Annotated in this window: 108 protein-coding genes, 1 tRNA gene and 1 pseudogene (1 of these 110 running past the window's edge); 52 read left to right on the forward strand and 58 right to left on the reverse strand. The window is 64.3% G+C overall.

The annotated features are described in order from the left end of the window. Positions 1–211: 211 nt before the first annotated feature. Positions 212–733 (reverse strand): hypothetical protein, encoded by a 522-nt coding sequence (locus IF809_RS07355; protein WP_164938891.1) that lies wholly within the window; start codon positions 731–733, stop codon positions 212–214. Between the two features lie 318 nt (positions 734–1,051). Here IF809_RS07355 and IF809_RS07360 point away from each other — a divergent pair, with 318 nt between their 5' ends. The 3 genes from IF809_RS07360 (at position 1,052) to IF809_RS07370 (ending at position 4,444) form a co-directional block, all read left to right on the forward strand. Continuing rightward, a complete protein-coding gene (locus tag IF809_RS07360) occupies positions 1,052–1,348 on the forward strand; it encodes a co-chaperone GroES (protein ID WP_014491914.1) in 297 nt (98 codons plus the stop codon). Between the two features lie 117 nt (positions 1,349–1,465). Continuing rightward, complete coding sequence (gene groL / locus IF809_RS07365) at positions 1,466–3,097, forward strand: chaperonin GroEL (RefSeq protein ID WP_128968415.1); 1,632 nt, start codon at positions 1,466–1,468, stop codon at positions 3,095–3,097. A gap of 141 nt (positions 3,098–3,238) precedes the next feature. Continuing rightward, complete coding sequence (locus tag IF809_RS07370; protein WP_128968416.1) at positions 3,239–4,444, forward strand: hypothetical protein; 1,206 nt, start codon at positions 3,239–3,241, stop codon at positions 4,442–4,444. Positions 4,445–4,600: 156 nt separating this feature from the next. Here IF809_RS07370 and IF809_RS07375 read toward each other — a convergent pair whose 3' ends face one another. Both IF809_RS07375 and IF809_RS07380 read right to left on the reverse strand, forming a co-directional pair. Continuing rightward, complete coding sequence (locus IF809_RS07375) at positions 4,601–4,999, reverse strand: META domain-containing protein (RefSeq protein WP_128968417.1); 399 nt, start codon at positions 4,997–4,999, stop codon at positions 4,601–4,603. Positions 5,000–5,136: 137 nt separating this feature from the next. Continuing rightward, positions 5,137–6,801, reverse strand: coding sequence for an L-lactate permease (locus tag IF809_RS07380; protein WP_128968418.1), 1,665 nt, complete (start codon positions 6,799–6,801; stop codon positions 5,137–5,139). 312 nt (positions 6,802–7,113) lie between these two features. Here IF809_RS07380 and IF809_RS07385 point away from each other — a divergent pair, with 312 nt between their 5' ends. Next, positions 7,114–8,877 (forward strand): ABC transporter ATP-binding protein/permease, encoded by a 1,764-nt coding sequence (locus IF809_RS07385; RefSeq protein WP_128968419.1) that lies wholly within the window; start codon positions 7,114–7,116, stop codon positions 8,875–8,877. A 255-nt stretch (positions 8,878–9,132) separates the two neighbouring features. Here IF809_RS07385 and IF809_RS07390 read toward each other — a convergent pair whose 3' ends face one another. The 4 genes from IF809_RS07390 to IF809_RS07405 form a co-directional block, all read right to left on the reverse strand. Beyond that, positions 9,133–10,137, reverse strand: a complete 1,005-nt coding sequence (locus IF809_RS07390) for a TorF family putative porin (protein WP_164938892.1) — start codon at positions 10,135–10,137, stop codon at positions 9,133–9,135. A 415-nt stretch (positions 10,138–10,552) separates the two neighbouring features. After that, the gene (locus tag IF809_RS07395) at positions 10,553–10,918 is read right to left on the reverse strand and encodes a histone (protein ID WP_128968421.1); all 366 of its coding nucleotides are present in this window, start codon (positions 10,916–10,918) and stop codon (positions 10,553–10,555) included. 68 nt (positions 10,919–10,986) lie between these two features. Beyond that, complete coding sequence (gene glcF, locus IF809_RS07400) at positions 10,987–12,309, reverse strand: glycolate oxidase subunit GlcF (RefSeq protein WP_453993323.1); 1,323 nt, start codon at positions 12,307–12,309, stop codon at positions 10,987–10,989. Next, positions 12,306–13,544, reverse strand: a complete 1,239-nt coding sequence (locus tag IF809_RS07405; RefSeq protein WP_128968423.1) for an FAD-binding protein — start codon at positions 13,542–13,544, stop codon at positions 12,306–12,308. The genes glcF and IF809_RS07405 overlap by 4 nt, the downstream gene beginning before the upstream one ends. A gap of 223 nt (positions 13,545–13,767) precedes the next feature. On the opposite strand from IF809_RS07405, the gene IF809_RS07410 reads away from it, so the two are divergent. After that, on the forward strand, positions 13,768–14,106 hold the full coding sequence (locus IF809_RS07410; RefSeq protein ID WP_128968424.1) for a putative quinol monooxygenase: 339 nt from the start codon (positions 13,768–13,770) through the stop codon (positions 14,104–14,106). 58 nt (positions 14,107–14,164) lie between these two features. Here the strand turns inward: IF809_RS07410 and IF809_RS07415 are convergent, their stop codons facing one another. After that, positions 14,165–15,658 carry an FAD-linked oxidase C-terminal domain-containing protein gene (locus IF809_RS07415; RefSeq protein WP_462837230.1) on the reverse strand — a complete coding sequence of 498 codons (1,494 nt, stop codon included), beginning with the start codon at positions 15,656–15,658 and terminating at the stop codon, positions 14,165–14,167. A gap of 231 nt (positions 15,659–15,889) precedes the next feature. Here IF809_RS07415 and cycA point away from each other — a divergent pair, with 231 nt between their 5' ends. Then, positions 15,890–16,285: a cytochrome c-550 CycA gene (cycA, locus tag IF809_RS07420; protein ID WP_128968426.1), complete on the forward strand. Its 396-nt coding sequence runs from the start codon at positions 15,890–15,892 to the stop codon at positions 16,283–16,285. Positions 16,286–16,357: 72 nt separating this feature from the next. Here cycA and IF809_RS07425 read toward each other — a convergent pair whose 3' ends face one another. Beyond that, a complete protein-coding gene (locus IF809_RS07425) occupies positions 16,358–17,314 on the reverse strand; it encodes an alpha/beta fold hydrolase (protein ID WP_462837231.1) in 957 nt (318 codons plus the stop codon). 329 nt (positions 17,315–17,643) lie between these two features. On the opposite strand from IF809_RS07425, the gene IF809_RS07430 reads away from it, so the two are divergent. Further along, a complete protein-coding gene (locus tag IF809_RS07430; protein WP_128968428.1) occupies positions 17,644–17,826 on the forward strand; it encodes a hypothetical protein in 183 nt (60 codons plus the stop codon). Here IF809_RS07430 and IF809_RS07435 read toward each other — a convergent pair. From IF809_RS07435 to ykgO, 3 genes are all read right to left on the reverse strand, one after another. Further along, positions 17,823–18,083 carry a hypothetical protein gene (locus tag IF809_RS07435; protein WP_462837232.1) on the reverse strand — a complete coding sequence of 87 codons (261 nt, stop codon included), beginning with the start codon at positions 18,081–18,083 and terminating at the stop codon, positions 17,823–17,825. The two genes, IF809_RS07430 and IF809_RS07435, sit on opposite strands and share 4 nt — an antisense overlap. Positions 18,084–18,197: 114 nt before the next feature. Then, positions 18,198–18,836, reverse strand: coding sequence for a tetratricopeptide repeat protein (locus IF809_RS07440; RefSeq protein WP_128968430.1), 639 nt, complete (start codon positions 18,834–18,836; stop codon positions 18,198–18,200). Positions 18,837–18,935: 99 nt separating this feature from the next. Beyond that, on the reverse strand, positions 18,936–19,061 hold the full coding sequence (gene ykgO / locus IF809_RS07445) for a type B 50S ribosomal protein L36 (protein WP_006611362.1): 126 nt from the start codon (positions 19,059–19,061) through the stop codon (positions 18,936–18,938). 342 nt (positions 19,062–19,403) lie between these two features. On the opposite strand from ykgO, the gene IF809_RS07450 reads away from it, so the two are divergent. Then, positions 19,404–20,288 carry an amidohydrolase family protein gene (locus IF809_RS07450; RefSeq protein ID WP_092288720.1) on the forward strand — a complete coding sequence of 295 codons (885 nt, stop codon included), beginning with the start codon at positions 19,404–19,406 and terminating at the stop codon, positions 20,286–20,288. A 74-nt stretch (positions 20,289–20,362) separates the two neighbouring features. Here IF809_RS07450 and IF809_RS07455 read toward each other — a convergent pair whose 3' ends face one another. Next, complete coding sequence (locus IF809_RS07455) at positions 20,363–20,710, reverse strand: MerR family transcriptional regulator (RefSeq protein ID WP_462837233.1); 348 nt, start codon at positions 20,708–20,710, stop codon at positions 20,363–20,365. Positions 20,711–20,794: 84 nt separating this feature from the next. Between IF809_RS07455 and IF809_RS07460 the strand changes: the two genes are divergently transcribed. Then, complete coding sequence (locus tag IF809_RS07460; RefSeq protein WP_462837234.1) at positions 20,795–21,805, forward strand: zinc-dependent alcohol dehydrogenase family protein; 1,011 nt, start codon at positions 20,795–20,797, stop codon at positions 21,803–21,805. 143 nt (positions 21,806–21,948) lie between these two features. Here the strand turns inward: IF809_RS07460 and IF809_RS07465 are convergent, their stop codons facing one another. Next, positions 21,949–22,152: a hypothetical protein gene (locus tag IF809_RS07465; protein WP_128968433.1), complete on the reverse strand. Its 204-nt coding sequence runs from the start codon at positions 22,150–22,152 to the stop codon at positions 21,949–21,951. Between the two features lie 252 nt (positions 22,153–22,404). On the opposite strand from IF809_RS07465, the gene IF809_RS07470 reads away from it, so the two are divergent. After that, positions 22,405–23,145: a haloacid dehalogenase type II gene (locus tag IF809_RS07470; RefSeq protein ID WP_462837235.1), complete on the forward strand. Its 741-nt coding sequence runs from the start codon at positions 22,405–22,407 to the stop codon at positions 23,143–23,145. A gap of 21 nt (positions 23,146–23,166) precedes the next feature. Then, positions 23,167–23,634, forward strand: coding sequence for a YbaK/EbsC family protein (locus IF809_RS07475; RefSeq protein ID WP_462837236.1), 468 nt, complete (start codon positions 23,167–23,169; stop codon positions 23,632–23,634). Positions 23,635–23,640: 6 nt separating this feature from the next. On the opposite strand, the gene IF809_RS07480 is transcribed toward IF809_RS07475, so the two are convergent. Next, complete coding sequence (locus IF809_RS07480) at positions 23,641–23,985, reverse strand: hypothetical protein (protein ID WP_462837237.1); 345 nt, start codon at positions 23,983–23,985, stop codon at positions 23,641–23,643. A gap of 97 nt (positions 23,986–24,082) precedes the next feature. Beyond that, entirely contained in the window at positions 24,083–25,069 is a 987-nt protein-coding gene (locus IF809_RS07485) for a tripartite tricarboxylate transporter substrate binding protein (RefSeq protein ID WP_462837238.1), read from the reverse strand. A 146-nt stretch (positions 25,070–25,215) separates the two neighbouring features. Here IF809_RS07485 and IF809_RS07490 point away from each other — a divergent pair, with 146 nt between their 5' ends. Then, the gene (locus tag IF809_RS07490; RefSeq protein ID WP_128968438.1) at positions 25,216–25,473 is read left to right on the forward strand and encodes a hypothetical protein; all 258 of its coding nucleotides are present in this window, start codon (positions 25,216–25,218) and stop codon (positions 25,471–25,473) included. Positions 25,474–25,589: 116 nt separating this feature from the next. Here IF809_RS07490 and IF809_RS07495 read toward each other — a convergent pair whose 3' ends face one another. Beyond that, positions 25,590–26,525 (reverse strand): LysR family transcriptional regulator, encoded by a 936-nt coding sequence (locus tag IF809_RS07495; protein ID WP_128968439.1) that lies wholly within the window; start codon positions 26,523–26,525, stop codon positions 25,590–25,592. 131 nt (positions 26,526–26,656) lie between these two features. Between IF809_RS07495 and IF809_RS07500 the strand changes: the two genes are divergently transcribed. Together IF809_RS07500 and wrbA are read left to right on the forward strand one after the other, a co-directional pair. Then, entirely contained in the window at positions 26,657–27,355 is a 699-nt protein-coding gene (locus tag IF809_RS07500) for a pirin family protein (protein WP_128968440.1), read from the forward strand. Positions 27,356–27,402: 47 nt separating this feature from the next. Next, positions 27,403–28,002: an NAD(P)H:quinone oxidoreductase gene (gene wrbA, locus IF809_RS07505; protein WP_462837239.1), complete on the forward strand. Its 600-nt coding sequence runs from the start codon at positions 27,403–27,405 to the stop codon at positions 28,000–28,002. A 58-nt stretch (positions 28,003–28,060) separates the two neighbouring features. Here wrbA and IF809_RS07510 read toward each other — a convergent pair whose 3' ends face one another. From IF809_RS07510 to IF809_RS07525, 4 genes and pseudogenes are all read right to left on the reverse strand, one after another. Further along, positions 28,061–28,945 (reverse strand): protein-L-isoaspartate O-methyltransferase family protein, encoded by an 885-nt coding sequence (locus tag IF809_RS07510; RefSeq protein ID WP_453980638.1) that lies wholly within the window; start codon positions 28,943–28,945, stop codon positions 28,061–28,063. Between the two features lie 94 nt (positions 28,946–29,039). After that, a pseudogene (locus IF809_RS07515) lies at positions 29,040–30,173 on the reverse strand (GNAT family N-acetyltransferase); the annotation flags it as partial. A gap of 118 nt (positions 30,174–30,291) precedes the next feature. Next, positions 30,292–31,644: an O-antigen ligase family protein gene (locus IF809_RS07520; protein WP_462837240.1), complete on the reverse strand. Its 1,353-nt coding sequence runs from the start codon at positions 31,642–31,644 to the stop codon at positions 30,292–30,294. A 40-nt stretch (positions 31,645–31,684) separates the two neighbouring features. Next, positions 31,685–32,752: a glycosyltransferase gene (locus IF809_RS07525; RefSeq protein ID WP_462837241.1), complete on the reverse strand. Its 1,068-nt coding sequence runs from the start codon at positions 32,750–32,752 to the stop codon at positions 31,685–31,687. 242 nt (positions 32,753–32,994) lie between these two features. Between IF809_RS07525 and IF809_RS07530 the strand changes: the two genes are divergently transcribed. Next, on the forward strand, positions 32,995–33,948 hold the full coding sequence (locus IF809_RS07530; RefSeq protein WP_462837318.1) for a glycosyltransferase: 954 nt from the start codon (positions 32,995–32,997) through the stop codon (positions 33,946–33,948). Positions 33,949–33,959: 11 nt separating this feature from the next. Here the strand turns inward: IF809_RS07530 and IF809_RS07535 are convergent, their stop codons facing one another. Further along, positions 33,960–34,988 (reverse strand): glycosyltransferase family 2 protein, encoded by a 1,029-nt coding sequence (locus IF809_RS07535; protein ID WP_462837242.1) that lies wholly within the window; start codon positions 34,986–34,988, stop codon positions 33,960–33,962. A gap of 405 nt (positions 34,989–35,393) precedes the next feature. Between IF809_RS07535 and IF809_RS07540 the strand changes: the two genes are divergently transcribed. The 4 genes from IF809_RS07540 (at position 35,394) to galE (ending at position 40,573) form a co-directional block, all read left to right on the forward strand. Then, complete coding sequence (locus IF809_RS07540; protein WP_462837243.1) at positions 35,394–36,179, forward strand: class I SAM-dependent methyltransferase; 786 nt, start codon at positions 35,394–35,396, stop codon at positions 36,177–36,179. A 297-nt stretch (positions 36,180–36,476) separates the two neighbouring features. Then, entirely contained in the window at positions 36,477–38,768 is a 2,292-nt protein-coding gene (locus IF809_RS07545; protein WP_462837244.1) for a GumC family protein, read from the forward strand. Continuing rightward, on the forward strand, positions 38,761–39,567 hold the full coding sequence (locus IF809_RS07550; protein WP_462837245.1) for a WecB/TagA/CpsF family glycosyltransferase: 807 nt from the start codon (positions 38,761–38,763) through the stop codon (positions 39,565–39,567). Before IF809_RS07545 ends, IF809_RS07550 begins: the two co-directional genes overlap by 8 nt. A gap of 13 nt (positions 39,568–39,580) precedes the next feature. Next, entirely contained in the window at positions 39,581–40,573 is a 993-nt protein-coding gene (gene galE, locus IF809_RS07555; protein ID WP_462837246.1) for a UDP-glucose 4-epimerase GalE, read from the forward strand. A 29-nt stretch (positions 40,574–40,602) separates the two neighbouring features. Here galE and IF809_RS07560 read toward each other — a convergent pair whose 3' ends face one another. Then, on the reverse strand, positions 40,603–44,718 hold the full coding sequence (locus IF809_RS07560; protein WP_462837247.1) for a bifunctional diguanylate cyclase/phosphodiesterase: 4,116 nt from the start codon (positions 44,716–44,718) through the stop codon (positions 40,603–40,605). A gap of 297 nt (positions 44,719–45,015) precedes the next feature. Between IF809_RS07560 and IF809_RS07565 the strand changes: the two genes are divergently transcribed. The 3 genes from IF809_RS07565 to IF809_RS07575 are packed head-to-tail and all read left to right on the forward strand — an operon-like array spanning position 45,016 to position 48,256. Continuing rightward, the gene (locus IF809_RS07565; protein ID WP_462837248.1) at positions 45,016–46,068 is read left to right on the forward strand and encodes an Ldh family oxidoreductase; all 1,053 of its coding nucleotides are present in this window, start codon (positions 45,016–45,018) and stop codon (positions 46,066–46,068) included. A gap of 19 nt (positions 46,069–46,087) precedes the next feature. After that, on the forward strand, positions 46,088–47,455 hold the full coding sequence (locus tag IF809_RS07570; RefSeq protein ID WP_462837249.1) for an LLM class flavin-dependent oxidoreductase: 1,368 nt from the start codon (positions 46,088–46,090) through the stop codon (positions 47,453–47,455). Positions 47,456–47,470: 15 nt separating this feature from the next. Continuing rightward, positions 47,471–48,256 carry a fumarylacetoacetate hydrolase family protein gene (locus tag IF809_RS07575; RefSeq protein ID WP_462837250.1) on the forward strand — a complete coding sequence of 262 codons (786 nt, stop codon included), beginning with the start codon at positions 47,471–47,473 and terminating at the stop codon, positions 48,254–48,256. 1 nt (position 48,257) lies between these two features. Here IF809_RS07575 and IF809_RS07580 read toward each other — a convergent pair whose 3' ends face one another. Then, positions 48,258–49,178 (reverse strand): LysR substrate-binding domain-containing protein, encoded by a 921-nt coding sequence (locus IF809_RS07580; RefSeq protein ID WP_462837251.1) that lies wholly within the window; start codon positions 49,176–49,178, stop codon positions 48,258–48,260. Between the two features lie 88 nt (positions 49,179–49,266). Between IF809_RS07580 and IF809_RS07585 the strand changes: the two genes are divergently transcribed. Then, complete coding sequence (locus IF809_RS07585) at positions 49,267–49,668, forward strand: hypothetical protein (protein WP_128968454.1); 402 nt, start codon at positions 49,267–49,269, stop codon at positions 49,666–49,668. Positions 49,669–49,766: 98 nt separating this feature from the next. Beyond that, entirely contained in the window at positions 49,767–50,222 is a 456-nt protein-coding gene (locus tag IF809_RS07590) for a hypothetical protein (protein ID WP_462837252.1), read from the forward strand. A 34-nt stretch (positions 50,223–50,256) separates the two neighbouring features. Here IF809_RS07590 and IF809_RS07595 read toward each other — a convergent pair whose 3' ends face one another. Next, entirely contained in the window at positions 50,257–50,712 is a 456-nt protein-coding gene (locus IF809_RS07595; RefSeq protein ID WP_128968456.1) for an Lrp/AsnC family transcriptional regulator, read from the reverse strand. Between the two features lie 152 nt (positions 50,713–50,864). Between IF809_RS07595 and IF809_RS07600 the strand changes: the two genes are divergently transcribed. Continuing rightward, a complete protein-coding gene (locus IF809_RS07600) occupies positions 50,865–54,314 on the forward strand; it encodes an indolepyruvate ferredoxin oxidoreductase family protein (protein WP_462837253.1) in 3,450 nt (1,149 codons plus the stop codon). A gap of 105 nt (positions 54,315–54,419) precedes the next feature. On the opposite strand, the gene IF809_RS07605 is transcribed toward IF809_RS07600, so the two are convergent. Continuing rightward, entirely contained in the window at positions 54,420–55,331 is a 912-nt protein-coding gene (locus tag IF809_RS07605; RefSeq protein ID WP_462837254.1) for a LysR family transcriptional regulator, read from the reverse strand. A 142-nt stretch (positions 55,332–55,473) separates the two neighbouring features. Between IF809_RS07605 and IF809_RS07610 the strand changes: the two genes are divergently transcribed. From IF809_RS07610 to IF809_RS07620, 3 genes are all read left to right on the forward strand, one after another. Beyond that, positions 55,474–56,625: an HlyD family secretion protein gene (locus IF809_RS07610; RefSeq protein ID WP_462837255.1), complete on the forward strand. Its 1,152-nt coding sequence runs from the start codon at positions 55,474–55,476 to the stop codon at positions 56,623–56,625. Positions 56,626–56,741: 116 nt separating this feature from the next. After that, the gene (locus IF809_RS07615) at positions 56,742–58,361 is read left to right on the forward strand and encodes an MDR family MFS transporter (protein WP_462837256.1); all 1,620 of its coding nucleotides are present in this window, start codon (positions 56,742–56,744) and stop codon (positions 58,359–58,361) included. Between the two features lie 26 nt (positions 58,362–58,387). After that, positions 58,388–58,849: a carboxymuconolactone decarboxylase family protein gene (locus tag IF809_RS07620; RefSeq protein WP_462837257.1), complete on the forward strand. Its 462-nt coding sequence runs from the start codon at positions 58,388–58,390 to the stop codon at positions 58,847–58,849. Between the two features lie 149 nt (positions 58,850–58,998). On the opposite strand, the gene IF809_RS07625 is transcribed toward IF809_RS07620, so the two are convergent. The 6 genes from IF809_RS07625 to IF809_RS07650 form a co-directional block, all read right to left on the reverse strand. Beyond that, the gene (locus tag IF809_RS07625; protein ID WP_128968462.1) at positions 58,999–59,859 is read right to left on the reverse strand and encodes a D-amino-acid transaminase; all 861 of its coding nucleotides are present in this window, start codon (positions 59,857–59,859) and stop codon (positions 58,999–59,001) included. A 206-nt stretch (positions 59,860–60,065) separates the two neighbouring features. Next, positions 60,066–60,797 carry an amino acid ABC transporter ATP-binding protein gene (locus IF809_RS07630; RefSeq protein ID WP_128968463.1) on the reverse strand — a complete coding sequence of 244 codons (732 nt, stop codon included), beginning with the start codon at positions 60,795–60,797 and terminating at the stop codon, positions 60,066–60,068. Positions 60,798–60,809: 12 nt separating this feature from the next. Then, positions 60,810–61,502: an amino acid ABC transporter permease gene (locus IF809_RS07635; protein ID WP_128968464.1), complete on the reverse strand. Its 693-nt coding sequence runs from the start codon at positions 61,500–61,502 to the stop codon at positions 60,810–60,812. Positions 61,503–61,506: 4 nt separating this feature from the next. Continuing rightward, positions 61,507–62,238, reverse strand: a complete 732-nt coding sequence (locus IF809_RS07640; protein WP_092288760.1) for an amino acid ABC transporter permease — start codon at positions 62,236–62,238, stop codon at positions 61,507–61,509. A gap of 116 nt (positions 62,239–62,354) precedes the next feature. Further along, positions 62,355–63,266: an amino acid ABC transporter substrate-binding protein gene (locus IF809_RS07645; RefSeq protein ID WP_128968465.1), complete on the reverse strand. Its 912-nt coding sequence runs from the start codon at positions 63,264–63,266 to the stop codon at positions 62,355–62,357. A gap of 89 nt (positions 63,267–63,355) precedes the next feature. Next, complete coding sequence (locus IF809_RS07650; RefSeq protein WP_462837258.1) at positions 63,356–64,750, reverse strand: M20 family metallopeptidase; 1,395 nt, start codon at positions 64,748–64,750, stop codon at positions 63,356–63,358. Positions 64,751–65,021: 271 nt separating this feature from the next. On the opposite strand from IF809_RS07650, the gene IF809_RS07655 reads away from it, so the two are divergent. Further along, entirely contained in the window at positions 65,022–66,401 is a 1,380-nt protein-coding gene (locus IF809_RS07655; protein WP_462837259.1) for an LLM class flavin-dependent oxidoreductase, read from the forward strand. 120 nt (positions 66,402–66,521) lie between these two features. Here IF809_RS07655 and IF809_RS07660 read toward each other — a convergent pair whose 3' ends face one another. From IF809_RS07660 to IF809_RS07675, 4 genes are all read right to left on the reverse strand, one after another. Then, complete coding sequence (locus IF809_RS07660; protein ID WP_462837260.1) at positions 66,522–68,183, reverse strand: thiamine pyrophosphate-binding protein; 1,662 nt, start codon at positions 68,181–68,183, stop codon at positions 66,522–66,524. 108 nt (positions 68,184–68,291) lie between these two features. Beyond that, positions 68,292–68,795, reverse strand: a complete 504-nt coding sequence (locus tag IF809_RS07665; RefSeq protein ID WP_462837261.1) for a GFA family protein — start codon at positions 68,793–68,795, stop codon at positions 68,292–68,294. Between the two features lie 179 nt (positions 68,796–68,974). Continuing rightward, entirely contained in the window at positions 68,975–70,102 is a 1,128-nt protein-coding gene (locus tag IF809_RS07670; RefSeq protein ID WP_128968470.1) for an alkene reductase, read from the reverse strand. A gap of 120 nt (positions 70,103–70,222) precedes the next feature. Continuing rightward, complete coding sequence (locus tag IF809_RS07675; protein ID WP_128968471.1) at positions 70,223–71,719, reverse strand: aldehyde dehydrogenase family protein; 1,497 nt, start codon at positions 71,717–71,719, stop codon at positions 70,223–70,225. Positions 71,720–71,904: 185 nt separating this feature from the next. Between IF809_RS07675 and IF809_RS07680 the strand changes: the two genes are divergently transcribed. Further along, complete coding sequence (locus IF809_RS07680; RefSeq protein WP_462837262.1) at positions 71,905–72,750, forward strand: SDR family NAD(P)-dependent oxidoreductase; 846 nt, start codon at positions 71,905–71,907, stop codon at positions 72,748–72,750. A gap of 8 nt (positions 72,751–72,758) precedes the next feature. Here IF809_RS07680 and IF809_RS07685 read toward each other — a convergent pair whose 3' ends face one another. The 4 genes from IF809_RS07685 to IF809_RS07700 form a co-directional block, all read right to left on the reverse strand. Further along, positions 72,759–72,965, reverse strand: coding sequence for a hypothetical protein (locus IF809_RS07685; RefSeq protein ID WP_092288769.1), 207 nt, complete (start codon positions 72,963–72,965; stop codon positions 72,759–72,761). Positions 72,966–73,038: 73 nt separating this feature from the next. After that, entirely contained in the window at positions 73,039–73,452 is a 414-nt protein-coding gene (locus IF809_RS07690) for a Rieske (2Fe-2S) protein (protein WP_462837263.1), read from the reverse strand. Between the two features lie 5 nt (positions 73,453–73,457). Further along, on the reverse strand, positions 73,458–74,570 hold the full coding sequence (locus tag IF809_RS07695; protein WP_164938897.1) for an amidohydrolase family protein: 1,113 nt from the start codon (positions 74,568–74,570) through the stop codon (positions 73,458–73,460). Between the two features lie 14 nt (positions 74,571–74,584). Next, positions 74,585–75,649, reverse strand: coding sequence for an amidohydrolase family protein (locus IF809_RS07700; RefSeq protein ID WP_462837264.1), 1,065 nt, complete (start codon positions 75,647–75,649; stop codon positions 74,585–74,587). A 313-nt stretch (positions 75,650–75,962) separates the two neighbouring features. Here IF809_RS07700 and hydA point away from each other — a divergent pair, with 313 nt between their 5' ends. The 3 genes from hydA to IF809_RS07715 all read left to right on the forward strand — a co-directional run bounded on the left by hydA (position 75,963) and on the right by IF809_RS07715 (position 79,155). Beyond that, positions 75,963–77,417: a dihydropyrimidinase gene (hydA, locus tag IF809_RS07705; RefSeq protein ID WP_462837265.1), complete on the forward strand. Its 1,455-nt coding sequence runs from the start codon at positions 75,963–75,965 to the stop codon at positions 77,415–77,417. 105 nt (positions 77,418–77,522) lie between these two features. Beyond that, the gene (locus IF809_RS07710) at positions 77,523–78,794 is read left to right on the forward strand and encodes a DUF892 family protein (protein WP_128968477.1); all 1,272 of its coding nucleotides are present in this window, start codon (positions 77,523–77,525) and stop codon (positions 78,792–78,794) included. Between the two features lie 103 nt (positions 78,795–78,897). Then, positions 78,898–79,155, forward strand: a complete 258-nt coding sequence (locus IF809_RS07715) for a hypothetical protein (protein ID WP_462837266.1) — start codon at positions 78,898–78,900, stop codon at positions 79,153–79,155. On the opposite strand, the gene IF809_RS07720 is transcribed toward IF809_RS07715, so the two are convergent. Continuing rightward, positions 79,152–79,292, reverse strand: coding sequence for a hypothetical protein (locus IF809_RS07720; RefSeq protein ID WP_164938899.1), 141 nt, complete (start codon positions 79,290–79,292; stop codon positions 79,152–79,154). The genes IF809_RS07715 and IF809_RS07720 overlap by 4 nt on opposite strands. 79 nt (positions 79,293–79,371) lie before the next feature. On the opposite strand from IF809_RS07720, the gene IF809_RS07725 reads away from it, so the two are divergent. Together IF809_RS07725 and IF809_RS07730 are read left to right on the forward strand one after the other, a co-directional pair. Beyond that, complete coding sequence (locus IF809_RS07725; RefSeq protein WP_462837319.1) at positions 79,372–79,977, forward strand: alpha-ketoglutarate-dependent dioxygenase AlkB; 606 nt, start codon at positions 79,372–79,374, stop codon at positions 79,975–79,977. A gap of 164 nt (positions 79,978–80,141) precedes the next feature. Further along, complete coding sequence (locus tag IF809_RS07730) at positions 80,142–81,074, forward strand: alpha/beta hydrolase (RefSeq protein WP_462837320.1); 933 nt, start codon at positions 80,142–80,144, stop codon at positions 81,072–81,074. 234 nt (positions 81,075–81,308) lie between these two features. On the opposite strand, the gene IF809_RS07735 is transcribed toward IF809_RS07730, so the two are convergent. Beyond that, positions 81,309–82,871, reverse strand: a complete 1,563-nt coding sequence (locus tag IF809_RS07735) for an adenylate/guanylate cyclase domain-containing protein (protein WP_128968479.1) — start codon at positions 82,869–82,871, stop codon at positions 81,309–81,311. 191 nt (positions 82,872–83,062) lie between these two features. Between IF809_RS07735 and IF809_RS07740 the strand changes: the two genes are divergently transcribed. Then, positions 83,063–84,154: an enolase C-terminal domain-like protein gene (locus IF809_RS07740; protein ID WP_462837267.1), complete on the forward strand. Its 1,092-nt coding sequence runs from the start codon at positions 83,063–83,065 to the stop codon at positions 84,152–84,154. 6 nt (positions 84,155–84,160) lie between these two features. Here IF809_RS07740 and ubiV read toward each other — a convergent pair whose 3' ends face one another. Genes ubiV through ubiT form a run of 3 tightly spaced genes read right to left on the reverse strand, consistent with a single transcriptional unit; the run spans position 84,161 to position 86,520 of the window. Beyond that, the gene (gene ubiV, locus IF809_RS07745) at positions 84,161–85,051 is read right to left on the reverse strand and encodes a ubiquinone anaerobic biosynthesis protein UbiV (protein ID WP_462837268.1); all 891 of its coding nucleotides are present in this window, start codon (positions 85,049–85,051) and stop codon (positions 84,161–84,163) included. A gap of 30 nt (positions 85,052–85,081) precedes the next feature. Further along, positions 85,082–86,059: a ubiquinone anaerobic biosynthesis protein UbiU gene (ubiU, locus tag IF809_RS07750; protein WP_462837321.1), complete on the reverse strand. Its 978-nt coding sequence runs from the start codon at positions 86,057–86,059 to the stop codon at positions 85,082–85,084. After that, a complete protein-coding gene (gene ubiT, locus IF809_RS07755; RefSeq protein ID WP_462837269.1) occupies positions 86,059–86,520 on the reverse strand; it encodes a ubiquinone anaerobic biosynthesis accessory factor UbiT in 462 nt (153 codons plus the stop codon). Before ubiT ends, ubiU begins: the two co-directional genes overlap by 1 nt. A gap of 183 nt (positions 86,521–86,703) precedes the next feature. Here ubiT and IF809_RS07760 point away from each other — a divergent pair, with 183 nt between their 5' ends. The 3 genes from IF809_RS07760 to IF809_RS07770 are packed head-to-tail and all read left to right on the forward strand — an operon-like array spanning position 86,704 to position 89,306. Beyond that, a complete protein-coding gene (locus IF809_RS07760) occupies positions 86,704–88,221 on the forward strand; it encodes a UbiD family decarboxylase (protein ID WP_462837270.1) in 1,518 nt (505 codons plus the stop codon). Further along, complete coding sequence (locus tag IF809_RS07765) at positions 88,218–88,802, forward strand: UbiX family flavin prenyltransferase (protein WP_462837271.1); 585 nt, start codon at positions 88,218–88,220, stop codon at positions 88,800–88,802. The genes IF809_RS07760 and IF809_RS07765 overlap by 4 nt, the downstream gene beginning before the upstream one ends. 48 nt (positions 88,803–88,850) lie before the next feature. Then, positions 88,851–89,306 (forward strand): NUDIX hydrolase, encoded by a 456-nt coding sequence (locus IF809_RS07770; protein ID WP_462837272.1) that lies wholly within the window; start codon positions 88,851–88,853, stop codon positions 89,304–89,306. Positions 89,307–89,314: 8 nt separating this feature from the next. Here IF809_RS07770 and IF809_RS07775 read toward each other — a convergent pair whose 3' ends face one another. Further along, complete coding sequence (locus IF809_RS07775) at positions 89,315–89,560, reverse strand: hypothetical protein (protein WP_462837273.1); 246 nt, start codon at positions 89,558–89,560, stop codon at positions 89,315–89,317. Beyond that, positions 89,557–90,045, reverse strand: coding sequence for an L-2-amino-thiazoline-4-carboxylic acid hydrolase (locus tag IF809_RS07780; RefSeq protein WP_462837274.1), 489 nt, complete (start codon positions 90,043–90,045; stop codon positions 89,557–89,559). The genes IF809_RS07775 and IF809_RS07780 overlap by 4 nt, the downstream gene beginning before the upstream one ends. 272 nt (positions 90,046–90,317) lie before the next feature. Here IF809_RS07780 and IF809_RS07785 point away from each other — a divergent pair, with 272 nt between their 5' ends. After that, positions 90,318–91,601, forward strand: a complete 1,284-nt coding sequence (locus tag IF809_RS07785) for a heme-binding protein (RefSeq protein ID WP_462837275.1) — start codon at positions 90,318–90,320, stop codon at positions 91,599–91,601. A gap of 38 nt (positions 91,602–91,639) precedes the next feature. Here IF809_RS07785 and IF809_RS07790 read toward each other — a convergent pair whose 3' ends face one another. The 3 genes from IF809_RS07790 to IF809_RS07800 all read right to left on the reverse strand — a co-directional run bounded on the left by IF809_RS07790 (position 91,640) and on the right by IF809_RS07800 (position 93,300). After that, a complete protein-coding gene (locus IF809_RS07790) occupies positions 91,640–92,197 on the reverse strand; it encodes a DUF488 domain-containing protein (RefSeq protein ID WP_128968490.1) in 558 nt (185 codons plus the stop codon). A 29-nt stretch (positions 92,198–92,226) separates the two neighbouring features. Continuing rightward, a complete protein-coding gene (locus IF809_RS07795; RefSeq protein ID WP_128968491.1) occupies positions 92,227–92,442 on the reverse strand; it encodes a hypervirulence associated TUDOR domain-containing protein in 216 nt (71 codons plus the stop codon). A 120-nt stretch (positions 92,443–92,562) separates the two neighbouring features. Continuing rightward, positions 92,563–93,300: an SDR family oxidoreductase gene (locus tag IF809_RS07800; RefSeq protein ID WP_462837276.1), complete on the reverse strand. Its 738-nt coding sequence runs from the start codon at positions 93,298–93,300 to the stop codon at positions 92,563–92,565. A gap of 247 nt (positions 93,301–93,547) precedes the next feature. On the opposite strand from IF809_RS07800, the gene IF809_RS07805 reads away from it, so the two are divergent. Next, the gene (locus tag IF809_RS07805; protein WP_462837277.1) at positions 93,548–94,051 is read left to right on the forward strand and encodes a winged helix-turn-helix transcriptional regulator; all 504 of its coding nucleotides are present in this window, start codon (positions 93,548–93,550) and stop codon (positions 94,049–94,051) included. A 92-nt stretch (positions 94,052–94,143) separates the two neighbouring features. Here the strand turns inward: IF809_RS07805 and IF809_RS07810 are convergent. After that, a tRNA-Val gene (locus IF809_RS07810) sits at positions 94,144–94,218 on the reverse strand. Positions 94,219–94,293: 75 nt separating this feature from the next. Continuing rightward, positions 94,294–94,653, reverse strand: coding sequence for a cell cycle two-component system response regulator CpdR (gene cpdR / locus IF809_RS07815; protein ID WP_028179810.1), 360 nt, complete (start codon positions 94,651–94,653; stop codon positions 94,294–94,296). 354 nt (positions 94,654–95,007) lie between these two features. Here cpdR and IF809_RS07820 point away from each other — a divergent pair, with 354 nt between their 5' ends. The 6 genes from IF809_RS07820 (at position 95,008) to IF809_RS07845 (ending at position 99,664) form a co-directional block, all read left to right on the forward strand. Beyond that, a complete protein-coding gene (locus tag IF809_RS07820) occupies positions 95,008–95,898 on the forward strand; it encodes an N-formylglutamate amidohydrolase (RefSeq protein ID WP_128968494.1) in 891 nt (296 codons plus the stop codon). A 131-nt stretch (positions 95,899–96,029) separates the two neighbouring features. Further along, positions 96,030–96,227: a hypothetical protein gene (locus tag IF809_RS07825; protein ID WP_128968495.1), complete on the forward strand. Its 198-nt coding sequence runs from the start codon at positions 96,030–96,032 to the stop codon at positions 96,225–96,227. Positions 96,228–96,446: 219 nt separating this feature from the next. Then, positions 96,447–97,229, forward strand: coding sequence for a histidinol-phosphatase (gene hisN, locus IF809_RS07830; protein ID WP_128968496.1), 783 nt, complete (start codon positions 96,447–96,449; stop codon positions 97,227–97,229). A gap of 22 nt (positions 97,230–97,251) precedes the next feature. After that, on the forward strand, positions 97,252–98,229 hold the full coding sequence (locus IF809_RS07835) for a Bug family tripartite tricarboxylate transporter substrate binding protein (RefSeq protein ID WP_462837278.1): 978 nt from the start codon (positions 97,252–97,254) through the stop codon (positions 98,227–98,229). A gap of 162 nt (positions 98,230–98,391) precedes the next feature. Continuing rightward, on the forward strand, positions 98,392–98,628 hold the full coding sequence (locus tag IF809_RS07840) for a DUF3551 domain-containing protein (protein ID WP_128968498.1): 237 nt from the start codon (positions 98,392–98,394) through the stop codon (positions 98,626–98,628). 58 nt (positions 98,629–98,686) lie between these two features. After that, complete coding sequence (locus tag IF809_RS07845) at positions 98,687–99,664, forward strand: patatin-like phospholipase family protein (protein WP_462837279.1); 978 nt, start codon at positions 98,687–98,689, stop codon at positions 99,662–99,664. Positions 99,665–99,693: 29 nt separating this feature from the next. Here IF809_RS07845 and IF809_RS07850 read toward each other — a convergent pair whose 3' ends face one another. From IF809_RS07850 to IF809_RS07860, 3 genes are all read right to left on the reverse strand, one after another. Next, a complete protein-coding gene (locus IF809_RS07850) occupies positions 99,694–100,554 on the reverse strand; it encodes an SIR2 family NAD-dependent protein deacylase (RefSeq protein ID WP_462837280.1) in 861 nt (286 codons plus the stop codon). Positions 100,555–100,603: 49 nt separating this feature from the next. Then, complete coding sequence (locus IF809_RS07855; RefSeq protein WP_462837281.1) at positions 100,604–101,041, reverse strand: NUDIX hydrolase; 438 nt, start codon at positions 101,039–101,041, stop codon at positions 100,604–100,606. 192 nt (positions 101,042–101,233) lie between these two features. After that, positions 101,234–101,743: a DUF2243 domain-containing protein gene (locus tag IF809_RS07860; RefSeq protein WP_462837282.1), complete on the reverse strand. Its 510-nt coding sequence runs from the start codon at positions 101,741–101,743 to the stop codon at positions 101,234–101,236. Between the two features lie 323 nt (positions 101,744–102,066). On the opposite strand from IF809_RS07860, the gene IF809_RS07865 reads away from it, so the two are divergent. Next, complete coding sequence (locus IF809_RS07865) at positions 102,067–102,282, forward strand: hypothetical protein (RefSeq protein ID WP_462837283.1); 216 nt, start codon at positions 102,067–102,069, stop codon at positions 102,280–102,282. 578 nt (positions 102,283–102,860) lie between these two features. Here IF809_RS07865 and IF809_RS07870 read toward each other — a convergent pair. Further along, positions 102,861–103,751, reverse strand: a complete 891-nt coding sequence (locus IF809_RS07870; RefSeq protein ID WP_128968505.1) for a LysR substrate-binding domain-containing protein — start codon at positions 103,749–103,751, stop codon at positions 102,861–102,863. An 89-nt stretch (positions 103,752–103,840) separates the two neighbouring features. Here IF809_RS07870 and IF809_RS07875 point away from each other — a divergent pair, with 89 nt between their 5' ends. Next, a complete protein-coding gene (locus IF809_RS07875; RefSeq protein ID WP_128968506.1) occupies positions 103,841–104,593 on the forward strand; it encodes a sulfite exporter TauE/SafE family protein in 753 nt (250 codons plus the stop codon). A gap of 133 nt (positions 104,594–104,726) precedes the next feature. Here the strand turns inward: IF809_RS07875 and IF809_RS07880 are convergent, their stop codons facing one another. Further along, on the reverse strand, positions 104,727–105,359 hold the full coding sequence (locus tag IF809_RS07880; protein ID WP_462837284.1) for a LysE family translocator: 633 nt from the start codon (positions 105,357–105,359) through the stop codon (positions 104,727–104,729). A 227-nt stretch (positions 105,360–105,586) separates the two neighbouring features. Between IF809_RS07880 and IF809_RS07885 the strand changes: the two genes are divergently transcribed. Together IF809_RS07885 and IF809_RS07890 are read left to right on the forward strand one after the other, a co-directional pair. Then, positions 105,587–107,383: an adenylate/guanylate cyclase domain-containing protein gene (locus IF809_RS07885; protein ID WP_462837285.1), complete on the forward strand. Its 1,797-nt coding sequence runs from the start codon at positions 105,587–105,589 to the stop codon at positions 107,381–107,383. Positions 107,384–107,575: 192 nt separating this feature from the next. After that, positions 107,576–110,380 (forward strand): di-heme-cytochrome C peroxidase, encoded by a 2,805-nt coding sequence (locus IF809_RS07890; protein ID WP_462837286.1) that lies wholly within the window; start codon positions 107,576–107,578, stop codon positions 110,378–110,380. A 151-nt stretch (positions 110,381–110,531) separates the two neighbouring features. Here IF809_RS07890 and IF809_RS07895 read toward each other — a convergent pair whose 3' ends face one another. Then, entirely contained in the window at positions 110,532–111,479 is a 948-nt protein-coding gene (locus tag IF809_RS07895; protein ID WP_453983738.1) for an alpha/beta fold hydrolase, read from the reverse strand. A 233-nt stretch (positions 111,480–111,712) separates the two neighbouring features. On the opposite strand from IF809_RS07895, the gene IF809_RS07900 reads away from it, so the two are divergent. Then, on the forward strand, positions 111,713–111,800 hold the start of the coding sequence (locus tag IF809_RS07900) for an Hsp20 family protein (RefSeq protein ID WP_164938902.1). The gene runs 374 nt beyond the window's last position; 88 of the gene's 462 nt are visible here — the first part of the coding sequence; its start codon is at positions 111,713–111,715; its stop codon lies off the right edge, out of view.

Consider the following 111,800-nt stretch of genomic DNA (forward strand, 5'->3'; position numbering starts at 1 on the left):
TCCGGCCTAAACCGGCCTCAAGCCTTCTCCAAACAAAAAACCCGCCGAAAAATCGACGGGGTTTGTCAGCGGTCTGACGCCGGCCTTGGGGCCGGCGTTTTTTGTTTTGGCGTCATTGCGAGAAGCGAACCGACGTCCAGGCCACCTCCGCGGAAACGGTATGGATTGCTTCGCTACGCTCGCATGACGAGTAGTTGGAGCGAGACCCGCCTCACGCCCGCGGGGCGCAGCGGACATAGACCATGTTGCCGTACCGCGTGGCGGCGTCCTTGTCGACGAAGCGGGTGATCATGACGCGGCCGTCGAAGGAGACGATCTCGCGGTCCTGCTCGCCCGGCGTCGGGCCGGGTGGACCGATATAGTTCTTGCCGCTCGGCGAGCCCTTCAGGCGCAGTTCCTGCGGCGTGGCCTGGTCGGCCAGATGCATGATCACGCCCCCGGAGGAACCGGCGCCGATCACGTAGGGATTCTTACACTGGGCCCGCGCAGCCGCCTCGGTGCGGGCGCGATCGGCCGGGTTCTGGAACGAGGCAAGGCCCCAGCGGCCGACGATCTCGTCGGCGCGGATCGAGGCCGGCATTTCCGGCGCAGTGCCGGGCTCGGCCTCCGGCGCCGGCTGGGACGACGAAAAGGACGGCAGGCTCATGCCGCCGCCGCAGGCACCCAGCAGCAGCGCCAGGCAAGAGGCCGCCGCCAGATTGGCGACCGTGCGCGCGTGAGCTGAACTGATCATGGCATTCCCCCGAACAAGACCACGGCCGCACCCCACCCGCAGCCAAGCGCAAAACCGCTGCCGGAGCAATGACGTCCTTTGATACGCCGGCGCCCCGAACAAGTTTCCAATGCCACCATCCTATATCCGCCTCACCAATCGCTTAACCACCTTTGCTTGACAGGATCGCAGCCAAGCCATATCCCCTGCGCACTATTAGCACTCGGAAAGACCGATTGCTAAGCGCGCCGTTCGCCCTTCGGGAAGAGGGGGAACGGGAGCGCCGCCCTCATCCACTTCCGCTGCTTTCGGAAAAGCGAGCCTCCAAAGGGAAACGTCATGGCTAAGTCCAAATTTCGTCCGCTGCATGACCGTGTCGTGGTCAAACGTATCGACGCCGAGGAAAAGACCAAGGGCGGCATCATCATCCCCGACACCGCCAAGGAAAAGCCGTCCCAGGGCGAAGTCGTCGCCGTCGGCCCCGGCGGCCGCGACGAGGCCGGCAAGCTGATTCCGATCGACCTCAAGGTCGGCGACCGCGTGCTGTTCGGCAAGTGGTCGGGCACCGAGGTCAAGATCGACAACGAAGAGCTCCTGATCATGAAGGAGTCGGACATCATGGGCGTGATGGCCTAGGGCCATCCGCCTGAACGGCCGCTGAATACCATGCCCGGATCATCAGGTCCGGGCATCCATCATTCCGCCGCACGATAGCAATTACGACACATCACGACACAACAGGGATTGCAGACCATGGCTGCCAAGGACGTCAAGTTTTCCGGAGACGCGCGCGATCGCATGCTGCGCGGCGTCGACATTCTCGCCAACGCCGTCAAGGTGACGCTCGGACCGAAGGGCCGCAACGTCGTCATCGAGAAGTCGTTCGGCGCGCCGCGCATCACCAAGGACGGCGTCACCGTCGCCAAGGAGATCGAGCTCGAGGACAAATTCGAGAACATGGGCGCCCAGATGGTGCGTGAGGTCGCCTCCAAGACCAACGACCTCGCCGGCGACGGCACCACCACCGCGACCGTGCTGGCGCAGGCCATCGTGCGCGAAGGCGCCAAGGCGGTTGCCGCCGGCATGAACCCGATGGACCTCAAGCGCGGCATCGACACCGCGGTTGCCGCCGTCATCAAGGACATCGAGAAGCGCGCCAAGCCGGTCGCCGCCTCCTCCGAGGTCGCCCAGGTCGGCACCATCTCGGCCAACGGCGATGCCGCCATCGGCAAGATGATCGCCCAGGCGATGCAGAAGGTCGGCAACGAGGGCGTCATCACCGTCGAAGAGAACAAGTCGCTCGAAACCGAGGTCGACATCGTCGAGGGCATGAAGTTCGACCGTGGCTATCTCAGCCCGTACTTCGTCACCAACCCCGAGAAAATGACCGCCGAGCTCGAGGACGCCTACATCCTCCTGCACGAGAAGAAGCTCTCCGGCCTGCAGGCGATGCTGCCGGTGCTCGAAGCCGTGGTGCAGTCGGGCAAGCCGCTCGTCATCATCGCCGAGGACGTCGAGGGTGAGGCGCTCGCCACCCTGGTCGTCAACCGCCTGCGTGGCGGCCTCAAGGTCGCCGCTGTCAAGGCACCGGGCTTCGGCGATCGCCGCAAGGCCATGCTCGAGGACCTCGCGATCCTGACCGGTGGTCAGCTGATCTCCGAAGACCTCGGCATGAAGCTCGAGAACGTCACCGTGAAGATGCTCGGCCGCGCCAAGAAGGTGGTGATCGACAAGGAGAACACCACGATCGTCAACGGCGCCGGCAAGAAGCCCGACATCGAGGCCCGCGTCGGCCAGATCAAGGCCCAGATCGAGGAGACCACCTCGGACTACGACCGTGAGAAGCTGCAGGAGCGCCTGGCCAAGCTCGCCGGCGGCGTCGCGGTGATCCGCGTCGGCGGCGCGACCGAGATCGAGGTCAAGGAGAAGAAGGACCGCGTCGAGGACGCGCTCAACGCCACCCGCGCCGCGGTGCAGGAAGGCATCGTCCCCGGCGGCGGCGTCACGCTGCTGCGCGCCAAGAAGGCGGTGGGCCGTCTCACCAACGCCAATGCCGACGTGCAGGCCGGCATCAACATCGTGCTGAAGGCGCTGGAAGCTCCGATCCGCCAGATCTCCGAGAACGCCGGCGTCGAGGGCTCGATCGTGGTCGGCAAGATCCTGGAGAACAAGTCCGAGACCTTCGGCTTCGACGCCCAGAGCGAGGACTATGTCGACATGATCGAGAAGGGCATCATCGATCCCGCCAAGGTGGTGCGCACCGCGCTTCAGGACGCCTCCTCCGTGGCCGGCCTGCTGGTGACCACCGAGGCGATGGTCGCCGAGATGCCGAAGAAGGAAGCCGCGCCCGCCATGCCGGCCGGCGGCGGCATGGGCGGCTTCTAAGCCCGTCCTCACCTGACGATGTTAAGAAGGCCGCCTCCGGGTGGCCTTCTTTTTTGCCGATCATGCCGCACGCTTTCCGATTCAACCGGCGGCCAAAACCCACTACGGTGGCGCGCCGATTCTGATTTGAGGATTTCGTCAATGCGCGCGCTTTTTCCGACGGCTCTTCTGGCGACCCTGCTCGTCATGTCCCCGGGGCTCGTATCCGCCCAGATGAAGCTGTCGCCGAAGGCCACGGCACCCGGCGGCATGGAGACGCGCTATTTCACCTCGATCGACGGGCTGATGGACGGCAATGCCGACGTGATCCTGAAGGAGACGCGGCAGGGCAAGACGGTCACCGCCGCCGTGCTCGACGTCTGCTACCCCGTTGCCAAGAACTCCGACCGCAAGGACCGCTTCGTCGTCAACCTCCAGGTCTCCGGCCAGACGCTGACCGGCACGACCACGAGCATCGGCGCGAAGGCGCCCGTGACGGTCAAGCTCACCCGCAAGCCGACCGGCGACACCTTCGAGTTCCGCGGCCAGATCGGCATCGGCCAGAGCGTCACCGAAGTGACGTCGCCCGACAATGCCGACCTCAGCGAGAAGGAATTTCTGGACAACCAGACCACCGACGACGGCATCACGCCGCAGCCGAAAGATTTCACCGAAGTCTCGCCGGAGGCGATTGCGGTCAAGGTCAAGCTGGAGAACGCGACCGACTTCCTGAAGAGCCTCAAGGGCCAGGACGTCGAGGTGACGCTGGCAAGTCTCTCCGTCGGCTGCGACGCGCTGCGCGCCGGCGAGCAGACCATCAACATGTCGGTCGATCCGGAGCGCGCGGCCGCGCTGCTCGCGAAATTCAAGGCGATGCCGGGTGTCACGGCTGCCGGCTGGACCGCGGGGATCGCGGAGATGGACCGCACCATTCGTCTGCCCGCCGCCGACTGGCGCGACGGCGACAAGATCAATCGCGACAAGCTCGCCACCGCAATTGCCGGCGTGCTGAGCAAGACGCTTGCGGCCAAGCCGGTCTCGCAGAGCTTCAACGCCGCCACCGGCAAGCTCAAGCTGGTGTTCAAGCGGCCGAACCAGGATTTCCCGGCGCTCGAGCTCACCGACACGATCGAGGTCGCGGGCCTCGTCTCCGCCGACAAGCCGGGGGCATCAGACAAGTTGATGGTCTGGATCGGCAGCCCCTCGACCACCACGGCCGACGAGAGCAGCGGCGCAAAGCTCAACGTCTCGGACGAAGCGACCGCCGACGAAGAAGGTGATCAGCCCGACGACAACGGCTCGATCGAGGCGCTCGCCAAAGAGCTGAAGGGTCAGCGCTGGGACGCCGACAAGTCGGTGTGGAAGTGAGCTGAGTACTCGTGCCCCGGACGCAGCGCGACAGCGCTGCAGAGCCGGGGCCATAAGCCACACGGTCGATCACGGATCGACTCTGGGTGCCGGCTCTGCGGCGCAGCGCTTGTGCGCTGCGCCTTGTCGGGACACGAGAGCAGTGCTTGCCAGACGTTAATTCCCGTTCTCGCGAAACCGCAGCGTCTTCGGGCCGATCAGCGTGAGCACGTCGCCCTGGCGCTTCCAGGTTTCGACGGCGGCGAGCGCGGCGACGAGGTCGTCATCGGCCTGAGCCTTTGCCGGCGGACAGGAACGATCCTGAAGTGGGCCGGGGACGAAAATCACGGTGTTGCCGGCCACCGAGAACTGACCCTTGCCGCCCTTGCACCACAGCTCGAGCACGACCTCGCCATGGTCACCGATCTCGATGTTCGGGATTCGTTTCGAGCCAGGCTGCGGTACGGCCTCCAGCGTCATCTCGGTGCCGAAGGGAAAGCCCTCTTCCGCATGCGCAACGGCACACATCAAAAGCACCGCGGCCGCGGCACACACCACCTGCTTCAACGACACCATCAGACCTCTCGACCGACCGAATTGCCGGGTCTTCTATAAGACGGCAACGCCTTTGAGAAGGTTCGCCGGTTCAAGAGACAAAAATCCCCGCGGGGACGGTCCCGCGGGGATTGGCCTCGAAGCCTGGACTGGCCTCGCTACTTCAGGACGAGCTCCGTGAACGGATAGACATAGGCTTGCAGGGTCACGAGCACACCGACGAGACAGGCAAGCACGATCGAGTGCCAGAACACGAAGCGCAGGATGGATCCTTCGTGGCCGACCCAGTTGGTCGCGGTGGAGGCGACCACGATCGATTGCGCGTCGATCATCTTGCCCATCACACCGCCGGACGAGTTCGCCGCACCCATCAGGATCGGCGACAGGCCGAGCTGCTGGGAGGTGATCTTCTGGAGGTTGCCGAACAGGATGTTCGAGGAGGTATCCGATCCGGTCAGCGCCACGCCCAACCAGCCGAGCAGCGTGCCGAAGAAGGGATAGAGCACGCCGGTTGCGGCGAAGGCGAGACCGAGCGTCGCGTCGACACCAGACAGCCGCGTCAGCGTACCGATCGCGAGCATCGCCGAGATCGTGATCAGCGAGATCGCGCAGAGCCGGATGGTGCGGCCATATTCGGCCACGAGTTTGCCGGGACCGACGCCCATCAGCAGGCCGGAGATGATCGCCGCGATCAGCATGCCCGTGCCGGTGAACGACAGATAGGTGAAGCTGAACACGGCCGCTTCCTTTGTCGGCCCTGGCGCGACCGGCGGCATTTTGTTGATCATCTGGTGCAGTTCGGGAACGGGATAGTTCCAGGTGAAGATGCCGTTCGCCCAGGTCTTGAAGGCGCCGTTGCCCCAGATCAGCATCACGATGCAGACGATGATCCACGGCAGAAGCGCACTGAACAGCTCGCCTTGCGTCAAGGGCGTCTTGTCGAGCGGTTTTGCAGCCGCCATGGTGGCCGCCGATTCATCGCGGCCGCGTAGCGCCGGGGAAAGCCAGAGCTGCTTCGGCTGCCAGACTCGAAGGAACAGGATCAGCGCGCCCATCGAGATCAGCGATGCGCCGATATCGACGATCCAGGGATTGATGTAGTTCGAGATCACGAATTGCGGGATCGCGAACGACACGCCGGTGACGAGGATGGCCGGCCAGACGTCCTTCATTCCACGCCAGCCGGCGAAGGCCCACACGACCCAGAACGGCACGATCAGCGAAAAGAACGGCAATTGCCGGCCGACCATGGCACCCAGGATGTAGGGATCGAGCCCGGTGACCGAGGCAAGGCCCTGGATCGGCGTGCCCAGCGCGCCATAGGCGACGGGTGCGGTGTTGGCGATCAGCGAGAGCCCCGAGGCCGCCAGCGGCGAGAAGCCGAGCCCGATCAGCACGGCGCCGGTGATCGCGACCGGCGTGCCGAAGCCGGAGGCGCCTTCGAAGAACGCTCCGAACGAGAAGGCCACCAGCAGCAATTGCAGCCGCCGATCCTCGGTCACGCTGCCGATCGCACGCTTGAGCAGCTCGAATTTGCCGCATCCAACCGTCACCTGGTAGAGGAAGATGACGTTGAGGACGATCCAGCCGATCGGGAAGAAGCCGGTCACGATGCCGAGGATCGAGGCGCGGATCGACATGTTCGCGGGCATGGTGAAAACGAAGATCGTGATCAGGTTGGTCACGATCATGGCGATGACGGCTGCGATGTGAGCCTGAACGCGCCCGCTCGCGATCAGGACCAGCAGTGTGACGACGGGGACTGCCGCCGCGATCGTCGACAGCACCGGGCTGTGCAGCGGATCATAGATTTGATTCCACATGGTCTTCCTCCCCCACGCATGTGTGCGGCAGGCGGCCCGCGTGGACAGCCGATCCTGCTTGACGCTGAGCGATAACCCCCGAAGGGGACGCGAATTCCTCGCGAATGCAGCGGTTCCCGTCCGCTCACAAGCTCGCGAAATCCCGAAGGCCCCCACCCCGCGCCGTTGAGGCCCATGCTAGGGTTGCAAGCCGCGACAAGCCAACGCAAATTGCACCACTTGCGACTTTAGTCTAAGTGCACTGATTTCCGCCCTTGCCTCAATGGTTTGGCTTGAGACATTTGCGCACAGCCCTGCAGGAGATCCCGCTCTGTGAAGAACATCCGCGCCACGCTCGCGATTGTCTGGCGAATCGCCGGCCCATATTTCCGATCGGAAGACAAATGGGCCGGTCGCGGCCTGCTCGCCGTCGTCGTGGCGATGGAGCTGGCACTCGTCGCCATCAATGTGCTGCTCAATCAGTGGCAGAACCGGTTCTACAGTGCGCTCCAGGCCTACGATCTGAACGAGTTCGTGATGCAGGTCTGGATCTTCCTCGGCCTTGCCTTCACCTATGTCGCGATAGCCGTTTACAAGCTGTACCTGAACCAGTGGCTGCAGATCCGCTGGCGGCGCTGGCTGACACAACACTATCTCGGCGAATGGCTGGACGGCGCCACCCATTACCGCATGCAGCTGAAGGGCGATGCCGCCGATAACCCCGACCAGCGTCTCACCGACGACGTCACGAACTTCGTCGAGCAAACGCTGGTCCTCGGCCTCGGCCTGCTGTCGTCGATCGTGACGCTGGCCTCGTTCATCGTCATCCTCTGGGGCCTGTCCAACAAGGCGCCGCTGCACATTTACGGCACCGACATCGTCATCCCCGGTTTTCTGGTCTGGTGCGCGCTGGCCTACGCGCTCCTCGGCACCGCGCTGACGCACTGGATCGGTGCGCCGCTCATCAACCTTTATTTCGAGAAGCAGCGCTACGAGGCGGACTTCCGCTTCAACCTGATCCGCGTGCGCGAGAATTCCGAGCAGATTGCACTTTTGAAAGGAGAGCGCGCAGAACAAGGCCATCTCCTGCAGCGCTTCGGCTCCGTCATCGCCAACTGGTATGCGATCATGAGCCGGACGAAACGCCTCACCGCCTTCACGGCGAGCTACGGTCAGGCTGCAACCATCTTTCCCTACGTGGTGGTCGCGCCCGCCTACTTTGCCAAGAGCATCCAGCTCGGCGACATGATGCAGACCGGTTCGGCCTTCGGCCAGGTGCAGGATGCGCTGTCCTTTTTCGTCTCGTTCTATCGATCGATCGCGGAATGGCGCGCGATTGTCGCCCGCCTCGACGGCTTCGAAATGTCGGTCGCCACGGCGGCAAACCTGCCGGCGCATGAAGCGACGATCGAGCTCAAGGCGACAGGCGGCAGCCGCAATATCGGCCTGGAAAAGCTCTGCGTGTATCTTCCCAACGGCACGCCACTGGTCGCCGCCGACGGCTTCGCCATCCAGACGCCGGAACGCGTGCTCGTGACCGGACCGTCGGGCTCCGGCAAGTCGACGCTGTTCCGGGCCATCGCCGGCATCTGGCCGTTCGGCACCGGCACCATCGTCGTCCCCGCGCAGGCGAAGCTGATGATGCTGCCGCAACGTCCCTACTTCCCGGTGGGTGCACTGGGTGACGCCGTGGTCTATCCCGCAGCCCCCGGCGCATTCCCGGCAACCCAGATCCGGGACGCGCTCATCGCGGTCGGCTTGCCCGACCTCGCCGAACGGCTCAGCGAGCACGGCCATTGGAACCGGATGCTCTCGCTCGGCGAGCAACAGCGACTGGGGCTTGCCCGCGCGCTGCTGCATGCGCCGGACTACCTGTTCCTCGACGAGGCCACCGCCTCGCTCGACGAATTGTCCGAGGCGAGGCTCTATCGGCTGTTGGCCGAGAGGCTGCCGCAGGCCACCATCGTCTCGATCGGGCACCGCTCGACGCTTGATGCTTTCCACACCCGCAAGGTGGCGCTGGCGGAGAGCGGCGAGATCCATGTGCTGGGCCATGGCGACGTGCCGGCCGAGCCGGAGGCGAGTGCGGCGCGCTGAGGCGAAAAGGCGCGGCCCGCCAACGGGACGGAAGAAGAACCAGACCCGGCTCTCGTTCCCGGACGAGCCGCAACGCCCTTCAGCGTTGCGGCGCAGAGCCGGGACCCTGGTGCTACGCCGCAGAGCGGCTGGGCCCTGGCTTTGCAACGCACCGCTGAAGAAGCGCTGCGCTGCGCCCGGGGCACGAGAAGCTTCTCAAAAACAAAAGGGCGGCAGATTGCTCTGCCGCCCTCGGAAGTACTCTCGGGACAAAACCTATTTCAGGTTGCTCATCGCCGTCAGGTCGAAGGACAGCTTGGCGACACCCGCCGCGCCGCACCAGTTGGAGCCAGCGCCGCCCGGATTGATCGGGGTGACGTTGGTGGTGCCGGTAGCGTTGAAGGCGCTGGTGAAGGCGTTGCAATCACCCTTGTTCAGGTCGGTGTCGGAGTAACGCAGATCCAGCGTGAACACCTTGTAGGTAAAGCCGATCCCGACGTTCCAGGTGTTGTAGTCCTTGTAGGGAATGCCATTGGCGAAGACGGTGCCTGCACCGGTGCCGTAGAAGGCATCCGAGGTGCCGAACCACTGCCGGCCGAACTCTCCCGACACATACATGCCGACGCCCGAAGCGCCGAACGTCGTGCTCGGCGCGATCCACTTCGCGGTCACCGAGGAGTAGTTGCCCCACGCACCCGAGTTCAGGAAGTTCGGCGAGTAGTACTCGTTCACGCCGACCGACCAGTTGTCGTTGATGGTGTAGTTCAGCTTGCCGTAGACTTCGAAGAAGCTGACGTCCTTCTTCATGACGTTGCCGTCGGCAAGGAAGATGGTCGTGGTGCTGACGGGGCAGACGCCGCCGCCGGGAATGCCGCCGGTCAGCACGTTGTCGGCGCAGCTTCCGCCCGGATACAGGTAGCCCCAGACGCCGATATCGAAGGCGAAGGCGCCGAAGGTCGGGCGGATACCGCCGTAGATGTCGACTTCGGCCGCAGCGCGGTTGGCGAAGGAGATGCTCTCAGCGGACACGCCGGCGTACAGCTGGAGGTCCTTGTTGATGTTGTAGCGCGGCTCGAAATAGGCGGCGACCGACGGCTTGTGGTTGGACTGGGTCACGCCGCGGAAGATGTAGTCGTTCATGATCGCGCCGCCGAAGGCGATATCCCAGGGATCAAAGGCGGGTGCCGGGGGAGCCTTCAGGGCCTTCAAGGGCATGTCCGCCGCGAAAGCCGAACCCGTCACCATTGCCAGCGCCGTTGCCAACAAAGTCACTTTTTTCATTTCGATCCCCATCACCAGTTCTAGACCCCGGTCGAGCTCCGGAAGCCCCCCGGGGCCGCCCGACCTGATTGCAAATTTCGTAACTGGTCCAATCTGGATGGAGGAACTTAAACCGAGAAGCAAAAAACACGAGCATCTGCCGCCTTTTTGGGCGTTCTGGCGATTCCACGAAAGGTTGTCAGCCGGTGTTGCTTCTCGATCACATTATTTTCACGCCAAGGTGCAGAAAGTGACCCGGGATACTACGTAGCCGCGGGCACCGTGGCGCGCCTGCGACGAATCAAGTGACTCAAAAACGAGCAGCCATCGGCCGCCCATGCAAAAAGGCCGCAGCGTCGCCGCCGCGGCCTTACCGCTGTCGATCCTTATCAGGGGACAGACCCGGCGTTCGGTCTGGGCTTGTCCCCCTGCGGGCCTAACCTTGCCCCTCGGCCGGCGTCGCTTCCGCAGAAGACGAAGGCATCGCCCAGCTCGTCTCAGCCGCCGGCTCCGGCGCCGGCGCCACGGGGGCCGCTGGCTTCGCCGCGGGAGCTGCCTTCGCCTTCTTCGGCGCTGCTTTCTTGGCGGCCTTCTTCGGCGCCGCCTTCTTCACAGCCTTCTTGGCCGCAGCCTTCTTTGCTGACGTCTTGGCAGCTTTCTTCGGCGCGGCCTTCTTTGCAGATTTCCTGGCGGACTTCTTCGCCGACTTCTTGGCCGCCTTCTTCTTCGTCGCCTTCTTCGCGCTTACGACCTTCTTGGCCTTTTTGGCCTTCTTGCTTTTTTTCTTGCTCGCTTTCGCCATCGTGGTCCTCCTGTTGCCGCCGAACAATGGTCGATCGGGCTCTTCAGCCGTCACCTCCGGACGAAAGCTCAGCGCGACGGATTCAATGCCGGCCGCGACCCGCCCGTAGCCCAATCGAGAAGCTCAATCGTGTGTACGACCGGAACTGACGTGCCACTGGCAATCTGCACCATGCAGCCGATATTGCCCGCGGCAATCATGTCCGGCTTGACGCTCGCGATGTTGGCGACCTTGCGATCGCGCAACCGGCCCGCAAGCTCGGGCTGGAGAATGTTGTAAGTCCCCGCCGAACCGCAACACAAATGGCTCTCGGGCACATCTTTCACCACGAATCCATTCTTGGAAAGCAATTCTTTCGGAAGCCCCGTGATTTTCTGTCCGTGCTGCAACGAGCACGCGGAGTGATAGGCGACGACGACATCGCCCTGTTGCGTGCTCGGCGTGAGGGCAAGACCAGCGACGTATTCGGTGATGTCCTTCGCGAGCGCGGACACTTGCGCCGCGTCGGCTGCGAATGCGGCGTCCTCGCGCAGCAGGTAACCATAGTCCTTGATCACCGTGCCGCAGCCGGAGGTCGTCACCAGGATGGCGTCGAGCCCCTCGCCTGCCGCCTCCTTCTGCCAGGCCCTGACGTTGGCGCGAGCCCGCGCCAGCGCATCATCGTCGTGGCCGAGATGATGGGTGAGCGCGCCGCAGCATTGCTCATCCTTGACCAGCACGACCTCGATGCCGTGGCGGGTGAGCAGATTGATGGCGGCCTGATTGATGCGCGGCGCCAGCACCTGCTGGGCGCAGCCCTGGAGCAGCGCGACGCGGCCGCGCTTCTTGCCGAGCGCTGCGAACACGCTGCCGGGAAGCGCGCCCGGTGCCGGCAGCCGGCCAGGCGCCAGCGCCAGCATCGCCTTGAGGCGCTGGATCAGGCCCGGGGTGGCCGAGGGCCGCGGGGTCGGCAGGAAGACAGCGAGCGGCCGGGCAAGCTGCGCCAACCGCATGCTGATACGAAACCGTTGCGGATCCGGCAGCACGAAGGCGAGCACCCGGCGCAGCAGCCGCTCGGCGAGCGGACGCTCATAGCGCTGCTCGATCCTGACCCGGGCCTGATCGACGAGGTGCATGTAGTTCACCCCCGAGGGGCAGGTGGTCATACAGGCGAGGCACGACAGGCAACGGTCGACGTGCTTGACCACCTCTGGCGTCGGCGCCTGGTCCTTTTCCAGCATCTCCTTGATCAGATAGATGCGGCCGCGCGGGCTATCGAGCTCGTCGCCGAGCAGGACATAGGTCGGGCAGGTCGCGGTGCAGAAGCCGCAATGGACGCAAGCGCGCAGGATCTTGTCGGCTTCGGCGATATCAGGGTCGGCGAGCTGTGCCAGTGAGAATTCGGTCTTCATGCCGGAGCGCCTCGCGTCAGCCGTCCCCGGTTCAGAATGGATTTCGGATCGAAGCTGGCGCGGACCCGTTCGCTCAGGGCAGCAACACCTGGTGCTTGCGGGTGGAAGACATCGACTTCGCGCCTGACATCCTCGGCCGCCCGGATCAGCGTGGCATGCCCGCCGAACGCGTTGGTCCGCTGGCGAACGGCCGCGGCGTGCGCATCACCCGCGGGCGGCATCGCCGCCCAAATCAAGCCGCCGCCCCAATCGTAGATGACCTCGCCGCCCGTCTCGCGCGCCAATAGCGCCCCGAGCGCAGCGCCCGAAGCCGGTGGACAGACGATCCGCCACACCGGCCAGGCCCCGAGCGCGCCGCCGGCCGCGAAAGGCAATACGTCGCGAATGGTGGTCCACAGCGCGGAGGAGGCGGCATCCTCGATGACCTCAGCGGTTCCGAACGGCGCCAGCAATTCGCGCAAGGAGCCGGCGCGGTGGCCGGCAGAAGCGGTGATGCCCTCGAGCCGCAGCACCGTCAGCGCCTCGCCCTCGCCGGCGACATCGCCAAGTCCCTCGGTCTTGGCACGGAAAGCCGATTTCGGCAGATGCGCGGCGGCGGAGACGTCGAAGGGCGAGCCGAGCGCCGCTGTCATCGCCTTGTTGGCGGCGGCATCATCCAACCCGCGCAGCAACAGCGTCCGCTCGGCCTCCGGCTTCGGCATCACCTTCAGCGTCACCTCGGTCATGACGGACAGCGTGCCCCAGGACCCTGCCAGCAGCTTGCAGAGATCATAGCCCGTGACGTTCTTGACCACCTTGCCGCCGGTCTTGAAGCTGTCGCCAAAGCCGGAGACGGCATGCGCCCCCAGAAGATGATCGCGTGCGCCGCCCGCCCTGATCCGCCGCGGGCCGGCCAGGCCGGAGGCGATCATGCCGCCGATGGTGCCCGATGCGGACGTGCCGAGCAGCGGCGCGGTGTTGACGGGCTCGAAGGCGAATTGCTGGTTCTTGGCGTCGATCAGGGACAGCACGTCGGCCACCGGCGCGCCGGCCTGCAGCGTGACGATCAGCTCGTTGGGCTCATAGGAGGTGACGGCATTCAGCGCGGAGACGTCGAGCACCGCGTTGGTCGCCATCGCATGCCCGATGCTGCGCTTGCTGCCACGGCCGACGATCTCGAGCGGCTGCTCGCTCGCAATCGCCGCGCGCACCACCTCTTCGACGTCTTTGGCGTCTCTGACCCTGAGCGTATCCACGGGGAAAGGCGGTAGCGAAATTCGCGTCGGAAATCAATTCGCGCGGAGCTTTCGCGGCCTCATTCCAAAGGAGGTGCACGCATCGAACGGTCGCCGATCCGGCGAGCGCGGGCGGCAATCGAGCACGGCTCCTTCGGCACAATCGTGCTTCGATCGCCGTCGAATCATTTCCGAGCAAGCTTCGTTATTGATCGAACTGTTCCCTCTGCAATGGAGTTCCCTCATGAACGAGCACGCAATGACCCAGCAAGCCATCCATCAAGCCGTCGGCGGCGGCGGTCTTCTGGTCGTGGCGCAATGGGAAGCGAAGGCCGAGCAAGTGGACCGCGTGGCCGAGATCCTGCGCGGCTTCCTCCCACAGGCTCAAAGCGAACCCGGCGTGAAGCTGTTCCTGATCAGCCGCGCCAAGGACAACCCGGCCCAGTTCCTGTTCTACGAATTGTTCCGCGACGAGGCGGCGTTCAAGGCGCATCAGGAGAGCGCGCATTTCAAGAGCCACATCACCGGGCAAGCGCTGCCGCTGCTGGCGAGGCGCGAGCGGACGCAATACGCGCTGATGTGAAGAACAATGCCGGCTCGCCCTCTCCCACGAGACAAGGGAGGGCGAGCCAGCCATGGCTTCAGAACCGCGGAATATCCGGAAATGCCAGCTTGCCCGCGTGGACATGCATGCGGCCGAGCTCGGCACAGCGGTGCAGGGTCGGAAATACCTTGCCGGGGTTGAGCAGGCCCTGCGCGTCGAACGCGCATTTCAGCCGCTGCTGCTGGTTGAGATCGATCTCGGTGAACATGTCGGGCATCAGATCGCGCTTCTCGATGCCGACGCCGTGCTCGCCGGTCAGCACGCCGCCGAACTCGACACAGGCGCGCAGGATGTCGGCGCCGAAAGCTTCGGCGCGCTCGATCTCGCCGGGCTTGTTCGCATCATAGAGGATCAGCGGGTGCAGATTGCCGTCGCCGGCGTGAAACACGTTGGCGCAGCCGAGCTGGTATTTTTCCGAGAGCTCGCGGATGCGCGCCAGCGCCTTCGGCAGTGCGCCGCGCGGGATGGTGCCGTCCATGCAGAGATAATCGGGCGAGATGCGGCCCACGGCGGGGAATGCCGCTTTGCGGCCCGCCCAGAACAGGTTGCGCTCGGCCTCCGAGGTCGAGATCTGGCAGGTGGTGGAGCCACAGCCATTGGCGATCGCCTCGACACGGCTGATCAGCTCGTCGACCTCGATCTTGGGGCCGTCGAGCTCGATGATGAGCAGCGCTTCGACGTCGAGCGGATAGCCGGCATGGACGAAGGCTTCGGCCGCGTGGATCGCGGGCTTGTCCATCATCTCCATGCCGCCGGGAATGATGCCGGCGCCGATGATCCGGGCCACGCATTCGCCGGCGGCCTCGACTTCGGCAAAGCCGACCATGAGGGCGCGCGCCGTCTCCGGCTTCTGCAGGATGCGCACCGTGATTTCGGTGATGACCCCGAGCAGGCCTTCCGAGCCGGTGATGACGCCCATCAGGTCGTAGCCGGGGTTCTCGCACCCCTTGCCGCCGATCCGCAGGATCTCGCCGCTCATCAGCACGATCTCGCAACCGAGCACGTTGTTGGTGGTCATGCCGTATTTCAGACAGTGCACGCCGCCGGAATTCTCGGCGACATTGCCACCGATCGAGCAGGCGATCTGCGAGGATGGATCGGGCGCGTAGTAGAAGCCGGCATGCGCGACCGCCTGGCTGATGGCCAGGTTGGTGACGCCGGGCTCGGTGACGACGACGCGGTTGTCGAAATCGATCTCCCGGATGCGCTTGAACTTGCCGAGCCCCAGCAGCACGCCATCCTCCAGCGGCAGCGCGCCGCCCGACAGCGAGGTGCCGGAGCCACGCGGCACCACCTTGATGCCGTGCGCGGCACAATATTTCAGGACGAGCGAAACCTGCTCGGTCGTGTCGGGCAACACCACGACCATCGGCGGCTGCCGATAGGCGGTCAGCCCGTCGGATTCGTAGGCGCGCATCTCGGCAGGCGTATCGATCACGCCCTCGCCGGGCACGATTGCGCGCAATGCAGCAACGATCTCCGCGCGGCGCGCCAGCACCGCCTGGTCGCTCGCGGGCATCATGATGGCCATATCAACAAACCTTCGTCCGGCATTGGAATTTGTTCCAGCAAATCAATCATGTCTCCCGCCGTTTGGGTAGGGTCGTCCAAAGGTCGCATTGCTTTGTTGCAGCGCAAGTTCTCTCTGGGGCAAGTCTGCTAGCAGGAAACCTGTCACAGTTTCGCGGCTTGTCCACTTGCACCGGACCTGCCAAAACGACGACCCACCATCTGACCCCCGGGAAGAGACGAAGAGCATCCTATGACAAAACTGACTTTCGGCGCGCTGGTTGCCCTTGCCATGACTGCCGCAGCGTCCAGTGCGATGGCGCAGGACGTCGCAGCCGGCAAGACGTCGTTCAACAAGTGCCTGGCCTGCCATGCGATCGGCGAAGGCGCCAAGAACAAGGTTGGGCCCGAGCTCAACGGTCTCGACGGCCGCAAATCCGGCACCGCGCCGGATTACAACTATTCCGAAGCCAACAAGAACTCCGGCATCACCTGGAACGAGGCCCAGTTCAAGGAATACATCAAGGACCCGAAGGCCAAGGTCCCCGGCACCAAGATGGCGTTCGCCGGCATCAAGAACGAGACCGAGATCAACAATCTCTGGGCCTATGTGTCGCAGTTCGACAAGGACGGAAAAATCAAGCAGTAACCCGCGCAACAGCGGCCGCTGGAGCTTCGGTTCTGATCAGAACCGAAGCTCTGGCTTTTCTTCTGGCGCGTTTTAATCGGCGACCGCCTGTGCCGAGGCGATGTGACCGATCATCGTCTCGATCTCCGCCTTCACCAGATCCGGCACCGCGTTCTGCACCATGTGGCCGAGATCGGGCAGCACGATCAGCTTTGCGTTCGGCACCGTCGCGGCAAACGGACGCGCGTGGATGTCCGTTTTCACCGTCTTGTCGGGCTCGCCGGCGATGATGGTGACAGGCAGTCTGATCTCGCCATAGCGGGCAGCCTGGGCGGCCACCGACGCCTTCAGCGTCACCAGGTCAAAGGCATTGGCGATGAATTCGCGCGGGCGCAGCAACAGCGGCGTCGCCGAATCCCTCACGAAACCGTCCGGCATCGTCTGCGGCAGGAAGACGTTGCGCGCACCGGTTTCCGTGACGAAATAGCCCAGCGGCAGCGTGATGGTGTAGGCAAGCAGCGGGCCGATGATAGGCGTGGCGATGATCTCGTTATAGCGGCCGACGCCGCCTCGCCACGGATGTGTCACCGGCGCCAGCATCACGAGCCCGGCGACGCGGCTCGCATGATCGAGCGCCAGCCGCGCGCCGAGCGCACCGCTCCAGGAATGCACGACGAAGATCGCGCGATCGATCTCGAGCTTGCTTAGCGCTGCGTCGATCATGCGCGCCTGCACCTCCGGCGTCGAATCCTGCCGCAATGCGCGCGTGCTCCAGCCGTGGCCGGGACGGTCGATCAGGATGACGCGGTGCTGCCTGGCCAGAAGGTCGCCGAGCGGCCGCCGCATGACTTCGAGATTTGAGCTTGCGCCGTGCAGCATCACGATCGGCAGGCCCGCCTCGCGCGGGCCGATCTCGACGACGTGCAGCGTCGCCCCATCGACCTCGACCATCCGCCCCTGCGGCGGAAATGCGCGCTGCAAAGCAACAACGCCGGCCTGCGTGACCAGCGCCAGCAGCACCAGCGCCGTCACGGCTGAGAGCACGATCATGGAGAGGGTCCGGGCGATCCAGGGCACATCGCAGTTACGAGTTACGTGGGCAGCAGTTTCGCCCGGGGCAGCTCGGCGCTTCCACAGGAAATGCCACCCCCTGTGGATATGTGCATAATCGAAAATAAAAAAACCAACAGAAACAAGGCCCCTGCTTGATGCGCACAAGCTTCGGACCAGCTTCATGCGGTCGTCATCGCGCTGTCCATATAATCGCCACGGTCGGTTCCGCCATTTAGACGCGGATGGGCGCCGATCCCTCCTCGCAACCTCAGGGGATGCAGGAAAGACCGGCAGGATTGTCCTGGTTTGAACCGGAGGATTTTTCGATGCGCTTCAGATCGAACGACACCGCAATCGACGAGATCGTCGCCAGCTGCAACGGCGACTTGCGCGGGGCCGTGCGGGCTCTGCTCCTGATCAACGAGCACCTCGAGAGCGAGCTCGCAAAGGCCTACGCCGCAGCCGCCGATCGCGGTCTCGCCGAGCGCGGCACCAGCGCCCTGCACTAGCCCGCGCCGTCCTCGGCCTTTTCCTCGTCCGGCGTGGGCACGGGGCAGGCGCGGATGGTCGAGCGGGCCAGCTTGGCATCGGCCTTGGACTTGTAGGGCCCGTCGCCGAACCAGATGTCGCCGATGATGACCGGATTGCTGGTCACGATATGGCATTTGCCGGTGGCGCGATTGCCGACCACCCAGAACAGTCCGTCGGCGAGACTCATCGTCCCCGACGCCAGCAGCAAGCTGCAACCAAAGATCAAGCGCTTCATGGCTTTTGCTCCTGCCATGCAGGTAGACCTGCGGCGCCGCCGACAATAGTCGTTGCGGCCCGGTGCTTCCGATCGTGGTTAATCGGTCCGCGCCGCAACTGCTCGAAATATCGACTAGATGTCGCGACCTTCGACCTTCTCGGTCAGCGCCTTCACCTGGTCGGGGATCTTCTCGAGATGCGGATTGATGGCCAGCGCTTTGCGATAGGCCTCGAGCGCGCGCTTCTCGTCACCGACATCCTGCATGATCATGCCGAGCCCGGCGAGCGCACCGAAATGCCGGGGCTCGCGAATCAGCACTTCGCGGATGTCCGCGAGCGAACGGGCATAGTCGTTCTGCATGTAGTAGAGCGTCGCACGCCGGTTCCAGGCCTCGATATAATCGGGCCGCAGCTTGATGACGGCATCCAGCAGCTTGATCGCGACGTCGACCTTCTGCGCATCGACTGCGGCCTTGGCCCGCGCCATCAGCAGCGCCGCGGTGTCGCTCGGGGTCTGCAGCCAGATCGCCCAGATCCGCGCCTCGACATGCTTGGCGCTGTCCTCGTCCGGGGCGGCCTTCAGCGCGCCGAACAGGAAATCGAGGTTCTTGGTGCGGTCGGCCTTGGGCAGCTTGGCCGGGGCCTCCGGCAGCTTCTTCTGCTGCTTCGCCGGCGGAGCCGGATCATCCTGCGCCAGCGCCGGGGCGAGGCCGGCGGCTCCCAGAATGAGGGCCAGACACAGGGTGCGCGCGAAACAGAATCTCACGGTCATGGTGAAAGTCTAAACGCGCAAAGCCGCCCTTGCAAAGCAAAGGCGGCGTCAAACTCGTGTGAGCCGTGGTCTTGCGGGGCGCGCGGAACAGTCGGGCGATTAGCCCTGGCGAGCCTTGAAGCGGCGCTGCACCTTGTTGATCACATAGACCCGGCCCTTGCGGCGGACCAGGCGGTTGGCGCGATGGCGACCGCGCAGCGACTTCAGCGAGTTACGGACCTTCATGGCAGAATCCTGGACGTTCGAAAGGCCGTGTTCGGCACACCCGTTTCGGCACGCGCGAATGTGGCAAAATGAGATCTTTCCCGCTGGCGGACCAGCCGCCCGGGACGGGGCGGTTCTTAGGGCATCGCGGGCGGTGGTGTCAATGTTAACTGCCGCCTTCCGCCCAGGCAAAATCGTGAAAACAACCCCATGCACAGTAGATCAGCCCGGATCGGCCCAATCCGACCTATCCGAGGCCAATCCCGCCAAAGACTTTTGCGGCCTGCGGTTTCCCCTTCAGCAATGCCTTGCCAAATTCGTTATATCCTATAATCAATTTGACAACCCGTCGGGAGGACACAAATGCCGAAGCTGAAGCTGCCTGATATCGACAAAGTCGTCGCCATCGACATCCATACCCATGCCGAGGAGCCCTGCGGCTGCCATCCCGACGACGGCTATGACGACTTCCAGGCCCAGATGGCCGAGTACTTCAAGTCGCCCAACAAACATCCGCCGACCGTGCCGGAGACCGCGGCCTATTACCGCGCCAAGAACATCGCCGCGGTGATCTTCCCTGTTGATGCCGAGCGCGAGACCGGCTTCCGCCGCTACAACAATTACGAGATGATCGAGGCCGCCTCCGACCATCTCGACGTCCTCATCCCGTTCGCCTCGATCGACCCGCACAAGGGCAAGCTCGGCGCACGCGAGGCGCGCAAGCTGATCGAGGAATACGGCGTGCGCGGCTTCAAATTCCACCCGACCATGCAGGGCTTCTACGCCAACGACCGCATGGCCTACCCGCTCTATGAAGAGATCAACAATGGCGGCGCGATCGCGCTGTTCCACACCGGCCAGACCGGCGTCGGTTCAGGCATGCCCGGCGGCATGGGTATGCGGCTGAAATATTCCAACCCGATGTACATGGACGACGTCGCGGCCGATTTCCCCGACCTCAAGATCATCCTCGCCCACCCCTCGTTCCCCTGGCAGGAAGAGGCGCTGTCTGTCGCGACCCACAAGCCGAACGTCTACATCGACCTCTCCGGCTGGTCGCCGAAGTACTTCCCGCCGATCCTGGTGCGCTACATCAACTCGATTTTGCAGGACAAGATGCTGTTCGGCTCGGACTGGCCCGTCATCACGCCGGACCGCTGGCTGTCGGACTTTTCCAAGATCGAGATCCGCGACGAGATCCGGCCGAAGGTGCTGAAGGCCAACGCGCGGAAGATTTTGGGGATCTAGCGGAAGATTGTCGGGATCTGAGAAAGTCCCAGCGACCAGCGCTGATGTCCGCCCATCTGCGGACGTCAGCGCGATCAGTTCACGCTTGCCAGATAGCCGGCCAGTATCGTCCGGCTCTGGCTGAGCGTCTCGATGCGCTCGTCGATCAGGCCGACCTGCTCGGTGAGTATTTTTCGCAACTCGTTGCACGGCGTGAAGGTCGGATCATTGTTGCGCACGCAGGGCAGCAATTGCTGGATCGTCTGGAGCGTCATCCCGGCCGCGCCGAGCATCTTGATCCGCTCCACGGTTTCCTCTTCGGCGGGGCCATAGTCGCGATAGCCACTATCGGTGCGCTGCGGCGCAAGCAGTCCTTCGCTTTCGTAATAACGCAGCATTCGAACGCTGACTCCCGTCCTCCGGGAGAGTTCGCCTATTTTCATCTGGAAACCTCTTGACCCTCACAGCGCTGTCAGACCTTACAGACTCTGCTCATCCAGGTGAATGCCACTTGAGAGGGAGCCACCATGAAAGCCTACCATTTGAGCAGCCATGCCGGAGCCGCCCGCCTCGAACCCGTTGAGGTCGGCAGACCCGAACCCGGCGAAGGCGAGGTTCGCATCCGCGTCCAAGCGACCAGCTTGAACTACCGCGACCTGATTACCCTCGACCGCGCGGGACAAAGCGGGCTCAACGGCCGCGTGCCGCTCTCCGACGGTGCGGGAATCGTTGACGCGATCGGCTCCAATGTCACGCAATGGCACGTTGGGGACCGCGTCGCCGCCTCGTTCTTTCGCGATTGGGTTTCGGGGCCGTTCAAGTCCAGCTACGTTTCGTCATCCCTCGGCGGCAACACGACCGATGGAATGCTCGCGGAGTATGTCGTGCTGCCGGCCGCGGCGCTCGTCGCCGTGCCGGCGCATCTGTCTCTGGTCGAGGCGGCAACCTTGCCCTGCGCGGCTGTCACAGCCTGGCACGGCCTGATCGCGCGCGGCGGGATGCGCAGGGGCGACACGCTGCTGGTCCAGGGAACAGGCGGCGTCGCGCTGTTCGGCTTGCAATTTGCGGCTGCGCTGGGCGCACGCGCGATCGTCATCTCATCCTCGGATGAGAAGCTCGCCCGTGCCAAGGCGCTGGGCGGCTCGACCCTGATCAACTATCGCGACACGCCCGACTGGGATGTCGCCCTGATGAAGGCGACGGACGGGAAAGGCGCCAGCCACATTCTCGAACTCGGCGGTCCCGGCACCTATGACCGGTCGCTGCGTTCCGTCGCGTCGGGCGGCAAGATCGTTCAGATTGGCGTCCTGACGGGGTTCGGCCCGAAACCGGACCTTGCCCGTCTGCAATGGGAGAACGCCGACATCATCGGAGTCACCGTCGGATCGGTCGAACATTTCACGGCGATGAGCAGCTTCCTGACTGAACATGCAATCCACCCGGTCGTGGATAGAATCTATGGCTTCGACGACCTCCTTGACGCCTATGAACACCTGCGGAGCGGCTCACACTTCGGCAAGATCGTCGTGACGCTTTAGAAAACGGACGGCTTTGCGCCGAACCTGGTTCGCATGTTCGCGCCTTCGTAAGCTGGGCGGTGCTGGCCGTGGGAGCGCTTGCTTTGCTCGTCGTGCATGGCTGAACGCGGGACGGTCTAAAAGTGCACGTCAGTTGTGGCTGCCTACTCGGCGGCGTCCTGGAGGGTGCGGATTTGCTCAGCACGCCGTGCCAGTTCATCGTAACTCTTCGCCACCTTGCGCAGGGTATCCTTGGCTTCGCGATGCTCGGCGTTATCCGCCTTGGTTCGGAACTCTTCCGCCCGACTGCGGAAGGGTGTGTAGCTGCGCTCGATGCCCATGGCGCCAATCCGAATTGACTGGTTCATGTCATGAATCGACCGCCGGTCCAGGGGTTCCCGCCACACGCAGCGATACAGCTAAGGTCTAACGTCCGGCAGAGGTGGGCGCGAGGTGGGACAGAACAGAAGAGCCCTGCAGATTCGCGATCCAAGTCCGCCCTGGATCACAAGCCGCGGACCGCGTAGTGGCAGGCTTCCGCTGTGCTTTGGTAAGCTGACGATGATGCGCACTCCTCCCAGCGGAGCTCTTGTGACCACCAGCGCGCGAAAGGACAGCCCATGAGCATCAACGCCGTTGTCTTCGACGCCTACGGGACGCTTTACGACATCCAGTCGGTCGCCGAGATCACCGAGGAGGCGTTTCCCGGCTATGGCGAGATCATCACGCAGGTCTGGCGGATCAAGCAGCTCGAATACACCTGGCTGCGCTCGTTGATGCGGCGCTATCAGGACTTTGCTTCCGTCACCCGCGACTCGCTCGCCTATACGCTGCGCGTGCTCGGGCTTGCCTATGAGAACGAAGCCTTCGAGCGGGTGATCGAGAAATATCTGCATCTCGATCTCTATCCCGACGCGACGGCCGCGCTCGCGGCGCTAAAGCCGCGAAAGCTCGCCATCCTCTCCAATGGCAGCCCGGAGATGCTGAACGCGCTGGTGCGCAATTCCGGGCTCGACCGCCTGCTCGATGCCACCATCAGCGTCGATGCCAGGAAGATCTTCAAGCCGAGCCCGCAAGCCTATGAGCTGATCGGCGGGGTGCTCGGCACCGCGCCTGATGAGGTGCTGTTCGTATCGTCCAATCCCTGGGACGTGGCGGGAGCAAAGTCATTCGGGCTCAACGTCGCCTGGATCGAGCGGGTGACGCCGGAGGCGATGGCACTGGCTTGCGTCGAGACCGAACTCGTGGCACCGCTCACCATGTTCAAGGCGATCCGCACCCAGATGGACGAGCTCGGCTTTTTGCCGGATCATCGCGTCCGTTCGCTCTCGGAGCTGCCGGGGATCATCGCCCGCCCGTAAGTCTGGAATGAGCTGACTGGAATGAGCCTGGAATCCGTTCGCGCCTTCTTTGCCGAGAAAGCCCCCGACATATCAGTGATGGAATCCCCGATCAGCTCGGCGACCGTCGCGCTCGCCGCCAAAGCCTATGGCGTCGAGCCCGGGCGGATTGCCAAGACGCTGTCTTTGCGGATCGGCGAGCGCGTCATCCTGATCGTCGCCGCCGGTACCTCGCGGATGGACAACAAGAAGGTGAAGGCGCAGTTCGGCGGCAAGCCGAAGATGCTGGGGCTGGAAGAGGTCGCCGACATCACCGGCCACGAGGTCGGCGGCGTCTGTCCGTTCGGTCTGAAGTCACCACTGCCGGTCTATTGCGACGTGTCGCTGAAGGCGTTCGACGTCGTGGTGCCGGCCGCGGGCTCGACCCACAGCGCGGTGCGCATCACACCCGAACGAATGGCGGAGCTGACCGCGGCCGAGTGGGTCGATGTTTGCGAGCACAAGCCTTAGACGACGCTAGTCATCCTCGTCGTAAGGCCGCGGCTGCGCAGGTGGCGGCGGTGCGTTGTTATAGCGCGGCGCCGGCGCGGCGCGATTGCGCGGGACCTGCTGTTGTGGCGGCATCTGGTTGTTGGACTCGAACACAGCGCGGCAGCCGGTGGAGAGTTGCGGCGTATTCTGGCGCAGGCAGGCGGTGATTCGGCCGACATCCGGAATCTGATCGCTGCACAGGCGCCAGACGTCAGGCGTGCAGGCCATCTGCTGCTCCATGGTTCCGCGATATTCCTCGGCGGCGGCGCTCTGCGCGACGATGCCGCCGATCGCAAGCGCCACACCCAGCGCAATCCGCTCTGTTCGCATGGTTCTGATCCTTCCCGATGTCCCTCGAATTCTCATCAATCAATGAGACGCGGGCAGGTTCGGAACCAACAAAAAAATGTGAAGGTTGGGCAGGAACCTATTCCACCCGACCGATCTTCTTGACCGCCGCGATCAGCCGCGCGCTGTCGGCCGCAACGAACTCTGAAAATGCCGGCGCATCCTGATAGGCGACGAGGCTGCCCGAGGCCTCGAAGGTCCTGAGCACATCCGGGCTCGTCATCACCTGCGCCATCGCCTCGCGCAGGCGGCTCGCGATCGGGGCTGGCAGCGCGCTCTGTGCAAACAGCCCGGCCCAGATATACATCTCGACGTCCTTGTAGCCGAGCTCCTGGAAGGTCGGCACGTCCGGGAAGCTCGCGATGCGCCGCGCGCCGCAATTGGCGAGCACGCGCAGCTTGCCGTCGTCGACCTGCGGCTTCAGCGTGCCCGGCGCCGCCGCGATCGCCTGCACAGTGCCGCTGAGGATCGCGGTTAGCGCGGGACCTGCGCCGCGAAACGGCACGTGCAACAGCTTGATGCCGGCGCTGGCGGCGAACATTTCCATGGCGACATGCAGCGTGCCGTAGGGGCCGGACGAGCCATAGGTGATCTGGCCCGGACGCTTCTTTGCATCCTCGATGAACTCCTGCGCCGTCGTCCACGGCGCCGAGGCGGGCACCGCGAGCAGCGTGGGATCCGCCAGCACGCGCGCGATCGGCATGAACTGCGAGACTTCATAGGCCGCGGGCCGGTCGAACAGCCGGTCGGCTTCGGGAAGCACTGCCAGCGATGACAGCGTCATCAGCAGCGTGTAGCCGTCCGGCTCGGCGCGCGCCGCAGCGGCGTTGCCGACCGAACCACCGCCGCCGCCGGCGCGGTTGTCGACGATGACGGGCTTGCCGAGAATCCGCTCCAGCGCCTGCGCCACCGGACGCGCCGCGAGATCGGCTTGGCCGCCGGCCGGGAACGGCACGATCATGGTGATATTGCGCACCGGATAGGTTTGCGCGAAGACCCGCTCCGGATACGCCGCCCGCAACAACGGCAATGCGGCAATGGCGCGCAAGACGTCACGTCGATTCATCGCAGCCCCCTCCCCCTGGCTTCTTGCTTCAGCCTCAGCCTAGCGCGACGACCGGCAAGAACAAGCCGTTTACGAAGCGTTAGCCATGTTCGCCCGGCTCAGGAACGCATCCCCGCAGGCTCCGTTGCCCTGCCAAGGAGTGCGCCATGGGAAAATTCGCGACCATCGACACCGCCCTCGACGAGATGCTGGTGAACCTGGCGGCGATCGTCCTTCGGCTTTCGAAGCCCGAAATGACGCGAACGCCGGAGGCACGGCGGGCCCTGACGCAATCCGTCCATCAATACGCTGTATGCGCCGCGCGCTCGACCGATCCGCGCGTGCATGAGTTGAAGACGCAGCTCGAGCAGACGCTGAAGCCGAACCTGCGCATTGTCGCTATCGATGGGATGAAGGTGTCGTAGTCCAACACCGTCCTTGCGAGGAGCGAAGCGACGAAGCAATCCACGCTGCCTTGACGGAAAGATTCTGGGTTGCTTCGCTGCGCTCGCAATGACGGAAGTCGTTGAGGCCGGTCGCTTTACGACGCCTTCGAGCTCTTCCTTCCCCGCCGCTTGCAGGTGCCCGGGAGCTTCGCGGCGAGGAAATCGCCGAGCGCTTCGACGCGTGCGGGGCGCGGGCCGCCGGGCGGGGTGACGAGATGCACGGCGCCTTCGGCCTGCTTCCAGTCCTTCAGGATCACTTCGACGGCGCCCGATGAAATGGCGTCGCCGACGATGAATTCGGGCAGATCGGCGATGCCGAGACCGGCGACCAAAGACGGCATCACCGCTTCGCCGTTGTTGACGCGAAGCTGGCCGCCCGGGCGGACGCTCGCCTGCTCGCCGGCCGCGTTGGTGTAGTGCCAGACGTTCGGCGTGGAGAGATAGGCGTAAGCGAAGCATTTGTGCTGGGCGAGATGCATCGGATGCGTCGGCCGGCCGTATTTCTTCAAGTAGGACGGCGCCGCCACGGTGAAGCGCGGCATGGTGAAGAGCCGGCGCGCGATCAGCGAGGAATCCGGCAGCCGCGCGATCCGCACCGCCATGTCGAAGCCCTCGCCGATGAGATCGACGCTCGCATCGCTCAGATGCAGATCGACCGAAACCTCCGGATAGGCTTCGAAAAACTCGGGGAGCAAAGGCGCCACCGCCTTGATGCCGAACGTCATGGGCACCGCGAGCCGCACCAGCCCGCGCGGCGCCACCGATTGCGCCAGCGCTTCGTTCTCGGCCGCCTCGCCGTCGGCGAGCAGGCGCGCGGCGCGGTCGGCAAGCTTGTGTCCGGCATCGGTCAGCGCGAGCCGGCGCGAGGTGCGGTTGAACAGCCGCGCCCCCAGCCGCTCCTCCAGCCGCGTCACCGCTTTCGAGACGGTCGCCTTGGACATGGTGAGCTCGCTCGCAGCCCCCGCAAACGAACGTAGCTCCACGACCTTGGCGAAAATCGCGAGCGCCTCGAAATCGGGGAGTTTGGCCATGCCGCGGTCCAATCAGGGTATTTAGGGAAACAATGAGTTTCGACAGTTTCTATTTCTATACCACAGGCGGGAGCTTATCCAAGGGGTCATCAGGAACAAGACGCCATCATCCAACCCAAGGAAACACACCCATGATCGAACTCAGACCTTTCGCAAAGCTCGGCGGTGCCGATCACGGCTGGCTCAAGGCCAAGCACCATTTCTCCTTCGCCAGCCATTACGACCCGAACAACATGGGCCATGGCGCGTTGCGGGTATGGAACGACGACGAGATCGCGCCGAACACCGGCTTTCCCGCCCATCCTCACGCCAACATGGAAATCATCACCTATGTGCGCGAGGGCGCGATCACCCATCAGGACAGCCTCGGCAACGAGGGCCGCACCGAAGCGGGCGACGTGCAGGTGATGAGCGCCGGCAGCGGCATCCGCCACTCCGAGTACAATCTCGAGCCGACCAGGACGCGGATCTTCCAGATCTGGATCGAGCCTGTTGCGCGCGGCGGACAGCCGACCTGGGGATCAAAGCCGTTTCCGAAGGCGAACCGCTCCGGCAAGCTCGTCACCATTGCGAGCGGCATCGAGGGTGACACCGACGCGCTGCCGATCCGCGCCGACGCGCGGGTGCTGGCGACCACGCTGAAGGCCGGCGAAAGCGCCGAGTACGAACCGCAGAAGGCGCGACACCTCTATCTCGTGCCGGCGGCTGGCGCGGTCGAGGTCAACGGCGTGCGCGTCAACGCCCGCGACGGCGCCGCGATCCGCGACGAGAGCAAGCTGAAGATCACGGCGCTCGAAGATTCCGAGCTCGTGCTCGTCGACGCGGCATAACGACACTGCAGCAACCAGCAATCAAACCCATCCCAACGGAGACCACCATGACCAAAGTTCTCGTCCTCTATTACTCCGCCTATGGCCATATCGAAGCAATGGCCAATGCCGTCGCCGAAGGTGCGCGCGAAACCGGCGCCACCGTCGACATCAAGCGCGTACCCGAGCTGGTGCCGGCGGAGGTCGCCAAGGCCTCGCATTACAAGGTCGATCAGGCCGCGCCGGTCGCCAAGGTCGAGGACCTCGCCAATTACGACGCGATCATCGTCGGCACCGGCACGCGCTTCGGCCGCATGGCCTCGCAGATGGCGAACTTCCTGGATCAGGCCGGCGGGCTGTGGGCCAAGGGCGCGCTTCATGGCAAGGTCGGCGGCGCCTTCACCTCGACCGCGACCCAGCATGGCGGCCAGGAGACGACGCTGTTCTCCGTCATCACCAACCTGCTGCATTTCGGCATGGTGATCGTCGGCATGAATTACGGCTTCGCCGGCCAGATGAAGCTCGACGAGGTCACGGGCGGCGCGCCCTACGGCGCCACCACGATCACCGGCGGCGATGGCAGCCGCCAGCCCAGCGCCAACGAGCTCGCCGGGGCGCGCTATCAGGGACGAGTGATCGCAGAGACTGCCAAGAAACTTCACGGCTAAGCTGCACGGCTGAGCACGCGCTCGGGCTGCATTCCCTGAGGAAATGCCGCCCGAGCTCTCAGGCTCGCGTGATGTCCGCGTGAGGCGGAATGCTCTCAACCGGCGCAGAGGCAGGCGCGGTCGACAGCCACCAGCCGTCGCCGGCGAACCAGCAGGTGTCGTCGGGCGCGTCGCCTCGCCGCAGCGACTGCACGCGCTCCCACCCCTTGGCGAATGCCTCGGCCAATCGGCGCGCGGCATCGGCATCCTGAAGCCCCGCACATCCGATGAACTGGGCCCGGCTGAGGAATTTGGCCGGCCAGGCCGTCCCCTGCTCCGGCCGCGTGATCATCAACATGCCGCCGAGCATGCCCTCGGGCGCCAGCGGAAACACCAGCCGCCCGCCCGGCCGCAATGCCTCGAGCCATTCCGTGGCCGGCTGCGCGGCGCCCGCGCAGACATAGATCACGTCGACCTCAGGCAGATCGGACGCAATGCCCGAGCGCTCGCGCAGCTCGACCGTGGCGATGTCCTTCAGATTCTCGCGCGCAAGCGCGGCCAGACGTTCGTCGATCTCATAGCCGTAGACGCGGCCATTGGGTCCGACAAGCTCGGCGAGGATGGCGGTGTAATAGCCGGTGCCGGCGCCGATCTGGAGCACGGTCTCGCCCTGTTTGACGCCGCAGCCGCTGAGCCAGTAAGCGTGCGCGCCGGGCATGCCGATGTTGATGCCCCGCGCCGGATCCAGCGCCAGCAGCACGTTCTGATACAGAAAGGCGGGATCGTCGTCGGGCGTCACGACATAGGGATGGCCGCCCAGCGTGATCGACCACGGCCCGGGGCCGGCGAAAGGTTCACGCCTGACGGTGCGAAAGGCCTGCTCGAGGCGAGGGTCCGTGGCCTTGGCCGCGGCGCAGATCAACTGCGCAAAGAACGCGCGAAGTTTTCCCGAACGATCGTCCATGTCGCCTCCTGGCTGCGGAGGCGACGATAGCACAATCAATGCGATATGCGAGTGACGCCGGCAACCGGCAGGCGCCGAAGGCTCTAGCGCGCGCCCTTGCCATCGCATGCGCGACGAAGGCGGCGAGCCGCGGATGGCGACGGAGGCCCTGCGCGGCATGGTCGCGCAGGACATAGGGCAGCCCGCGCCAGGACAGGGCGATGCTGACGTCGGTCAGCGGCACCGGCTCGGCGCCGAAGCGGCGCTTGTAATCGTGGTTGCCGATGCTGAGATCGAAGCGCCGCACGCCCTGCGCATGCAATGCCGCCATGGTGCGCTCGGTCACGAGCAGCCCGGGCGAGCAATTCGCCCATGGCTTGCCGGCATGGCCGATGCGCAGCAGATAATAGGTCGCGCCGTATCTGACGCCGAGCGTGGTGGCGACGATGCCCTCGTCGCAAACGAGCGCCGAGATCACTGCATAACCCTCTGCGACACCCTGCCGCGCCACCTCGCGATAAAACGCGGCATAGGCTTCGTCGTTGAGGACGAACCGCGAGCCGAGCTGCTGCATGCGCTCCTGCTGCTGGACGTCCATCACGTCGAGCAGCTCGCGCGCGCGGGCAACCTCCGTGGCAATCTCGAAACGCGCGCCGGCATGCCGGCTGAACACGCGCCAGCAGCGCGGCATCTGCATGCGCTTGATCGAATCCTGATAGGCCGCATAATCGTCGCCGGTCAGCACGAGATTGCCGTTGAGCGAGCAGGAGCCGAGCCGGCCGAGCGACACCAGCGGGTTCGGCCTCGCGCCGACATAGGCCGGCATCTTCTTCAGGCGCAGCAGGTCGAAGCGGTCAGGCAAGGCGCGCAAGGCATCGACCAGCGCGGCGCTGATCGCCTGTGCACCGGCCGCATCGAAACTCGCATCGGACGCCATGATCGGCGCGTTGTTGTCGGAGACGCCGAGATCGGCAAACTCGACGACACGGATGCCGCGCCGCGTGTGCGTGAACATCGGCACGACAGCGATGTCCCTGCCGGTCGTCGTATCGGTGATGACCGCGATCAATGGCGCGACGCCGTGAAAGGCCTCGTACCAGGCGCCAAGCCAGTACCCATGCTGAAACGCGGTGCGATGGCCGTCGTTCAGGCGCAACGCGGCCTGTCGCCAGTCGCGCAGGAAATCGACCGAGATTCCCCTCGTGCTGGACACCCGGCCGTCTAATTGCTCCACACTGAGAAACGCCATTCGCTGGGCATACGGTTACTGAAGATTTCCTGTTAGATTATGTTTTGCACAGACCACAAGTTACGTTGCTGCTTATCGTTAAGTGGATGCCGTCCGGCCGCGCGCCTGCGACAGTCTGTCAGTGCTCGGGTTCCATTTGTGCGACGCATTGGAACCTGGCCAGGAAATGCAAGCCGGCAACGGCGAGCGCGAACATGAACCAGACCGGATTCTGTCGTTCGAGCAGGAAGGTTTCAGTCGTCCCGAAATACAGGCCGAACAGCCAGATGGTCAGGAACAGCTTGCCGAGCGCGTTGCTGCGGTTGTGCGCCTGGGTCTTCTGGAAATTGCGCAGCGGCGCGAGCACGAAGATGACGACGACCAGGAGCAGGCCCGGCAAGCCGATGGTGACCGCGAGGTCGAGATAGCTGTTGTGGCTGTGGGCCGCGGTCACCGCCCATTCGGAGCCCTTGGCGGTCTGCCGCGCGGTGACGTCGTCCCAGAACGCCGCATAGCCATGGCCGACGATCGGCTTTTCCGCCACCGCCGCGAGCGCGAACTCCCAGATGTCGGATCGGCCGGTGAAGGTCGGATCAACCGGAAGCATGCGCGTGACGCTGCCGAGCGCCGGGCTCATCACGCTGCCGACCGTCAGCAAATTCATCACGATCAGCGGCACGAAGCAGATGGTCCGCTTCAGCCACAGGCTTTTCGTGACGTAGACCAGCGAGGCCAGGGCATAGATCGCCAGGCACAGCACCGATGACGTCTTGCCGCCGGTGAAGACCAGGAAGATGCCGGCCAGCAGCGCGATGGCCGGCCCCATCACGAAGGAGCCGACGGCGGAGAGATAGATGCCGACATAGACCAGAATGGTCATCACCGGCGAGGCGACGTTCTTGTGGCCGAAGCTGCCGCGCCAGTCGCCGGCGAGCTGCGGCTCGGTGATGTCGAGCGCGCTGTGGATCGAATATTGCGGCGCGAGGATAACGCCGAGATAGCACACCCCCAGCAGCACCAGCGCAGCAGCGCCGAGGCAGAGGTTGAAGCTCCGCTGCGTCGGCGGCAGCAGCGGCAGGATCACCGCAAGCGAGGTGACGCTGGCCGCGAGCACGAAGCGCTGGATCGAGACCTCGCGGCTCTCGGACAGGAGGACGTTGATCAGCATCCAGCCGACGAGACAAAGATGCAGCGGCGTCACCAGCGTCCTCAGCGAGGGTGCATCGGTGACGAGAACGAACAGCATGCCGACCGCAGCGAGCAGGCCGAAGGTGATGTAGTTCAGCGCCATGCGCCCGCCGACGACGTTGGCGACGTCCTCGCTGCGCAAATCGGGGAACGGATCGAGCGTGATCATGACCAGCAGCACGGCCGCCACCACGATCAGGCAGCGCGCCACCTGCACCACGTTCAGCCCGGCAAGCTCATCGCGGAGCGCATGGCCGAACGAGCGGGCCTCGACGTCAGTCATGTCTGCGGAGCTGCGATCCATGCCTGAAGGCCTGACCGGACGATGGGGAACCTCCGTCGGTCTAGCCCATCCCCGTTAACCATCCGTCAACCAGCATGCCGGAGGCGGCAGGAGCCTGGCTCTGCCGCGCGACGCTGCGCGCGATCTCGTAATATTGCAGCGCGCGCTGCTCCAGCGTCAGATTGTCCAGGATGTAGCTGCGCGGATCGAATTTGCCGGCGGTGCAGCCGGCCCAGAAATCGGACCAGCTGTCCTCGAAGCCATTGCGGTCCGTGAATGTGAGGCCGCAGCGATCGTCCCAATAGGGCACCGACGACACCGGCTCGAACCGGACCCGGTGCGGATAATAGTCGGGATCCGGCCACGGGCCGCCGGGGTTCCAGGCGAACACCGGCACGCCGCAGGACAGCGCCTGCTGATAGGCGATGCCCTGGCTTTCGTTCTGGCACAGGAAGATCATCGCGCGCGAACGCGCCAACGCGGCTAGATAATCCTCCTCCTTGTAGCTGCCGTAACGCAGCTCGGTGAACGAGCGGCCTTCCTTGATCAGTCGCGCACGCACCGGCTCGACCAACTCGGAGACGTGCCGGTCGCGATCCCAACTCACCTTGTCGTAGAGCAGCACATCGACGGTCTTGTCGCGCGGTCGCGACGGCGCCCACAGATCGGTGTCGATGCCCACCGGCCAGGCCTCCGTGTCCGGCCAATGCGGCCGGTACATCTCGGCGTACCACGGGCCGGGCACCAGGAATTTCTTCACCGGCAGCCGCTTGAACAGGTCGGGATCGTCGAACGGATGGTTGTAGGCGGCAACGCCGAGCAGGATCGGATTCTTCCATGCGAATTTGTTCAGCAGGAAGGCGCGGCCGATGATGCACGCCACCTCTTCCGGATGCTGCGCGATATGGCGGTAGTCGTTGACGCGGTAGCGGATGCCGAGGCGGTCCAGCCCTGCGCAGAGATTGAGGAACACGCGCAGCTGGCCGCTCATGCGCGGCTCGCCGAACAACATCCTGCGCGCCATGCGGCGCAGGTGCCGGTCACCCGGAAACCAGCGATCGTCCTTGTCCTCGTAGAACAGGTTGAGGACCATGTCGTCGGGATCGTAGTCGAACGTCTTTGCGGGCACTTGCATCCATCCGGGGGCATCAGGGCTCCGCATTCTCGCATGAGACCGACCGCCGCACTCCTCGAAAGCTGCGACAGACTTAACGCCGCAGGGTTTAACGCTAATCTACGAAAGCGACGGCGCGACGGCCTTCGCAACAACGATTTGAGCGTTATGTGAGTATCATGCTGGCGGGATCGCAAAGCGGTCCGGTTAACGAACTCTTAACACGACGAGCCATCCGCTTGCCCCTCGACGAGGCCATGCTCGACGCTCCGACCGCCGCGCCCGCGGCGACGGAAGCGCGCGCGACATCACCTCGGGTATCGGTCATCATCCCTGCGAAGAATGCCGCGGCCTATATCGGCGAGACCATCGCCAGTGCGCTGGCGCAGGACGGCGTCACCGAGGTGATCGTCGTCGACGACGGCTCGACCGACGACACGCTTGCCATCGTCGGCGCCGTCCACGATCCACGGCTGCGCGTGATGAAGAACGACGCCAGCGGCGTATCCGCGGCGCGAAATCTCGGCGCCCAACGCGCGCACGGCGACTGGCTGATGTTCCTGGATGCGGACGATCGCCTGCGGGGTGACGCGGTGGCATCGCTGCTGGCGGCAGCGAAGGCCGCGCCGCGTGCGGTTCTGGTCTATGGCGATTACAACACGATCGACAGCGCGGGACGGTCGATCGGCCGGCGCGATCTGCTGAAGCGGCGCCTCAAGCCCTCGGGCAACGTGCTGGCGCGTCTCGCCGGGGGCAATTTCATCGTCAATGGTGGCATCATGCTGATCCGCTTCGCGGCCTTCCGGGCCAGCGGCGGCTTCGACGTCTCGCTGCGCTATTGCGAGGACTGGCATTGCTGGTGCCGCCTGGCCGCGCTCGGCGAGTTCGCCTATGTACCGAAACTCCTGCTCGACTATCGCCTGCATACGGCCAACACGATGAACGCGGCGGTGCGGACGCCGCAGGATTTCTTCCCGGCCGTCGCGCGCGTGTTCGACGATGAATTGATCCTTGCGAGGCTCCCCGCCGGGGCGGCGCCCAGGCTGCGGCAGGCGGCTGAAATCCATCTCGTTACCTATGCGGCGATGCAGGCAATCCGCTTCGGCCGGTATCGCCAGGCGCTGTTCTATCTCGGCATGGTCGGCCAGCGGTCGCTCAAGGCGATGCGGCGGTCCGCGATCAGGATCGTGTTGTCCTATTTTGGACTCTAGCGGCGGACGCGTCAGGCGACGATCTTCGAGGCCTCATAGGGCTTCGGATCGTAGCCGAACGCCGCGAGCGCGGAACCGACGGCCACCAGCACCGGATGCATCGCGACCACGGCTTTCGATGACGTCAACAGACGGGCGGAGCGCACCAGCGATAGCGGCAGCCGCACCAAGGTCTGTGCAAACACGCGAAGGCGCGCCGCCGCGCCCTGCGCGGCCTTGAACTGCACACGGTAGTTGATCACCCCGATGCGCAGGCCGCGCCTGGCGATCCAGCCGAAGCTGGTGCGGCTTTGCGGCACGGTTTCGGTAATGACGGCCTCCGCGGTCCAGTGGAAGATCATGCCGGCGTCCCGGCAGCGCGTGAAGAAATCGCAATCACCGCCGCCGAGGAAATTGAAGCGCAGATCGAAGGCGGGACTGCCGAGCCGGTCGAACGCCGCACGCGTGATCAGGCAATTGCCGCAGCCATAGATCATCGGCACCGCACCGGTGTAGTCATAGGCAGAGCAGAAGGCGGGATGGCGCGCAAGCCACGGCTGGCTGTCGTCGTCGAAATCCGGTTGCACCGGCCCGCCGACCACGTCGGCCCCCGTCGCCTCCGCGGTACGAACCATCAGCTCGAGCCAGTCCGGCGAAGCGATCTCGTCGTCGTCGATCATCAGGAAGCGGGTGGCGGCGGGAAACAGCGCCTGCGCCGTCTCGAACGCGGCATTGATCGCCTGGCAATTGCCCTGCCGCTTCTCGACGATGCAGATGCCCTGGAGCTTGCCGGCAGCGAGGTATTGGGCCGCGACTGGCGCGCTCGCGCGCCCCGTCGCGTCATTCTCGACCATGACCACCGCGAAGGAGCGATGCGTGCGCTGGTTGACGAGAGAATCCAGTGTCAGCCGCAGATGGGCGGGGCGGCGGAAGCAGGGAATGCAAACGACGATCCCGACCGACAAATCGATGACGCGCGAGCTCGCAGCGATCTCCCTGTTGGGATCGCGTACTGCATCTGAGATCCGCGCGGCGGACAGGTCGGTCGGGATCAGGGTCATGACGTTCTAGATGTCCGAGATTGATTGAGAAAGCCCTGCCCCGATCGCATACATCGACGCCGTCCCGCGACGGCACAGCCCGTCAGGACAAGTCCGTCCCAGAATGAGCAAGCAGCCAAGGCGCCGGATGCGCGCCCCGCTGCCGCTGTGTCGCAATACAGACCGATCGCCACGCGTTTAACCGCTTTCCCGTATTTTTCCCGGGTCGTGCTACGCATGTGGTACTGCAATTCGCAGTCCATGACCCGCGAACGACCCGACATGGACAATGCTGTAGTTAACGCATGACCGCATTAACCCAGCCGTAAGCACCACGACCGGTGACACGGCGCGGCATCGGTTTTGCTCTTCGGGCATGAGAGCCTCCTCTTGTAATTTAGGTCGAACAAGCGCGGTCCAAGAAAAATGAACAAGTCAGCCACGATCGATTTCGCAACGGCTTCCAATATTCCCGTGCAAACCCAGGCCCTGCTCCAGCTGGTCCCTGGCGAGGCCCGCGACAGCCTGCTCGCCATTCACGAGGTGCTGCGCCAGGAGTTGCCGCAAGGCCGGCTTGCGATCTACGAGGCCGGAGGCGGCTCTTCGAGCTTCCTTCCCATGGACGTGCTCGGCCGCAGCCACGTCACCGTCGTCGACATCGACGAAGACCAGGTCCGCAACAACACCTACGCCGACGACGCCATCCTCGGCGACGTCCAGACCTATCGCTTCGCCCCCGAAAGCTTCGATGTCGTGATCTGCTACAACGTGATCGAGCACCTGCCCGACGTCGGGGCGGCGCTGCTGAACTTCCGCGATGCGCTCAAGCGCGGCGGCATGATCCTGATCGGCGCGCCCAATCCGCGCTCGCTTTCGGGCGTCGTCACCAAATACTCGCCGCACTGGTTCCACGTCTGGTTCTACCGGAACATCCGCGGCATCAAGACCGCGGGCCTGCCCGGCGAAGCGCCGTTCCCGACTTTCTTCCATCCGCTGGTGACTCTGCCGAAGCTCGAGGCGTTCGCCGCCGTCCATGGTCTCGAGACGATCTACCGCCGCGAGGTCGAGAGCCCGCGCTATCCCGAGATGCGCCAGCGCAAGCCGCTGTTCGCCGCCCTCGTCGACGCCGGTGCCATGCTGTTGAACGCCGTGCTGCCTGGGGGCACCGACGTCCGCCGCGGCGACTATCACATCATCCTGCGGAAGCGCTGACGGTCATGCGCGCGCAGCCCGGCCATCAAGCCACGATGCCGAACGCGCGCGTGCCGCTGGGCACGCAGGGTAACGAACCGTTAATCACTGAGGGATTGCTGCCGCCGAAGCGTCACAACGACGCGGCACACGACAAGCCGCGCTTAAACGCTTTGTTTGCCATTTCGGTGAATAGTCCCTCAATGAGTATGGTTAATTTTCCCTGTTGCGTTGATTGCGCGCCTATATCCCAGGTGCAAGGCGTAAAGCGAAGAGTAACCCCTCAGCCCGCGGCCGTTGGAATGAAAGCTGGGGACGATGCTTGATTATAGCCAGCCGATTGATCGGGCCAGAAATCCGACCGTCTCGGAGGCCCCGCGGCAGAAATCAGAGGCCAGCTTCAACGTGCTGGAGCTCGTCAGCCTGCTATGGCGGCGCAAGATTGCGATCGCATCGGCGGCACTGATCGGCGCGTGCCTCGCCGTCACAATCGGCAAGAGCCTGACGCCCCGCTATACCGCGACCGCCCAGCTTTATGTCGACCCGCGCGAGCTTCAGCTCGTCGATCGCGAGCTCACGCCGCGCGCGCAGGACGTCTCCGGCATGTCCATGGTGGTGGAGAGCCAGGCACGCCTGATCACCTCCAACAGCGTGCTGCTGCAGGTGATCCAGCAGGCCGGCCTCGACAAGGATCCGGAATTCGGCGGGGGCGACGGCAAGACCCTGACTTCGTCCCTGCTCGGCTTGATCGGTCTCCATCTCCGCGCGCCCTCGGCTGCGGAGACCAGGGAGGTGCAGCTCGCCGCCCTCGATGCGCTGAACAAGCACATCACCATTCGCAAGACCGAGAAGAGCTTCATCGTCGATATCGAGGTCTGGTCGATCGATCCGGCGAAAGCGGCGATGCTCGCCAATACCCTGACCAACGCCTACCTCTCGGAATCCCGCAACTCCCAGGCCCTGGCGGCGCGGCGCGCCACCAGCGAATTGTCGGGTCGACTGAAGGAGCTCCGCGAGCGGCTGCGCAATGCCGAAACTGCCCTTGCCACCTACAAGGCCCAGAACAATTTCGTCGGCACCCAGGACTCGCTGATCTCCGATCAGCAGCTCTCCTCCAGCAACCAGCGGCTATCCGCGGCCCGCGCGGCGACGATGGACGCACAAGCGCGGCTTGACCAGATCGAGGCGAACAAGCGGACCGCGGCGGATGCCGGCGCGATTCCCGAAGCGCTGCAATCCCCGACGATCGCCAACCTGCGCGCGCAATATGCCGATGCCCGCAAGAAATATGCGGAGCAGACCGCCGAGCTCGGCCCGCGGCACCCGGCCCTGCGCCAGACCGAAAAGCAGGTCGAGGACCTCAAGCGCACCATCAACGAAGAGATCGAACGTTTCGCGCTGTCCGCCAAGAACGATTTGACCCGCGCCCGCGACTACGAGGCCTCGCTTAACCGTGCGCTGGAAGTGCAGAAGCGGCAGAGCGTGCAGCTCAGCCAGGCCGCCGTGCGCCTGCGCGAGCTCGAGCGCGAGGCCGACGCCAGCCGCGACGTCTATCAATCCTTCCTCAAGCGCTCGCGCGAGACCGAGGAGCAGGAAACCCTGAACACCTCGGCCGCCCGCGTGATCGGCGAGGCCACGGTGCCGCAGCGGCGCTCGTTCCCGCCGGCCATGAGCCTGTTCGCGATGATCGGATTCCTCTTCGGCGCGTTGGCTGCCGCCTCCTGGTTTGTCGCAGCCGAGCATCTGTTCAACGGCGCGAGCGCGCCTGAGCCGAGCCGCCGCGACCGCACACCGGTGCCTGAGGTTACGAAAGCTGAGGGGGAAGCCGCAGCACCGCCACCGGCGCTTGCGTTGGTGGAGAAACCGCTGATCGCCCGCCTCCAGGAGGCCGACGTGATCCGCACGCTCGGCGCCATTCTCGCGACCGGCGGCGGCGTCGACCTGACCCGCATCGGCTGGCCGACGCTGCGCCCCGGATTTCCGCTGACGACGCTGCTCAACGCCTTGCGCGACATGCGCGCGGCGATGGCCCGCCGTGCCGGCGGCAAGACCATGCCGGTGATGGCCCTGGTCGGCGCCGGCGACACCACCGGACGCAGCGTGACGGCGCTGAATTTCGCGCTCGCAGCCGCGCGTGACGGCAGCCGCGTCCTGATGATCGATGCCGATCATCAGGCGCACACGATCTCCAACAAGGTCAATCGTCCGGGCAAGAGCGAGCCGGCCAAGCTCGGCTGGCTCTCGATCGGCAGCAAGGCCGCGCGCGAGATCAAGACCATCAACGGCATCTCGGTGCTGCCGGCGACCGAGAGCGATGCCGGCAAGGCCGCCGACGCCATCCGCAAAGCCATCGCGCAGGCGCGCTCGGCCGGCGGCTACGACCTCGTTATTCTCGACGGCCCGGCAATGCCGCTCTCCGCGGCCGGCCGCAAGCTGCTCGATGGCGTCGATGCGCTGGTGGCGGTGCTGCCGACCAGCCTCGACATCAACGACAGCATGGAAGAGATCCTGACCGCGCTCGGCGGCGCCGAGCGCAAGCTCGTCGGCGTCGTGCTCGACGAGCTCACCCCCGCAACTCAAACGCGCCAGCGAGGCAAACAATATGCTTGAGCGCCGCGTCAATCTTGACGGTCGGGCCGCAACCGCCGAGGTGCCACGGATCACCGTCGGCGGCCTTCGCATGGCCGCACTCGACCTGGAAGCGACCGCCGACTTCATGATCGAGGCGACCGATCAAAGCCACCGCATCGGCCGGCCGCTGTACCTGACCTCGGCCAATGGCGAAGTGCTGGCGCGCTGCTCGACGGAGCCGCAGACCGAGCGCCTGTTTCGCGCCGCCGATCTGATCAATGCCGACGGCCAGCCGCTGGTGGCGGCCTCGAAGCTTCAATCCTGGTTTCCGCTGCCCGAGCGCGTCGCCACCACCGACCTGTTCCATGTCGTGGCGCGCAAGGCGGAAGCCGCCGACCGCACCTTCTACATGTTCGGCGCCAGCGAGGCAGAGAACGAAGCGGCCGTCAAACGCGTACAGAACCTGTATCCGAAGCTCAGGATCGTCGGGCACAGCCACGGTTATCTTCGTGGCGAAGCGTTGCGCGCCAAGGTCGAGGAGATCAACGCCCTCGCTCCCGATTTCCTGTGGGTCGCGCTCGGCGTGCCCAACGAGCAGGCTTTCGTCGAGGAATACACACCGCTGCTGACCAATGTCGGCGTCATCAAGACGTCAGGCGGCCTGTTCAACTTCCTGTCGGGCAGCCGCGCGCGCGCGCCGCAATGGATGCAGAGGCTCGGGCTCGAATGGGCCTGGCGCACCTGGCTCGAGCCGCGCCGCCTGTTCTGGCGCTACCTGACCACCAATCCCCGCGCCATCTATCTTCTCTTTAGCCGAAACCGCGCCCTCAATCGCTGAGTAGAAGAACGACATGAGCGACCGACCGACAGTCCTGGTCACGGGGGGCGCTGGCTATATCGGCTCGCACGCCTGCCGCGCCCTGACCGCTGCCGGCTATCGGCCCGTCGTTTACGACAATCTCTCGACAGGTCATCGCAACTTCGTCGCCGGTGAGCTGATCACGGGCGATCTGCTCGACGGCGCAGCGCTGGCGCGCGCCTTTGTTGACCACAAGATCGCGGCGGTCATGCATTTCGCCGCCGCGAGCCTCGTCGGCGAATCCATGACCGACCCGCAGAAATATTACATCAACAACGTCCAGGGGACGTTGTCGCTGCTGCAAACGATGCGCAACGCCGGCTGTCAACGCATCGTGTTCTCTTCGACGGGCGCCGTCTATGGCAACGCCGATTCCAGGAAATTGCCGGAAGATTTTCCCTGCGCGCCGATCAACCCCTACGGGGCTTCGAAGTGGATCATCGAGCGCATGCTCGCCGACTACCGCACCGCTTACGGCTTCGGTGCGTTCTGCCTGCGCTATTTCAATGCCAGCGGCGCCGATCCGGCCGGCGGCATCGGCGAATTGCGCGACAACGAGACCCATCTCATTCCGCGCGCCATGATGGCGTTGCAGGGTCACGCCGATTTCGCCGTGTTCGGCGACGATTACGACACCCCCGACGGCACCGCGATCCGCGACTACATCCACGTCACCGACCTCGCCGCTGCACATGTCGCGGCGTTGAAGCTGCTCGAAGCAGGACATGCCGGCGGCAGCTTCAATCTCGGGACCGGTTCAGGCTTCTCGGTGCGCGAGATTCTCGACGCCATCAGGCAGGAGACCGGGCGCGAGGTGCCGCACACCGTCAAGCCGCGCCGCGCCGGCGATCCCACCTATCTGGTCGCCGACGTCTCTGCGGCACGAAAGGTTCTCAACTTCGAGCCGCGTTATTCCGACCTGCCGACCGTCATCCGGACCGCCTGGGCCTGGCACCAGAAAGCGCATCCGCTCAAGGTCCGTTAGGACGCGATCAACTCCCGCGCGCCAGCCCCTCAGACGGCCGCGCGTTTCAGCCGTAGCGCGACGGCCTCCACCAGCGCCGGGTCCGTTTCCGGCTGGAGCGGCGGCGCGACGGGCACGATCATCGGCCGCAGCAGCTCGGCCATCTCCTTCGCCGGCAGCGGCTTGGCGATCAGGAAGCCCTGCATCTCGTCACAGCCATGGGTGCGCAGGAACGCCTCCTGCTCGGCGTTCTCGACACCCTCGGCGACCACGGTCATGCCGAGCGCCTTGCCCATGCTGATGATCGCCTGCGCGATTGCCTGATCCTCAGAATCCTGCGGCAGGTCGCGCACGAAGGAGCGGTCGATCTTGATGGTGTCGATCGGGAAATGCTTCATGAGCGACATCGACGAATAGCCGGTGCCGAAATCGTCGATGGCAAGCCGGATGCCGCGGCTCTGGATGGCGTCGAGCACCTTCAGCGCGCGACCGACGTTGCGCATCATCATGCTCTCGGTCACTTCGAGCTGGAGCAGGACCGGTGACATGCCGGAAGCTGCCAAGGCCTCGTCCACGTCCTGAAGCAGATGCTCGTCGGCAAACTGCCGCGGTGACAGGTTGACCGCCATCGACAGCGGCAGAAGGCCACGGCGCTGCCAGGCCATGGCTTGCGCGCAGGCCTCCTTCAACACCCAGCGGCCGATCGGCACGATCAGGCCGGTCTCCTCCGCCAGCGGAATGAATTGCGCCGGCGAGACGCTGCCGAGATCAGGATGGTTCCAGCGGAGCAGCGCCTCCACGCCGGTGATCTGGCCGCTCTCCATGTCGACCTTGGGCTGGTAGTTCAACGAGAACTGCTCGCGCTCGAGCGCCCGCCGCAGCGCGCTTTCGAGCGACAGCCGCTCGATCGACTGGGTCTTCACTTCCTTGGAGAAGAAGCGATAGCCGTTCTTGCCGTCTTCCTTGGCGAGATACATCGCCATGTCGGCGTTCTTGGTCAGGGTCTGCGCATCGGCGCCGTTGGCCGGATACATCGCGATGCCGATCGAGGCGGTGGTGTGGCATTCGTGGCCGGCAAGCTCCATGGGCTGGGCGAGCGCCGCGAGCAACTCGGAGGCGATGCGCTGAACGTCGTCGATCTCGCCGCACTGGTCGAGGATCACGACGAACTCGTCGCCGCCGAGCCGCGCCACCACGTCGCTGGCACGCAGAGCGTTGCGCAGGCGAGCGGCGACCTCGAGCAGCAACAGATCGCCCGCCTCGTGGCCCAGCGAATCGTTGATCACCTTGAAGCGATCGAGGTCGATGAACAGCACCGCAAAGCGGTGGTCGTCGCGTTGCGCCACGGCGATCGCCTCGCGCAGCAGACTGTTGAAGGTCTCGCGATTCGGCAGGTTGGTCAGGCTGTCGTGGGACGCGAGATACTCGATCCGCTCGTCGGCTTTGTTCTTCTCCTCGGCGCGATCGAAATTCTCCATGGCGAAGGCGACGTTGTCGGAAAGGCGCTGCAACAGCTCGACGAATTCACTGGTGAAGATGTCCTTTTCCGTCGACATGTAGATCATGACGCCAACAGGTTGATCGTGCACAATCAGCGGGAATGCCGCACCGGCTCGGGCGCGGTCGCCGCGAACGATGGCGTGGAAGGCACTGACGCGCGGGTCGTTGAGATAGTCATTGCTGATGCAGGGTTGCCGGGTCCGGAACGCAGTACCGGCCATCCCGCGGCCCTCGGGGCGCTCGGAATCGACCGAGAGGCGGACCGTGCGAGTGGTGTTGGACGACGGTCCGGCGGTCGCGACGATCTCGATCTGATCGCTGTCCGCCCTCGCCAGCGCAATCGTGGTCGAGGTGAACTTGGCGCCGTTCGAGGCGGCGAGGCAGACGAGGCCGAACAGCTCGGCGCGCGATTTTGCCCGCATGATCGCTTCATTGGTCGCGCTCAGCGCGGCGAACATGCGGGTCAGCCGCTCCTTCTGCGCCTCGGTGCGGGCCTTTTCGTCGGCGCGATCGAAATTGTCGAGCGCGAAGGACACATTCTCGGCGAGACGCCCGAGCAGTTCGACCAGATCGGGCGTGAACGTGTTCTGTTCGGGCGCAAGAAAAAGCAGGATGCCGATCGGCTGCCGACCAGCTCTCAGGAGCGGAAAGCTGGCGGCCGCCCGCGTCCCGTCCTCGATCGCCTTTGCCCGCCAGTAGGCGGAGCGCGGCTCGCTCAGATAGTCGTTCATGACGCAGGGACTGCAGGTCCGGAGCGAGGTGCCGATGATGCCCTGGCCTTCGGGATGCTCGGCGGAAATGACACAGGTCCGCCCGACCATCTGGCCTTGCATGCGTCCCTTGGCCGCGACGACGCGAAGGAGCTCACTATCCTTGTCGATAAGGCCGATGGTCGCCGAAGCGAACACGTCGCCGAGGACGGCGGCGCGGCACGCTGCCTCGAACAGCTCTTCGCGCGTCTTGGCGCGCATGATGGCTTCATTGGTCGCGCTGAGCGCTTCGAACATTCCACTGAGGCGATTGCGCTGCCTGTCGGCCTGCGCCTTTTCTTCGGCGCGGTCGAAGTTTTCCAGCGCGAAAGCGACATTGGCCTGGAGCTTGCGCAGCAGCTCGACCAGCTCAGGCGTGAAAGTGCCGCACTCCGGAGAGTTGAACAGGAACACGCCCTCGAGGCGATCGCCGTTGAACAGCGGCAGCGCCGCGGAGGACGCAATGCGGTTACGACGCGCGCTGGCGTGCCAGGGCGCGATGCGGTCGTCGGCCAGCACGTCGTTGCTGACGGCCGGCAGGCGCGTGCGGAAAGCGGTGCCGGTCAGGCCACGGCCTTCCGGCACCTGGTCGGAGGTGGAGAACGTGAAGTTGCGCACCTGGTCCGCATTCGGCCCGTAGCAGGAAACGACCCGCAGGCGCTCGGCCGGAGGGTCGGCCAGCGCGATGGTGGCCGAGGTGAACTTGGCGCCCTGCGCCGTGGCCTCGCAGACGAGGTCGAACAGCTCGATTCGCGAGCGTGCGCGCAGGATCGCCTCGTTGGTGGCGCTGAGCGCCGCATACATGCGCGCCAGGCGCTCCTCTTCCGCCGCGATCCTCGCCTTCTCGGCCTCGCGGGCGAAATTCTCGATGGCAAACGACACGTTCTCCGCCATCCGCAGCAGCAGCGAGACGATCTCCTCGTCCTTGGCCCAAGCCTTGCTGATGAAGAACAGGATGACGCCGACACTCTGGCCGTGCTTGATCAACGGAGCCGCCACGCAAGCAGCGACCCCCGTATTGATGTTGGCCTGCTCCCAGGGCGTTCCCTTGGTGCGGTTGACGAGATCGTCCTCGACGAAAGGCTTTTGGGTGCGGAAGGTTTGCCCGGAAATCCCTTGACCGTAGGGGTTATCCGGGTCGACGGAATATCTGGTCTGGGTGACGAGATGAAGGTTCTGGCCGGTGCCGGCAACCGGCTTGAGCCAATGGGAGTTCCGCTCCTTGAGCAGAACGAAGGTTGCCAACGACTTGCCGCCGTTGACCGCCGCGTCGCAGACGAGCTGATAAAGCTCCTGCTCGGTCTTGGCGCGGAGGATGGCTTCATTGGTGGCGCTGATGGCGCCGAACATGCGGTTCAGCCGCCGCGTTGTCCGCTCGCTGGTCTGCCGCGCGGTCTCGCGTGCGAAATTGTCCAGGGCATAGGAAATATTCGCCGACATGCGCTCGAACAGCGACACCATCTGCTCGTTCAGCGAATTGGGCTCGCTGCGGGTCACATACAGCACGCCGACGCTGCGTCCATCGCACAGCAGCGGAAGCGCCGCCGCCGCGCCGATATGGGCCGTGGTCGCGCCAGCGCGCCAAGCCAGCGAGCGCGGATCGTTCAGATAATCGTTGCTGATGCACAGCTTCTGATCGCGAAAGGCCTCGCCACCGACGCCGGAGCCTTCGGGTGTGCCGGCCTCCGTCGTGATCAGGAGTGAACGCAGGCGCGGAACGTCGTCGCCGCAGCCGGCCGCGAACTGCAGGCGATTGCCGTCCGGTTCGACCAGAAACACGGCAACAGCCAGGAAATCCCCGCTCGAAAACCCGGCGTCGCAGACCTTCTGGTACAGCTCATCCGGCGATTTCGCGTAGAGGATCGCCTCATTAATGGCGCTCAACGCCGCAAAGGTGCGCGCGAGTGTCGTCGACACGATCTCAGCTCCCGGGCATTTCTGCCTTTCTTTCCCGGGTGACTTTATCGGCGGCGATCACCTAAGTGGTCGTTATTGCGCAGCGTAAACCATCGATCAAAGTGAACGAGCCGCGAATATGGGTCGCCAAACTGTCGAAAATACCGCTGCGCGGAAGGCTTTTTCGGCCGAAGCGCGCTGTCTTTACGAATTTGCAGCCCTGTATTGGTTTACGGGAGATTGATATCGCAGCTCCGCTTTGAGACGATGGCTTCCAACAAAGCAGCCCGTCAAGGGCACGAAAGCCGAGGGAACGCCATGCCCGTCGTCAAGGCCGACCGCCTCACGCGCATCGGTGCTGCGCTGCTCCGCGCCGCCGGCGCTTCCCAGGAAGAGGCCGACGCCGTGGCCGTCGGTTGCGTCCACGCCAATCTCGCCGGCCATGACTCCCACGGCGTGATCGCAATTCCGACTTATATCGACCGCATCAAGGCCGGACACATCGTCCCCGGCGCCACCTGGACGATCGTCCAGGAATCGCCGACCACGACCGTGATCGACGGTCATTGGGGTTTCGGCTTTCACGTCAACGCCAAGGCGATGGCGCTGACGATCGAAAAGGCGAAGACGGCGAATGTCGCGGCCTGCACCGTGTTCCGGCAAAGCCATGTCGGCCGCCTTGCCGCCTATCCGCTGATGGCGATGCGCGAGGGCATGATCGGGATCGCGACCGCGGATTCCGGCCGCTCACCGAAGCACGTCGCGCCGTTCGGCGGCAAGGAGGCCCGGCTCGGCACCAATCCGATCTCGATCGCGGTGCCATCCGATCTCGAAGCGCCGTTCTATCTGGACATGGCGACGTCGGCGGTCGCCGCCGGCAAGATCCAGCTCGCGGTCGCCCGCGGCGAGGAGATCCCGACCGGTTGGATCATCGATGCCGACGGACGGCACACCACCGATCCCACGCAATACCGCAAGGGCGGCGCGCTGCTGCCGCTCGGCGGCACCGAGGGCTACAAGGGCAGCGGGCTGGCCGCGATGGTCGAGGTGCTGTGCGGCCTGCTCACCGGCCTCGGCTTCGGCGTCGAGCCGACGGGACGGCACAATGACGGATGCTTCATGGCGGTGTTCAACGTCGCCGCATTCCGTCCGCTGCAGGAGTTCAAGCGCGAGGTCGCGGAGTTCGCGCGCTACCTGAAATCGACCCCGCCCTCCGAGGGCAGCAAGGGCGTCTATTATCCCGGCGAGATCGAGGGCCTGCGCGAGCAGCAGCGGTGGCGCGACGGCATCGAGGTCGAGGATGCGACCTGGGAGAAGCTTCGCGCGCTGGCGCGCGAGTACCGGCTCGACACCGTCCTCGATCTGTCCTGACGAAAATCCGGAGAGCAGCATGAATCGGCAGATGGTCCTGGTCGGCTTTCTTCAGGCGCAAAACTGTACGAACCTGCCGAGCTCCTGGCGGCATCCGGACTCGCGCTCCGACTCGATGTCGGCGGATTACTATCAGGAGATCGCGCGGATCCTCGAAGCCGGCAAGTTCCACATGGCGTTCTTCGACGATCGTCTCGCCATGCCGGACCGCTACGGCAACGACCACGCCCACACGGTCGAATACGGTATCCGCTGCGTGAAGATGGACCCGCTGATCGTGCTGACGACGATGGGCATGGTCACCGACAGGCTCGGGCTGGGCGCGACCTGCTCGACCACCTATTTCGAGCCGTTCGACGTCGCGCGCCGCTTCGCCACGCTCGATCTGATGTCGGGCGGGCGCGCCGGCTGGAACGTCGTGACCTCGCTCAACGACGGCGAAGCGCTCAACATGGGCCGCGACTCCCATCCCGAGCACGATTCCCGCTACGACAAGGCCGACGAGTTCATGGAGGTGGTGCTCGGCCATTGGGACACCTGGGAAGACGGCGCACTCATCATGGACAAGAAGAGCGGCCGCTTTGCCGACCCGACGAAGGTGAAGCGGCTTGATCACAAGGGGCCGGCCTTCAAGTCGCGCGGGCCGTTCACGGTGCCGCGTTCGCAGCAGGGCCATCCCGTCATCATCCAGGCCGGCGCATCGGGCCGCGGCCAGCGCTTTGCCGGACGATGGGGCGAGGTGATCTTCACCGCCGCGCGCAATCTCAGTGCTGCCAAGGACGGCTACGCGGCCGTGCGCAACGAGGCCGCGAAGGCCGGGCGCGATCCCGACGAGATGTTCCTCTGCAATCTGACGACGCCGGTCTGCGCCGCGACCAAAGCGGAGGCCGAGGACAAGATGGCGCTGATCAACAAGCTGCCGCTCGAGATCGACGCGCTGTCACTGCTTGCCGAAGCGCTCAATTACGACTTTGCCTCCAAGGATCTCGACGAACCGCTGACGACGGACGAGTTGAAGAGCATGCAGGGCATCCTGGGCATCCGCGACGGCGTGCTGAAGAATTCCGGCAAGAGCAATCCGAGCGCGCGCGACTTCGTCACCTTCTCCGGCCGCGGCCAGGTGCATGACGCCATGGTCGGCGGCCCCAAGGAGATCGCGGACAAGCTGGAGGAAATGTTCGTCGAGCGCGGCTGCGACGGTTTTGTCATCGCCGCGACCTACGTGCCCGGCTCCTACGCCGATTTCGTGCGGCATGTCGTGCCGGAATTGCAGCGTCGGGGACTATTCCAAAAGGAATACCGCGGCAAGACGTTGCGGGAAAATCTCGGACTCAAGCGGCCCGCCGCCGGCGCCTGGAAAGCGCAGCCGCGCGATGCCGCGGAATAACCACGAGGATACACGATGCGCTGGCTGAAATTCACCGCCTCCGGCAATACCTCATGGGGCCTCGTCGAAGGCAACCAGGTCGTCGCAGTCGACGGCGATCCCTTTGGCGAGTGGCACCGCACCTCGCGGATGTTTCCGCTCAGCGACATCAAGATCGAGCTGCCGCTGATCCCACGCACCTTCTACTGCGTCGGCCTGAATTATCTAAAGCACCTCAAGGAAGCCGCCGACAAGCGCGGCGAGGTGCCGGCCGTCCCTGACAGGCCCGAGATCGGTTATCGCGCCCAGAACGCGCTGATCGCGCATGACGAGGATGTCGTGATCCCGTCCTTCGCGACGGAGAAGATCCACTATGAAGGCGAGCTCGTCGTCGTCATCGGCAAGAAGGTGAAGCACCTCACCGAAGCGAACGCGATGGATTGCGTGCTCGGCTACACCATCGGCAACGACGTCAGCGAGCGCTCCTGGCAGAAGGCCGATCGCAGCCTGTGGCGCTCGAAGAACGCTGACACATTCAAGCCGATGGGCCCGTGGATCGAGACCGAAGCCGATCTCGACAAGATGCAGACGATCGTCCGCGTCAACGGCGAGGAGACCAACCGCTTCCAAACCAACGACATGATCTTCGGCGTGGTGCCGTTCCTGGTCGAGCTGACAAAGTACTTTACGTTATGGCCGGGCGACGTGATCTGGATGGGCACCGATGGCGCCTCGCCTGACATCAAGCACGGCGACGTCGTGGAGATCGAGATCACCGGAATCGGGACGCTGCGGAACAGGTTCGTGCGGGAAGGGCGGTAGCTCAGCTCGCCGCCCGGGAATGATCCTTCACATGATCGATGAAGGCGCGCAGCTTCGGCATGATCTGCCGATGGCCCGGATAATACAGAAACACCCCCGGCGTCATTGGCGCGAACTTCTCCAGCACGGTCACGAGTTTTCCGGTTCCGAGGGCGTCGGTGGCCAGCGGCCCCGGCACTTGCGCAAGACCGACGCCTTCGACGGCGGCCCCTAACATTGTCGGAAAATCGTGGGCGATGAAGGGTCCCGAAACGGCAATCTCGATCGAACGACCACTGTCATTGAGCGACCACGGTGCGAGCGCACCGTTTGATCGTCGCAGTCTCAGACATGCATGCCCGCGCAGATCGTCCGGCCGCCGGGGCCGGCCACGGCGGTCAAGGTAGTCCGGGCTGCCGACGACGACGAGCGGCAACGGCTTCGTCAGGCGAACGGCGATCATGTCGGGAGAGATGAACTGCCCCATCCTGATGCCGGCATCGAAACCTCCAGCGGCAAGGTCGACCAGCTCTTCGCTGGCCGCAAGCTCCACCTCGATCTCCGGATAGGTCTGACAGAACGAGGCGACCAGCGGCTCGAGCAAAATCGGAATGACCGAACGCGGCACGGTCAGGCGCAGCAGCCCGGCCGGCCGCTGAGCAAGCTCACGCGCAGCTCCGCTTGCCGCGACGAGCTCCTCAAAGGCCGGCCTCGCCCGCGCAAAAAACCGCTCGCCGGCCTCGGTCAAACCGACGCTACGGGTCGTGCGAATGAAAAGCGCCGCTCCGACGCGCGCTTCCAGCGCGCGGACCGCCTGACTGATCGCCGAGGGTGTGACGCCGAGCTCTGTAGCCGCCCGCCGGAAGCTGCGGTGCTGGGCGACGATGAGGAAAGCCTCGACACCGTCGAGCGCGCCCTGCCTGACTGTGAAGTTCTGCTTCATAGCCCGTCAACATTATCGCGAATAGTTGCCCACGGAAAGACGCCCTAAATCCGGATGACACATCAGCCGCACCGGAGATGCGAAACCGATGAAGGCAATCCGCAACGCCGTCCTGACACTCGCCCTCACACTGACAGGTGTTACCGCCATGACCGAACCAACCGCCGCCCAAGCACAAGCGCCATCACCCGTGACCACCGGGGTCATGGTCATCCTGACCGCCAAAGCAGGGATCACACGCGAGCAGATCATGGCGGTCATGCCCGATGAAATCAGACAAACCGTCCAGCTCTATCTCACCGGCAAGGTTCGTGAATGGTATTCGCGTTCCGATGGGCGAGGCGCCGTCTTCCTGCTGGATGCCAGGGATGCTGCCGAAGCGCATGCGATCATGGATGCCCTGCCGCTCGCCCGGCAGGATCTCATTGACCACGATTACATCGCGGTCGGCCCGCTCATGCCGCTTCGCCTGCTGATGGCAAAACCCTGACCGGCCGCAGGCCTCCCCCATCCAACCAACCATGACCAGGACATCCGAACGTGCCACCAGGATTCAGCCTTCCGTTCGTCCTCAGTGTCGCAGGCGCCTTGCTGACCAGTGCAGTGGTCGCCTCCGTCTACGTGTGGCCGCTTGTCCGTGCAATGCCGCGCCACGATGCCCTGAGGCTTCTCGCAGCCTTCCATGCGTTTCGTTTCCTGGGCATGAACTTCATGGTCGCCGGATTCGTCTCCCCGGAATTGAGCCCGGGTTTCGCCAGCGAAGTCGGATGGGGAGATCTCATCGCCGCCACGCTCGCGCTCATCTCGATGGCGGTGCTCTCCTGGCGGCGGTCCATCGCCATTCCGATGGTCTGGATCTTCAACATCTGGGGCACGTTCGATCTTCTCAATGCGTATTACGTCGGCGCGACGAAGATTCGGAATCCCGGGCTGTTCGGCGCCGGCATTTATATCCCGGCGCTTTACGTGCCTCTGCTGCTGGTTGGGCACGCCCTCATCTTCATGCTTCTGCTGAAGCCCGCATCGGAAACCCGGAAATCCTGACTGCACTAGGCGGACCAGAGCTGTCAACGCATCCTCAAAACGGCAGCGCTACGCCCGTCTTGATCTCCTTCAGCACCACATTGCTGCGGACATACCGGATGCCGGGGATGCGAAACATGAATTCGTCGAGGAAGCGGTTATAGGCAGCCATGTCCTCCACGACGACGCGCAGGTGATAATCCGCATCCCCCGTGGTCGCAAAACACTCCAGCACCTCGCGGCGCGTGGTCACGCGCGATACGAACTCGTCGACAAATTTGGCATCGTGCCGCTCCAGGGAGACATGGAGGATGGCCGACATTGCAAACCCCGCCTGTTCGCGCGCGACCAATGCCGCATAACCCCGGATGACGCCTGCCTCCTCGAGCGCGCGCACACGGCGCCAGCAGGCCGAGGTGGACATGCCGACCTCATCGGCAAGCTGCTGGTTGGTGGCGCGGCCGTCCTTCTGAAGGTGCGCGAGAATCCGCGTATCCTGGTCTTCGATCATCGACAGCCTCCAAATCGGTCAAATCTACCATATTTGATATACTAGAGCAAAATCCTGCCGGCTTTCGCATCCTGCACGGGATAAGTAGGTAAGACCTACCAGCCCTCCGGGCCTATCCTTCGCCTATCGGCAGGATGCCGCGCGAGGTCCGCATGGACGCCATTCCGTCACTCGACGCTTACGAACTCTCCGACCGCTATGACCGTGAAGAGGGCCGCGTCTTCCTCACGGGCACGCAGGCAATCGTCCGCATCGCGCTCGACCAGGCGAAGCGCGATCGCGCGCTCGGGCTCAACACCGCCGGCTTCATCTCCGGCTATCGCGGCTCGCCGCTCGGCGGCATCGATCTCGAGCTCTGGCGTATCCAGGAGCGATTGAAGCGAGACCGCATCGAATTCCTGCCCGCCGTGAACGAGGACCTCGCGGCAACCGCAGTGCTCGGCTCGCAACAGGTCGAGACGCAAGGAGACCGCGAGGTCGATGGCGTGTTCGGGTTGTGGTACGGCAAGGGACCCGGCGTCGACCGCTCCGGCGATGCGCTCAAGCACGGCAACGCCTATGGCTCATCGCCGCATGGCGGCGTGCTGGTGGTCGCCGGCGACGACCATGGCTGCGTATCCTCGTCGATGCCGCACCAATCCGACGTCGCCTTCATGAGCTGGTTCATGCCGACGCTGCATCCCGCCAGCGTCGACGAATATCTCGCATTCGGCGAGTATGGCTACGCACTCAGCCGCTTCTCCGGCATGTGGGTCGGCTTCAAGGCCATCTCGGAGATCGTCGAGTCAGGCGCATCCGTCACGCTGCGTCCACCACGCCTCTTCCGCACGCCCGATTTCACGCCGCCACCAGGCGGACTGCACTATCGCTGGCCCGATCTGCCGGGACCGCAGATCGAGGAGCGGCTGGAGGCGAAGAAGCATGCGGTCTACGCCTTCGCCAAAGCCAATCCGATTGATCGGCATATCTACGACATCCCCAGCGCCACGTACGGCATCGTGACCACGGGTAAAGCGCATCTCGACCTGATGGAAGCGCTGCGGCTCATGGGTCTCGATGAGACCGCCTGTCGCCGCATCGGCATCGACATCTACAAGGTCGGCATGGTTTGGCCGCTGGCGCTGCACGACGCCATGGACTTCGTGAAGGGCAAGCGCGAGATCCTCGTGGTCGAGGAAAAACGCGGCATCATCGAGAGCCAGTTCAAGGAATATTTTTACGACTACCCCGGCGCCAAGCCCGAGCGCATGGTCGGCAAGCACGACGAGCAAGGGGCACGCCTGATCTCCTGGATCGGCGAATTATCGCCGCGCATGCTCGCAGGTGTTCTGGCCCGCCGGCTCGATCCGATGTTTCCCGGGCTCAATCTCGCCGCACGCGCGGCCGCTCTGTTGCCGGAAGCCGAGCGCACCATCAACGTCGCGGGCGCGACGCGGACGCCGTATTTCTGCTCGGGGTGCCCGCACAACACCTCGACGAAAGTGCCGGAGGGATCGAAGGCCTTGGCCGGCATCGGCTGCCACTTCATGGCGAGCTGGATGGACCGAGAGACCTCGTCGTTGATCCAGATGGGCGGCGAAGGCGTGAACTGGGCCGCGTCGTCGCGATTTACCGGCCATAAGCACGTATTCCAGAATCTCGGCGAAGGCACTTACTACCATTCCGGCTCGATGGCGGTCCGGCAGGCGATCGCCGCCAAAGCCAACATCACCTACAAGATCCTGTTCAACGACGCCATCGCCATGACCGGCGGCCAACCGGTCGACGGTCCCGTCAGCGTGCACGCCATCGCCCACAGCGTCCGCGCCGAGGGCGTGGCCCGCATCGCGCTGGTGTCGGACGAGCCCGGGCAGTTCCAGCCGGCGGATCTGCCTGGTGGCGTCACCATCCATCCGCGCGAGGAGATGGATGCCGTGCAGCGCGAGCTGCGCGACATCCCCGGTGTTTCCGTACTTATCTATCAACAGACTTGCGCCACCGAAAAGCGCCGCCGCCGCAAGCGGGGGCAGATGGCCGATCCCAAGCGCTTCGCCTATATCAACGACCTGGTCTGCGAAGGCTGCGGCGACTGCTCGGTCGAGTCCAATTGCCTCAGCGTCGAGCCCAGGGAGACGCCGTTCGGTCGCAAGCGCCAGATCAACCTGTCTGCCTGCAACAAGGATTTTTCCTGCCTCAACGGCTTCTGTCCGAGCTTTGTCACCATCGAAGGCGCCACCCGCCGGAAGAAAAGGGCGAGCCAGATTGACGCGATCGGCCATGCGGCCACGCTGCCGCTGCCCGCCTCCGTACCGCTCGACCGTCCCTTCGATTTGCTCGTGACCGGGGTCGGCGGCACCGGCGTGATCACCGTCGGCGCGCTGATCGGCATGGCCGCGCATCTCGAACGACGCGGGGTCTCGGTGCTGGACTTCACCGGCTTCGCGCAGAAGTTCGGTCCGGTGCTGAGCTATATTCGCCTGGCAGCGAGCCCTGAGGCGTTGCACCAGGTCCGCATCGACCAGGGCGCGGCTGACGCGCTGATCGGCTGCGACCTTGTCGTCAGCTCCTCGCCGAAGGCCTCCGGCACTTATCGCTGCGGCACGCGCGCCGCTGTTAACACCGCGGAAATGCCGACCGGTGACGTCGTGCGTTTCCGCGACGCCGACCTCGCCTCCCCCGCCCGCCTGCGCGCGATCGGCCGCGTGATCGGCAGGGACAATCTTGATACGATCGACGCCAATACGCTCGCCGAGCGACTGCTCGGCGATGCCGTCTATGCCAACATCATCATGCTGGGTTTTGCCTGGCAGCGTGGAATGGTACCGGTCTCGCTATCAGCGCTGCTGCGCGCCATCGAGCTCAACGGCGTCGCCGTCGAGCGCAACAAGCAGGCCTTTGCTTGGGGCCGGATCGCTGCCGCCGATCCTGACTTCCTGCCAAAGACGGAAGACGGGCCGAAAGCCGAGACGCTCGACCAGCTCATCACCCGGCGTGCGGATTTCCTCGCCGCCTATCAGGACGAGGCCTATGCCGCACGCTATCGGGCACTCGTCGCAAAAGTCCGCCATGCCGAATCCGCCGCCGGTAGCGAGGCGCTGACGGAGGCCGTGGCCCGTAGCCTGTTCAAGCTGATGGCCTACAAGGACGAATATGAAGTGGCGCGCCTGCACATGCAGAGCGGCTTCCTCGACGAGCTGAAGCGGGAATTCGAGGATGGCTTCCGCGTCCGATATCACCTCGCTCCGCCGTTGCTGCCGTCGCAGCGCGATGCGCGCGGTCGTCCGCGCAAGCGCGCCTTCGGTCCGTGGATCCAGGCGCCGTTGGCCCTGCTTGCGCGTTTGAAGCGGCTGCGCGGAACCTGGTTCGATCCGTTCGGTTACACGGCGGAACGACGCGCGGAGCGCGAGCTCATCGCCTGGTATGAAGGCTTGATCGAAATCATGCTCGACCGGCTCGACGCGCCGAATCTGGCCGGACTCGTTGCGATCGCCAAGGCTCCAATGGAAATCCGGGGGTATGGGCCGGTGAAGGAGGCCGCGATCGCGAAGGTGAAGCCGGAGGTCGAGCGGCGGCTCGCTACTCTCGTTCCATCTTCGCCGGCGGAGATGCGTGCCACCGGTTGATCTTACGGCACTGCCGGGCCGCGTTGACCCACCTCTATCAATTGGAAAAGATCGTGGCACGGCGCGTTGCGCCTTTGCCCACCTTACGACACCGATGTCTTGGCTTCATGAATACGGATTGATCAGCTTCTGCTGTTCGGCACTGTGCTGCGCGAGCAGGTCGATGAAGGTTCTGACTTTCGCCGACAGATGGTGCCGGTGCGGATAGACCGCGTTCATCGACAGCTCGACGGTGCGGTATTCCGGCAGCAGACGCACCAGCCGACCCGTTTCGAGATCGTCGTGGATGAGAAAGCCTGCCATCAGGCACACGGCCGCGCCCTCCAGCGCCACCTTCCGCAACGCTTCCCCGCTGTTGGTGACGAAGCTGCCTGAGATGCGCACCGACGCCGGCGTGCCCTTGCGATCGAGAAAGCGCCACTCGTCGCCGAACGGATAGTTGAGATGGCGGCCGCAATTGTGCTCGGCAAGCTCTTCCAGCTTCTGCACGCGCCCGTGCTGGTCGAGATAATCATGCGAGCAGCACAGCACGTGACGCCAGGTGGCGAGGCTGCGGACGATCAGGCTCGAATCCGGCGGCGGGATCATGCGCAGCGCCACATCGTAGCCTTCCTCGATGAGGTCGACATCGGCTTCGCCCATGCGAAGATCGACCCTGAGCTCGGAATAGCTGGACAGGAGCTTTGCCACCACGGGCGCGACGAACGGCACCATATGCGTGGCAACATGGACGCGCAGCGTCCCGCGCGGGACCGACTGCAATTCGCTGGCGATGTCGTCGGCCTGTTCGAGGTCGGAGAGGATCTGCGTCGCACGATCGTAGTAGGATTGACCGATCTCGGTGAGACTCACCTTGCGCGTGGTGCGGTTCAGCAGCCGCACCCCCAGCCGATCCTCCAGCGCCTGAACATGGTTGCTCACCATGGTCGTCGACATGTTGAGCCGGCGGGCGGCGGCCGAGAATCCTCCGTTTTCGACCACCCGGACGAAGGCGGTGAGACTGGTGAAGCGGTCCATGGCTCCGGGCTCCGATTATCCGCTTTGGCTGGATAATGCTTCCGGCAATTCAGGGATTATCGCAAGGGCGGGGATAACGCATTTTACCGTCGTGAACAGCGCCTGCTTCAGGTCAGCGCTGTCGGAATGTTGCGAGGATACCATGTCGGACGCTGCTTATGCCGTTGAAACCAATGATAAAATCAGCCTTCGCCCGTCCCGCCGGGCGATCCGGCGGGCGGCCGTCGGACTGGCGCTGGCGCTCGGCATCGGGGTCACCGGCGATTACGGCTACGACTACCTGAAGACGGGTCGCTATCTCGAATCGACCGACGACGCCTATGTGAAGGCCGACTCCACCATCATCGCGCCGAAGGTCTCCGGCTACATCGCCAAGGTGCTGGTCGGCGACAACGAGAAGGTCAGGGCCGGCCAGGTGCTGGCCAGGATCGACGACCGCGATTTCAGGGCAGCGTTGGACCAGGCCCGCGCGGACGTTGCCGCGGCCGAAGCTTCGGTCCGCAACCTCGATGCCCAGCTCGAACTGCAGCAGCCTGTGATCGAGCAGAGCACGGCCGATGTTGCCGCTGCGGACGCCAATCTGAAATTCGCGCAGGAAGAGCGCGCCCGCTACGACGACCTCATGAAGTCCGGCTCCGGCACGATCCAGCGCGCACAGCAGACCGATGCGGCGCTCCGCGCCAGCAACGCGCAATTGCAGCACGCCAAGTCGGGCCTCGTGGCCGCCCAGCGCAAGGTCGACGTGCTCACCACGCAGCGTGCGCAGGCCGCGGCGCAACTCGACCGCGCCCGCGCCGTCGCGGACCAGGCCGAGCTGAACCTGTCCTATACCGAGATCACCGCGCCCGTCGGCGGCACGGTCGGCGCCCGCAGCTTGCGCGTCGGCCAGTACGTGCAGGCCGGCACGCAATTGATGGCGGTTGTTCCGCTCGACGCTGTCTATGTGGTCGCAAATTTCAAGGAGACCCAGCTCACGCATGTGCGACCCGGCCAGCCGGTCGAGCTGCACGTCGACAGCTTCCGGAACCAGACCTTGCACGGCCATGTCGACAGCCTTTCGCCGGCCAGCGGACTCGAATTCGCGCTGCTGCCGCCCGACAATGCGACCGGCAACTTCACCAAGATCGTGCAGCGCGTGCCGGTGAAGATCGTGCTCGACGATCACAGCCTGACCGGCCTGCTGCGGCCCGGCATGTCGGCGGTGCCGACGGTCGACACCAAGGCAACCGTGTTGGCCGAGCGCGCGACGACCAAGCGCGTCGCCGACAATGCGCCCCGCGCTGACGGCACCTGACACAGGAAACCTCCGGCCGGATCATCAAATCCTGCCGGATGATCCTTCCCGGATTTCCGCTGTTATCGAACCATCCGCCCGACGCATCCTGTCTCGGCATCAGAGACGAGGCTTCCATGAGCACGCTTCAACCAGCCCTTACCGCCGCTTCCGTCGCCAGCATTCCCGCCCCGACCGCAGCGCCGGCGATTCCCGCCGTCTCCGCCAAAACTTGGATCGCCGTGATCGGTGCCACGCTCGGTGCGTTCATGGCGGTGCTGAACATCCAGATCGTCAACGCCTCGCTGGCGGACATCCAGGGCGCGATCGGCGCCGGCATCGATGACGGCGGCTGGATCTCGACGTCCTATCTGATCGCCGAGATCGTGGTGATCCCGCTGTCGGGCTGGCTCGCACAGGTGTTCTCGATCCGGATCTACCTCCTCACCAACGCGATCCTGTTCCTGGGCCTGTCCGCGGCCTGCGCGCTGGCGCAGGACCTCCCGCAGATGATCGTGCTGCGCGCCGTGCAGGGCTTCACCGGCGGCGTGCTGATCCCGATGGCGTTCACGCTGATCATCACGCTGCTTCCACGCGGAAAGCAGCCGGTGGGCCTTGCGCTGTTCGCGCTGTCGGCGACGTTCGCCCCGGCGATCGGGCCGACCATCGGCGGCTATCTGACCGAGAATCTCGGCTGGCAGTACATATTCTACGTGAACCTCGTGCCCGGCGCGATCATGGTCGGCATGCTCTGGTATGCGCTCGAGCCCAGGCCGATGAAGCTGGCGCTGCTTCGTGACGGCGACTGGGCCGGCATCATCACCATGGCGATCGGCCTCTCTGCCCTGCAGACCGTGCTGGAGGAAGGCAACAAGGACGACTGGTTCGGCTCGCCCTTCATCGTCAAGCTCAGCGTGATCGCGGCCGTGGCGCTGACTGTTTTCCTGATCATCGAGCTCACGGTGAAGAAGCCACTGCTGAACCTGCGCCTGCTAATCCGCCGCAATTTCGGCTTCGGCATGCTCGCCAACTTCCTGCTCGGCATCGCGCTGTACGGTTCGGTGTTCATCCTGCCGCAATATCTGTCGCGCATCCAGGGCTACAATGCCGAGCAGATCGGCACGGTGCTGGCCTGGACCGGATTGCCGCAGCTCGTGCTGATTCCGCTGGTGCCGCGCTTGATGCAGAAATTCGACGCGCGGATCATCATCGGCACCGGTTTCGTGCTGTTCGCGGGCTCGAACTTCATGAACATCTTCATGACCAACGACTATGCCGCCGACCAGCTATTGTGGCCGAACGTCGTCCGCGCCGTCGGACAGGCGCTGGTGCTGGCACCGTTGTCGGCGGTCGCGACCGCCGGGATCGAACCTGAGAACGCCGGCTCGGCCTCCGGCCTATTCAACATGATGCGCAATCTCGGCGGCGCCGTCGGCATCGCGCTGCTGCAGACCGTCCTGACCAAGCGCGAGCAGTATCACTCCAACGTGCTGATGCAGTCGGTTTCGGTATTCGAGCAGGCCACCCGCACGCGGCTGGAACAGCTCACGCAATATTTCGTCAATCACGGCGTGCTCGACCGTGCGGATGCCGCGCATCGTGCCTATGTCGCGATCGGCCATACCGTGCAGAAGCAAGCCTATATCCTCGCCTTCAGCGACACGTTCTATCTGCTCGGCATGGCGCTGGTCGTCGCCCTGATCGCCGTATTCTTCCTGAATAAACCCGGCCGGACATCGGCCGGCGGAGCCCACTGACCAAACTTGAAGCAAGGAGAACGAGCATGAAGCCCCGCATGAATTTCTACCAGGCCGCTCCCGAAACGATGAAGGCCCTGATGGCACTGGAAGAGCAGATCCAGTCGACGGGATTGGAGAAATCGTTGATCGAGCTCGTCAAGATCCGGGCTTCGCAGATCAACGGCTGCGCCTTCTGCATCAACATGCACACTGAGGACGCCCGCAAACGCGGCGAGACCGAGCAGCGCATCTACCTGCTCAACGCCTGGCGCGAATCCCCGCTCTATACCGATCGCGAGCGTGCCGCGCTGGCCTGGACGGAAGCGGTGACGCTGATCGCAGAGACGCATGCGCCCGACGATGTCTATGAAGAGATCTGCGGGCAGTTCTCCGATGCGGAGACGGTGAACCTGACCATGCTGATCGGCGCCATCAATGCCTGGAACAGGCTTGCGATCGCATTCCGCGCGGTGCATCCGGTGAAGGTGAGGGCGTCGGTGGCGTGAGCCACGGCGCCGTGCTTCGACCGAGGTCTCGTAGGGTGGGCAAAGCGACGTGTGCCCACGTCCTCTGCGAATTTACGGGAAGATGGTGGGCACGGCGCAAGTGCGCCTTTGCCCACCGTACAGCAACTGCCGCAGCAGAGTGAGCGGCACTAAACCGCTGTCGCTTTCGCGAACTCCACATAGATCTCGCGCAGCCGCGTCGCCACCGGGCCGGGCTTGCCATCGCCGATGGCCTTGCCGTCGATCGCGACCACCGGCTGCACGAACGAAGAAGCCGACGTGATGAAAGCTTCCTTTGCCGCCAGCGCCTCGGCCACCGTGAAGGAACGCTCCTCGACACGGAGCTGACGCTCTTCGGCAAGGGCGACGACCGCCTTGCGGGTGCAGCCCGGCAGGATCGCGTTGGAGTTCTTGCGGGTGACGATGACGTCGTCCTTGGTGAGGATGAAGGCCGATGATGAGCCGCCTTCGGTGACGTAGCCGTCTTCCAGCATCCAGGCCTCGCCGGCGCCGGCTTCGGCCGCAGCTTGCTTCGCCAGCACCTGCGCCAGCAGCGCCACGCTCTTGATGTCGCGGCGTTCCCAGCGGATGTCGGGCACCGTGATGACGTTGATGCCGGTCTTGGCCGCTGCCGCGTTGATGATGTCCTTCTCGGAAGTGAACATCACCAGGCTCGGCTTGACGTCGGCCTTGGGGAATGGAAAGTCGCGGCCCTTGTCGGCGCCGCGCGTGACCTGGAGGTAGACGAGGCCGTTCGCGAGCTTGTTGCGCGCGATCAGCTCTTTCTGGAGCTCGGTGATGCGCTCGACCGTCTCGGGCAGCTTGAGCTTGATCTCGCCGACCGAACGCTCCAGCCGCGCCAGATGCGAGGCGTTGTCGACCAGCTTGCCGTCGAGCACGGCCGAGACCTCGTAGATGCCGTCGGCGAACAGGAAGCCGCGGTCGAGCACCGAGATCTTGGCGTCCGAGAGCGGAACGAATGAGCCGTTGACGTAGGCGATCGAGTCCAAGGTAGGTCTCCTGAGGAGGAACGGGATTTGGCGTGCTTATACGCGAAATGGTGGCGCCGAGCACCCCTATTCGTCATTCCGGGGCGTCGCGAAGCAACGAGCTAAGACGCGCACTTGCGCATCCGAGGATCCATTTATCGCCGAGTACTGCCGCCCAATGGATTCCGGGCCTGGCCGTTCGGGCCATCCCGGAATGACAGAGCAGCTTAATGCGACAGAATCTTCGACAAGAATTTCTGCGCGCGGTCGCTGCGCGGCTTGCCGAAGAAATCGTCCTTCGGCGCGTCCTCGACGATCTCACCGCGGTCCATGAAGATCACGCGGTTGGCGACCTTGCGGGCAAAGCCCATTTCGTGGGTGACGACCATCATGGTCATGCCTTCGCGGGCGAGGTCGACCATGACGTCGAGCACTTCGCTGACCATCTCCGGATCGAGCGCCGAGGTCGGCTCGTCGAACAGCATCACGATCGGATCCATCGCGAGCGCGCGCGCGATGGCGACGCGCTGCTGCTGACCGCCGGAGAGCTGCGCCGGGAATTTCTGCGCCTGCTCCTTCAAGCCCACGCGCTCCAGCAGCTGCATGCCCTTCGTCACCGCCTTGTCGTGCGAGCGGCCGAGCACCTTCTCCTGCGAGAGACAGAGATTGTCGATGATCTTCAGATGCGGAAACAGCTCGAAATGCTGGAACACCATGCCGACGCGCGAACGCAGCTTCGGCAGATTGGTCTTGGGATCGTTGACCTTGGTGCCGTCGACCGAGATGTCGCCGCTCTGGAACGGCTCCAGCGCGTTGACGCATTTGATCAGGGTCGACTTGCCTGAGCCCGAAGGGCCGCAGACCACGACGACCTCACCCTTGGTGACGCTGGTGGTGCAATCCGTCAGGACCTGAAAGCTCGGGGTGTACCATTTGTTGACGTGGCTGATTTCGATCATGACCGACCTGCCCTAGCGGATGATGGCGATGCGCGACTGGAGGCGGCGGACGCCGTAGGACGCGATACAGGAAATGGTGAAATAGACGACTGCGGCAAACAGATACATCTCGACCAGACGGCCGTCGCGCTGCGCGACCTTGCTGGCGGCGCCGAGGAAGTCCGTGATCGACAGCACGTAGACGAGCGAGGTGTCCTGGAACAACACGATGGTCTGCGTGATCAGCACCGGCAACATGTTGCGGAAGGCCTGCGGCAGCACGACATAGCGCATGGTCTGCGCGTAGGTCAGGCCGAGCGCGCTGGCGGCGGCCGGCTGCCCGCGCGAGATCGACTGGATGCCGGCGCGCATGATCTCGGAAAAATAGGCGGCCTCGAACATGATGAAGGTGATGAGCGAGGACGCGAACGCGCCGACGCTGATCGGCCGCGCGGCGCCGGTCAACCATTGCCCGATATAGGGTACCAGGAAGTAGAACCAGAAGATCACCAGCACCAGCGGCAGCGAGCGCATGAAGTCGACATAGAGGCCGGCGATTTGCCCGAGCACCTTGAAGCCGGACAGCCGCATCAGGGCGATCGCCGTGCCGAAGACCAGGCCGCCGAGGGCGGACAGCGCCGTCAGCATCACCGTGAAGCTCATGCCCTCGTAGAACAGATAGGGCAGTGCACGGATGATGACGTCGAAATCGAAATTGCTGAACATGGCGCTATTTCCCCGTGATGTAGCCGGGGATCGCGACGTAGCGCTCGAGGAAGCGCATCGCGGTCACGACGACGGCGTTGACAAGGAGATAGAGCAGTGTCGCGGCGGTGAAGGCCTCGAACACCTGGAACGAGAATTCCTGCATCGAGCGCGCCTCTCCGGTCAGCTCGAGCAGGCCGATGGTGATGGCGACCGCCGTGTTCTTGATGGTGTTGAGGAACTCGGAGGTCAGTGGCGGCAGGATGATGCGGAACGCCATCGGCAGCAGCACGTAGCGATAGCCCTGCACCGTCGTCAGCCCGAGCGCCGTCGCCGCCATTCTCTGCCCCCTCGGCAGCGAGGTAATTCCCGCCTGCAATTGCACGGCAACGCGGGCCGACATGAACAGGCCGATGCCGATCGCAGCCGTCCAGAACGGCGCATTCGGCAATTGCTTCAGCCACAGGCCAGCCGATTTCGGCAGCAGTTCCGGCAGCACGAAGAACCACAGGAAGAGCTGCACCAGGAGCGGCATGTTGCGGAAGAATTCGACATAGGCGAAGCCGAACCAGTTGGCGCCCTTCGACGGCAATGTGCGCATCACGCCGACGACCGATCCGGTGATCAGAGCGATGATCCAGGCCAGCACTCCGGTTTCGAGGGTCAGCGCCAGTCCCGACAGCAACAGGTCGAGATAGGTGCCGGTCCCCATCGGGTTCGGCTGGAAGAAGATTCCCCAGTTCCAATGGTAGTTCACGTGTCCCCCGCGCGAACGCGCCAGTCAGAGATGTCCCGCCGCCTATGCAAATGTCCGGCCACTCTGGTGTCAAGAGTGGCCGGACATGATCCCGATCGAAAGATCGAGGATATATCTTACTTGTAGTCGTCCGGGTTCGGCGAGTCCGAAGGCTTGGCGAACTCGTGCTTCAGCTCTTCGGAAATCGGCGTGTTGAGGTTCAGGCCCTTCGGCGGGATCTTCTGCATGAACCACTTGTCGTAGATCTTCTGGCCTTCACCGGAGGTGTAGAGCGCGGCGGTTGCGGCGTCGACCACCTTCTTGAAGGCGGCGTCGTCCTTACGCAGCATGATGCCGTAGGGCTCCGGCTTGGAGAACGCGTCCTTGGAGATGACGTAATCGGACGGATTCTTTGAGCCGGCGACGAGGCTGGCGAGCAGGATGTCGTCCATCACGAAGGCGACGGCGCGATCGGTCTCGACCATCAGGAAGGCTTCGGCGTGGTCCTTGGCCGGGATGATGTTGGCGCCGAGCTTCTTCTCGACGTTGGCTTCGGTCAGCTGCTTGATGTTGGTGGTGCCGGCGGTGGAGACCACCGTCTTGCCCTTGAGATCATCGATCGACTTCAGCCCGCTCGACTTCTTGAAGACGTAGCGGCTGGCGGTCAGGAAGTGGGTGTTGGTGAACCACACCTGCTTCTGGCGCTCGGCATTGTTCGTGGTCGATCCGCATTCGAGGTCGATGGTGCCGTTAGCCATCAGCGGGATACGCGTCGCCGAGGTGACGGGATTGAGCTTCACTTCGAGCTTGTCGAGCTTGAGCTCCTTCTTCACGGCGTCGACGATCTTGTAGCAGATGTCCATCGCGAACCCGACGGGCTTCTGGTTGTCGTCGAGATAGGAGAACGGGATCGAGGAGTCGCGGAAGCCCAAGGTGATGGCGCCGGTGTCCTTGATGTTCTTCAGCGTGCCGGTCAGCTCCTCGGCCCCAGCCTGACTGACAGCGAAGGTCGCGGCGAGCGCGAGCCCGATGCTACGGAAATGTTTCACTTTTTCTCCCCTTTCAGGATGATGCGGCCGGATGCAAGCACAAATCGGCCCGGATTAGAATGTGACTTTCGGCGGGATCGCAGCTCAGGTTAATGCGCCGAGGTCAGTGGCTTCGGCAATTCCCCGAGATCCCAGAACAGCCCCGCCATGACCGTCAAGGCCTCTTCGGTCAAGGGCAGCAGAATGTGCTCATTGGGCGCATGCTGGGAGCAGCCGGGATAGGAGTGCGGGACCCAGATCGTCGGCAGGCCGAGAATCTCGGAAAACACGTCATTCGGCAGCGAGCCGCCGAAATTCGGCAGCACGGCCGGCGCCTTGCCGGTGGTCGCCCGCACTGAATCGGCCGCCCATTTGATCCAGGGGCTGTCGAAATCGGTACGCGAGGCGGCAAAGCTCTGGGCTGCCCGCACCTCGACCATCGGAAAGCCCTTCGCAACCAGATGGGCCCTGACAGCATCGATCAGGCCATCCACCTTGGTGCCAACCACGAAGCGCAGTTGCAGCACGGCGCTGGCGTGGCCGGGAATGGCATTGGCGGGCTTTTCGATATTGCCCGACGAGATCGCCAGGACTTCCAGCGTATTCCAGGCATAGAGCCGCTCGGCCGGCGACAGCCCGTCCTCGCCCCAGTTCTCCGCGAGCGCGGGCTCGTCCGCGGTCGGGACCACCTCCACGTCGGCGAGATAGCTGCGGATCTGGTTGGTGAGCCGCGGCGGCTTCAGCGCCTCGAGCTGAAGCCGGCCGCGTCCATCGACCAGCGTCGAGATTGCGTTGACCAGGATGGTCGCGGGGTTGGCGAGCACGCCGCCCCAATTGCCGGAATGATGGCCTCCGTCGCGCAAGTTCACATCGAGATGAATGCGGATGCCGCCGCGGCAGCCCAGGAACAGGGTCGGCCGATCCGCCGACAGCCGCGGCCCGTCGGAGGCCATGAACAGATCGGCCTTGAGCGCGTCACGGTTGAGGTCGCAGACCTTGCCGAGATCGGGCGAGCCGATCTCCTCGCCCATCTCGACGATGAATTTTGCATTGAAGCCGAGCTTGCCGCCGCGGGCTTCGCGCACGGCCCGAAGCGCGGCCATGTTGATGCTGTGCTGGCCCTTGTTGTCGGCAGTGCCGCGACCGTAGAGGCGAATACCCGCCGTCGTGGTGCGCCAGGGATCGCGGCCATCGCGCCACTCTCCCTCCATGCCGTCGACGACGTCGCCATGGCCGTAGATCAAGACGGTCGGAGCCGAATGGCTCTCGTGATGTTCGGCGAACAGGAACGGTGCCTTGCCGCTGGGGGATTCGACCAGCCGGCTCGTGAAGTCGAGCGCAGCAAAGGAGGGGATCATCTCCTGTTCCAGATAGGCCCGCAGCTCGTGGCCGCGGGACGGATTCTGGCTCTCGGTCTTGTAGGCGACGCGGCGGTCGAGCTCGGCAAGGAAGGCGCCGGATTTGAAATCGTCACGGGCGCGGGCGATGGCGTCGGCTCTGGTCATTGCTTTCGTTTTCAAGGTTTCAAGGCCGCGGAGCGTAGCTGGCTACGCCGATCCTCGAAAGTGGCTGGGCTTGGATCGTTCTTGGGATTTCGTAATTGCTCTCTTGAGATTGGCTTGCCAAGGGCCGGAGATCGCCGATTTTGACCTTGCCAAGCGCCAGCCTTTCTCCTTTGGCCCTTGCTAAGGGCCAGTTATATGCAAGAACGTCGCCAAGTTGGGGCGCACGTCTATCATTCGAAGAGCGCTCAGTACAGGGCGCCAGGGGACCAGCATGGCCAAACAGATCAGGCTCAACGCCTTTGCGATGAATTGCGTCGCACACCAGTCACCGGGCTTGTGGACCCATCCGCGCGACCGCACCGCCGAATATAACCGCCTGCCATACTGGATCGATCTCGCCAAAACGCTCGAGCGCGGCCGTTTCGACGGGCTGTTCCTGGCCGACGTGCTCGGCGTTTACGACGTCTATGGCAACAGCCCTGACGCAGCCTTGCGCAATGCAGCACAGACGCCGTCCAACGAGCCGCTGCTGCTGCTCTCGGCGATGGCCGCCGTAACGCAAAATCTCGGCTTCGGCGTCACCAGCAATCTCTCCTTCGAGCCGCCCTACCCGTTCGCGCGGCGGATGTCGACGCTCGACCATCTCACCGAGGGACGGATCGGCTGGAACGTCGTCACCGGTTATCTCGACAGCGCCGCGCGCGGCGCCGGCAAGGACAAGCAGACCGGACACGACGACCGCTACGACATCGCCGACGAATATATGGAGGTGGTCTACAAGCTCTGGGAAGGCAGCTGGGAGGACGACGCCGTGCTGCGGGATCGCAAACGCGGCATATTCACCGATCCGAGCAAGGTCCATCGCATCAATCATGAGAGCGCGAATTACCGCATCAACAACACCATTCATCTCAGCGAGCCGTCGCCGCAACGGACGCCCGTGCTGTACCAGGCCGGCACCTCGCCGCGCGGCCGGCAGTTCGCGGCAAAGCACGCCGAATGCGTGTTCATGTCTGGCCCCTCGGCCAAGATCATCGCGCCACGCGTCGCCGCGATCCGCCAGGAAGCCGCAGCGCTCGGCCGCGACCCGGCCGAGATCCTGATGTTCAACATGATGACGATCATCCTCGGCAATACCGAGGCGGAAGCGGCGGCGAAACATGCCGACTACCGCTCACACATCAATCCGGAAGGCGCGCTGGCGCTGATGTCGGGATGGACCGGTATCGATTTCTCCGGCTACGAGCTGGACCAGCAGGTCCGCCATGTCCAGAACGATGCCGGCCGCAGCGCACTCGACAACGTCACCCGCGGCGACCCCGACCGCGTCTGGACCGTGCGCGACGTCATCGAACATGTCGGCATCGGCGGCGCCGGCCCGGTGGTGGTCGGCACGCCCGAAAGCGTCGCGGACAAGATCGAGGATTGGTTCGAGAAGACCGACGTTGACGGCCTCAACGTGGCGTTTGCGATCTCGCCCGGGGATTTCGAGGATATTGCGGACATGCTGGTGCCGGAGCTGACCAAGCGCGGACGGTACAAGAGCGAATATGCGAAGGGCACGCTGCGGGAGAAACTGTTCGGCGAAGGGCGTGCGCGGCTGGATGCGCCGCATCCGGCGGCGGGGTATCGGGTGGGGAAGACGGGGTAGCTCCGGCCTCTTCGTCATTGCGAGCGCAGCGAAGCGATCCAGAATCCCTCGGTGGAAGCAGTCTGGATTGCTTCGTCGTTACGCTCCTCGCAATGACGGTGGTGAGAGAGCGGGCGCCCCCTACACCTTCCCGTCCACCATCACCTCGATCAGTTTCGTCCCCGGCCGATTGAACGCCGACGTCAGCGTCGCCTTCAGCTCGCGCGGATCGCTGAGCTTGATCGCCTCGCAGCCCAGCGCCTTAGCAACGCCGGCAAAATCCACGGGCGGATCGACGAAATCCATGCCGACGTAATTGTCGTCGCCATGGAATGCGAGCAGGCGCTGCTTGATGATGCGGTAGCCGCCGTTGTTGGCGATGACGACGTTGAGCGGCAGCTTGTGATGCGCGGCGGTCCACAGCGACTGGATCGAATACATCGCGCTGCCATCGCCCGAGAAGCACACGACGGGGCGATCCGGATTGGCGATGCTGGCGCCGACCGAGGCGGGCAGGCCCCAGCCGATGCCGCCGGAGGCAAGGCCGTGATAGCCATAGCGGTCGCGATGCGGACGCAGCGCGGTGATCTGGCGGCTCGAGGTGAGACCCTCGTCGACCAGGATGGCGTTGTCGGGCATGGCCTCGACCATTTGCAGAACGAGATAATCCGGATCGATCGGCGTGCAGTCCGCACTCTTGCCGATCTGCTCGACCAAAGCGGCGCGCCGGGCGGTCCAGTTCCTCGGCGCCAGATCGGCAAGAAGCTGCCTCGCGCGCTCCGCGAGGGCTGCGCCGCCCATCTCCTTCACGATCGGAATCAGCGCGCGCAGCGTTTCCTTCACATCTGCTTTCAGGGCGATCTCGGCGCCATAATTCTTGGCGATCTCCCAGTCGACGAGGCCGATCTGCAGAATGCCGAGTCCGTCCGGCAGCGCGTCGACCTCGCTATGGACCGACATCCGCAGGGGATCGCCACCGAGCGCGACCAGGAGATCATAGGGCGCGAGCGTATCGCGCGCGACCTTCTGCACGCGCGCGAGCGTGCCGACGAAGCTCGGGCTCTGCGAGAGGAAGTGCGCGCCATAGGGCGTCGAGGACTGATATGCGGCAGCGCCAAGCAGCTCGGCGAGTTCGGCCGCCTCCTTCAGCGCATCGCTCTTCACCACCTCGTCCATGGTGACGATCACGGGGCGTTCGGCCTTGAGCAGGCGCGCGGAGAACGCCCTGAGCGCACCATCCGATGGCCTTGCGCGCGCGTCGATGCGGGTGGAGCGGCCGAGATCAATGCCGGCTTCGCTGTTGAGGATATCGCCCGGTAACGAGATGAACACGGGCCCGGTCGGCGGCGTGGTCGCGACCTTGGCGGCACGGCGAACGATGCGCGGCAAATCCTCCAGCCGCGTCACCTCGACCGCCCATTTCACCAGCGGCTCGGCCATCCGCACCAACGGGCCATAGAGCACCGGCTCCATCAACCCGTGGCCCTGCTCCTGCTGGCCGGCGGTCAATATCATCGGCGTGCCCGTGAACTGGGCGTTATAGAGCGAGCCCATCGCATTGCCGAGGCCGGGCGCGACATGGACGTTGCAGGCGACGAGCTTTCCCGAGGCGCGGCTGTAGCCGTCGGCGATCGCCACCACCAGGCTCTCCTGCATCGCCATCACGTAGGTCAGATCAGGGTGATCCTTCAGCGCATGCATGATCGGCAGCTCGGTGGTGCCGGGATTGCCGAACAGATGCGTGATGCCCTCGTCCTTGAGCAGCGCGAGAAAGGCGGAGCGGCCGGTGATCTTGTTCTTCATGTTTCCTCCGGAAGCGGACGTTGCCGCAAGCACGGAGGCATGATGGCCGAAGTTTTGGGAGGCGCGCAAGGAAGCGCGGTCATGGCTGCGTTGCGTGGACGAGACGCGCTACATCTCCTCCCGCCTCAGTTCGAGCGGATCTTCGCCACCCGCTCGTTTCTTCTTTTTCGAGCGCTGCCAGACCACACCGGGAAAGCCTTTTAGCGGCACCAGCGGCTCGCCGGTATAGGTCCATTCCTGCAGCTCCTCGATCGCGATGTGATAGAGCGGCTGGCGGCCGGTGCGTTCCTTGAACAACGCACGCGGGATGTTGACCATGTGCGGGCCGCGCGGACGCTCATAGGTGATCGGCGTGCCGCAATGCGAGCAGAAGCTGCGCGCGGTCTTGGTCGCCTTGTCCTCGTAGCGTGACAGCGCGGTCTTGCCCGATGTGATGCGGAAGCGCTTCTTCCAGCTGCCGACATAGGTCGCGTAAGCCGCGCCGTGGGCGCGGCGGCTCGACGCGGAGTGATCGTGCCAGGCCCAGCGCGCGGGGACGTCGATCTCGAAGCTGACCTTGCCGCAGAGGCATTGACCGGTGGCGATCCCTACGGCGGCTGCGGCTTTGGCCATGAAGTTCTCTCCGTCGTCATTGCGAGCGCAGCGAAGCAATCCAGACTGCCTCCGCGGAAATATCCTGGATTGCCTCGCTGCGCTCGCAATGACGGAAATTGTGGTGACGATCGCGCCACAAAGCAAGCTCGTCATTCCGGGGCGCGACGTGGTCGCGAACCCCGAATGACGGGAGAGACTTACGCCGGCGCCAGCTCGTCATAGACAGGGTAATCCGTATACCCCTTCTCCTCGCCGCCGTAGAAGGTCGCGCGGTTGTACGGCGTGATCGGATAGCCGTGCTCGAGGCGCCGCGGCAGATCGGGATTGGAGATGAAGATGCGGCCGAAGGCGACGATGTCGGCGTGTCTATCGGCGATCGCCGCATTCGCGGTCTCGCCGGTGAAGCCGCCCGCGGTCATCAGCACACCGCTGTAGTGCGGGCGGAACAGCACCATGGCCGAGGGCACGTTCTCCCAGTGGACATCGGCCCGGCCGGCGCCGCTGGAGCGCGGCTCGATCAAGTGCAGATAGGCCAGACCAAGCTTGTCGAGCGCCTTCACCACGTGAGTGTAGAGCGGCATCGGATCGGGCTCGACCGAATCATTGGCGATGCCGTGCGGCGACAGCCGCACGCCGACGCGGTTCGCGCCCCAGACGTCGATCGCGGCCTGCGTCACTTCGAGCAGCAGGCGCGCCCGGTTCTCGATCGAGCCGCCATATTGATCGGTGCGCTGGTTGCTGCGCGACTGCAGGAACTGTTCGAGCAGATAGCCATTGGCGCCGTGGATCTCGACACCGTCGAAACCTGCGGCGAGCGCGTTCTTCGCGGCCTGCCTGAAGGCCTCGACGATGCCCTTGACCTCCTCGGTCTCCAGCGCGCGCGGCGTCTCGTAATCGGCGAGCTTTCCGTCCGCGGTCATCGCCTTCATGCCGTCGGCCCTGATCGGGATCGCCGACGCCGAGACCGGCAGCGCCCCGCCGTGGAAGGAGGAATGCGAGACACGACCGACATGCCACAGCTGGAGGAAGATGATGCCGCCCTTGGCGTGCACGGCATCGACCACCTTGCGCCAGCCGGAAATCTGCGCCTCCGAATAGATGCCGGGCGTTGCCGGGTTGCCACGGCCTTGCGCAAGCACCGGCGAAGCCTCCGCGATGATCAGGCCGCCTTTGGTCGCGCGCTGGCCGTAATATTCGGCGTTGAGCGGGCGCGGAGCAAAACTGTCGCGCTCGGCGCGCATGCGCGTCAGCGGCGCCATCGCAACGCGGTGCGCGAGCTTGTACGGACCGAGTTGCAACGGTCTAAACAACGCCGGAAATTTCATGTGGGCCCCGAATGACGATGGAAGGATGGGAAGCATATAGCGAGGGGCCGCACCTGGAAAAGGTGCCGCCCCTGCAAAAGCAGATAATCTCTCCCGTGGAATGCGGCGAGAGAACAGGCCTTACGCCGTCTTGATCCAGACGGCCTTCACGTTGAGATATTCCTCGACGTGCTGCTTGCCGGACTCGCGGCCATAGCCGCTCATCTTGTAGCCGCCGAACGGCACGGCCGGGTCCATGGCCTGGTAGCAATTGACCCACACCGAACCGGCACGCAGGCGCTTTGCAACCGCATGGGCCTTGGTAACGTCACGCGTCCACAGGCCCGAGCCGAGGCCGAAGGTGGTGTTGTTGGCACGCTTGACGAGTTCGTCCATGTCCTTGAACGCAATGGCGGAGATGACCGGGCCGAAAATCTCCTCCTGCGCGATGCGCATGTTGTCCTGCACGCCCGCGAACACTGTCGGCGAGACGAAGAAGCCCTTCGAAAGCGGGCCTTCGGTGACGCGGCCGCCGCCGGCCAGCGCACGCGCCCCCTCCTTCTGGCCGATGTCGAGATAGCCGGTGACGCGCTCGAGCTGCTGCTCGGACACCAGAGGGCCGATCTGCACGTTGGGATCGAGGCCGTTGCCGACCTGCAGCTTCTTGCCGAACTCGGCGACGCGGCCGACGAACTCCTCATAGATCGCCTGCTCGACGAACAGCCGGGTGCCCGCGCTGCAGATCTGACCCGAATTGGCGAACACCGCCATCGCCGCGCCCGGCACGGCCGCATCGAGATCGGCGTCCGCGAACACGATGTCCGGCGACTTGCCGCCGAGCTCGAGCGAGACACGCTTGAGGTTGCCGGCGGAAGCGCGGATGATCGACTGGCCCGTGACATGTGAGCCGGTGAAGGCGACCTTGTCGACGTCATGATGCGACGCCAGCGCGGCGCCGGCGGTTTCGCCATAGCCGGGCACGACATTGACGACGCCCGGCGGAATGCCGGCTTCCAGCGCAAGCTCGGCGATGCGCAACGAAGTCAGCGGCGCCTCTTCGGCGGGCTTGAGCACCACGGTGCAACCGGTCGCGATGGCGGGGCCGATCTTCCAAATCGTCGCAGTCAGTGGACCGTTCCAGGGGATGATGGCGCCGACCACGCCGATCGGCTCTTTCAGAGTATAGGAGAAGATCTCGCCGGGCAGCGAGTTCTCGATGGTCTCGCCGTGGATCGCGGTGGCCTGGCCGGCGTAATAGCGCAGCATGCCGACGGCGCGCAGGCGATAGGCCCGGGTGCGGCTGAGCGGCGCCCCCATGTCGAGTGTGTCGAGCTGGGACAATTCGTCGAAATTCTTTTCGACGAGATCGGCGAGCTTCAGGAGCAGGTTCTGCCGCTCGAACGGCTTGACCGTGCTCCAGGGTCCTTCGAAGGCACGGCGGGCAGCGGCGACCGCACGGTCGATGTCTTCCTTGTCTCCTTCGGCGACGGTTGCAAGCAGCTCGCCGGTGGCGGGGTTATGAGTCTCGAAGCGCTTGCCGGAAGCGGCATCCACCCACTTGCCGTCGATCAGCATCTGCTTGTAGGACCCGTTGGCGAACGGATGGCGCGTGATCGGAATAGCCTGCGACACAGCCATGGCTGCACTCCCTGTCAATTCATTGATTGGGCTCGACCTCGGCGGGATCGTTAGGTCGAGCAGGATACAGCGGGGCCGAAAAGGCGTAAAGTCGGCGTGGAACGAAGCCCTGCCATGCCGACTTGTGCGGGGTCGTGCGAGCGCCATGTGATAGCTCGAGCAAGAGCAAGTTCCGGAGAACAGCCATGCCGCATCCTGTCATCGCCAAAGGCAATGTCGCCGTGATCACCGGCGGCGCATCCGGCATCGGTCTCGCCGCGGCCACGGCGTTCGCGCGCGCCGGAATGAAGGTGTGTATCGTCGATGTCGACGAGAACAGGCTGGCGGAAGCTGCAACAAAACTGTCATCGATCGCGGGCTCGGCGAATGTGATGACATCCGCAGCCGACGTCAGCCGGATCGACAGCGTGATGGAACTGGAACGCGCCGTCGGCGCGCGATTCGGCGGTACCGACCTGCTGATGAACAATGCCGGCATCCAGCCGGGCAGCTCGTTGTTCGGCGAGCCGGACAATTGGCAGCGCATCATCGACGTCAATATGTGGGGCATCATCAACGGCGCGCGCATCTTCACGCCCAACATGATCGCACGCGGCACGCGCGGCCTGATCATCAACACCGGCTCGAAGCAGGGCATTACCACCCCGCCCGGCGATCCCGCCTACAACGTCTCCAAGGCCGGCGTGAAGGCGTTTACGGAAGCGCTCCAGCACGAGCTGCGCAACACGAAAGACTGCCGCATCACCGCACATCTGCTGATCCCGGGCTTCGTGTTCACGGGCCTCACCGCCAAGGGCCGCACCGAGAAGCCTGATGGCGCCTGGACGCCGGAGCAGACTGTCGATTTCATGCTGGCGCGGCTCGAGACCGGCGATTTCTACATCCTTTGCCCTGACAACGACGTGCCGCGCGCGCTCGACGAGAAGCGCATGCTCTGGGCCGCCGGCGATATCGTCGAGAACCGCCCGCCGCTGTCGCGCTGGCATCCGGACTACGCGGATGCGTTCAAGAGGTTTGTGGAGGGGAGTTAAGCGAACGCCTACAGCGTCTCTTGCTTGTGCCCGCAATTCTTGCAGGCGAACTTGACGCGGCTCTGGCCTTTTTCCGCCTGAACCCGGTTTGGCGCGCCGCACTTGCCGCACACCGCTTCGATGCGGGTAGTGCCCTGCTTGACGACGATGGTCTTCTTTTCCAAGGATTCGCGGATCAGGCGCTCGGCCTCTTCACGCAGGGATTGTTTCGACAAAGCTCGTCTCCGCCTCTGGAAAGCGCGAGAGCCATATCTCACTTGCGTTGGAATCTCAATCGGCAATGCCGGCTTAGAGTTCGACAATCACATAGGAGTCTTCGACATGCACCGGAAACGTCTCGGCAACATACGGGCCCTTCTGGAGCTCGTCGCCGCGTTCGACCGCCACCGGATATGACCTGACCTTGACGCGTTTCGGATTGAACCAGGACTGGCCGTTGCGCATGTCGAACTCCCAGCCGTGCCAGGGACAGCGCAGCATCTCGCCGACGCGCGAACGCTCATAGACACCCGGCTCCGGCGAGGTCAGCCGCGCCACGCAGGCTGCCTTCTCCAGCGGCGCGCCCTCATGCGGGCAGCGGTTCAGCAGCGCAAAGAACTCGCCATTGACGTGGAACACGACGATGTCGCGGCCGGCGATATCGACGACCTTGTTGCCACCGGGCGGGATCTCTGACGTGGACGCGACGATATGACGGGCCATGGCACTTAGAACTTGTAGACCGCGCGGGCATTGGTGCTGAAGATCTTCTTCCGCTCGACTTCCGTCAGCGGCGTCTTGAAGGCGAAGCGCGGATCGTCAAAGTCCCAGTGCGGATAGTCCGACGAGAACAGCAGACGGTCGATGCCGACCCATTCGATCAGCGCACGCAGATGCCGCGCCTCGTCCGGCTCGTCGATCGGCTGGGTCGTGAACCAGAAATTCTCACGGACATATTCCGACGGCTTGCGCTTGAGGTGCGGCACCTCGCTGCGGAAGCGCTCGAAATGCTGATCCATCCGCCACACCGCCGACGGGATCCAGCCGAAGCCGCCCTCGATGAAGACGATCTTCAGCTTCGGAAACCGTTCGGGCACGCCCTCGATGACGAGGCTGGCAAGCTGTGCCGCGATGGTGTGGGCATTCGACTGGTGCTCCTCGACATAATAAGACGGCCAGCCGCCGCCGGTCGGCGGATGCCCGCCATAGCCGCCGACATGAATGCCGAGCGGCAGATCCAGCGCCTGCGCGCGCTCGTAGATCGGCCAGTAGCGGCGGCGGCCGAGCGGCTCGTTGGCGCGCGGCGAGACGTTGATCTGGATGTATTCGCCGATCTTTGCGCAGCGCTCGATCTCGGCGATGGCCAGATCCGTGCCGTCCTGCCCGACCAGGATCGAGGCCTTCAGGCGCGGATCCCGGTGCGACCAGAACGCCAGCTGCCAGTCGTTGATGGCGCGCTGGATCGCGGCGCCGAATTCGAGGTTCTGCTGCGAGAAGATGAACAAATCGAGCACCTGCAGGATTCCGAACTCGACGTCGAGCGGATCGAGATGCTGCTTCTGCATGAAGGTGAGATCCGAGCCCGGCGGCCCGCCCGTCGGCGGCCAGGCATCGCGCCGCGCGATCAGCGGCGAAGAGCGCGGATAAGGCGTCGTGAACAGATAGGGCGTGCGCAGATGGCTGCCATATTCCTTCAGGTGCTGTTGCCAGCGTTTCGGCAGGAACTCGTTGAGATCGTCCGTCGATCTCAGGCTCGGATGCACGTCGCAATCGACGATACGCAGCCGTGATGCGGCGGGCTTCTCGTCGTCGCGCAGCGGACGGTCGATGACTTCACTCATGCGAACCTCCTGAATTAGTTGACCAGCGACAATCGCGGAAACGTCTCCAGCGGATTGTCGACGCACATTTTTTCGATGATGCTCTTCGGCAGATGCGGCGGGATGGGATCATCGCCGTCGAACTGCCAGTGCGGATAGTCGGATGCGAACAGGAACATCTTGTCCGAGCCGATCTGGTCGATGACCTCCGCGACGCTTGTCGCGTCCGCAGGTGCATCGAACGGCTGCATGGTCACGCGGAAATTGTCACGGATGATCGATGCCGGCTCACGCTCGACCCAGGGCACCTCGACGCGGACGCCGCGCCAGGTCTTGTTGGCGCGCCACATGAAGGCTGGCAGCCAGCTCACGCCCGACTCCATCAGCACGACCTTGAGGTCCGGAAATTTGCCGAACACGCCTTCGTAGATCAGGCTCAGGATCTGCGCCTGAAACGCCTGCGCTTCGACGAAATAGTATTCGTAGCGATGCGACGGCCAGCCGGCCGAGCTCGGCGCCTGGCGATATTGCGAGCCGGCATGGATCGCCAGCGGCAGCTTGTACTTCTCCGCGACCTGATAGACCGGCCAGAAATGCCGGCGGCCGAGCAGCGTCTCGCCTTGTGCCAGCACCAGAATGGAGACAAACCTGCTGTCGCCGGCACGACGCTCGATCTCCTCGATCGCCAGATCCGGCGCCTGCATCGGCACGACGATCGACGCGCGCAGACGCGGATCACGCGACAGCCATTCGGCGGCGATCCAGTCGTTGATGGCCTTGCAGAAGTCGGCCGCCATGTACGGATCGAACACGGCCTGCGCGCCGTAGAGCACGTTGAGGATGGCGTGGCTGGCACCGAGTTGGTCGAACGCCCCCCTCTGCACCATGGCAAGGTCCGAGCCCGGCCTGGCGCCATTGGCTGGCCGCCAGTCGGCGCGGCCGGTGAGCGGCATGCTTGGCGGATAGGAGGTGAGATCGAGACCGTCGATGGCGCGGCTCACCACCTGCTCTTTCCAGTGATCACTGAGATAGGGCAGCAGCGTCGTGCGCGTGCCGCCAACGGCCGGGTGGATGTCGCAGTCGATCCGCGTCACCGCCATGGATGCTTCCTCGCCAAGTCTTTGTAGCACGTCTTTGTTGGCGACGTTCCTTGCGCCGCGAACCCAGACTGCGCCGGCCCGTGCCGACGCGCAAGGGCGCGGACATGTGTGATCCGTCATGGCTCGGTTGCATTTCGCAGGCGCGATATGAGGTGAGGCCGACATCGCGCGAGGCGCGGCATCGTCCTTCATGATGAGATGCGGCGGGCGGCGCAGCAGCCGAGCGGGGGTTGACTAAAATTTCGCCTGTCGCATCGCGATCGGCCCGCATAGCCTCGCCGCGTTCTGCTCTCTCCCTTTCCCCGGAGTTCCCATGTCCCTCCTCATCCGCGGCGGCACTGTCGTCAATCATGATCATTCGCGCCGTGCGGACGTGCTGATCGAGGGCGGCAGCATCGTCGCGATCGGCGCATCGATCGCAGCGCCCACAGGCGCGGAGATCATCGACGCCGGCGGCGCCTATGTCATTCCGGGCGGCATCGATCCGCACACGCATCTCGAAATGCCGTTCATGGGCACCGTCACTGCCGACGACTTCGAATCGGGCACCAAGGCGGCCCTGACCGGCGGCACTACTATGGTGGTGGATTTCTGCCTGCCCGATCCCGGCCAGTCGATGCTCGCGGCTTATCAGGAGTGGCGCCACAAGTCCGAGAAGGCTGCCGCCGACTACGGGTTCCATATGGCGGTGACGTCGTGGTCGAAGCAGATTTATGACGAGATGGAGACGGTGGTCAAAACCTACGGCATCAACACCTTCAAGCATTTCATGGCCTACAAGGGCGCGCTGATGGTGAACGACGACGAGCTCTACAATTCATTCGCGCGTTGCGCTCACCTCGGTGCCATGCCGGTGGTGCACGCGGAGAACGGCGACGTCGTTGCGCTGATGCAGGAGGCGCTGATCGCGCGCGGCATCACCGGCCCCGAGGGCCACGCCTATTCACGGCCGCCGGAAGTCGAAGGCGAAGTCACCAACCGCGCCATCATGATCGCGGATATGACAGGCACCCCTGTTTATATCGTGCACACCAGCTGCCGCGAGGCACATGAAGCGATTGCGCGCGCACGCGCCGCGGGAAAGCGCGTCTATGGCGAGCCGCTGATCCAGCACCTGCTGCTCGATGCCGGCGAATATCAGAACAAGGACTGGGATCATTCCGCGCAGCGGGTGATGTCACCGCCGTTCCGCGACAAGTCGCATCAGGTCAGCCTGTGGGCCGGCCTGCAAGCCGGCTCGCTGCAAGTGGTTGCGACCGATCACTGCGCCTTCACGACCGAGCAGAAGCGCTTTGGTCGCGGCGACTTCAGGAAAATCCCGAACGGCACCGGAGGCCTCGAAGATCGCCTGGCGCTGCTGTGGACCGCCGGCGTCGCGACGGGGCGGCTGACCAAGGAAGAATTCGTTGCGGTCACCTCGGCGAACATAGCCCGCATCCTCAACATCTATCCACGCAAGGGTGCGGTCGCCGTCGGATCGGATGCCGATCTCGTGGTGTGGGATCCCAAGGTGACGAAGACCATCAGCGCGAAGCGGCAGATGAGCCGGATCGACTACAATGTGTTCGAAGGCTTCGCCTGCACCGGCGGGCCTGCTGCGACAATCTCGCGCGGTCGCATCGTGTGGAAAGATGGCGATCTCCGTGCCGAGGCGGGCGATGGGCATTATGTGGAGCGGCCGGCTTTCTCGCCGGTGCACGTCGCCAACTCGACGTGGAAGGAATTGACTGCGCCACGCGCCGTCAGCCGGAGAGCAGTGACGCCATAAGCGTTCGGCCGCTACGCACCTCGATATGTCTGGAGATGACTTAGGAACGATCGTTCCCAACGGTGGTTGTCGCGCATCGTTTCCCTCAGAACGCGAGCCGCCCCCATGTATCACCATGTCAAGAAGCTGATGTTCACCGTGCGCGTCGACGAACCCGATCCCCGCTTCGGCAATATGCTGCTCGAGCAGTTCGGCGGCGCGAACGGGGAACTCGCAGCCGCCATGCAATATTCGATTCAAGGGCTGAATTGCGAAGATCCCGACCGCAAGGACCTTTTGATGGATATCGGCACCGAAGAGCTCAGCCATCTCGAGGTCGTCGGATGCCTGGCGCGGATGCATCTTGCGCCGTCGCGAAACGACCGTCAGGCTGCCGAAGCCGATCCGCTCATCGCCATTGCCGGCGGCGGAGGTGTCAATTTGTTCAACTCGCAAGGGAACCCCTGGACCGCCGACTATCTCAAGATCACCGGCGAGCTCGACGTCGATCTCCGCAGCAACATCGCCGCCGAGGCGCGTGCGAAGATCGTCTACGAACGGCTGATCAATTTCTGCGACGACGCCGGCAGCAAGGATGCATTGCAATTCCTGATGACGCGGGAAATCACGCATATGAAGGCTTTCTCGCGCGCGCTGGAAAGCCTGTCGAAGCCCGCCTTCAGCATCGGCAGGATCGCGCCGACGCCCGGCCTCGTGAACCAGTACTTCAACGATTCCACCGGCAGCGGCGATCACGGCGAAATCGACACCCGCGGTCCCTGGAACGAGGGAGAAGACTGGGTGTTCACGGAATCGCCTGCACTTCAGTCTTCCGATCCCGGCGCCGCCACGCCGATCGTCGCGGAGAGTTCGCCGCCGGTCGACGAGGCCGGGCTGACCGATCTTCTTCTCCACGAGCTGCGTGACATTCTTCATGCGGAGAAGCAGCTGACCAAGGCGCTGCCGAAGATGGCGCAATCGGCACGGTTCGACCAATTGCGGGAACTGTTCGAGCAGCATCTGGCCGAAACCGAAAACCAGATCGAACGCATCAACGAATGCTTCGAGCTGCTCGGCGAAAATGCACGTGCCAAGCCCTGCAAGGGCATGATGGGCCTGATCGAGGAAGGCCAGGAGGTCATGAGCGAAGGCGAAGAGAAGGAGGACGCCGCCGCCGACCTTGCGCTGATCGGGGCCGCCCAACGCGTCGAACATTACGAGATGGCCGGCTACACCACGGCACGCAACCTCGCGCAGCAGCTCCGGCACAGCGCGGTCGTCGCGCTGCTCTCCAAATCCCTTGCCGAAGAGGAGAACGCCGATCTTCTGCTCAATCAGGTGGCGCGGTCGCTGATGTCGGTGGCGAAGATGCCCGCCGCACTTGAGCAGGCCGAATAGGAAGCGCCCCGGACGCGGACGCAATCAACCCGGCCGTCTCGTGCCACTGCACGGGCCGGCCTTCGTCGATCGCCGGTATGCGAAACGCTAGTTTCGACCGGCGATGCTGACAGCCTGCGAGGCCGCTCGCGCCTGCTCGACCGGAAAGCCCCTGGCCAACCGTGCCGCACTCGCCCGCAGCATGGAGGCATCGGGGGCGCCTGATGTCCTGGAGCGCCGCGATCTCGGCACGCAGCGCATCGATCGTCCGCCCGCGGATGTTGTGCCGGGTGACGTAGAGATGGCGAGCCATGGCGGCTCGATCCGGCTCAAGCCCTCTGACGAGGGCGTAGTCTTCGAGCTCCAATTCCCTGTCGCCTAGATCGCGAACACCCAGGCGGCGACGATGGTGCCGATGGTGACCAGACCGGCAATGGTCCAGCCGGCGGCGTATTCCAGTTCAGGATGACCGGTCGCCCGCATGATCTCTACCGGATCGGCGGAATGCTTCTCTGCCATGACAGCCTCGCACATCACTCTCCGCGTCATAGATAAGTCGCACCAGACGCCATCAGGTTCCATCACGGAAATGCGAGGAATGACACAGCTTGGCTTGTTCAGCGAACCGCAGGCGGGGCCGGCGGGCTTGCGCTATACGGACAATTTCATCGACGCCGCTGTCGAGCAGGAGCTGATCGGCCGCATCGCAGCATTGCCGCTGCAGCGCTTTCAGTTCGGCGCGTTCGAGGGCAACCGCCGGGTGGCGTGGTTCGGCTACCAATACGATTATTCGCAGCAGCGGCTGACCGGGGCCGAGCCGATCCCGGACTGGGTGCGGCCGGTCGCGCGTCGAGCCGAGGCATGGGCGGGCCTCGCCGACGGCAGCGTGCGGCAGGTGCTGTGCACCGAGTACGACGTCGGCGTCGGGATCGGCTGGCACCGCGACAAACCGCACTTCAAGGAGATCCTCGGCCTCTCGCTGGGCTCTCCGTGCAAATTCCGCTTCCGCCGCCGCAATGACGAGACATGGCAGCGCCACACGCTCGTGGCCCTGCCCCGCTCGCTCTACATGATGGAAGGCGAGGCGCGCTCGCAATGGGAGCACAGCATCCCGCCGGTGGAGGCACGGCGCTACTCGGTCACGTTCCGGACGATGAAGCAGCCTGACGGACCAAAAACGCGAAAACAACCCCATGCACAGTAGAACGGCCGCCGCGCCCCACGGCGCGGATTGTGCATTCCAGCCGGAAATGAACGGAAGCAAAGGGCGAAGCGAGCGTGCCGTGAAATCGCCGCAAGATCAACCAACAACACGAACTCGTAAGGCGAGCGCCCCAATAGGGAGCGCACAAGTCCGGCACCGCCATGATCAAGAATTGCCTCGCATTTTTCCTTGTTTTGACCTTAACGGCGGCCTCGGCACATGGCCCGCTGCCGGCGCGTCCGGCCACTCCTTCCGATCTTGTCCTGACGGGTCTCACCGATAGCGACACCACCGCCGGCGGCGTCGCGCGGCTGTGCGAGCAGGTCACCTTCTCGCGGGGCCTGCGCTATGGCGACAGCGAGGCCAATGTGCTCGACGTCGCAACCAGCGATGTCACCAAGGCGGACACGCCGCGACCGGTGCTGCTGTTCGTGACGGGCGACACGTTTACCGGCGACCGCGGCGCGCCGGAACTGTCCCGCGACATCCAGGACGCGGCGATGTGCTTTGCCGCACGCAATGGCATGATCGGGGTGCGCGTGAACTATCGCCTCGCGCCGGCGGCCACCTGGCCGAAAGGCGCGGCCGACGTGGCGGCGGCATTGTCCTGGGTCCACGGCAATATCGACCTGTTCAACGGCGACGCCCGCGAGATCGTCGCGGTCGGCTACGGCGCCGGCGCTTTCCATGTCGCGAGCCTGCTGGCGCATCCCGAGTTGCAGGCCGACCGCGCCGATGCCGCCGCCGTGGTGCTGGTCTCAGGCATCTATCGCGTCGGCAAGGACGCCAGCGACAGCGAGAAGGCCTATTTCGGCACCGACACCAGCCTGTACGACAAGCGGTCGGTGTTTCCCGGCATCCTCAATGTCGAAGAGCCGATCCTGCTGGCCTGGGCCGCCAATGATCCGGCGAAGCTGATCGCGCAAGGCGAGACCCTGCAGAAGACGCTCTGCGGCGCCGGCCACTGCCCGCGCAGCACGATCCTGCGCAGCCACGACGGCATCGCGTCGGCCTTCGGCCTCGACGGCTCCGGCGACAGCCTCGCCGAGCCGACGCTGCTATTGGTGCATCAGCTGGAGGCAAGGGGGCTGCCGTAGCGGGGCCGCGCGGGCGCTCACTCGCACCGTTTGCTGGGCCACCCCTCTCCCCCGCCCTCCCCCACAAGGGGGGAGGGAGCGCAGTTATGCTCGGGGCTCTGATTTGGGCTCATCTCTTGCCCGCGATCAAATCAAAGTCAGTCACCACACGAAAGGTGCATTCCCTCCCCCCTTGTGGGGGAGGGTTAGGGAGAGGGGTACCACAAAGGGACTCTCAACCGAACGCCGCACCCCTCACGCCGGCTTCAGCGAAGCCAGCGCGCTCTCCAGCAGCGAGCGGACCCGCGCCGCATCACCCGATTTCACCACGGCCGGATCGAGATAGAGCTCGAGCCCCGGCGCGCGCTCGGTGATGACGCCGCTCTGCTCCGACGCAGCGTCGCTCAGCGCATCGACCGAATAGGGAATGATCTCGCGGCTGATGCCCTTCATGGTGATCGCGGGCAGCGCGTGCGCGCGGACGATGTCGCTGACGAGGGCAAAGGTCTCGTAGCTCAGCACGATCCCGCCGGGCTCGGCGATCGATTGCAGCCGTGCGGCGAGGTTCGCTTCCGCGCCGATGATGGTGTAATCCATGCGGTCGCTGCTGCCGAAATTGCCTACGTTGCAATAGCCTGAATTGATGCCCATGCGCGAGCGGAACGGCTGCTCGATGCCGGAGGCCCGCCATTTCGCATTGAGCTCGGTGAGACGCTGCTGCATGCGCCAGGCCATCCGCAGGCAGGCCTCTGCGTCCGCCCGGTCGCCCTTGGTCTCGGGGTCGCCGAAGAAGATCAGCATGGCATCGCCGATGAACTTGTCGACGGTGCCGCCGTGCTCATGCGCAATCGCCGACATCTCGGTGAAATATTCGTTGAGCAGCTGGGTCAGCAACTCCGGCTGCAGCCGCTCGGTGGTCGCGGTGAAGTTCTGGATATCGGAGAAGAAGATCGTGAGCTTCTTGCGCTCGGTGTGGATGGTGACGTCCTTCTGGCCGGAGAAGATGCTCTTGTAGACCTGCGGCGGGATGTAGCGCGAGATCTTCATCGAGAGCGAGGCCAGGAAGTCGTTGGCGGATTCGAGCTCCTTGTTCATGCCCTTGATGCGGCTGGCCTGGCGGCGCTGCAGCGAGAGGAACGACAGGCCGCAGCCGGCGGCGATCAGGAAATAGGCCAGCAGGAACTTGAAGGAGAAGATGTTGGCGGCGATCGGCTGGGCGATGATGACCTCCTGGATGCCTCTGATATCCCCGACCTTCCAGTCCTTCTTCGGGCTTTCGGGGTGGCTGTTGTGGCAGCTGACGCAGGCCGGCCCCATCGTCACAGGGGCGACCAGGCGGACCTTGTCGGAGAACAGCGAAGTCTCGGTGTCCACGATCTTCTGCTCGGGATCGGCGCGCAGCGCTGCCAGCGCCTCCTTCTCGAACTTGTCGAGCTGGTGCGGAGCGCGGTTCTGGAACGGGAAGTCCGAGACGAAGCGGTAGGTGATGTTCTCCTGCTGGGCGCCGATCACCCGGCCGAGCTCCAGCGACAGCGTCGCGGGAATCGGGACCGCGCCGGGAACGGCTTCGTAATTGTGCACGACCTTGGTCGTGCCGCCGGGGTTGGCAAGGATGCGCCCGACCACGTTGGAGGCATAATAGCTTCGCACGCTGGTGATGACGGAATTGAGATCGATGGCCTGCCGGCGCAGCGCCGTCTTGCTCAGCTCGGTCAAGTCAAGCCAGACGGCGAGCGGCAACGCGAGCAGGAGGAAGGCGATCACCGCGCCGGTCAGGATGCCGCGCTTGCGCTGCTCCTCGGCGATCTCTTGTTTCACTTGACGACTCCGTTCTGTGCGTTTTGTCGTAAATCCGGGGAATTCTGCGGCACGGTATGCGCCCGGCACAGAGCCAATAAACGCGCGCCCGCGCAACCCCCTTTTATGGTGGTCGCGGCAAGCCGCTTTTGGTTTGATGACCAATGTTCAAGATCGCCATCAACCAGCATTGATAATCCGGACCGAGAGCCATGACCGAGACCATCCGCATCCGGCGCTTCAACGCCCGCCCCGTGATCGTGCCGCTGAACCTGCCGCTTCTGACCTCGACCGGGGCGGTCGCCAAGGCGCCGCTGGTGCTGATCGACTGCGAGACCGACCAGGGCGCGGTCGGCCACGCCTATCTGTTCTCGATCACGCCGTCGGCCCTGAGGCCGCTTAGCGCCATGGTCACGGAGATGTCGGACCTGGTCGCCGGCGACGAACTGCTGCCGTTCGAGGTCGAGCGCAAGCTGACCCGGCACTTCACGCTGCTCGGGCTTGCCGGCCTTCAGCGCATGGCGCAATCGGGCATCGACATGGCGGCCTGGGACGCGCTGGCCCGCAGTCGGGGTTTGCCGCTGGCGCGCCTGCTCGGCGGCGCGCCGAAGCCGGTCAAGGCCTACAATTCAAAGGGGCTCGGCATCATGCCGGCGGGCGCGGCTGTCGATGAGGCGCACAAGCTGCTGGCCGAAGGTTTTCACGCCGCCAAGATCCGCCTCGGGCGGCCCGACGCAAGGGAGGACCTCGCGGTGGTCCGGGCGGTGCGCAAGGCCGTCGGCGACGAGGTGACGCTGATGTGCGACTACAACCAGGCACTGACGGTGACCGAGGCGATCCACCGCGGCGAGATGCTCGACGATGAAGGCCTGAGCTGGATCGAGGAACCGATCCGCCACGACGACTATGCCGGCTGCGCCCGGATCGCGGATGCGCTGCGGACGCCGGTCCAGATCGGCGAGAATTTTGACAGCGCGTTTTCGATGCAGGCCGCGCTGTCAGCCGAGGCCTGCGACTACGTGATGCCCGACGTGCAGCGCATCGGCGGCGTCACGGGGTGGCTGCGGGCCGCTGCGCTCGCCCACGCCGCCGGCATCGAGATGTCGACGCATCTGTTCTCGGAAGTGAGTGCGCAGCTGCTCTGCGTGACGCCATCGGCGCATTGGCTGGAATATGTCGACTGGGCCGACGCGGTGCTGGCGAGCCGGCTGAAGATCAAGGACGGCTTTGCGCTGCCGGGCGAGGAGCCCGGCAACGGCCTCGCTTGGGACGAGGCGGCGGTGAAGAAATATCTCGTGAGCTAGGTGCGGCTAGGCTGGCGCGAAGGAAAAGCCGGCCTGACCGCGGAGGAAGCCATTGGTAAAGGCGACTCCGGGATAGAGCTCGGCCAGGCGGCCGCGGGCATCTTCGGCTGATCGCTGCCCGTCGAGCACGTCGCGAAAGGTCCTGGCGACTGCGACCATGTCGCAATCCTGCGGCGACAGGCGCAGCGAGCCGATGCCTGCCTCGCGCAAGCCTTCGATGTCGCCGATGAGATTGGTGCAGGCATGCGACAGGGTCTGGACGCCGTTGATCGTCAGGAAATCCTGCTGGTCGAGCGTCTTCAGCGCGAGCCCGTCCGGGTCCTTTTCGCAGACGAAGCGGCAATTGTCCTTGGAGAGCTTGTGCAGCCGCGCGTGATAGCAGCGCCCCGCGATCGCCAGCGGCACCCGACCGAAAGCGAACACCTCGATCAAAGCCTCGGGGATCGCCGTGGCGATCACCGCCGCCGACGAGAGCGGCAGCTCGGGCGGCAGACAGATGCGCCTCGCGCCCTGGTGGACGTGAAAGGCGGCGCTGGTCTCGTTGTAGATGTTGACGTAAGGGCCGATCGCATGCGGCCGCCCCTTGATCGACCGAAGACAGGTCAGGTCGTTCACCTCGACCAATGCGCCGTCAGTTGCACAGAGCTCCTCGGTCTGGCGCCGCTCGCGCCGCAGCGACACCAGGATCAGCGAACCCAGCAGGACCTGCTTGCCGGCCTGCTGCAGACGCTCGATCACATCGGGAAGGTGCTCCGCGAAGAACGGCGCCCGTTTCGAGCACACGACCTCGCCCACCGACACGACGTCGATCGGCGCCTCGTCGGCGATCCGGAAATAGAAGTCGCGCCAGCGTTCCGGCGCCCAATTGTAGAGGACCGGCCCGAGACTAAGCTGCATCGGGTTTCTCCCATTCGAACCCGGCATCGGTCACCGCCATGTCTTGCGATAGGCGCCGAGCGTGGAGGCCTGGCCTTCGGTGAATGGCTTCAGGCTGACGATATCGGCTTCGCTGCCATCCTCCAGCGTATCGAGCGCGCGGCGGAAATGGCGGACCACGTTCTCGATATAGGCGCGTCCGCGCTGGCGCCCCTCGATCTTCAGCGCGGCGACGCCGGCGCTTTGCAGACCGCGAAGCAGCGTCGTCGCGTCGAGACTGACCGGATCCTCGAAGATGTAGCCATCGCCGAGGGCGGTGGAGAAGCGGCCCTTGCACAGGGTCGGATAGCCGGCCGCTTCTCGCCGGGCGAAGCGGTTGATGGTGAAGCCGCCGAGCCTCGATGTCGTCCCCTTCGCGGTTTCCTCATAGGCGACGTGGCTCGCCGGCGAGCAGACGCCCTGCATGTTCGGCGATTTTCCGGTGGCATAGGACGACAGCGAGCAGCGCCCTTCCGCCATCACACAGAGGCCGCCGAAAACGAAGACCTCGGTCTCGCAAGCAGTCTCGCGGGTGATCTCGGCGATCTCCGCGACACTGAGCACGCGCGGCAGCACGACGCGGCGCGCACCGAAGGTTTCGACATAGAAGGCGATGGCATCGGGGTTGGCGGCCGCCGCCTGCACCGAGACATGGAGCCGCTGGTTCGGATGACGTCGTGCGACATAGTCCATCAGCCCGATGTCGGCGACGATCAGCGCGTCCGCCCCGGCTTCGACGGCATCATCGACGGCACGTCGCCAGAGCGCGGTAGCCGAGGCGCGCGGAAACGTATTGATGGCGACGAGGATGCGCGCGCCGCGGTCGTGGGCGAACGCGATGCCCTTGCGCAGCTCGTCGCGGCTGAAGTTCAGCCCGGGAAAATTGCGCGCATTGGTCTCGTCGTTGAAGCCGCAATAGACGGCATCCGCGCCGGCCTCGATCGCGCTCCGCAGTGCAGCCGGCGTGCCGGCGGGACAGATCAGCTCCATCACCTTTGCACCCCGGGCGAGCCGGTCAGCCTGTCCCGCGCGAGCTCGAACGAGCGCCGCGCCGGCTCACCCAGCGGACCGAACAGGGAGGCCAATTCTCCGGCGAGATCGAGCCCGGCATCGTCGATCGCATTGCGCAGGGCGAGCACCGCCTCCATGTCGCCTTCGATTCCGAGCTGACGCGAGAACATCAGCGCATCGCCATCCACCCGGCCCTCGACCAGGGCAAGCAGATTCGCAAGCGAGGCGGAGATGCGAGCGTCGAGACTTTGCGGCAGCTCGCGCACCACCAGAAGCCGCGGTGGGGCGGCCTCGACGACGAACGCAAACGGCAGGTCCACCGGCTTGATCCCGAACCGCGCGCGCCGATGTTCGCCGAGCCTGTCGAGCAGGCCGGGGTGGCGCCTGAGAATCCTCTGCAGGAAGCCGCTGAGAGCAAGTTGCAGCGGCAACAGCGGCAAAGGACGGATCGCGAGGGCGAGAAGCGGCGGGATGGTCGGCAAGGGGCGGGACGCGACGGACGAATGACTGGACGAATGACTCATGGGATCATCTGAGCCGATTGCGCGCCGATGTATTTGACCGGGAACAATGAAGAGCAAAATCACGCCGGCTAGCTTTCGTCCTTTCGGGAGAGTTTCCGCTTGCAACGTGATGTTCCGCGCCTTCGCGATCTGTCCGACTTCGTGCGTTTCCTTGAAGGCAAGGGCCAGTTGCGACGCATTCGCGAGCCCGTCTCCGTGGTTCACGAGATCACGGAGATTCACCGCCGTGTCATCGGCGAGAACGGCCCTGCACTATTGTTCGAGCGGCCGGTCAAGGCCGACGGCCTACCATCCGGCATGCCGCTGCTGACCAATCTGTTCGGCACGGTGGAGCGGACCGCATGGGGCATGGGCATCACGCCCGACAGGCTCGGCGAACTCGGTACGATGATGGCCGAGCTGCGTGCGCCGCGTCCCCCGCACGGCATTCGCGACGCCTGGCACAAGCTGCCGCTGGCGCGCGCCGCGCTCGCGACCCGGCCACGATCGCGTGCCGCCGCGCCGGTGCAGGATCGCGCCGTGATGGGCGAGGACATCGATCTTGCAAGACTGCCGGCGCAGATCTGCTGGCCGGGCGAGCCCGCGCCGCTGATCACTTGGCCGCTGGTGATCACCACCCCTCCTGACACGGCGGCATCGGACCAGGAGGAGAATGTCGGCGTCTATCGCATGCAGATCCTCGGCCGCGACCGCGCCATCATCCGCTGGCTCGCGCATCGCGGCGGCGCGCGGCATCATCAGCAATGGAAGGCGCGTGGACGCGACATGCCGGTTGCGATCGTGATCGGCGCCGACCCCGCGACCATCCTCGCCGCCGTGCTGCCGCTGCCCGAGACCATCTCCGAGCTGCGCTTCGCCGGCATCCTCCGCGGCGAGCGGCCAGAGCTGACGCCATGTCTCACCGTGCCGCTCGAAGTCCCCGCGACGGCCGAGATCGTCGTTGAAGGTTTTGTGTCGGCCACCGAAACCGCTGCGGAGGGGCCCTACGGCGACCACACCGGCTACTACAATTCGGTCGAGGAGTTTCCGGTGCTCAAGGTCACCGCGATCACCTCGCGGCAGCAGCCGATCTATCTATCAACCTTCACGGGCCGGGCGCCCGACGAGCCGTCGCGGATCGGCGAAGCCCTGAATGAATTGTTCGTGCCACTGATCAAGCAGCAATTCCCCGAGGTGACCGATTGCTGGCTGCCGCCGGAGACATGCTCCTACCGGGTCGCCATCGCATCCATCAAGAAGCGCTATCCCGGCCAGGCACGGCGCCTGATGCTGGGCCTGTGGTCCATGCTGCCGCAGTTCAACTATACAAAGTTCCTGATCGTGGTCGACGACGACATCGACGTCCGCGACTGGCGCGAGGTGATGTGGGCCGTCGCGACGCGGAGTGACAGCTCGCGCGATCTCGTCACGCTCACTGACACGCCGATCGACTATCTCGACTTCGCCTCGCCGAAATCCGGGCTCGGCGGCAAGCTCGGGATCGATGCCACCACGAAGATGCCGCCCGAGACGGAGCGGGCCTGGGGCGCGCCGCTGGCGATGGATCCGGCCGTGATCGCCAGGGTCGATGCGATGTGGCCTGTGCTTGGACTGAGCGGACTCCGGAAACCGGCATGAGCGCGCGGCACGGCGTGATCGTCGGCATCAGCGGCGCCTCAGGCGCTGCGATCGGCATGCGTATCGTCGAGCGGCTCGCGGAGCATCCGGCTTGCGTGGTGCATCTGGTGATCTCGCCGGCCGGCGAGCGAACGTTTACCGAGGAGATCGGGGCCGATGCGCTGCCGCGGCTGCGCGGCCTCGCCTTTCGCGATCACGCGCCATCGGACATCGGCGCCTGCATCGCCAGCGGCTCGTTTCCGATCGGCGGCATGATCGTCGCGCCGTGCTCGATCCGCACGCTGTCGGCGATCGCCTGGGGGCAGCTCGACAATCTCTTGGTGCGCGCCGCCGACGTACAGCTCAAGGAGCGCCGGCGCCTGGTGCTTTTGGTGCGCGAGAGCCCACTGCATCTCGGGCACTTACGCACGATGGTGCAGGCGACCGAGATCGGCGCGATCATCGCTCCGCCGCTGCCTGCGTTCTATTTGAAGCCGCAATCGCTGAACGAGGTCATCGACCAGATCGCCTGCCGTGCCATCAATCTCCTGGGCCTGCCTGATGTCTCCGCACCGGCCTTGCAATGGCACGGCGAGACCTGAGCCGAGGCGGCGATTGCGACGGGGCCCAAAGACGTCTAACCATGCGCCATGACCACATGGCGCCCTCATTCCCATATCCGGGTCGTCGCGATCGGCCTGCACTGGCGCGCCGGGCGTCTGCTCGCGGCCGAGGTGCGCGACGATGCGGGGCGGATCAAGGGCGTTCGCCCCCTCGGCGGCGAAATCGAGTTCGGCGAGAGCTGGCAGGCCGCGCTCGCACGCGAGTTCAATGAAGAGCTGGGCATTGATGTCACCATTATCGGCGCGCCGCTGATGATGGAGAACATCTTCGTCCACGAGGGGGCGACCGGACACGAAGTGATGTTCATCGCCGAAATCGCGTTTCCACGACACGCCTTCAGCGGCCAGGACCGCATCGACTTCCGCGAGGACAACGGAAAGGAGATCGTCGCCCGCTGGTTCGATCTCGCCGATCTCGACATCGAAGGCGGCCCGCGCCTCTATCCGACCGGGTTGAAGGACTTGTTGCTCAGGCGCAATTGACAGCCCTGCTACCACCGCTCCGCGCCCGGGACTTTCTTGCGCACGGCCATGCGCTGGATCCAGATGCAGCGACGGACGGATCGATTGGAGCGCCCCACCGCGGATATCCCCTCGCCGGCCTGAAGCAGCGGCGCCACGGTCTCGCGCAGCGCGCGGCAGCGCTGAAGCTCGGCCTGCCAGTCGATGATGGCGGCCTCCGCGCCTGATGCCATCAGCACCAAGACTGTCAGGGCAACACAAGTCGTTCGCGTCATTCACGCTCTCTTTCGTTTGATCCATCCGGAAGGCGCCGGTAGCGGAAGTCGCAATGATCGGCGCCTTGCATGATGGTCTGCGTGCGCGTGAGGCTGATATCCGGGCCGAACCCTTGCGCGGTGGCGAAATCGGCGGTGCAGATCAGGAGAAAGCCAAGCTCCGGTTCGCCTAGCGCCTTGTAGAACTCGGCATAGGCGCAGCGCTTCACGTCGAACGCGAAAACGTCCTGGTTCTGTTCGATCACGTGATAGGCGAGTGCATCATCGCGGGCATAAGTCTTGAATGCCGACGACACCGCCGCGGCGAGATTGGTCTCGCTCTTGGCGTGCCAGAATTCCTCACCGAAGCGGCGATAGAGATCGCCGAGCGTCCTGCGCACCAGCGCGTTTGCACGCGCCTCGCCGAGTTCGGCGTGCAGCGCTTTGACCAGCGGCACCAGGACCTGCGCCTGGATCTTTGCCTGTTCGATGACAGATATGCTCATGGGCGGCCCGCCTGTGAAATGGAACACACTCGAAGCTTCGCTCAGGTTGTATCATGATCAAGATGTAACCAAGGCGAACGGGGCGCACGCCCCTATTTCTCGATTATCTCATTCTCGAACACTGAGTTGGAGTCCCCGCGCAGGGTGAGGCGAACCATCCCTGCGACGGACATGCCCCTGGAGATCGATCAATTTCGAAAAATTCCGACGTCCCGCCGAGTTCGGCGGAGCGACGGCAGCCTCGCGCCTGCAGCCATCGAGAGGAACGCCCCATGGACGAACCCAAGCCGCTCACCAGCGCTTTCAACAAGCATGCGAATTTTGCCATTCACCAGGTCGACAGCGTGTTCAGGGCAGCCGCGCACGCCGCCGCGCACGCCGCCGGACCTGTCACTCTGCCGCCCACGCTCGGGCCGCTGTCGGCCTTTACCGGCACATTCACGGGGCAGGGGTTCAACACGATCTTCCGGCCGGACAGCGCGACGACACCGACCCGGATGCCGGGGCCGATCAACACCACCGACCCGCCCGACAATGTGCTGGAGTTGAACCTCACGGACGAGACGATGTCGTTCTCGAACAGTCTCGGCTCGATTCCCAATCGCGGCTCGGGGCCGCAGGCCGATGCTTTCCTGAACGGCGTGCCGTATCTCCAGACCATCAACGACGTGACCACGGGAACACCGGTCGGCATTCATTTCGAGCCCGGCATCTGGCTCGCGGTGCCGCCCACCACCAATCCGCACGAGCCGTTCACCGTTGCGCGCATGGCCTCGATCCCGCACGGCACGACGATCACCGCGCAAGGCACCGCGCTCCCGGCCGTCGCCGGCAAGCCGACCATCGCAGCAATCGAAATCACGCCGTTCCTCGGCGGCAATCCCGCCAACAAGATCACGTTCCAGAACCAGACCGCGGCCGACCAGACGACACGCAGGCTGCCGCAGGATCTCACCACGCTGATCGCCGCCGGCAAGCTCACCCAGGCCATGATCACCGATCCGAACACCGTGCTGCGCAACCAGATCGCGCATCAAACCATCAGCCAGACCATCGTCATCGAGACCTCGACCAGACCCGGCTCGCCGCTATCGGGCGGCCCCTTGCCGGCCGTCGCTTCGGCGGGACCGCATCCGCAGGCGCCAAACTTCGCCGGCGGCACCGCGAACATCGCATTCCTCCAGGGCGTGCCGGTGCCGCCACCGGGCGGCAACGGTGCCAACGCCAACGCCTTCCAGATGGACGCGGTGTTCTGGATCGAGACCGTGATCTACGACATCGACGTGCCGCGCATCGCGTCGGGCGAGCCGCCGATCATCCTCCAGCCCTTGCAAAAGGGCACGGTGCCGCTGGTGCCGAGCTTCGTCGTCACACTTCCGTTCGTGCCGAACAAGGCCTTTGCCGGCGGCCGCGTGCGGGTGGCGACGACGCAGATCCAATACTCGCAAAAGGTGATGCTGGATTTCAACGGCCTGAGCTGGCCGCACGTTTCCGTCGCCTCGCTGGTGCCTGCCGCGCCGGTGCCGATCCCGGAGCATCTGCTGCCGCTGACGTGAGCGTGGATAAGTGAGCGCAAGGCGCGGCCCGCATCCGGTCAGGCGCCGCTCGCGGTTGATGGCGCCTGCGCGGGGTAATCAAGCCGGCCGTCGGGCAGGATGTGCGCGGCCGGGTTGATTTTGGCCTCGTTCACCTGTCCCGGCCCGAGAATGTGAAACACGGTCTCACCGGCCGCGAGCAGATAATCGGTGATGATCCGCCGGTGACATCGCCACCATAAGGTCTCCGCACACATGATGGCGCAGCGTTGCGCCTGCCCGAGGTCGCGCAAATGCGCGAGGCCGTCGTGAAACGCCGCGCCCATGGCGTGGTCGGCGTAATTGTGGAAGCTGTCGTTCTGCCAGAAGGCGTTGGTCTCGCGCGGCACCTCGCGCTTGCGGCTGCGCAGCCCGCCGAGCGAAGCGAGGTGCTCATAGCCGATCGCAACGGACGCAAGCGATCGCGGCAAGGTCTCGCGATTATACTGCGGGTTGGTGCGCGAGCGGGGCACGGTGCGAACATCGGCCACGAAGGTGACCGAGCTGCCTCGCAACAGCTCGACGAATTCGTCGATCGAGCGTGTCGCGTGGCCGATCGTGAAAAAGGGATGAGCCATGGGGCGCCTCGTCAGCTCGCTTGCGCCGCTCAGCTCTTGAGCCGCCGCAACGCCCTGCCCTTGTGCAGGGCGACGTGATCGGTCTTGTCGCTCTTGATCTCGTATTGAGGATCGTCCGGCGAGGCGTGGTGCGTGTAGCCCTTGTAGTCGACGTCTTTGGTGTGGACGCGCAGGATATGGCCGCGCACGCGCCCGGCCTCGGAATTCCAGCTGACGTGATCGCCGCGTTTGAAGGATTTCGGCATGGAGGAACAATGCCGGAGCGCCAGGGTGTGTTCCAGGGGACCGGAGCCGGACGGGTTTCTACGCCTCGCACCCCGCCGCGAATGCAGCGTCCTCGCTGGAAAGATTGAGCTCCATCACCGCTACCACTTCTCGCCGAAGGGGCGGATCTCCAGCTCGAAGGTCCAGGCGCTGCGCGGCTGCTGGTAGAGCTGCCAATAGGATTCCGCGACGGAGGACGGCGGCATCAGCAGGTCGGGATTGTCGAGCGCGTTCGGACCGAGAGCTTCGAGGCGCCGCTGGCGCACCCATTCGGTGTCGACGCCGGAATCGATGATGAGATGCGCCACGTGAATGTTCTTCGGGCCCAGCTCGCGCGCCATAGCCTGGGCGACAGCGCGAAGGCCGAACTTGGCACTGGCGAAGGCGGCATAACCGCTCCCGCCGCGCAAGGACGCGGTCGCACCGGTGAAGAAGATGTTGCCCTTGCCGCGCGGCAGCATCAGCCGCGCCGCTTCGCGCCCGGCCAGAAAGCCGGAATAACAGGCCATCTCCCAGACCTTGCGGAAAACGCGCTCGGTCGTATCGAGGATCGGAAAGTTGACGTTGGCGCCGACGTTGAAGATGCAGATTTCGAGCGGCGCGTGCCTGTCGGCCTCATCGAGGAAAGAGATGACCTCGTCCTCCTTGCGCGCATCGAGCGAGCGGGCGTGGATCTCACCTCCTGCCGCCTCGATCTCCTCGACGAGCGGCGCCAGCTTGTCGCCATTGCGCCGGCCGGCGAACACCGTGAAGCCCTCCGCGGCAAACTTCCTGGCGATCTCGGCGCCGATATAGTCGCCGGCTCCGATCACTGCGACGGTTGCGTTTCTCTTTTGCACGGGTCTCTCCCGGTTGAGGTCGGTTCGATCTCTTAAAGCTGCATTGCGGATACCAGCGTTGCGGCGCCAGCGTTGGTACCAAGCCTACAGTTCTAAAATAGAACTGTCAATTTGTGGCCGAATTGCATGATTATGGGAGCTTCGGCACCCATTGTTTGGAAGTCAGTACCTATCTAGAATGAACCCAAGGGCCGCGCTGGCTGCGCGGTCGAATCGAGGCGCGCATGCGGGGCGCTGGAGTGCGTGAATGAAGTGGAAAGAACTCGAGGAAGAGCCTTGTTCGATGGCCCGAACCATCGCCGTGATCGGCGATCGCTGGACGCTTCTGATCTTGCGTGAGTGCTTCCTGCGTACCCGCAGGTTCGAGGGCTTCCAGTCGGCACTCGGAATCACCCGCCACCTGCTGGCCGAACGGCTGAAGAAGCTGGTGCGGCAGGGAATCTTGCGGCGCATTCCCTACCAGGACTCGCCCAGGCGCCACGAATACATCCTGACCCAAAAGGGGCTGGATCTGTATCCGATCATGATGGCGATCGTGCATTGGGGCGATATCCACATGGTCGACGAGCGCGGCAGGCCGCTGCTGCATCAGCATCGCAAATGCGGCAATGACTTCGATCCGGTGATGGTGTGTTCGGAGTGCGGCGAGCCGCTGTCGGCCAAGGAGGTTCACACGCATCCGGGCCCGGGCGCCCGCAGCACTCCGGCGGACGCGGCCTCAAAGACGAAGGCACGCTCTCGCGCCGCTTGAGGATTGGGTTGGCGCAGCTTCAGCTCGCCTGGAAGTCTCGTGGAAACCACCCTCGGGCCGCAGGCGCGAGGCACCCAAGTCGTTGAAGAAGGTGGTGGGCACGACAGGGATCGAACCTGTGACCCCTACCATGTCAAGGTAGTGCTCTCCCGCTGAGCTACGTGCCCTAAAAGTCCACTTGCGTCGGGTGGGGTCCCTATAACGGCTCAAGGGAGCGTGCGCAAGGACGGAACAAGGCCGATTTAGGCCGCCAGCATCTTGTTCACTTCGCTCACCAATTCGCGCAGGTGAACGGGCTTCGACAGCACCTTGGCGTTCTTGGGGGCGTCCGAATCCGAATTCAGGGCGACCGCGGCGAAGCCGGTGATGAACATGATCTTGATGTCGGGATCGAGTTCCGAGGCCCGGCGGGCGAGCTCGATGCCGTCCATCTCCGGCATCACGATGTCGGTCAGCAGCATCTCGAACGGCTCTTCCCGGAGGCGCTGATAGGCGGCCATGCCGTTGTCATGGGACGAGACCTGAAAACCGGCGTTTTCCAGCGCCTTGACCAGGAAACGGCGCATGTCGTTGTCGTCTTCGGCGAGCAGGATTTTTGCCATGGCAGGAACGTCGAATCCCCAGAGGATATGCAGAGGTCACTAAGCCCGACAGAGGGTAAATTTGGGGTGAAAATCTTAACCCTCAGGCTCGTGCTGCGAAGGGTGTTGTGAACCGGAATGAGCCGTGAATCAATTCCGCCGCAGCGGCCGATCCCCGCCTGCCTGCCCGCACAGTTAAGACATGTTCCAGCGCCCATCACATCTTTTCGCTTGGCAGAATGGTTGCGATTCCGGACAATGACGACACATAAGAGCCGCTCGATCGGCCGAATCAGTTCGATCCGGAGCTTTGCCGGATCAGAGCTTGCGGCGTGAAGGGACGAAGCCTGAGAACAAGGGACAAAGCCTGAGAAGATGACCCGGTTTGACGGCGAGGTGTCGCCAGCCTTCGAGATCGTGGAGCCCGCCGAGTGGCGCGCGCCTGTTATCTTCAACTCGCCCCATTCCGGCTCGACCTATCCGGACGAATTCCTCGCGGCATCGCGGATCGACCTGCCGCAACTCCGGCGCTCCGAAGATTCCTTCATGGACGAGCTGATCGGCCATCTCAGCGCGCGCGGCTTTCCAACCGTGCGGGTCAACTTTCCCCGCTCCTTTGTCGACGTCAACCGCGAACCGTATGAGCTCGACCCCCGGATGTTCACCGGACGCCTGCCGAGCTTCGCCAACACCCGCTCGATGCGGGTCGCGGGGGGATTAGGCACCATTCCGCGCGTGGTCGGCGACGGCCAGGAGATCTATCGCGACCGCCTCCTGGTCGACGAAGCGCTGGCGCGGATCGAGACGCTGTACAAGCCCTATCATCGCGCGCTGCGCCGGCTGATCAACAAGGTGCATCAGATGTTCGGCACCGTGGTGCTGGTCGACTGCCATTCGATGCCGTCGGTCGGCGTCAGCAGGGATGAGCCGCGCCGGCCCGACATCGTGATCGGCGATCGTTACGGCACGAGCTGCACACCGCTGCTGCCCGACCGGGTCGAGGAAACCATGACCGGGCTCGGCTATTCGATCGGCCGCAACAAGCCCTATGCCGGCGGCTTCATCACCGAGCATTACGGCAACCCGGCGAGCGGGCTGCACGCCGTGCAGCTTGAACTCAACCGCGCCATCTACATGGACGAACGGCGGCGCGAGCGCGGCCCGCGCTTTGCGCAAGTGGCGAGCGACTTCGGCATCCTTGCCGATGTGCTGGCGACCACGATCCCGTTCGGCGATCTCGGCCCGTTCCAGGCCGCGGCGGAATAGACGAACTTCTTTCAACTGGTCGGGGCCGCATCCGGCGCGGGCGCGCTTTCGCTTTCCGTAGACATGAGCGCGAAACCGAAACAGAGACCCCAAGAAAAAACAGAGACCCCAAGAAAAAAGGGCCGCTTCTGATGAAGAAGCGGCCCAAGTCTAGGGAGGAAACGCCCAAGGAGGGCAGCGGTAACGCCAAGCGCTACCGCACCGCAACAATATGCGGCCGCGCCGCACAAAGTGCAAGGGCTTTTGAGCCGATTCCCATGCAAAAAGACATGGCTCAATTGCTTCCAGCGAAATCCAGATTCAGCTTCTTTGATAAGGAAATTCAATAGCTTGATAGTCATTTGCATACGAACAAGGCATATAGGGAACTAAGTTCTCAACACCGTGATCGATATTTGGCCAGCATATGGCTCGCATGGAGTGCGGTTGGGGCAATCGGTCTCCGCATCCAAAATACCAGGGTGCAAATCAAGACAGCGCTGCCCGCGAGAGCCGAATTGAGCTAGCTAGATGCGAGCTTCACCCGACTTTCGTTTTGAGGATGCGCCGTGACGGTGATCGACTTTTCAGCCTTCATTGGACGGCTTGCGACCGCCTCCGGCGAAACCATCCTGCCGTTCTTCCGCACCTCCCTGTCCATCGACGACAAGAGCAAGACCAAGGATTTCGATCCGGTCACGGAGGCCGACCGGGCCGCCGAGGCGGTGATGCGGCGGCTGATCAAGGCCAGTTTCCCTCAGCACGGCATCGTCGGCGAGGAATTCGGCAATGAGCGCGAGGACGCCGACTACGTCTGGGTGCTCGACCCGATCGACGGCACAAAGTCGTTCATCGGCGGCTTTCCGATCTGGGGCACGCTGATCGCGCTCCTGCACAAGGGCACCCCGGTCTACGGCATGATGCACCAGCCCTTCATCGGCGAACGCTTTTCCGGCGACAACGGCTCGGCCACCTACAAAGGCCCGACCAGTGAGCGCCGGCTTCAGGTGCGCCGCTGCGCCTCGCTGTCGGAGGCGACGACCTACACCACCTCGCCGCTGCTGATGAACGAGCACGACCGCGCCGTTTTCGGCCGCATCGAGCAGGGCGCACGATTGTCGCGCTATGGCGGCGATTGCTATTCCTATTGCATGCTGGCGGCCGGCCACGTCGATCTCGTGGTCGAGACCGAGCTGAAGCCCTATGATATCGCGGCGCTGATCCCGATCGTGACCGGTGCCGGCGGCATCGTCACCACCTGGGAAGGCAAGCCGGCGCAGGGCGGCGGCCGCATCGTCGCCGCCGGCGACGCCAGGGTTCATGAAGAAGCACTGAAGCTGCTGAACCAATAGTGAAGGCGAGCGGGAGGCTTGCATGATCTTCTCACGCAGGCTGCTCGCTACATCGTTCCTGGGATTGTTGCTGCTGCTGCCGTGCGTGGCATCAGCCCAGAATTTTCCGGCAAAGCCGATCAAGCTGATCGTGCCGTTCCCGGCCGGCGGTCCCAACGACATCATCGCCCGCGTCATCGGCCAGCGCATGTCGGAACTGGCGGGGCAGCCGGTGCTGATCGACAATCGCGGTGGCCAGGGCGGCGTGCTCGGAACCGATGCGGTCGCAAAGAGCGCGCCAGACGGCTACACCATCGCCATCTCTTCGGCCGGGGCGCTCGCAATCAGCCCGAGCATGGAGAAGGTCGCCTACGATACTCTTGCCGACCTCGCGCCGGTGACGCTGGTCGCAACCGTGCCGGAAATGCTCGTCGTGGCGACCAACGTGCCGGCCAAGGACATCGGCGAATTGATTGCGCTCGCCAAGGCGCAACCCGGAAAGCTCAACTTCGCCTCTTCAGGGCCCGGCAGCCTGCCGCACTTGGCGGGTGAGTTGTTCAAGCTGACGGCCAAGATCGACATCGTGCACGTGCCCTATCGCGGCGCCGCTCCCGCCGTGAACGATCTGTTGGGCCAGCAGGTGCAGATGACGTTCCTCGATCTCCCGGTGCTGCTGCCGCAAGTCAAGGCCGGCGCCTTGAGGCCGATCGCGGTGGGATCGGTGGAGCGCGCCCCCACCGCACCCGATGTGCCGACCACGAAGGAAGCGGGCTTTCCCGATCTGCGCATCGAGAACTGGTACGGCATGGTCGCCCCCAAGGGCACGCCGAAGGAGATCGTCACCGCGCTGCATGACCTCGCGACCAAGGCCATGGCGGATCCCGCGGTGAAGGAGAAGCTCGCCCAGCAAGGCGCAACGCTGGTTGGCGACGGACCCGAGCATTTTCGCTCATTCATTGCGGACGAGACCGCCAAATGGGCGAAGGTGATCAAGGACGCCGGGGTCGAGACGGCGAACTAGCGGTCGACGCCGAGGAAGGCGAGGCTGCGAAGCTTCAGCAACCTCCCCACCGCGGCTTCACACAGGGTAAGGCCTTGCTTCAAATCCGAGCATGCGTGCTGTGCCGGGCACTTTGGAACGCCGGTGCATGCGCGACGTTCAATCTCGAAATTGGAGATTTGCATGAAACTCAGATTGCTCACGGCAGCCGCGGCCCTCACCATCCTGGCAAGCTTCGGCGCCTCGACTTCCGCCGTCGCCCAAGACCGCTATTGCCTTCAAGGCCGCATCTGGGGCTATCCCGGCAACTGCCAATTCGCCAGTTACGCGCAATGCATGGCGAGCGCATCGGGCACGCAAGCCTATTGCGGAATCAATCCGCGCTACGCCTTTGCACGCCGCTATCGCGGATATCGGTGAGCGAGGGCGAGGGGTCGGCTTATCCTGATTGAACTACTCCGCCGAGCCGAGCCGCGCCATGGCCCCGGACCAACCGCTCACCGCAATCGTCTTCGCCGGCGGCCTCGGGCTTGGCGCCTACCACGGCGGAGCCTTCGAAGCGTTCGCCAGCCTCTCGCTGCCGCTCGACTGGGTCACCGGTTCATCGGCGGGCGCGATCACGGCGGCACTGATCGCCGGAAGCCCCGGTGCCGATCGACTGCAGAATTTGCGCAGCTATTGGCATGCCGCAAACGGACCGTCGCAAGCGCCGAATGTCAGCCGACATCCGTACGCGTGGCTCAACGCGATCAATACCCGCCTGTTCGGCCAGGCCGGTTTCTTTCATCCCCGCCTGCCGATGCCGACATCTCACTTCGGCGGCCTCTACGATCTCGGCCCGACGCGCGAACGCCTGATGCGCTTGATCGATTTTGGGCGCCTCAACAGCGGCGATCCCCGCATCACCATCTGCGCCACCGATCTCGAGAGCGGCGACCCTGTCCTGTTCGACTCCACTTCAGTGCAGATCGAGATGGATCACATTCTGGCCAGTTGCGGCTTCCTGCCCGAATTCGCACCGGTAGAGATTGCCGGCAGATGGCTCAGCGATGGCGGATTCTCCCTGAACGCGCCATTCGATCCCATCCTGGAGACCCCGGGCCCGTTGCGCCTCTATGTCATCGACCTGTTTGCCCGTGACGGGAAAGTCCCTGACGGCCTCGAAGCCGCGGCGGAGCGGAAGAGCGATCTGACGTTCGGCAACCAGACCTTTCAGCGGCTCCGCCTTGCCTTGGAAGCGCGCAAGCTACGCGCCGAGTTGCAAGAGCTGGGGCGCGACGACCTCGCCTATCTCCTGAGCTACCGTCCAGGCCCGGAGGAAGCGGGGCCTGAAAAATCCTTCGACCTCTCGGCAACGGCGATGGCCCAGCGATGGCGAGCCGGCCTTCTGGACATGCGGCATGCGACGATGATGGCTCCGATCCGAAACGAAATCTGCAGCGTCCGCCGGCGATGAATTTCGCCGGGGGCGCCAAGCAACCCGGTTCATGATCCGCGGTCCAGACGTTCGCGGATGTCCAGCAGAAACTGGTTGAGACCGTCGTCGGCGGCCATGCCATCGGGGGGCGCAATCGTGGTGATGCCCCAGTTCGCCAGCACGGCTTCCTGCACCGGATTGCGTTGCGCGACGAATACAAAGGATCGCGGCCGGTCCTGACGGTGCCCGGACTCGTCCCATGTCTGCCAGATCCGGTGCAGCAGCAGCCGTATGTTCGGATCCGACATACTGTATCCGATGAACAGCAGCGTGCTTCCCAGCGCGTCGGCACGAAACCGGATATCGAGCGGGGAGTCGAACGCAAGGCGATTGAGGAAGTCGGTCTCGGTCAGGACGAGCGAAGCATCGTCATCGAAGTCGCCGTGAAACTTGATGATGTGAGTGACGCCGGTCGCTGCGCTCGCGATCTCCTTTGCGTTGCTGATCTTCGCGTAGGGCTTCTTAAGAACGTCGAAGGCCGTCTCCAGATTGCGGTCGTAGTTCGTCGTGTAGATGACCGGAAAGTCGAGCTCGACGATCGCCCGATGGAGCTCCGAGGCCGCGATCCTGTCCGGATCGACGCGCCAGTTGCGGTCGAGCCAGCTGCGGAGCGGGCCGATGCCGCCGCGCTTCAGCCGGTAATACTCTGCCAGCATCTGATATCCACCATGCATTCCCTCGATGACGTCGCCTTCAAGGCCGAGATCATCTAGGAGATGCTCGATCAGCGACTGCCACGACGGCAATCCCACCGCCATCGAGATGCCGGCGCCGACGAACAGGACCGCGCGACGCCGCTTGATCGCGGCAGCCAGCACCTCATGCGGCGACTGCTCCTCAGCGATGAGTCCTATCAGCGGCTTGTTCATCCAAATTGAATGAATGGGCAGGCAGCGCGTTCCTATGGGAGGGGGTCGCTCACCCCGTCAGCAGGGTGGAGGCACTTCTTCCCGTCCGCGCTGCGAAGCGGCTGATCAATCGCCGGAGCTGCGCCTTGTGCACCAGACGCGCGGCTGTTTCCGCCGAGACCCAGATCGCCTCCCGCTCGCCCTTTTCAGGCCACCAGCGCTCCTGGCCATGCACCTTCATGGGAAAGACCGCGACGTTCATGGTCCGCTTGCGCTCACCTTTTCGCTTACGATGCTTGAAGCTGCCGAGGGCGCGCTTTGCCACGACACCGATCAGGCCCGCCTCTTCGTACGCTTCCAGCTCCGCCGTATGATGCGGCTGCTTATCGCGCATCGGCGATCCCTTTGGAACACTCCACCGCCGCTTCCGCCTCGTCGTGATCAGCATCACGTGCAGCTCGGAATTATTCAGACGAAACGGTAAAGCGGCGAATTGTTTCTTGCCCATCGAGCGCCTCCAGTGAAGTGATAAGCAACCGCCGCATCCATGGTTCCTTGCGCCGGTCAGACGGGCGCAAAGCAACGCAGCTGCAGGAGATCATCCAGTGACAGACCGAACAGGACGATCCGAATAGCGGGTGTCGTTGCGAGCACCAGCAACAACAGGAAGATCAGATGGACCAGCGCCGGAGGCGCGCTTCTAGCGAGCCTGCAAGCCGCCTTGCGCATGCATGTCCTCCCGTCCGCCAGCTCGTGCCATAGCGGCGCCCATCACCATCATCGCCGCCCCCCACAACAGGAAGCCGATATCCCAGAAAACTCGCTGTCCTCCGGGCACCGTCTCGTTCACCTGATGCAGTCCGAGAATCTCGTGATCGATCACGCCTTCGACCAGATTGAAGATGCCCCACCCCAGCAACACCGTGCCGAGACATTGCCAGCGAGACCATCGCAGCTCGCTCCCGCGCGCGCACTGCCACAGCTGATAGAGACCCGCGAGCACAAGAACGTAAGCCGCGCTGTGAAACAGCCCATCCCATGTCGTATTCAGTCTGATGTTGTCGATGGAATTGAGCGGATACCAGCCGCTTAACATATGATGCCATTGCAGCAGTTGATGAAAGACGATGCCGTCGAAGAAGGCGCCGAGCCCGAGGCCGAGAAGAACGCCGGCGGTGGTGGGGAAGCTAGCTGGTCTGCTGTCTAGCATCTGTTGAACTCGTCTCCGGCACGTCGCTGCGAACGCGAGACAAGGCGTTTGGCACGCCGCCGTTCCTATGGCGATCAGCACGAGCAGAGCAGAGGCCTGAAATTTTCGGACCTCCGACGTCGGCGATAACATGCGTTAAGTGGGAGAGAGCGCTCCACGTGGGAGCCGACGCCGCGTCAGCATCTTCATCGATGGATAGGAACGTTGGACGTGGCGAGGCGTCTGTCGCTCACACGTTGGAGATGAACATGCTGAACGGCATCTCGCCAGCCCAAGCAATCTCAGAGAAACGGCGTAGCGGGCCGGACTGAAGCGAGGCTGCCATGGCATACGCCCTGTTCAAGGACGAGGAAAAGCTGAGCCGGACGTTTCCGACGAAGGAGGAAGCTTTGGAAAAAGCAGAGCAGGCCGGCCTGGTCGAGCACACCGAGGATCAGCCCATGCTCGAGGACGATTTGGAGATCAAGCCTTGCGCTCCCGATCCCAAACCTCACGACGATGCGGATCTCGATTGGACGCCGGACAAGCCGGCGTCCTGATCATGCTCTAGCAACCCTTGCAGATGCTTTTGATCTTACGGTCGACCGTTGAATTCTGCGAATTTTCCGAGCGAATCTGATCGTCGCCCTGCATCGAGGGACCAGGCGTCGCCGTCCCGTCGATGCGACCGCTGCTGGTGCCGCCCGCCGGATTGCCCGCGCGGCCGACCGTTGTCGATCCCCGCGGGCCGGCGCCGCCGCCCGATTGGGCGGTTCCGGCCGTGTTGGTGCCAGGAGCCGTTGTTCCCGCCGAAAGGCTGCCACCGCCCGCAGCACCGCCTGTGCCTGCGCTTGCACCTGCGCTTGCACCACCGCCGGAGCTTCCTCCACCTCCTCCACTACCCTGCCCCGCTGCTGGCCCGAGGGAAGCGCCGGCCAGCAGAGCGACGAGCACAAGACCCGTTATGCGCATCGAAATTCTCCTATGGCAGTGTCTGACCCTGGAGCAATGAAATGCGGCTTCTGCCGTTCCTGCGCCGATCGCCGCAGCGCGCATGGTTGCCAACGCCACACGGAAAGACCGATTTGGATCGGAGGTACGCAGTGCGACGGGGGGTTGGGCCGGCAACACGCACGGCTCACACCGCCTCGGCCCTCAAATGCTCCACCAACATCTTGGCGGGCCGCGGCAGCGTCTTGAAGCTGCGGGCGCAGATCACGAGCCTGCGATTGGCCCAGGCGTCGCGCAGGCGCACCGTGGCGAGCGGCATCAGCTTGGCGCAGCGGCGGGCGGCGGCCTCGGGCACGAGCGCGACGCCGACATCCGCCGAGACCAGCTGGCAGATCGCGTCGAAATCGCGCAGCCGCGCACGGAAATGCGGGCGCATGCCGAGCCGGGCAGCGTGCTTTGAAATGTGCATCTGAAGCGCGGTGGCGCTGGTGAGGCCGACGAACTCGCAGGCGCCCGTCTCCTGAAAATCGATCTGGCGACGGCCTGCGAACGGGCCGCGGCGCGACGTCACCAAGGTCAGATGATCTTCGCTGAAGACGAACCGTTCGATGTGGTCGGGCAGCGCGTGCTCGGCGGCGAAGCCGAGATCGGCGGCGCCCGCGATGATCGCGGCCGCGATGTCGGTGCTCTCGCGCTCCTCGATGTCGATGGCGATGTCGCGATGCTGGCGCAGAAACCCGGCCAGCGCCTTCGGCAGATGCTCCGACAGGCCGGAGGTGTTGACGAGAAAATGCACGCTGGCGCGCACGCCGCTGGCGAAACCGGCGAGATCGCCGCGCATGGCGTCGATCTGGTGGATGACCAGCCGCGCATGGTCGAGCAGGCTCTCGCCCGCCGCCGTCAATTCGACGCCGCGGCGCCCGCGCTTGAGCAGCGCGACGCCGAGCGCGTCCTCGAGCCCTCTGATCCGCGCACTGGCGGAGGCCAACGCCAGGTGCGAGCGCTCGGCGCCGCGCGTGATGCTGCGCTGATCGGCGACCGCGATGAAGAGCTGGAGGTCGACGAGGTCGAAACGCATGGCAGGTCTCCTCAGCCTTCGTAGCTTACGAAGGCTGTCTCCGTAACCTCCAGATTGTGCCGGCGCGCGGCTTCGGTCAATGTGCCGGCATGATCGACCCGCTCCTCATCCTCATCGCCGCCGTCTTCCTGATCGCCGGATTCGTCAAGGGCGTGGTCGGGCTCGGCCTGCCGACCGTGTCCATGGGCCTGCTCGCAGTGAGCATGGCGCCGAGCCGCGCGATAGCCATCGTGATCGTGCCCGCCATCGTCACCAACATCTGGCAGACCTTCGTCGGCCCGTATCTGCGCGACATCCTGAGGCGGCTGTGGCCGCTGATGATCGGCACCGTGATCGGATGCTGGCTCAATGCCGGCGCGCTGACGGGGCCCTATGCCCGCTACGGCACCGTGGTGCTCGGGGTCCTGCTGGTGGTCTACGCCATCATCGGCCTCAGCAAATTCAAATTCCACGTCGCGCCCGAGAACGAGAAATGGGCCGGCGGCGTGGTCGGAATCATCACCGGCGTGATCTCGGCCTCGACAGGCGTACAGGTGATCCCCTCGATGCCGTTCATGCAAGCGATCGGCATGGAGAAGGACGAGCTGGTGCAGGCACTCGGCGTGTTCTTCACCACCGCAACGCTGGCGCTCGCCTTCAATCTCACCGCCGGCGGCCTGCTGACCCCGGCCAATGCCGTGCCGGGGGCCGTCGCCATGGCCATGGCCTTTGCCGGCATGTACATCGGCCAGTCGGTGCGGGCGCGGATGCCGGCGGAAGCGTTTCGCCGCTGGTTCCTGATCGCGATGATTTTGTTGGGCGTCTATCTCGCCGGCAGTGCGCTGCTGAAGGAATTCGCCTGAGAGACGATCGTAGGGTGGGTTAGCCGAAGGCGTAACCCACCTCTGTCTATGTCCGCGGAGATAAAAGAGGTGGATTACCCTTCGCTAATCCACCCTGCGCGCCACAAAGACCCGCCTCATTCGTTCGAATGAGCTACCGCGCCTCCAGCATGGCGACGCGGATGCCGAGATAGATGAAGAGGCCGCCGAGCGCCCGGTTGACCCAGGCAATCACGCCCTCGGACTGCCGCATCCGGTGGGCCGCCTTGGCCGCGAACGCCGCCAGCACCAGGCACCACAGCGTGCCCGTACAGATGAAGATCAGGCCCAGCGTGAGGAAAGCGAGCGGCTTGTGCGGCGCATCGGCTGCGACGAATTGAGGCAGGAAGGCCAGAAAGAACAGCGCGACCTTGGGATTGAGCGCGTTGGTGAAGACGCCCTGGAGAAAGACCCGCCGTAGCGGGCTCCGCTCGGCTTCGTCCTTGACCGCCAGCAGTGCCGGCCGCGACCACAGCATCTGAAGGCCGGTCAGGACCAGATAGGCCGCGCCGACCAGTTTCAGGATCGAGAACGCGGTGGACGAGGCCATCAAGAGCGCCGAAAGTCCGATCGCCGCGCCTGCGACGTGGAAAAAACAGCCGCAACTGATGCCGAAGGCCGCCGCCGCCCCGCCGCGCCAGCCCATCTGCATGCTGCGGCCGATCACATAGACCGAATCGGGCCCCGGCGTGATGTTGAGCAGCACGCCCGACAGGACAAAAAGCCAGATTTCGTGAATGCCGAGCATGAGAAAGGCCTCCGCCGCCCCGCCGGGCGGCCTCAAGGGACCGGCCTTAATGGGTTCGCGTCCGGCCGTCCACCGCCGGGAATGCCCGGGATTTGCATCAAATTTGCAATACGGATCATACTTCCGCTCGGCCCCGTCTGTTCTATAAAGGCGCCGGGTCTTGAAATCGTGGATTCGCTGCGACTGCCACGCGGCGGCTGGCCTCTCGCTTTGGAGCTCCGGGGGATATGGAAAGACGTCTGGCTGCCATCGTCTGCGCCGATGTCGCCGGCTATTCGCGTATGATGGGCATTGACGAGGCCGGCACCCACGCCGCCTTCAAGGCCCATCGCAGCGCGATCCATCCGATCATCCTCAACCACGGCGGCCGTGTCGTCAAAAACACCGGCGACGGCTTCCTGCTGGAATTTCCCTCCATCGTCGGCGCCACCGAGGCCGCGATCGCGATGCAGGTCCTGATGGCGGAACGCAACCACCATCTGCCCGCCGACCGCGCCATGCAGTTCCGGCTCGGCATCCATATGGGCGACATCATCGCGGACGAGGACGAGGTGTTCGGCGACGACGTCAACATCGCCGTCCGCCTGGAATCGGTGGCGAGCCCCGGCGGCTTCGCGATCTCGGCCAAGGCGTACAAGGAAGCCAGCAAGCATCTCACCGTGCCGCTGGTCGACGGCGGCAACCATCGCTTCAAGAATATCAGGGATCCGATCGGGGTCTGGACCTGGTCGCCCGAGGGCGCGCCTCCGCTCGCGCCCGAGCACAGGGAAGGATCGGCGCTGTCGCAGCCTTACCGCACCGCGATCGTCGGCGTGCTGCCCTTCGCCAATCTCAGCGACGCCACGGACGAATATTTTTCCGACGGCCTGACCGAGGACCTGATCCACGCGCTGTCGCTGCAATCCTTCTATCGCGTGCTGAGCCGCAACTCGACCTTCGCCTTCAAGGGCAAGAACGTCAGCACCCGCGTGATCGCGCGCGAGATCGACGCCACCTATCTGATCCAGGGCTCGGTGCGGCGCGCCGGCGCCAAGATCCGCGTGACCGCCGAGCTGATCGCGCCGGAGAGCGGCGAGCAGCTCTGGACCGGCCGCTACGACCGCGACATCGGCGACCTCTTCGCCATGCAGGACGAGATCACGACCAATCTGTCCGCCGCCATCGCCACCGAGATCGTCCGGGCCGAGGCCTCCGCGCCGGCGCGGCCGACCAACGACATCACGGCCTGGGACCGCTTCCTGAAAGGCCTGTCGCACTATTACCGGCAAACCAAGGAGGATCTCGGCGCGGCCGTCGGCCTGTTCCGGGAGGCGATCGCGCTCGACCCCAAACTGTCGATCGCACATGCCTATCTCGCCACGATCCAGATCCAGAGCATCCAGTTCGGCTGGGTCAGGGGCACGCGTGAGATGTGGGCTGAAGCGATGCAGCTTGCCGAAACCAGTGTCCGGCTCGACCCGCGCTCCTCCTTTGCGTTCTCGATCCTGTCCTGGGCGCACGCGATGGAAGGCCACGACGAGGCGGCGATGGACGCCGCCAAGCGCGCAGTGGCCCTCAACCCCTACGACATGGGGGCACGCGGCGTGCTCGGCATCTGCCATTTCGTCATCGGCGAGCACCGCCAGGCCATCGAGCTGTTTTCGATGGCCGCCCAGCGCGACAACAGCGACCCGCGCTATCAATGGGCGGCGCTGACCGCCTTCAGTCACTATCTCGTCCGCCAATATGACGCGACCCTGTCGTGGGCTCGCGAGCAGCTCTACGTCAACCCGAACCACATGCAGGCGCTGGCGATCCGCGCCGCGGCGCTCGCGCAGCTCGGCCGGACCAACGAGGCGGCCGAGGCGACCGGCGTGCTGATGAGCAATTATCCGACCCTGAATGTCGATCGTCATCTGCGGAATTTTCATTGGAAGCGGCCGGAGGACATCGCCCACTACCGTGACGGGCTCCTGAAAGCGGGCGTGCCGGCCAGCAAGCTCACGTTGGTCCAGAGCGACGTCAGGCGTGCCGCCGAATCGTGAATCGTGAGGCCAGGCCTGCGCGCGCACCGCGACCTCGCGCCCGGCTTTATTGACACCTGAGTGAATTCAGCCACACTTCGTCACACCCAGAAGTAGTATAGTCAGGCTATCGTCCGCTGTCTGTTTGTTAGGACTTTCCGCGCTGTATCGGTGCGGCTGCTTTTCGCGATTCGTTTGTTTCAGGAATTGCCGATGGATAACTCCCGCAAGACGCCGTTCGATCCTTCAATCGAGGTCTCGCCGAACAATCCCTGCCCGTTCCTGCGCGGTCTCGTCGGCGAAGGCTTCGTCGACGGCGGCACCGTCCCGCTCCGGACGCTGTCGCAGACCATCGCAAATGCAAGCGGCGAGACCGGGCTGAAGAAGACCTCGGCCCGCATCCAGGTCCGCGGCGTCGCGCTGATCGCCAACGGCGCCTGTCACATCCTGCAAAGCATCTTCTGGGGCGCACAGCTCGATCGCTTGCGCGGCGGGCCGCTCGACAAGCTCGGCGCCGGCTCGCGCATCCTCGGCGTCGACGGAAAGGTCAACGAGGACGAACTCTCCCGGCTCGCCGGTTTCGGCGGCACCTGTGTCGATCCGGACGGCGGCACCGAGATCGGGCTCAACGCCTCGCAAATCCAGACCTTCATGAACGACAACCTCAAGCGCGCCGGCAACCAGGCGCGCTGGTATTACCCGCTCCTGATGAAGTTCGAATGGCCGATCCTGCTCAGGATCATGGGCAAGGGTCAGGGTGATGATCGCTATCTCAGCGTGGCCGAGGTGAGGACATTGTTCAACGAGCGCAAATTCCCCGACAGGATCACCCAGCGGATCGCGAGCCAGCCGGTCACCCCGCCCTCGCTGATCTTGCGCGCGGCCGGCGCGCTCGTCGCCGCGCTGCTGCTATTGGGCATCGTGGCGCTGCGCTTTCCCGATCAATTCCAGCCGATGCTGCCCCATGTCATCGGCCAGTTCGTGGCCCCGCCATTGCCTAGGCTTGTCGAGCCCCGGGCCGCATACTGGCTCGAGCAGAACTGGGCGCTGGAAGACCGGCACTGGTTTCATCACGCCAGCCAGGGCACCGCGACCTTCCCGGTGCCCTACAGCTGGTTCATGGCGCTCGAGCAGCCGCGGCTGCATTTCTTCGCCAAGCCCGGGATGCTGCATGACAGCGACCATCTCCAGCGCTTCGGCTTCATCCCGAGCCCGCAGACGATCAACACCGATGACGCCACGTTGCGCCGGTTCGGCTATGCGAACGTCTACGACAAGACCAAGCCGGTGCCGGCGCGGCTGTGGGATCCACCGGTCAACTGGGGTCGCCAGGCCGATAACGTCGACGGCCTGCCGGTCGGCTTTGCGCGCATGACCGGCGTGGCCGATCCTGCGACCGGCAAGGTCGGCGAGGATCGGATCGGGCTGACCTGCGCCGCCTGCCACACCGGGCAGATCCACTACAAAGGCATCGACATCCGCTTCGACGGCGGCCCGGCGATGACCGATCTCAGGAAGCTCGAGATCACGACCGGCCTGTCGATCGCCTACACGCTGCTCGTGCCCGGCCGCTTCACGCGCTTCGCCGACCGTGTGCTCGGCCCCTCCGCCAGCGATGCCGACCGCGATGCGCTGAAGCAGAAGCTGAGTGCGATCGGCACGTTCCTGAAAGACTGGGAAACGACCTACGACAAGACCATCGCGGGCAAGACCAGGCTCAACGACAAGACGAAGCGCGAAGAGCAGCAGCAGGACACCGAGGAAGGATATGGCCGCCTCGACGCGCTCAACCGCATCGGCAATCAGGTCTTCTCCCAGGACATGGCGCTGAGTGGCCTCAGCGGTTTCGAGAAGAATCTGCATGCCAAGGACGCACCGGTCAGCTTCCCGCCGATCTGGACCATCCCCTGGCTCAAATACGCGCAATATGACGCGTCCATCGAGCAACCGCTGATCCGCAATGCCGGCGAAGCGCTCGGCGTGACCGCGCTGCTCAACCTGTCCGACAACAGCCCTAAGGACACGCTGTTTCGCTCGTCGATGGACATCAAGAATCTGAACTGGATCGAGGATCTGCTGAAGGGATCGGCGCCCTTTCCGAAGAAGCAGCTCTCCGGACTGACCTCGCCGAAATGGCCATCGGACATCTTCGGTGACGCCGCGTGGAAGATCGATGGCGAGCGCGTCAAACGCGGCCGCAAGCTCTATGCGGATATCTGCGTCGAATGCCATCTCGGTCCGGTCAACGATCCCGTGTTCGACAGCGAATTTCCGGACCAGAGCATCTGGTCTTCGTCACGGTGGGAAACCATCGGCAACGACAAACTCCTGAACGAGGTCCAGAAAAGCGCCAAAGGCATGGGAACGGACCCGGCTCAGGCCAGCATATTGGCGACGCGGACGGTTCAGGTGCCGGGCTTCCTCAAACTCGACCCCACGCAGAACCTCAATACCTGGTGGGGCTGCAATCTACCCGGCGTCTCTTCGACCGACATGCCGTACGCGCTCGGCCTGATGGTGCTCGTCGACATCGTCAGCCGCAAGGCGATGGACGATGCCAAGATCGATCCGAAGGTTCAGCAGGCCTGGTGGGGGGCGCGCAAGAACTGCCCCAATTCCGGTCCGCAACCGCCGGACAAGCCGGAGAAGGGGCCCTGGTATCGCGCGCGCCCGCTCAACGGCGTCTGGGCCACCGCGCCGTACCTGCACAACGGATCGGTACCCTCGCTCTACTGGATGCTGAGCCCCGCGGCGGAGCGTCCCAAATCGTTCTGCATGGGTGGCGATCGCGACTATGATCCGAAGCAGGTCGGCTTCGCGGTCACCGACGGCGAGAGCTGCAAGACCGGGCAGTCTCGCTTCTCGACGCTGGCGTCTGACGGCACCGAGCTGTACGGCAACAGCAATGCCGGCCACTCGTTCGATGGCACGCCGGGTCCCGGCAAAGACGGCACCATCGGTCGTGTGCTCAAGGAGCAGGAGCGCTACGATTTGATTGAGTATTTGAAGACGCTGTGAGTTGTCTTCGCCTCTCCCCGCCTGCGGGGAGAGGCCGACACGCGAAGCGTGGCGGGTGAGGGGGATTCTCCACAAGCCCAACTCTCACCGTCCCCGTGGAGACTCCCCTCACCCCAACCCTCTCCCCGCAAGCGGGGCGAGGGAGCAGATCTCACTTGAACAGCGGCGTGCCCGGCACGAACGCGTCGAACGCGGCCCAGAACTGGGAGCGGTAGCGGTCCTGCTCCTGCAGGATCTCGTGCTTCGAGCCGGCGATCACGAGATGCGAGCCGGCGCGCAAATGATAGGCGAACTCCTCGATCGCGGCAGTGGAAACGACCGTGTCGTTGGAGGCCGCCAGCATCAGGATCGGCTGGCGGATCTCGGAGGGGTAGTTCATGCCCTTGAACGCGTGCATGGCGCGGAAGGCCGTATCGGCCCAGGCGACGGTCGGTGATGCCAGGCCAAGCGTCGGGTCCTCCTCCAGGATCGCGGCGTTACGCGCATAGCGCACGGGATCGCTGGTGAGAGGATTGTTGATGAAGGGCGACAGGCCGGTGAGCTGGTCGCTGCCGCCGGGCACATAACCGCCGCCCCGTCCCAGCATCCGCATCGTCTTCAACAGCGCCCGCACCGGAAACGATGTGGCGCGACCGGGCAAATCGATCATCGGCGCGGTCAGCACCATACGGTCGAACCAGCGCTTCTGCGCATGCGCCAGCCGCAGCAGCACGGCGCCGCCCATGGAATGGGCCAGCGCGAAGAACGGCGGCGGACAATCCGGCAGCACCACCTGCTGCACGAAGGTCTCCACGTCGATCTCGTAATCGGCGAAGTTGCGCACATATCCCTTGCGCGGATCGCGCAGGCGGCGCGCCGAATGGCCCTGCCCGCGCCAGTCGATCATCGCCACGGCAAAACCGCGGTCGCGCAGATCGCGCACCGTCTCGAAATATTTCTCGATCTGCTCGCTGCGGCCGGTGAAGACGCAAACCGTCCCCTTGCGGTTGGCCGGCGGCGCCCAGCGCGCGAACCGCAGCTCGACACCGTCGGGCGTCTTGATGGTGCCGCTGACGACGTCTTCAGGCACGGGATTGGACGGAATCGAGACCAGCGTCATGATGGGAAGTGGTTGGGCGCCAAGGGCCGTACTCAAGTCCTGAAAATCCAGGGGCGGGAGCGCCGAAAAGGCGCCGCTACCGCCCTCTTGAACGCCGTCTGGACCCACCCATATCATCTCCGTGCAGGCCGCTACCAGTGTTTCGGAACCGGAACATCAGGCTGCACACAGACGTCAGCCCGGCCCGATTGGCGGGCGGGTTACCAAACAGTCGCTCAATGGAGGACTTGACCATGCGTACCTACGATCTCACCCCCTTCTATCGTTCCACCGTCGGCTTCGACCGCCTCTTCAACCTGCTCGACCAGGCAAGTTCGGATG

The organism is Bradyrhizobium sp. UFLA06-24 (assembly GCF_054967145.1).

What these genes read in the sequence shown, in the direction of transcription:
- IF809_RS07355 (WP_164938891.1), bottom strand. Translation starts at nt 733, where the DNA reads ATGATCAGTTCAGCTCACGCGCGCACGGTCGCCAATCTGGCGGCGGCC.
- IF809_RS07360 (WP_014491914.1), top strand. Translation starts at nt 1,052, where the DNA reads ATGGCTAAGTCCAAATTTCGTCCGCTGCATGACCGTGTCGTGGTCAAA.
- groL (WP_128968415.1), top strand. Translation starts at nt 1,466, where the DNA reads ATGGCTGCCAAGGACGTCAAGTTTTCCGGAGACGCGCGCGATCGCATG.
- IF809_RS07370 (WP_128968416.1), top strand. Translation starts at nt 3,239, where the DNA reads ATGCGCGCGCTTTTTCCGACGGCTCTTCTGGCGACCCTGCTCGTCATG.
- IF809_RS07375 (WP_128968417.1), bottom strand. Translation starts at nt 4,999, where the DNA reads ATGGTGTCGTTGAAGCAGGTGGTGTGTGCCGCGGCCGCGGTGCTTTTG.
- IF809_RS07380 (WP_128968418.1), bottom strand. Translation starts at nt 6,801, where the DNA reads ATGTGGAATCAAATCTATGATCCGCTGCACAGCCCGGTGCTGTCGACG.
- IF809_RS07390 (WP_164938892.1), bottom strand. Translation starts at nt 10,137, where the DNA reads ATGAAAAAAGTGACTTTGTTGGCAACGGCGCTGGCAATGGTGACGGGT.
- IF809_RS07395 (WP_128968421.1), bottom strand. Translation starts at nt 10,918, where the DNA reads ATGGCGAAAGCGAGCAAGAAAAAAAGCAAGAAGGCCAAAAAGGCCAAG.
- glcF (WP_453993323.1), bottom strand. Translation starts at nt 12,309, where the DNA reads ATGAAGACCGAATTCTCACTGGCACAGCTCGCCGACCCTGATATCGCC.
- IF809_RS07410 (WP_128968424.1), top strand. Translation starts at nt 13,768, where the DNA reads ATGAACGAGCACGCAATGACCCAGCAAGCCATCCATCAAGCCGTCGGC.
- IF809_RS07415 (WP_462837230.1), bottom strand. Translation starts at nt 15,658, where the DNA reads ATGGCCATCATGATGCCCGCGAGCGACCAGGCGGTGCTGGCGCGCCGC.
- cycA (WP_128968426.1), top strand. Translation starts at nt 15,890, where the DNA reads ATGACAAAACTGACTTTCGGCGCGCTGGTTGCCCTTGCCATGACTGCC.
- IF809_RS07425 (WP_462837231.1), bottom strand. Translation starts at nt 17,314, where the DNA reads ATGATCGTGCTCTCAGCCGTGACGGCGCTGGTGCTGCTGGCGCTGGTC.
- IF809_RS07430 (WP_128968428.1), top strand. Translation starts at nt 17,644, where the DNA reads ATGCGCTTCAGATCGAACGACACCGCAATCGACGAGATCGTCGCCAGC.
- IF809_RS07435 (WP_462837232.1), bottom strand. Translation starts at nt 18,083, where the DNA reads ATGAAGCGCTTGATCTTTGGTTGCAGCTTGCTGCTGGCGTCGGGGACG.
- IF809_RS07440 (WP_128968430.1), bottom strand. Translation starts at nt 18,836, where the DNA reads ATGACCGTGAGATTCTGTTTCGCGCGCACCCTGTGTCTGGCCCTCATT.
- ykgO (WP_006611362.1), bottom strand. Translation starts at nt 19,061, where the DNA reads ATGAAGGTCCGTAACTCGCTGAAGTCGCTGCGCGGTCGCCATCGCGCC.
- IF809_RS07450 (WP_092288720.1), top strand. Translation starts at nt 19,404, where the DNA reads ATGCCGAAGCTGAAGCTGCCTGATATCGACAAAGTCGTCGCCATCGAC.
- IF809_RS07455 (WP_462837233.1), bottom strand. Translation starts at nt 20,710, where the DNA reads ATGAAAATAGGCGAACTCTCCCGGAGGACGGGAGTCAGCGTTCGAATG.
- IF809_RS07460 (WP_462837234.1), top strand. Translation starts at nt 20,795, where the DNA reads ATGAAAGCCTACCATTTGAGCAGCCATGCCGGAGCCGCCCGCCTCGAA.
- IF809_RS07465 (WP_128968433.1), bottom strand. Translation starts at nt 22,152, where the DNA reads ATGAACCAGTCAATTCGGATTGGCGCCATGGGCATCGAGCGCAGCTAC.
- IF809_RS07470 (WP_462837235.1), top strand. Translation starts at nt 22,405, where the DNA reads ATGAGCATCAACGCCGTTGTCTTCGACGCCTACGGGACGCTTTACGAC.
- IF809_RS07475 (WP_462837236.1), top strand. Translation starts at nt 23,167, where the DNA reads ATGAGCCTGGAATCCGTTCGCGCCTTCTTTGCCGAGAAAGCCCCCGAC.
- IF809_RS07480 (WP_462837237.1), bottom strand. Translation starts at nt 23,985, where the DNA reads ATGCGAACAGAGCGGATTGCGCTGGGTGTGGCGCTTGCGATCGGCGGC.
- IF809_RS07485 (WP_462837238.1), bottom strand. Translation starts at nt 25,069, where the DNA reads ATGAATCGACGTGACGTCTTGCGCGCCATTGCCGCATTGCCGTTGTTG.
- IF809_RS07490 (WP_128968438.1), top strand. Translation starts at nt 25,216, where the DNA reads ATGGGAAAATTCGCGACCATCGACACCGCCCTCGACGAGATGCTGGTG.
- IF809_RS07495 (WP_128968439.1), bottom strand. Translation starts at nt 26,525, where the DNA reads ATGGCCAAACTCCCCGATTTCGAGGCGCTCGCGATTTTCGCCAAGGTC.
- IF809_RS07500 (WP_128968440.1), top strand. Translation starts at nt 26,657, where the DNA reads ATGATCGAACTCAGACCTTTCGCAAAGCTCGGCGGTGCCGATCACGGC.
- wrbA (WP_462837239.1), top strand. Translation starts at nt 27,403, where the DNA reads ATGACCAAAGTTCTCGTCCTCTATTACTCCGCCTATGGCCATATCGAA.
- IF809_RS07510 (WP_453980638.1), bottom strand. Translation starts at nt 28,945, where the DNA reads ATGGACGATCGTTCGGGAAAACTTCGCGCGTTCTTTGCGCAGTTGATC.
- IF809_RS07520 (WP_462837240.1), bottom strand. Translation starts at nt 31,644, where the DNA reads ATGGATCGCAGCTCCGCAGACATGACTGACGTCGAGGCCCGCTCGTTC.
- IF809_RS07530 (WP_462837318.1), top strand. Translation starts at nt 32,995, where the DNA reads ATGCTCGACGCTCCGACCGCCGCGCCCGCGGCGACGGAAGCGCGCGCG.
- IF809_RS07535 (WP_462837242.1), bottom strand. Translation starts at nt 34,988, where the DNA reads ATGACCCTGATCCCGACCGACCTGTCCGCCGCGCGGATCTCAGATGCA.
- IF809_RS07540 (WP_462837243.1), top strand. Translation starts at nt 35,394, where the DNA reads ATGAACAAGTCAGCCACGATCGATTTCGCAACGGCTTCCAATATTCCC.
- IF809_RS07545 (WP_462837244.1), top strand. Translation starts at nt 36,477, where the DNA reads ATGCTTGATTATAGCCAGCCGATTGATCGGGCCAGAAATCCGACCGTC.
- IF809_RS07550 (WP_462837245.1), top strand. Translation starts at nt 38,761, where the DNA reads ATGCTTGAGCGCCGCGTCAATCTTGACGGTCGGGCCGCAACCGCCGAG.
- galE (WP_462837246.1), top strand. Translation starts at nt 39,581, where the DNA reads ATGAGCGACCGACCGACAGTCCTGGTCACGGGGGGCGCTGGCTATATC.
- IF809_RS07565 (WP_462837248.1), top strand. Translation starts at nt 45,016, where the DNA reads ATGCCCGTCGTCAAGGCCGACCGCCTCACGCGCATCGGTGCTGCGCTG.
- IF809_RS07570 (WP_462837249.1), top strand. Translation starts at nt 46,088, where the DNA reads ATGAATCGGCAGATGGTCCTGGTCGGCTTTCTTCAGGCGCAAAACTGT.
- IF809_RS07575 (WP_462837250.1), top strand. Translation starts at nt 47,471, where the DNA reads ATGCGCTGGCTGAAATTCACCGCCTCCGGCAATACCTCATGGGGCCTC.
- IF809_RS07580 (WP_462837251.1), bottom strand. Translation starts at nt 49,178, where the DNA reads ATGAAGCAGAACTTCACAGTCAGGCAGGGCGCGCTCGACGGTGTCGAG.
- IF809_RS07585 (WP_128968454.1), top strand. Translation starts at nt 49,267, where the DNA reads ATGAAGGCAATCCGCAACGCCGTCCTGACACTCGCCCTCACACTGACA.
- IF809_RS07595 (WP_128968456.1), bottom strand. Translation starts at nt 50,712, where the DNA reads ATGATCGAAGACCAGGATACGCGGATTCTCGCGCACCTTCAGAAGGAC.
- IF809_RS07600 (WP_462837253.1), top strand. Translation starts at nt 50,865, where the DNA reads ATGGACGCCATTCCGTCACTCGACGCTTACGAACTCTCCGACCGCTAT.
- IF809_RS07605 (WP_462837254.1), bottom strand. Translation starts at nt 55,331, where the DNA reads ATGGACCGCTTCACCAGTCTCACCGCCTTCGTCCGGGTGGTCGAAAAC.
- IF809_RS07610 (WP_462837255.1), top strand. Translation starts at nt 55,474, where the DNA reads ATGTCGGACGCTGCTTATGCCGTTGAAACCAATGATAAAATCAGCCTT.
- IF809_RS07615 (WP_462837256.1), top strand. Translation starts at nt 56,742, where the DNA reads ATGAGCACGCTTCAACCAGCCCTTACCGCCGCTTCCGTCGCCAGCATT.
- IF809_RS07620 (WP_462837257.1), top strand. Translation starts at nt 58,388, where the DNA reads ATGAAGCCCCGCATGAATTTCTACCAGGCCGCTCCCGAAACGATGAAG.
- IF809_RS07630 (WP_128968463.1), bottom strand. Translation starts at nt 60,797, where the DNA reads ATGATCGAAATCAGCCACGTCAACAAATGGTACACCCCGAGCTTTCAG.
- IF809_RS07635 (WP_128968464.1), bottom strand. Translation starts at nt 61,502, where the DNA reads ATGTTCAGCAATTTCGATTTCGACGTCATCATCCGTGCACTGCCCTAT.
- IF809_RS07650 (WP_462837258.1), bottom strand. Translation starts at nt 64,750, where the DNA reads ATGACCAGAGCCGACGCCATCGCCCGCGCCCGTGACGATTTCAAATCC.
- IF809_RS07655 (WP_462837259.1), top strand. Translation starts at nt 65,022, where the DNA reads ATGGCCAAACAGATCAGGCTCAACGCCTTTGCGATGAATTGCGTCGCA.
- IF809_RS07660 (WP_462837260.1), bottom strand. Translation starts at nt 68,183, where the DNA reads ATGAAGAACAAGATCACCGGCCGCTCCGCCTTTCTCGCGCTGCTCAAG.
- IF809_RS07665 (WP_462837261.1), bottom strand. Translation starts at nt 68,795, where the DNA reads ATGGCCAAAGCCGCAGCCGCCGTAGGGATCGCCACCGGTCAATGCCTC.
- IF809_RS07670 (WP_128968470.1), bottom strand. Translation starts at nt 70,102, where the DNA reads ATGAAATTTCCGGCGTTGTTTAGACCGTTGCAACTCGGTCCGTACAAG.
- IF809_RS07675 (WP_128968471.1), bottom strand. Translation starts at nt 71,719, where the DNA reads ATGGCTGTGTCGCAGGCTATTCCGATCACGCGCCATCCGTTCGCCAAC.
- IF809_RS07680 (WP_462837262.1), top strand. Translation starts at nt 71,905, where the DNA reads ATGCCGCATCCTGTCATCGCCAAAGGCAATGTCGCCGTGATCACCGGC.
- IF809_RS07690 (WP_462837263.1), bottom strand. Translation starts at nt 73,452, where the DNA reads ATGGCCCGTCATATCGTCGCGTCCACGTCAGAGATCCCGCCCGGTGGC.
- IF809_RS07695 (WP_164938897.1), bottom strand. Translation starts at nt 74,570, where the DNA reads ATGAGTGAAGTCATCGACCGTCCGCTGCGCGACGACGAGAAGCCCGCC.
- IF809_RS07700 (WP_462837264.1), bottom strand. Translation starts at nt 75,649, where the DNA reads ATGGCGGTGACGCGGATCGACTGCGACATCCACCCGGCCGTTGGCGGC.
- hydA (WP_462837265.1), top strand. Translation starts at nt 75,963, where the DNA reads ATGTCCCTCCTCATCCGCGGCGGCACTGTCGTCAATCATGATCATTCG.
- IF809_RS07710 (WP_128968477.1), top strand. Translation starts at nt 77,523, where the DNA reads ATGTATCACCATGTCAAGAAGCTGATGTTCACCGTGCGCGTCGACGAA.
- IF809_RS07715 (WP_462837266.1), top strand. Translation starts at nt 78,898, where the DNA reads ATGCTGACAGCCTGCGAGGCCGCTCGCGCCTGCTCGACCGGAAAGCCC.
- IF809_RS07720 (WP_164938899.1), bottom strand. Translation starts at nt 79,292, where the DNA reads ATGGCAGAGAAGCATTCCGCCGATCCGGTAGAGATCATGCGGGCGACC.
- IF809_RS07725 (WP_462837319.1), top strand. Translation starts at nt 79,372, where the DNA reads ATGACACAGCTTGGCTTGTTCAGCGAACCGCAGGCGGGGCCGGCGGGC.
- IF809_RS07740 (WP_462837267.1), top strand. Translation starts at nt 83,063, where the DNA reads ATGACCGAGACCATCCGCATCCGGCGCTTCAACGCCCGCCCCGTGATC.
- ubiV (WP_462837268.1), bottom strand. Translation starts at nt 85,051, where the DNA reads ATGCAGCTTAGTCTCGGGCCGGTCCTCTACAATTGGGCGCCGGAACGC.
- ubiU (WP_462837321.1), bottom strand. Translation starts at nt 86,059, where the DNA reads ATGGAGCTGATCTGTCCCGCCGGCACGCCGGCTGCACTGCGGAGCGCG.
- IF809_RS07765 (WP_462837271.1), top strand. Translation starts at nt 88,218, where the DNA reads ATGAGCGCGCGGCACGGCGTGATCGTCGGCATCAGCGGCGCCTCAGGC.
- IF809_RS07770 (WP_462837272.1), top strand. Translation starts at nt 88,851, where the DNA reads ATGACCACATGGCGCCCTCATTCCCATATCCGGGTCGTCGCGATCGGC.
- IF809_RS07775 (WP_462837273.1), bottom strand. Translation starts at nt 89,560, where the DNA reads ATGACGCGAACGACTTGTGTTGCCCTGACAGTCTTGGTGCTGATGGCA.
- IF809_RS07780 (WP_462837274.1), bottom strand. Translation starts at nt 90,045, where the DNA reads ATGAGCATATCTGTCATCGAACAGGCAAAGATCCAGGCGCAGGTCCTG.
- IF809_RS07785 (WP_462837275.1), top strand. Translation starts at nt 90,318, where the DNA reads ATGGACGAACCCAAGCCGCTCACCAGCGCTTTCAACAAGCATGCGAAT.
- IF809_RS07790 (WP_128968490.1), bottom strand. Translation starts at nt 92,197, where the DNA reads ATGGCTCATCCCTTTTTCACGATCGGCCACGCGACACGCTCGATCGAC.
- IF809_RS07795 (WP_128968491.1), bottom strand. Translation starts at nt 92,442, where the DNA reads ATGCCGAAATCCTTCAAACGCGGCGATCACGTCAGCTGGAATTCCGAG.
- IF809_RS07805 (WP_462837277.1), top strand. Translation starts at nt 93,548, where the DNA reads ATGAAGTGGAAAGAACTCGAGGAAGAGCCTTGTTCGATGGCCCGAACC.
- cpdR (WP_028179810.1), bottom strand. Translation starts at nt 94,653, where the DNA reads ATGGCAAAAATCCTGCTCGCCGAAGACGACAACGACATGCGCCGTTTC.
- IF809_RS07820 (WP_128968494.1), top strand. Translation starts at nt 95,008, where the DNA reads ATGACCCGGTTTGACGGCGAGGTGTCGCCAGCCTTCGAGATCGTGGAG.
- IF809_RS07825 (WP_128968495.1), top strand. Translation starts at nt 96,030, where the DNA reads ATGAAGAAGCGGCCCAAGTCTAGGGAGGAAACGCCCAAGGAGGGCAGC.
- IF809_RS07835 (WP_462837278.1), top strand. Translation starts at nt 97,252, where the DNA reads ATGATCTTCTCACGCAGGCTGCTCGCTACATCGTTCCTGGGATTGTTG.
- IF809_RS07840 (WP_128968498.1), top strand. Translation starts at nt 98,392, where the DNA reads ATGAAACTCAGATTGCTCACGGCAGCCGCGGCCCTCACCATCCTGGCA.
- IF809_RS07845 (WP_462837279.1), top strand. Translation starts at nt 98,687, where the DNA reads ATGGCCCCGGACCAACCGCTCACCGCAATCGTCTTCGCCGGCGGCCTC.
- IF809_RS07850 (WP_462837280.1), bottom strand. Translation starts at nt 100,554, where the DNA reads ATGAACAAGCCGCTGATAGGACTCATCGCTGAGGAGCAGTCGCCGCAT.
- IF809_RS07855 (WP_462837281.1), bottom strand. Translation starts at nt 101,041, where the DNA reads ATGGGCAAGAAACAATTCGCCGCTTTACCGTTTCGTCTGAATAATTCC.
- IF809_RS07860 (WP_462837282.1), bottom strand. Translation starts at nt 101,743, where the DNA reads ATGCTAGACAGCAGACCAGCTAGCTTCCCCACCACCGCCGGCGTTCTT.
- IF809_RS07865 (WP_462837283.1), top strand. Translation starts at nt 102,067, where the DNA reads ATGGCATACGCCCTGTTCAAGGACGAGGAAAAGCTGAGCCGGACGTTT.
- IF809_RS07870 (WP_128968505.1), bottom strand. Translation starts at nt 103,751, where the DNA reads ATGCGTTTCGACCTCGTCGACCTCCAGCTCTTCATCGCGGTCGCCGAT.
- IF809_RS07875 (WP_128968506.1), top strand. Translation starts at nt 103,841, where the DNA reads ATGATCGACCCGCTCCTCATCCTCATCGCCGCCGTCTTCCTGATCGCC.
- IF809_RS07880 (WP_462837284.1), bottom strand. Translation starts at nt 105,359, where the DNA reads ATGCTCGGCATTCACGAAATCTGGCTTTTTGTCCTGTCGGGCGTGCTG.
- IF809_RS07885 (WP_462837285.1), top strand. Translation starts at nt 105,587, where the DNA reads ATGGAAAGACGTCTGGCTGCCATCGTCTGCGCCGATGTCGCCGGCTAT.
- IF809_RS07890 (WP_462837286.1), top strand. Translation starts at nt 107,576, where the DNA reads ATGGATAACTCCCGCAAGACGCCGTTCGATCCTTCAATCGAGGTCTCG.
- IF809_RS07895 (WP_453983738.1), bottom strand. Translation starts at nt 111,479, where the DNA reads ATGACGCTGGTCTCGATTCCGTCCAATCCCGTGCCTGAAGACGTCGTC.